We start from the raw sequence: 115343 nt of genomic DNA, 5'->3' as shown, positions 1-115343 counted from the left end.
TGCCCCGGGCGGTGCGGCCGTTCGCCGCGCAGTGGGTCATCGACGAGACCACCGCCGTCTCGCTCGCCCAGCCCACGCGCCGGGCGGCCCGGATCGGCTTCACGGTCACCGGGGCCACCCTCTACGTGCTCTGGAACCTCACCACGCTGCTCGGCGCGCTGGGCGCGGAGGCCATCGGCGACACCGACGCCTGGGGCCTGGACGCGGCGGGACCCGCGGTGTTCCTCGCCCTGCTGGCGCCCATGCTCCGCACCCCCGCCGAGCGCGCCGTCGCCGCTCTCGCGGTCCTCCTCGGCCTGGGGCTGCTGCCGGTGCTGCCGGCCGGGGTGCCGGTCCTGCTCTCGGCCCTCGCGGCACCCGTGGTCCTGTACGTCAGCGGGCGCCGGAGCCCCGCCCACGGACCCGCCGCGGACCCGGGGGAGGCTCCCCGCCGCCCTGCTGACGACGCCGATGGCGAAGGCACCGGCCGGGACACCGGGAGGAGGTCGGGGAACCGATGAACGAGACGACCGTGTGGATCGCGATCGGCGTCACCGCCGTCGGCTGTTACGCCGTCAAACTGCTCGGCCTCCTGGTGCCCGCCGGCGCCCTGGAACGCCCGCTGGTGCGCCGCCTGGCCGCCCTCGTACCGGTGGCGCTGCTCGCCGCGCTCACCGCCCAGCAGACCTTCTCCGACGGCGCCGAACTCCTCCTCGACGCCAAGGCCGCCGGACTCGGCGCGGCGGCCCTCGCCCTGGTCCTGCGGGCGCCCTTCCTGGTCGTCGTCGGGGCGGCCGTGGCCGTCACGGCCGGCGTGCGGGCGCTGACCGGGTGACCGGCAACCGCCCGGCCCCGGACCGGGCGGTTCAGCCGATGGACCGGCCGTGGGCCCGCAGGGTGCGCAGCGCCTCCAGGGTGACGATGGGCCGCCACTCCAGCGCCGTGCCCGGCGCCCACAGCCGCCACTGGATCGGCCAGCCCCCGTCGCTCTGCTGCTGCGCCGCCAGCACGTCCAGCGACCGGGCCATCTCCGCCTCCGTGAACCAGGCGCGCGCCAGCGAGCGGGGGGAGCGCGCGAAGTGGTGCGGGTAGTGGTGCTCCTTGGGGGCGTACCCCGGGGCCACCGGGAAGTCGTCGAGCCGCTCCGGGTCCAGGACCGCGAGCCGCTGTTCCCGCACCAGCCGTCCCAGCCGGTCGGCCGCGGCCTCCGCGCGCGAGCGGTCCGGAACGGAGTCCAGGAACACGATCGCGGCCTCGATCTCGTAGGGGTGCGACTTCTCCAGCGACTCCACGGCGTGCCAGCAGAAGTCCGTCGCCCGGAACAGCCAGGCGTGCCAGACGTCGTTGCGGTGCAGCAGGCCCACCACGGGGCCCGTCGCCAGCAGGTCCCCCGGCGGATGGTCCACGACCGGCACGAACGGCGCGGACGGGTACGCCCGCTGGGTCGGCAGCACCGAGGGCAGGGCCCCCTCCGGGGTGGACACGGACGTCAGGTGGCGGCCGAGCCGCTCCACCCGCTGCCCGCCGCACCGCCCGATCGAGTCGAGCACCCGTAGCGCGTGCGCGGCGTGCAGGGGCTGGCTCACCGGCCCCCTGAGGTCCGGTTCGAGGGCGTGCCCGTAGCCGCCGTCCTCGGTGCGGTACGCGTCCAGGGCGGTCTCCACCGCGTCGGCGTCGGCCGCGCCCAGGAACTCGTACGCGAACCTGCGCTGCTCCAGCACCCGCGCGGTGAGCCACAGGAAGTCCGCCGCGCGGGCGAGCGGGGTGTGCGCCGGGGTGGGCTGCGCGGCTCCGGGAGCCGGGGCGGTCGAACGTGTGGCGGGCTGCGAGGGCAGGGGGAAAGCTCCGGATTCGGCCATGTCACGACCGTAGAGGCCGAGCGCCGTGCGGGGAGCCGTACCGGTCCGGCTGCACCCTCAGGGGCGGGATACTGGTGGCATGCGGTTGACGGTTTTCTGGCAGCGGATGGCGGACCACTTCGGTGCGGGGTACGCCGAGTCCTTCGCCCGTGACCACGTGATGGCGGAGTTGGACGGGCGCACGGTGCACCAGGCGCTCGCGGCGGGGTGGGAGGCGAAGGACGTGTGGCGGGCGGTGTGCGAGGCGGTCGGCGTGCCGGCGCACCTGCGCTGACGGCCGCCGCCGCGCGCGGGTCGGGGTGTCCGGTTCGCAAGGGTGGGGCGGAAACCGCGTGGCGTAGGCGAAACTTGCACGGTGGCACCCATTGATGACACGGACGACAGCACGCGCACGGCAGGTCCGGCCGGCGGCGCGGACACCTCCCGGGCGGCACGGATATCCCGGGACCCCACCCCGGAGGGGGACCCGCCGGCCGCGGCCCGCTCCGACGGAGCGGCCCCGGTGGACGACCGCAGCGTCAAGATGCCCCGCTGGCTGCCGCGCGCCATCGTGCTGGCCCTCGCCCTGTACGCCTGCTTCCAACTCGGCAGCTGGGCGTTCCACCAGCTCACCGGCCTGCTGATCAACATCCTGATCTCGTTCTTCCTGGCGCTGGCCATCGAGCCCGCCGTGAGTTGGATGGCGGCGCGGGGGATGCGCCGGGGTCTGGCCACGGCCACCGTGTTCCTGGGGCTGGTGGTCGTGACGGCGGGCTTCGTCACGATGATGGGATCGATGCTCGCCGGCCAGATCGCGAGCATCTCCGAGGACTTCCCGAAGTACCTCGACTCGGTCATCAACTGGACCAACACGACGTTCGGCACCGAACTGAACCGGGTCAAGGTCCAGGACAGCCTCGTCCACTCCGACTGGCTCCAGAAGTACATCCAGGACAGCGCCACCGGCGTCCTGGACGTCTCCGCGCAGGTGCTGGGCGGGCTGTTCCACCTGCTGACCGTGCTGCTGTTCGCGTTCTACTTCGCGGCGGACGGCCCGCGGCTGCGGCGCGCGCTGTGTTCGGTGCTGCCGCCCGCCCGGCAGAGCGAGGTGCTGCGGGCCTGGGAGATCGCCGTCGACAAGACGGGCGGGTACCTGTACTCGCGCGGGCTGATGGCCCTGGTGTCCGGCGTTGCGCACTACGTCCTGTTCGAGGCCCTGACGGTGCCCTACGCGCCCGCCCTGGCGGTGTGGGTGGGCCTCGTCTCCCAGTTCATCCCGACCATCGGCACGTACCTGGCGGGCGCCCTGCCCATGCTGATCGCCTTCACGGTCGACCCCTGGTACTCGCTGTGGGTGCTGATCTTCGTCCTGGTGTACCAGCAGTTCGAGAACTACCTGCTCCAGCCGAAGCTGACCGCCCGGACCGTGGACATCCACCCGGCCGTCGCCTTCGGTTCGGTCATCGTCGGCACGGGGCTGCTCGGCGCGGTGGGCGCGCTGATCGCCATTCCGGCGGTCGCCACCCTCCAGGCGTTCCTCAGCACGTACGTCCGGCGGTACGACGTCACGGACGACCCCCGTGTCCAGGGTCACCCGCGCAAGGCGACCGGGGGCGCGTTCAGCCGGGTCCGCGGGTTGCTGGGCGGTTCGGCGGCCCGTACCGCGCGGACCCGCTCCGCGGACGCCGACGGGGTGCCCGGCGGCTGATCCGGGTCCTGCGCCCGGCGGCTGACGCCGGGGGACCCGGGGCGCGCGGGGGTACCGCGCGTGGGGGGCGGTGGTCGGACGGGCTCCGACCACCGCCCCCGCGCGTGTCGGGACGCGTCGAGGCGCGTCGGGGCTTGTCAGTGCGTGTCTCGGGTGTTCCGGGGAGCGCCGGGGGGTGCGACGTAGGCTCGGTGGTGCCGCGCGGTGCGCTTGACACCAAAATCGAACATCCATTCTGATGGGGGTGGTCCGAAGCGCGTGGCCGACCGGCTCCCCGCCCCGATCGCCGGGGTTCCCGGGCGGTTCCGGGGCGGTTTCCAGGGTCGCCGGGAGGTCTCGGCGGTGTCCTCGGCGGCCGTGGTCGCCGGAGTTATCCACAGGTCGGACCGGCGTCGGGGCGCGTTGTCAGTGGCAGGCGTTAGCGTCTTTGACGTGAAGCGATCGACTCAAGCAAATCGGGTGGAACCCATGGCAGGAACCGACCGCGAGAAGGCGTTGGACGCCGCGCTCGCACAGATCGAACGACAATTCGGCAAGGGCGCGGTGATGCGTCTGGGCGAGCGGCCGAACGAGCCCATCGAGGTCATCCCCACCGGGTCGACCGCCCTCGACGTCGCCCTCGGGGTCGGCGGACTGCCGCGCGGACGCGTGGTGGAGGTCTACGGGCCGGAGTCCTCCGGCAAGACCACCCTCACCCTCCACGCCGTGGCCAACGCGCAGAAGGCCGGCGGTCAGGTCGCCTTCATCGACGCGGAGCACGCCCTCGACCCCGAGTACGCCAAGAAGCTCGGCGTCGACATCGACAACCTCATCCTGTCCCAGCCGGACAACGGCGAGCAGGCCCTGGAAATCACGGACATGCTCATCCGTTCCGGTGCCCTCGACCTCATCGTCATCGACTCCGTCGCGGCGCTCGTGCCGCGCGCGGAGATCGAGGGCGAGATGGGCGACTCGCACGTGGGCCTCCAGGCCCGACTGATGAGCCAGGCCCTGCGGAAGATCACCAGCGCGCTCAACCAGTCCAAGACCACGGCGATCTTCATCAACCAGCTGCGCGAGAAGATCGGCGTGATGTTCGGCTCCCCGGAGACGACGACCGGTGGCCGCGCCCTGAAGTTCTACGCCTCGGTCCGCATCGACATCCGTCGCATCGAGACCCTCAAGGACGGCACCGACGCAGTGGGCAACCGCACCCGCTGCAAGGTCGTCAAGAACAAGGTCGCGCCGCCGTTCAAGCAGGCCGAGTTCGACATCCTCTACGGCCAGGGCATCAGCCGTGAGGGCGGGCTGATCGACATGGGCGTGGAGCACGGCTTCGTCCGCAAGGCCGGTGCCTGGTACACGTACGAGGGCGACCAGCTCGGCCAGGGCAAGGAGAACGCGCGCAACTTCCTCAAGGACAACCCCGATCTGGCCAATGAGATCGAGCGGAAGATCAAGGAGAAGCTCGGCGTCGGAGTGAAGCTGGAGGTCCCGGCCGGTGAGCCGGGGGCGGACGCGGCCGTCACCGCACCCGCGGAGGAGACCAAGACGGTCCCCGCCCCGACGGCCAAGACCACCAAGGCCAAGGCCACGGCGGCCAAGAGCTAGCCCGTGACACGGCGAACCGAATGGCCGGACCCCGAGGACTCCCCCCTCCGCCCCGCGGAGCGGGAGGGCCGGTGGGGCGAGGCCGGTGACGGGAGGTCCGGGGCGGGCCGCCCCGGACGCGCCGCCCCGGGGGACCCGGCCACGGGGGAACACGGTCCTGCCCCCCGGCGGCGAGGCCGTCGCGGCCACCACGACAGCGGCTCCCCCTCCTCGTCGAGGGCCGAGCAGGGGGAGCCGCCCCGGGACCCGGCCGAGCAGGCGCGCGCGATCTGTCTGCGTCTGCTCACCGGGACCCCCCGCACCCGCAAGCAACTCGCGGACGCCCTGCGCAAGCGGGAGATTCCCGACGAGGTCGCCGAGGAGGTGCTGACCCGCTTCGAAGAAGTGGGCCTGATCAACGACGGTGCCTACGCGGACGCCTGGGTGGAGTCCCGGCACCACGGCCGGGGCCTCGCCCGCCGCGCGCTCGCCCGGGAGCTGCGGACCAAGGGCGTCGACTCCACCGTGATCGACGAAGCCGTGGCGCAACTCGATCCCGAGCAGGAGGAAGCCACCGCCCGCGAGCTGGTGGCCCGCAAACTGCGCACCACGCGCGGGCTGGACCGCGACAAACGGCTGCGCCGCCTCGCGGGCATGCTCGCCCGCAAGGGCTACTCCGAGGGCTTGGCGCTACGGGTGGTCCGGGCGGCCCTGGAGGAAGAGGGCGAGGACCCGCAGGAGTGGGACCCGGGCTACGGGGAGTGACCCCGGGCGCTCTCCGGCCGGCGAGCCGCGCGCACCGGGTCAGCGGGTGTCGGCGCCGGAGACACCCTGTTCAGGAGCACCGGCTTCCGGATCGCCGGTGCCGGCTTCGAGGGGGGCGGAGCCCCGGGCGTCGGAGTCGGGGGCACCGAGCCCCTCGACCAGCCGGTTGAGGAACCGTTCGAAGGTGGCTTCGGGGGTGACGGGCCGCTGGGGAGCGGCGAGCGCTTCGGCGAGTTCCGGGTGGTGGCCGTCCGCGGCGACGACGGCGAGGTAGCGGGCTTCGGCCGCGGTCCGGTCGTAGGACCGCGAGGCCGCGGCCTGCGCGATCTCGTACGTCACGTGCCCGGTCACGAACGCGGTGAGCTGGGCGAAGACCTCCACCCGCGTCGCACCGTCCAGTCCGGAGGGCCGCAGGGCGGCGAGGGCGTACTCCAGGAAGGCCAGGGTGTTCGGCCCGGGGGTCCGACGGCTGGACAGGGCGACCGGCAACCAGGGGTGCCGCAGCATCAGGGCACGCTGGAGGTGCGCGATGGCCTTCGCCTCGGCGCGCCAGTGCCCGCAGGGCGTGCCCCCGGTCGGTAGTTCCCCGCTGACCTGGTCGACCATCAGCTCCAGCAGCGTCTCCTTGTCGGGGGCGTAGCTGTAGAGCGACATCACGCCCGCTCCGACCTCTGCCGCCACCCGTCGCATGGTGACCGCCTCCAGTCCCTCGGCGTCCGCGACGGCGACGGCGGCGGCGGTGATCGCCGCACGGCTGTAGGCGGGCGGGCGACCCTTGCGGGGACGGTCGGGCGCGAGCCAGAGGCGCTGGGGGTCGAAGCCCGTGGCGCCGGGCCCTTCCTCACGGGTCACGATCTCGGTACCCCTCTTCTCCGCCGTGCGCTCGGTGCCCCGTACGGGCCCGCCCTGTGTGCGCCATCCAAGCATCCTCTATTCTCGTACAACGTACTGGAAATAGTGAGGGGAACCACGATGGCGTCACGCACGCGCAACCCCCGGTCCGAACCGACCTGGTCGGCGCCCTCGGGCAAGCCGCCGCTGGCCGCCCGGGCGATGCGGTCGACCTGGCGCCGACTCCCGGCCAAGCGGTACTCCGTCGGACGGGAGCCCGGCCTCGCGGTGCCGGCCGCCGACGGCAGCCCGTTGCTGACCGACCACTACTTCCCGCGGGCCCCGGGCGACTTCCCCACCCTCCTGGTGCGCTCGCCCTACGGCCGGGGCGTGCCCTGGTCCGCCCAGTACGGCCTGCTCTTCGCCGAACAGGGCTTCCACGTGGTCATCCAGAGCTGCCGCGGCACCGGCGGCTCGGGCGGCGAGTTCGACCTGTGGCGCAACGAGGCGGCCGACGGGCGGGCCGCGGTGGCCTGGCTGCGCGAACAGCCCTGGTTCACCGGTCGGTTGGGTACGGTCGGCCCCAGCTACCTCGGCTACGTGCAATGGGCCCTCGCCCTGGACCCGCCGCCGGAGCTGAAGGCGATGGCGATCCAGGTGGGACTGCACGACCCCCACGCCCTGTTCCACACCCGCGACGGCGCGCTCCGCCTGGAGAACGCCCTCGCCGTCGGGGTGGGGATGACCTACCAGCACCAGGGGGCGGGGGCGTTCCTCAAGGCCACCCTGCGTCTGGCGCGCCGGTTGCGCGAGGTCACCGGCGCCCGGCCGCTGCGCGGCTCGTACGCACCCGCCCTCGGGGGTGAAACACCCTGGCTGGACGCGGCGTTGACGCACCGGGACGCCGCGGACCCGTACTGGGACGGTGCGTCGCTGGCCCGGGCGGCGGAGCGGCAGACCGTGCCGACCAGCCTGATCACCGGATGGCACGACGGACTGGTCGACCAGACCTTCGAGCAGTACGCACGACTGCGTCGGGCCGGCTGCGAGACGGCCCTGCTCGTCGGCCCCTGGACCCACACCTCCGCCCTGCAACAGGGCTGGCCCGAGGTGTTCACCGAAACCCTGGCCTGGCTGCGCGCCCATCTGTACGCCGACCGCTCCGGTCTGCGTCCCACCGGGGTGCGCGTGCACCTCGGCGGTGCGGACGACTGGCGCGACCTCGACGCATGGCCCGCGGACCCGTCCACCACCGCGTGGTTCCCCACCCGGGAAGGGCACCTCACCCGCCAGGCCCCCACCGAAGCCCTCCCGCTGACCTCCTTCCGCTACGACCCCGCCGACCCCACTCCGTCCCTGGGCGGCCCGCTGCTCTCCCGAACCGCGGGCGCCCGGGACAACGGCCGACTGGAGGACCGCGAGGACGTACTGACCTTCACCGGACCGCCGTTGACCGCACCCGTGGAGATCTACGGCCCGGTGTCCGCCCGGTTGAGCGTCGCCACCGACACCGGCCACGCCGACGTCTTCACGCGCCTGTGCGACGTGGACCCGCAGGGCCGTTCCGTCAACGTCTGCGACGGGCTGGGGCGCCTGCGCACGACGGGTGAGGAGCCCACGCGGATCACCGTGCCGATGAGCGCCACGGCTCACCGCTTCGCCGTCGGGCACCGCCTGCGCTGGCAGATCAGCGGGGGCGCCCACCCCCGGTACGCCCGCGGTTCCGGCACCGGGGACCCGCCCTTGGACGCCGCCCACCTCGTCCCGGTGCACCTCACGCTCCACGCGGATTCGACGCTGCTGCTCCCGCACGGCACGGGGACCGCTCCGGCCGACGGCCCCGAGGAGAACGACTGACCGGCGGAAGCTCCGGGGCACGCCATCGGCCCGGGGCGGGAGGTCGCCGCCCCGGGCCGATGGCCGTCGGGTGCGTCAGCCGCCGTCCGGTGCGGCCGTCAGGGGCTCCGCCGGGCCGGTGACGGGCAGCCCCGCGGCGCGCCACGCCTGGAAGCCGCCCACCAGGTCGGTCGCCCGCCGCAGCCCGAGCCGGTGCAACGACTCGGCGGCCAGACTCGATGCGTACCCCTCGTTGCAGACCACCACCACCCGCAGGTCGTGGCCGGTCGCCTCGGCCGCACGATGGCTGCCGAGCGGATCGAGGCGCCACTCCAACTCGTTGCGTTCCACCACCAGGGCCCCCGGGATCAGACCGTCCCGGTCCCGGAGGGCGGCGTACCGGATGTCGACCAGGAGGGCGTCACCCGCCCCGGCGGCGGCGTGCGCGTCCTCGGGGGCGAGCCGGTCGAGACCGGAGCGCACCCGTTCCAGGTGCACGTCCACGGACACCGCGCCGGTCGTGCTGTTCGCGTCGCTCACTGCCAGTCCTCCGGGAGTTCGACGTGCTCCAGCCGCATCACCCGTCCCGAGCGGCTGTACCGCCGGATCCGGGGCAACGGCGGGTAGTAGGCGTGCACGGAGACGGCGTGTTCGGTCGGTGACTCGTTCAGCACCTCGTGCACGTGGTGCCGTCCGAAGGAGCGCCCCTTCCCCGCGGTCAGCCGCCGCGTGCGGTCGAGGCCCTCGCTGAGCTCGAGGGTGAGCCAGCCCTCGGTGGGCAGTCGGGCGCTAACGGAGTGTTCCCGCAGTTCACCGCGGGCGGTGAGGAAGGCGCCGACGGATTCGGCGTGGTCGTGCCAGCCGGTGCCGGTGCCGGGCGGCCAGCCGATGAGCCAGGCTTCGCTGCCGCCGGGGCCTTCGAGCCGCACCCAGGTGCGGCCCTCCGGGTCGAGGGGGAGGGAAGCGACGAGGTCCTCGTCCGCGGCGACGCGACGGACGAAGTCGAGGAGTTCCGCCTGCATCGGCGTCCGCGGGGACGGGGCGGAGTACGGGGAGGGGGCTACGGGCGCGGAAGGGGGCACGGTGCCGTCCTGAAGGTTCGCAGGAACCACCCGCCCGCCGTCGACGGGACGCAGTGCACGAGGACGTGCCCGCGTACGGGACCGGACCGAACGGCGGCGGAGTGGCAGGAGGGGGCGAAAGTCAGGACCAGCGACACACGCAGCCCGCGTAGCGGACCAGGTCCATATGGACCCTCCGCCACAGGCGCACATCGGTGTCGGTCACGTTCCGGAGTACACCACGGTGCCGTGAGGTGGTCAACCGAGTGTCACGGGGCGGACGTTCCCCCTGGGAGCAGCCCCCGCGGGCGCCCGGTAGCCGTCCTGAGCACGCCTGCTCCGGCGTGCGCCCCCGCCCCGACGACCGCTGCTCACGCCCCGCGGCGGCCGGTGCTCACACCCCCGGCGGCCGGTGCTCACACCGGGTCGGCGGCCTCCGCCGGCTGCTCGGCCCCGCCCAGCACGGTGTCCGCCGCCGCGTACAACTCGACCGGCTGCACCCCGTTGAAGGTGGCCGCCAGATGCCCGTCCGGACGGACGAGGAGCACGGTGTGGGCCGCCGCGTCGAGGTAGGACTCCGTGACGAGGAGTTCGGCCCGGCAGGGGAGCGCGGACACGGCGGCCGTGAGCCGGGGCATGAGGCCCGCGCTCGCCCAGTGCCGTCGTTCCCACACGCCGGTGCCCGGTGCGACCAGCAGCACCACCAGGTGACCGAGCCCCAGCCGGTCCCGGAGCTGCACGAAGGTGCCGTCCTCGGCGGTCACCACCACATCGGCCACCGGTTCGCCCGGAGCCGTGCCCACCGGAACCGCCGACGGGGACGGCGCGGGGGTGAGGGGCGAGCCCGCGTACGTGCCGGGCGCGCCCAGCGCACCGCGTCCCAGATGCCCGTCCGTGAGCAGGGCGTCGTGCCCCCGGGCGGCCCCGGGCACGTAGGACCGCAGCCCGCCCCCGCCGCGCAGCAGGGGCAGTGCCTGGTCGGCGGCGCGCAGCCGGGCGGCGACCACGGCGCGGCGCTCGGTCTGGTAGCTGGCGAGCAGGCCGTCGGCGGGTCCGTGGTGCCAGGCGTGGGCGAGCTTCCAGGCGAGGTTGTTCGCGTCCCGCAGGCCCTCGTCCAGCCCTTGGGTGCCGAGGGCGCCGAGCAGGTGGGCGGCGTCCCCCGCGAGGAACGCCCGGCCGACCCGCCATCTGCGGGCGAGCCGGTGGTGGACGGTGTGGACCCCGGTGTCGACGAGTTCGTAGGCGGGCGCGCTGCCGCCGTTCCAACCGGTCAGGGTCTCGTGCACCCGGGCGACCAGGGCGTCCGGGGTGACCAGTTCGTTCTTCGGGGGCAACAGCCAGTCCAGGCGCCACGACCCGTCGGGCAGGGGGCGGCCGGTCACCTCGGTGCCCGACAGCCGCCACGGTGGCATCCGGTGCACCAACGCCTCGCCGGGGTGGGGGAGTTCGGTGCGCAAGGTGGCCACCGCGTGGCGTTCGACGGCGGTGCGCCCGGGGAAGCGGATGTCGAGGAGCTTGCGGACCGTGGACCGGGGGCCGTCGCAGCCCACCAGGTAACTCCCGCGCCACCAGGTGCCCTTGGGGCCCCGGGTGTGCACGGTCAGCCCCGATCCGTCCTGCTCGACGCCGTCCACCCGGCTGTCGACGGCGACCTTCACGAGGCTCTGTCCGTCGATCGCCTCGCGCAGCGCACCCGTCAGGGCGTGCTGCGCCAGGTGGAGCGGGGAGGGGGTCGCGTGGTCGAAGGCGAGTTGCTGGACGGACTGCTTGCGGCGCAGGGCCCGCCAGCCGGTCCAGCGGGTTCCGGTGCCCGCTTCGGTGAAGGACGCGCCGATCAGTTGCTCGACCCACCGCACCGTGTCGTCGTGCAGCACCGCCGTGCGCGCCGGGCGCGGTTCCTCCTTGCCGGGGCCTTCGTCGAGGAGGACGCTCGGGACGCCGGACCGGGCGAGGGCGAGGGCGAGCGTGAGCCCCACGGGGCCCGCTCCGACAACGATCACCGGGTCCACGGAGTGGCGCCCCCTGCCCGGAGTGGAGTCCGCGACGTCAGGTCAGCTGTACGGGACGTACTGAGGCGGAACGAAGGAACGGGGTGCACGATCACAGAACGTATGCAACCCATTGCCGGTGCTTGCGTCAAGTGACGGAGGCAGTGGCGATGACCCCACTGCCTCCATGGCCCAACGCACGGGTCGCACGACGTCAGGGGCCCACGGTACGCGACCGGCCGGCACGCGCCCAGACCGCCCGGGGACGCACGGGGTCACCGTGGCGGCCGGGGCGCCCGCAGTCCGCTCAGGGCAGATCGACCTTGTTCGCCGCGGCGGCGCCGGTGCCGCCGCCGGTCGTCGGCCCGGGGACGGCCCCGTCGGCCAGCTGTCCGCCGGCGGGCGTGATCTGCGGGCCGGTCTTGGCCCGGCTGCCCCGCTTCTCGATCCAACTCGCCAGCGAGGAAAGGGCCAGGCAGAGCGCGACGTAGATGGTGCCCACGACGATCACGATCGGAGTGATCGGGTTCTCGTCGTTCACGATGATGGTGGTGGCCATCTTCCGGGCCTCGTAGAGGAGTTCCGGGAAGAGGATGACGTAACCGAGGGAGGTGTCCTTCAGGGTCACCACCAGCTGGCTGATGATCGACGGCAGCATCGAACGGATCGCCTGCGGCAGTTGGAGCATCACCATCACCTGCGACTTGCGCAGGCCCAGCGCGTACGCGGCCTCCACCTGTCCGCGGGGCACCGCGTTGATGCCCGCGCGCAGCACTTCCGCCTGGACCGAGCCGTTGTAGACGGTGAGCCCGATGACCAGGCCCCAGAAGGCGCTGTTCTCGCCGATGACCCCGAGTTCGTTCCGGTTGGAGAGGAACAGCACCCACAGGGCGTAGATGGTGATCAGCAGGGGGATCGCCCGGAACAGCTCGATGAACCAGGTGGCCGCGATGGAGACGGCCTTGTGGTCGGAGAGCCGCGCCACCGCGAGGAGCACCCCGAGGAGCAACGACAGCACGCCCGCGAGGGCGAACACCGTCAGGGTGCTCAGCAGGCCGTCGCGGATCCTGGCGCGCACCCCCGCGTTGTTGAAGATGTTCCAGACCTCGGGCTCCAACTGGCCCTTGACGTTCAGTCGGTAGATCGCGAACACGACCAGACCGAGCACGGCCGCCGAACCGATCACGGTGAACAGCCGGTTGCGCACCCGCGCCTTCGGGCCCGGTGTGTCGTACAGGACGCTGGAACTCATCGGGCGACCCCCAGGCGTCGCTCCAGCAGCCGGAACAAGCCGCTGATGGTGAAGGTGACGATCAGGTAGCCGAGGGCCACCCACAGGAAGATCCAGGCGATGTCGAAGCCCTTGTCGCTCAGGAGCTTCTGCACGCCGAACAACTCGGTGGCGCTGAACGCACCGGCGATGGCGGAGTTCTTGGTCAGCGCGATGAAGATGGAACTGAGCGGCGGCAGCACCGTCCGGGTGGCCTGCGGGAGCACGATCAGCCGCAGGGTCTGGGAGAACGTCATGCCCAGCGAGCGCGCCGCCTCCGCCTGGCCGAGGGGAACCGTGTTGATGCCCGAGCGGACCGCCTCGCAGACGAACGCCGAGGTGTAGCAGCCCAGCGCCAGCAGCGCCTTGGTCCAGGGGTTGAGTCCGGGCATGAAGATGACCGGGACCACGAACCAGACGACCAGGAAGAGCAGGGTCAGGGGGGTGTTGCGGAACAGGGTCACCCAGACCGTGCCGAAGAGTCGCAGCGGCGGGATCGGGGAGACCCGGAATCCGGCGACGATGACCCCCAGCACCAGGGCGAGCAGTCCGCTGGCCAGCGTCAGCAGGATGGTGCCGATGAACCCCTCGCGGAACTCCGGGAGATGGTCGAGCAGTACGTTCACGGGGACGTCCTCGTGGGCGGCGGGCGGGCAGGGAGGGCCACCGCCGGGCGGTTCCTCGTGGGAGGCCCGGGGCGGCCGGAGTGCTGCCGGTGGACCGGTGCCGTCGGGCGGCGGCGCGATGGGACGCCGCCGCCCGACGAGTCAGCGAGCGGCGTCAGTAGCGTTCGAGCGCCGGGGGCTCGACGTAGGCGGAGCCGGACAGACCGAGCGTCGCCTCGTACGCCTTCTTGTAGTCGCCGCTCTTCTGGTGCGCCTCCAGCGCGTTCGTCACGGCGTCCCGCAGGGCCTTGTCGTCCTTGGCCATGCCGATGCCGTAGGGCTCCTCGGTGAACGGCTTGCCGATCACCTTGAGCTTGGTGGGCCGCTGGGCGGCGTAACCCTTGAGGATGGCGTCGTCCGTGGTGACCGCGTCGACCTCGTTGTTGAGGAGCTGCTGCACGCACTCGGAGTACTTGGACAGCTCGATCGTCTTCGCGCCGTACTTGGGCTTCTTGATCTCCTGGAGCGGGGTGGAGCCCTTGATCGAACACACCGTCTTGCCCTTGAGGCTGTCGGGACCGGTGATGCCCGACTCGTCCTTGCGGACCAGCAGGTCGGCGCCCGCGAGGAAGTACGGCCCGGCGAAGCCGACCTGCTTCTTGCGCTCGTCGTTGATCGTGTACGTCCCGACGTACAGATCGACCTCGCCCTTGGAGATGGCGGTCTCGCGGACGTTGGAGTCCACGGTCTTGAACTCCAGCTTGTCCGGCGCGAACCCCAGGTCGGCGGCGACCATCTTGGCGATCTCGATGTCGAAGCCGGAGCGCTTGCCGTCGGTGTCCTCGAAGCCGAGGAACGGCTGGTCGCTCTTGGCGCCGAAGACGAGCTTGCCGGCCGACTGGGCCTTCTTGAGGACGGGGGAGTCGATGGAGACGTCCTTGGCCACCACGTACGTCGGCAGCTTCGGGGCGTCCTTGCCCTCGGCGCCGCCCCCGGGCTTGTCGCCGGCGTTTCCGGACTCACCGCCGCAGGCGGTGGCGGTGAGCGCGAGCACGGCGATCGCCGCCACGGCGGCGGACTGGCGGAGCTTCATGAGAGATCCTTCGGGTCGGCGGGATCGACGGGGTCGGTGGACCCGCGCCGTCGGCGGGGCGGGTCGCCGCGCGGGAGCGCGGCGCCCGGACGGGCGGGTACCGCGGAGCGGGCCGTCGCTCCCGAAGGGCCGGCCCGCGGTGGCGCGGCGCTCTCAGTGGTGCAGGATCTTCGACAGGAAGTCCTTGGCGCGGTCGCTGCGCGGGTTGTTGAAGAACTGCTCCGGGGCGGCCTGTTCGACGATGCGGCCGTCGGCCATGAAGACGACCCGGTTGGCCGCGGAGCGGGCGAAGCCCATCTCATGGGTGACGACGACCATGGTCATGCCGTCCCGGGCGAGCTGCTGCATGACCTCCAGCACCTCGTTGATCATCTCCGGGTCGAGGGCCGAGGTGGGCTCGTCGAAGAGCATCACCTTGGGACCCATCGCCAACGCCCGTGCGATGGCCACGCGTTGTTGCTGGCCGCCCGACAGCTGCGCCGGGTACTTGTCCGCCTGGCTGGCGACGCCGACGCGGTCGAGGAGCGTGCGCGCCTTGTCCTCGGCCGTCTTCCGGTCCGTCTTGCGGACCTTCGTCTGGCCCAGCACCACGTTCTCCAACACGGTCTTGTGGGCGAACAGGTTGAACGACTGGAAGACCATGCCGACATCGGCGCGCAGCCGGGCGAGTTCGCGGCCCTCCTGGGGCAACGGGCGTCCGTCGATGCTGATGTCGCCCGAGTCGACGGCCTCCAGCCGGTTGATCGTCCGGCACAGCGTCGACTTGCCCGAGCCGGAGGGGCCGATCACCACGACGACCTCACCGCGGGCGATGGTCAGATCGATGTCCTGGAGCACGTGCAGAGCGCCGAAGTGCTTGTTCACGCCCTTCAGCACGACCAGGTCCTCGGCCGCGGGTACGGCGTCCTTGGTCACCGATACTTCAGTCATCGGCCATCCCTCCGTCCTCCTCGGTTGTGAGGACAGTAGTGATGCGTCAATGCCATCGTCAGTACATCTGAGCGGAACTTGAGCATAACGATCTGATAGCCGATACTCACTCTTCGTGAGGGGGAGTGCGGGGCCGCGTACCGGGTACGTAACGGTCGGAGTGCGGCGTCCCATGCCCCTTGACGTGGTCCTTTCCGATCCGCATGGATGCTGTGGAGCACCTGTGCGCGCCCCGCGCCCACGGAGCGCCACGCATGCCACGAACCGGAGGGAGCCGGCATGAGACTCCTCCTCGTGGAGGACGACGACCACGTCGCCGCCGCGCTGTCCGCGATCCTGGCCCGGCACGGCATCAGCGTCGTGCACGCCCGCAGCGGCGAGGAAGCGCTGCGCGCGCTGCTGCCCGACACGGCGCCCGGCAAGCCGCCGTTCGCGGTCGTCCTGCTCGACCTGGGACTGCCCGACCAGGACGGCTACGAGGTCTGCGGCAAGATCCGCAAGCGCAGCGCCGTCCCGGTCATCATGGTCACCGCCCGGTCCGACGTGCGCTCCCGGATACACGGCCTCAACCTCGGTGCCGACGACTACGTGGTGAAGCCGTACGACACCGGGGAACTCCTCGCCCGCATCCACGCCGTCAGCCGACGCACCGTCCCCGACGAGGCGGCGCCCGCGACCGACGACCTCGCACTCGGCCCGGTGCGCATCGAACTGCCCAACCGCCGGGTCACCGTCGACGGGGTCGCCGTGCCGCTCACCCGCAAGGAGTTCGACCTGTTGGCCCTCCTCGCGCAGCGCCCCGGGGTGGTGTTCCGGCGCGAGCAGATCATCAGCGAGGTGTGGCGCACCAGCTGGGAGGGCACGGGGCGCACCCTGGAGGTACACGTGGCGTCCCTGCGCTCCAAGCTGCGCATGCCGGCCCTGATAGAGACCGTGCGGGGCGTGGGCTACCGGCTCGTCGCCCCGACGCCGTAGAGGCCGCGGGTGCGCGCACGCCTCCTTCCGCTGCTGATCGTCCTCATGGCCGGGGTGCTGCTCGCCCTCGGCTTCCCGCTGGGGGCGAGCGTGGCGGCACAGCAACAGCAGACGGTCGTCATCGACCGGATCGACGACACCGCCCGGTTCGCCTCGCTGGCCCAGTTCGTGACCGCCCGCAGTTCCGGTTCGCGGGTGTCGACCACCGACGAGCGGCGGGAGACCCTGCGACAGGAACTCTCCCGCTACCACGCGGTGTACGGCATCCGGGCGGGCGTCTTCTACCGCGACGACGAGCCGATGGCGAACGCACCGGCCAGTTGGCGGCTCCCCGACCACGGGGACGTCCGCGACGCGTTCCAGGAGGCCCTGCTGTCGCGCCCGGGGCACGACCCCGACCAGGTGTGGCCGTGGCAGGACGGCCGTCTCGTCGTGGCCTCGCCGGTCATCCGGGACGGGGACGTCCTCGCGGTCGTCGTCACCGACTCGCCGACCGAGCAGATGCGCGCCAAGACCCTGCGCGGCTGGCTGTTCATCGCCGCGGGGGAGGCCGCCGCGATGCTCCTCGCGGTGGGGGCGGCGCTCCGGCTGACCGGCTGGGTGCTGCGCCCCGTGCGCATCCTCGACGCCACCACCCACGACATCGCCACCGGCCGGCTCAAGTCCCGGGTCGCCTCCCTCGGCGGGCCGCCGGAACTACGGCGGCTGGCGGGCTCGTTCAACGAGATGGCCGACCACGTCGAGACCGTGCTGGAGCAACAGCGCGCGTTCGTCGCCGACGCCTCCCACCAGCTGCGCAACCCGCTGGCCGCGCTGTTGCTGCGGATCGAACTGCTCGCCCTGGAGCTGCCGGAGGACAATGTCGAGGTCGCCTCGGTGCGGACCGAGGGGAAGCGGCTCGCCCAGGTGCTCGACGACCTGCTGGACCTGGCGCTGGCCGAGCACGCCGAGGCGAACCTGAGGCTGGTCGACGTGGGTGCGCTGACCGCCGAGCGGGCCGATGCGTGGCGGCCCCTCGCCGAGGACAAGGGGGTCCGGCTGCGGCAGCGGACGCCCGCGCTGACCGCGTGGGCGGACCCGATCGCCCTGTCCAGCGTGCTGGACGCGGTCATCGACAACGCGCTCAAGTTCTCGCCCCCGGGCGCCGAGGTCGCGGTCACGGTCGCCGCCGCCGGGGCCCGTTCGCGGATCGAGGTGTGCGACGCCGGGCCCGGACTCACCGATGAGGAACTGGGCCGGGTGGGGGACCGGTTCTGGCGCAGCGCCCAGCACCAGAACGTCAAGGGTTCGGGGCTCGGACTGTCCATCTCGCGGGCCCTGTTGGCCCCGGGCGGCGGCACGATCGCCTACGCGCGGCGCGAGCCGGCCGGGCTGCGGGTGACGGTCAGCGTGCCCCGGGCCCGGGAGGAGTGACCGCGCGGGGTCGCTGCCCGTGACGGTGGTCGCGCTCCGTGCGCAAGGACCGGGCGCCCGGTGCGGTCACGGCTTCACCGAGCGGTAATAGTTGCGGGCGCCCTCGTGCAGCGGCAGGGGGTCCGTGTACAAGGCCGTGCGTAGGTCGACTAGTTGAGCGGCGTGGACACGGCTACCGATGTGGTCTCGGCTGTCTATCACGGTACGGGTGAGCAGCTCGGCCAGTTCGCTACTGCTGCGATCCGTGGTGACGAGCAGGTTTGCCACCGACAGGGTGGACACCGTCGCCCCCTGCTGGGCCGATGGGTAGGCGTCGGCGGGCATCACGGACGCCCGGTAGTAGCGCGAGGCCCCGCCCTGGTCGTGGAGGGCGTCCACCAGGTCGCCCAGTTCCACGAAGCGGATGTCGAACTCCTCCGAGAGCTTCCGCACCGAGGCGGTGGGCAGACCGCCGGACCAGAAGAAGGCGTCGATGTCGTCGGCCTTCAGCGCGCTGGTCATCGTGTCGATGCCGATGGACACCGGCTCGATGTCGCGCCGGGGGTCGAGCCCCGCGGCGGTCAGCACCCGGTCCGCTATCAGCCGCACGCCCGACCCCACCTGCCCCACGGCCACCCGCTTGCCCCGCAGTTGCTCGGCGGTGAGTACCGAGGAGGAGCGCGGGACGACCAGCTGCACGTAGTCGTCGTACAGCCGCACGCAGCCCTGGAGCCGGTCCGCGCCGGGGCGTCCGGCGAGCCGGTACTCCTCCACGGCGTCGGCGGCGGCCACCGTGAAGTCGGCGGTCCCGGTGGCGAGGCGCTGCACGTTCTGCTGGGAACCCTCACTCGGCTTCAGCTGGACGTCCAGGCCCGGCGCGTCCTCCTTCAGCGCGGCCTTCAGCAGCCGGCCGTAGCGTTCGTAGACGCCGGAGTGCACTCCGGTGCTCACCGTGACCCGGCCGCTCGGCGTCGCCTCGTCCAGCGGGAGCACCCACCACAGCAGCAGACCGAGCACGACGAGCGACACCGCACCGCCGCGGAGGGCACGGCGGCGGTCGATGCGGGGCAGAGCGGGGAGCATGGCGCGATCCTGCCAGGTCACCGCGGTGCTGGCCAGGGTCAGGCGGCGGGCGAGGAGCCGCCCGGGCCGCCGTCCGCGCGCAGCTTCCGGGTGCCCACCGGTTCCCCGACGAGCCGTCCCGACAGGTCGGTGGTGACGTGGAGTGTGTGGTCGCCGGCGCAGGCCGGCCGCTCGCCGCGGGGCTCGTCGCAGTACCTGACGTACCCCTCCAACCGGTCCGCGCGCCCCTCGACCAGACGCCAGACGCCGCCGTAGTCGGAGACCACGGCGTCCGGCTCGTGGGGCCTGAGCCAGCCGGTGACGTTGGTGTGCACCGCCTTCAAGAACTCCTGCTTCTCCTCGAACGGCATGACCGGGCGGGCGTACTCGGGCCGCGGTTCGATGCCGCTGTCGGCCCACCGGTAGGCCGCCGCGTGGTACGTGCGCCGGGACAGGGCCGCGTACAGCTCGGTCGAGGTCTTGCCGACCAGGGTGGGTCGGTCCTTCCTGCCCTGCGGGAGGTCCCCGACCACCGAGGGGTCGACGATGTTGACCGTGATCGTCGCCGGGGGCACCGCAGCCCGCGGGGCTCCCGGCGACGCCCCGGGAGAGGGGGTCGCGGCCGGTAGGGGGCGCTGCCGGGGGACGAGCTGCCCGTACTGCTCCAGACAGGTGCCGATCTTGAGCAGCAGCACGTCGACGTTCCCGTCGTTCACCTCGGCCGCGATCCACGGCTCGGTGAGGGTGCCGCCGGAGGGCTTGACGCCGAGCACGTCGAAGTCGCAGCGGGCGAACTCCCGCCGGAGGGCCCGCCACGCCCCCGCTTCGGCCTCCGCCTTCCCCCGGGCCGCCCGCAGTGCGGGCTCGCACGCCGAACGCCGCTCGCAGGTGCCCTTCTCGTCGTCGACGCGCAGCCGCACGACCGCGTCCGGGTCGCCCTTGACCGCGAAGGTCACCTCGGAGCCGTCGTCGGCGGGGAAGAGGGAGCGCGAGCCGATGACGGTCAGCTCCCCGGGGTAGACCTCCTCGGCCAGTTCCTGGGCCCGTCCGCGGTCCTCACGGGAAGACGTCACGCAGCCGCTCACCAGTACCGCCAGGGCCACCGCGACCGGTGCCCCCCATCCCCGCCGCCACTTCATGTCGCCTCCCGTGCCGTCCGTTCCGCCGGGCCGAGGTTATGCGCGCCGGTCGGGGTGGCGGATGAGTACGCCTACTCAAAGTCGGGGTGGTCCCCCGGGACCCGCCGGCCGGGCGGCTGTCCCGGGCGTCCCCGTGCGCGACCCGGCAACTCCCGCCGGGATACGGACCATTGACACCACCGTTGGACTGGACCAATGATGCGGGCCATGCCGAGACCCCGAGCAGCACTCGCCGTCCTCGCCCCGCTCCTCGCCGCCCTGGCCCTGGCGGGCCCCGCCGCGCCGACCCAGGCCGTCGCCGCGCCCGCCGCCGGGGCGACCGCCGCGGCCTGGCCCCCGCCCGCGCCGGTCCTCAACCGGGTCGACACCCGGGACCCCGTCGTCTTCATCACCATCGACGACGGCTGGTACCACGATCCGGAGGCCGCCAAGATCCTCCTGGACCGCCAGGTGCCCGCGTCCCTGTTCGTGCTGCCGGACGCGTACTCGTGGGACGCCGCCTACTACCGCAAGCTGCTCGACCACGGGCCGTCCCGCCTGGAGAACCACAGCGTCACCCACCCCGACCTCACCACCCTGGACGCGGCGGGCCAGCGCGCCGAGCTCTGCGGGGCCCGCAACCGGCATCTGGCCGCGTTCGGGGCCGAGCCCCGACTGACCCGCCCGCCGTTCGGTGCGCTCAACGGGGACACCGCGGTCGCCGCCCGTGCCTGCGGCTCCAAGGCGGTGGTCACCTGGACGCACGACCAGACCGACTGGGGCACGGCGCCCGCCGCGCCCGACCTGCGCCGTGGGGACATCGTCCTGCTGCACTTCACTCCGAACCTCGCGAAGGATCTGACGCGGGTGCTTGCTGCGGCTGATGCGGCGGGGCTGAAGCCGGCGGCGCTGCGCGATTACGTTCGCGACTGATCGCGGCCGGCCCGCGTGCGGGGGGCCTCCCGGGGGGCGTTGTCCCCTGCGGGTGGGTGGGGGGTTGCTCGCGCAGTTCCTCGCGCCCCTGGCGGGGGCGCCCCCTGGTGGGTGGGGCGCCCCGGCGGGTGGGGCGGTGGGGTGGTCGGTCGGAGCGCTTACCCTGGACGGGTGAGCGGTAACGACGTGGCTGGCGGAACAGTGGACGGATTGAAAACGTACGAAGTGCGCACCTACGGGTGCCAGATGAACGTCCACGACTCCGAACGGCTGTCGGGGCTGCTGGAGGGCGCCGGCTACGTCCGCGCCGCCGAGGGCTCCGACGGCGACGCCGACGTCGTCGTCTTCAACACCTGCGCGGTCCGGGAGAACGCCGACAACCGCCTCTACGGCAACCTCGGCCGGCTCGCCCCCATGAAGACGAAGCGCCCGGGCATGCAGATCGCGGTGGGCGGCTGTCTGGCCCAGAAGGACCGCGACACCATCGTCCGGCGCGCCCCCTGGGTCGACGTCGTCTTCGGCACCCACAACATCGGCAAGCTGCCGGTGCTGCTGGAACGGGCCCGCATCCAGGAAGAGGCCCAGGTCGAGATCGCCGAGTCGCTGGAGGCGTTCCCGTCCACGCTGCCGACGCGCCGCGAGAGCGCCTACGCGGCCTGGGTATCGATCTCCGTCGGCTGCAACAACACCTGCACCTTCTGCATCGTCCCCGCCCTGCGCGGCAAGGAGAAGGACCGCCGCACCGGCGACATCCTCGCCGAGATCGAGGCCCTGGTCGCCGAGGGCGTCTCGGAGATCACGCTGCTCGGCCAGAACGTCAACGCCTACGGCTCGGACATCGGCGACCGCGAGGCGTTCAGCAAGCTGCTGCGCGCGTGCGGCGCGATCGAGGGACTGGAACGCGTCCGGTTCACCTCGCCGCACCCCCGGGACTTCACCGACGACGTGATCGCCGCCATGGCCGAGACCCCCAACGTCATGCCGCAGCTGCACATGCCGCTCCAGTCCGGCTCGGACACCGTGCTGAAGGCCATGCGCCGCTCCTACCGCCAGGAGCGCTACCTCGGCATCATCGAGAAGGTCCGTGCGGCCATCCCGCACGCCTCGATCACCACGGACATCATCGTGGGCTTCCCCGGCGAGACCGAGGAGGACTTCGAGCAGACCCTCCACGCGGTCCGCGAGGCCCGCTTCTCGCAGGCGTACACCTTCCAGTACTCCAAGCGCCCCGGCACCCCCGCGGCGGACATGCCCGACCAGATCCCCAAGGAGGTCGTGCAGGCCCGCTACGAGCGCCTGGTCGCCCTCCAGGAGGAGATCTCCTGGGACGAGAACAAGGCGCAGGTCGGTCGCACCCTCGACCTGATGGTGGCCGAGGGCGAGGGCCGCAAGGACGGCGCCACCCACCGGCTGTCCGGCCGCGCCCCCGACAACCGCCTCGTCCACTTCACCAAGCCCGCCGAGGAGGTCCGCCCCGGTGACGTGGTCACCGTGGAGATCACCTACGCCGCCCCCCACCACCTCCTCGCCGAGGGGGAGGCCCTGAAGGTGCGCCGCACCCGTGCGGGCGACGCCTGGGAGAAGCGGAACGCGCAGGAGACCGCGAAGCCCGCCGGGGTGCTGCTCGGCCTGCCCGGTATCGGCGTCCCCCAGCCCCTGCCCGCCGCACCGGGCGGCGCCTGCGGCAGCGCCTGCGACGCCGGCTGAGCCGCCCGGCCCCGGGCCCACTGGGAGTCACCCCCGTGCCGGGGCTACGCTGCCGATCATGCTTGTCGCCGCCGCCGTCTGCCCCTGTCCGCCCCTGCTCGTGCCCGAGGTCGCCTCGGGAGCCGCGCCGGAACTCGACGGGCTGCGCGCGGCGTGCGACGACGCGCTGCGGGACGTCCTGGCGGCCCGTCCCGATCTGATCGTGGCCGTCGGCCCCGCGGACGGCCCCGATCGGACCGGGTACCCGCAGGGCGCGCCCGGCACCTTCCGCACCTTCGGCGTTCCGCTGGACGTGAGCCTGGGGCGGGCGGAACCCGACGCCGACGCCCCGGGGCCCTCCCTGCCGGTGTCGCTGGCCGTCGGCGCCTGGCTGCTCGACCGGGCGGGCTGGACGGGACCGGTGCGGGGCCTGTCGGCGGGGTCCGATCGCGACCGCCGGGCCAACCACGGGGACGGCGCCCGTACGGCGGCGTCGGCCGACCGCGTCGCCCTGCTGGTACTGGGGGACGGCAGCGCCCGCCGGAGCCTCAAGGCACCCGGCTACCTGGACGAACGGGCCGAACGGGTCGACGCGGACCTCGCCCGCGCCCTCGGGCGGACGGACGACGGGACGTTCCTGCCCTCACTGGACGCCGATCTCGCCCGCGACCTGATGATCTCGGGGCGGTCCCCCTGGCAGGTGCTCGACGGTGCCGCGGACGGCGCCCGGCTGAGCGGGCGGCTCCTGTACGAAGCGGCGCCCTACGGGGTGGGCTACTTCGTGGCCTCCTGGAGCTGACGACCTCCCGGTCCGGGGGCCTCGTGGCGCCGCCGCCCGGGAACGCTCCCGGGCGGTCGCGCGTGCCTACTTGCGGGCGCCCTCGCCCGCCTCGTTGTCGGCGGCCCGCTCCGCGGACTGCTGCTTGGGGATCTCCACCGACTCGGTCGGGGCGCCGCGCTCGGTCACCGACGCCGCGGGAGCCGGCTCGGCCCGCTCGGACTCCGCGGGGGCGGACGCGTCCCCGGCGACCTCCGTGGCGGCGGCGGTCCCGGGGTCCGACCCGGGGTCCGACGCATCGGCGGCCGCCGGGTCGGCACCCGTCCCGTCCGTCCCGTCCGCCCGGCCCGCCGCCGGGTCGGCCGCCTTCTTCGACTTACGGAGGAAACGTGCGAAAACGCTCATGAAGTGCTCCATAACCTGCTCGTTCTGGTGACATCCTTCGCCGCTCCCGTGCGGCCCATTGCGCCGCCAGAGTTCCCCGTTCCTCGCTCACCGGCGCCAGGACCTCGCAACAGGCAACGACGTCGTACGCGGCCCGTCACGTAACTCGTTCGGGAAGCCCCGTGAGGTTTGCGAGACTGGTGCGGTGAGTACCGCACCCCCCGCGCCGCGGGTCATCGCCGTCGTCGGGCCGACCGCAGCAGGAAAGTCCGATCTGGGCGTCTTCCTCGCCCAGCGACTCGGCGGCGAGGTCGTCAACGCCGACTCGATGCAGCTCTACCGCGGGATGGACATCGGTACCGCCAAGCTGACGCCCGAGGAACGCGGGGGCGTCCCGCACCGACTCTTGGACATCTGGGACGTCACGGTGACCGCGAGCGTCGCCGAGTACCAGCGGCTGGCCCGTGCCGAGATCGACCGGCTGCTCGCCGCCGGCCGCTGGCCGGTCCTCGTCGGCGGCTCCGGGCTGTACGTCCGCGGCGCCATCGACCACCTGGAGTTCCCCGGCACCGACCCCGACGTACGGGCCCGCCTGGAGGAGGAACTCGCCCTGCGCGGCTCCGGCGCCCTGCACGCCCGGCTGGCCGCGGCCGACCCGCCGGCGGGTCGCGCGATCCTCCCGAGCAACGGGCGCCGGATCGTCCGGGCCCTCGAAGTGATCGAGATCACGGGGAAGCCCTTCACCGCCAACCTGCCCGGTCACGACTCGGTCTACGACACCGTGCAGATCGGGGTCGACGTCCCCCGCGCCGAGCTCGACGGGCGCATCTCCGCGCGCGTGGACCGGATGTGGGACGCCGGCCTGGTGGACGAGGTGCGCGCCCTGGCCGAACACGGTCTGCGTGACGGCCGCACCGCCTCGCGTGCGCTGGGGTACCAGCAGGTCCTCGCGGCGCTCGCGGGGGAGTGCAGCGAACAGGAAGCGCGCGACGAGACCGTACGCGCCACCAAACGCTTCGCGCGCCGTCAGGATTCGTGGTTCCGACGCGACCCCCGGGTGCATTGGCTCAGTGGCGCCGCGTCGGACCACGGGGAACTCCCGCAACGGGCGCTGGCGTTGCTCGAACGAGCGGTCACAGCCTGATCACGTGATGGCATCGGGACGCCCCGCCCGTCATCGGGGCCCCCGCCGCCGTGCCATCATCGAGCGACGATCGACCAGTGGAGTCCGGAGTGGGAGGGCGCGTGGCGATGGAGGCCGGCCCTCGACGAGACACCGCGCCAGAAGAACAGCGGGACGGACCTGACGACGCGGCCCGGCTGCCGCACGTGCCCGCCCCCGCCGTCGACGGGCTCACCTCCGACGGCCCCGACGCGACGGCCGAACCCGGCACCGTGGACGGACTGGCCCCCCGGGACCTCGACTCCAGCGTCGAGGTCGAGGTGGAACTGCGTCCCCAGCGCAAGCTGCGGCTGTGGCAGCTCGCCCCCATCGTCGGACTCAGCACCCTCGGCTCGCTGATGTTCGCCTTCCCCCTCGCCTTCGAGTTCGGGGACGGCGGTGCGGTCGTCGCCATGCTCGGGCTGCTGATCTGCTCCTGCGCCGCCGGGTGGGGCATGATGGCCGCCCGCCGCGTCGGCTACACCTGGCCCGGGCTCCCGCAGCGCGGCTCGGGCCGACGGGTCGACTGGCGGATCATCGCCCTGTACGTCGTCGTGGTCAGCGTGGTGGTCGTGCTCGCGGTGTGGCGCGTGGCGCGGCTGCGCTGAGGCGCTCCCCGGACCGCGTTTCCCTGCCCGGGCAGATCCGTCCCGGTGCTCCGAACGGCTGATTCCCCGCAGGGTGGCCGAAACGAACCGCCGTGGTTCCGCAACCGCCAACCCGTGATCCCTCCCTCGAATGGGTGATCCGTTTCACGCTCGACGGGAGCGGGTCCTGGGGGCGTGGTGGGCTCGGTAGCATCAAGCACCGGCCCGGACGGGAGAACACCCGCACACCTCCAGCAGTTGAACGTCTGGAGGCGACCGTTCCGCACCGCCGGTCGATGCAGCCGGAGGTGCCCATGAGCGCGGAGGCCACAAACCCTGCGACCCCCCTGTCCTTCACGCCCGGAGCACATCGCAAGCGCGGTCGCCCCCGCATCGACCTGCGCCGACTGGGACGGGCCGCCCTGCTGGGGCCGGCCGCCCGGGACCGACTGCCGGACGCCATCAGCCATGTGGTCGAGGCCCACCGCGCCCACCACCCGGACGCCGACAGCGAACCGCTGCACCGCGCCTACCTGCTCGCCGAGTCCTCGCACCGGGGGCAGATGCGCAAGAGCGGCGAGCCGTACATCACCCACCCGCTCGCGGTCACCCTGATCCTCGCCGAACTCGGCGCCGAAGCCACCACCTTGACGGCGTCCCTGCTCCACGACACCGTCGAGGACACCGAGGTGACCCTGGACCAGGTGCGCCGGGAGTTCGGCGACGAGGTCTGCTTCCTGGTCGACGGCGTCACCAAACTGGAGAAGGTCGACTACGGCGCCGCCGCCGAACCCGAGACCTTCCGCAAGATGCTCGTCGCCACGGGCAACGACGTCCGGGTGATGTCGATCAAACTCGCCGACCGGCTCCACAACATGCGCACCCTGAGCGTGATGCGTCGCGAGAAGCAGGAACGCATCGCCAAGGTCACCCGGGACGTCCTCATCCCGCTCGCCGAACGCCTCGGCGTCCAGGCCCTCAAGACCGAGCTGGAGGACCTCGTCTTCGCGATCCTCCACCCCGAGGAGTGCGCGCAGACCCGGCACCTCGTCAGCGAGAACGCGGCCCGGGCCGATGACCCGCTCGCCGACACCGCCGAAGCGGTGCGCGCCGTGCTGCGGGACGCCGACATCCCGGCCGAGGTCCAGATCAGACCGCGCCACCTGTTCTCCGTCAACCGGGTGCGCCACAAGCGCGGCGAGCTGCGCGGCGCCGACTTCGGACGGCTGCTGGTCCTCGTCGCCGAGGACGCCGACTGTTACGCCGTCCTCGGCGAACTGCACACCTGTTTCACCCCGGTCGTCTCGGAGTTCAAGGACTTCATCGCCGTACCGAAGTTCAACCTCTACCAGTCCCTGCACACCGCCGTGGCCCGCCGGGACGGCGAGGTCGTCGAGGTCCTGGTGCGCACCCAGCAGATGCACCGGACGGCGCAGGCCGGCGTCGTCGCCCTCGGCAGCCCCTACCCGAGCGGCGCCGACGAGGGCACGGCCCTGCCGGGGGGTCCGGCCGGCGCCGCAGGTCCGGAGGGCGCCAGGGTCAACGACGGCGAGCGGGCCGACCCCACCCGACCGGGCTGGCTCTCCCGCCTCCTGGAGTGGCAGCGCTCCGCCCCCGACCCCGACACCTTCTGGTCCGCCCTGCGCGAGGACCTCGCCCAGGACCGCGAGATCACCGTGTTCCGCACCGACGGCCGCACCCTCGGCCTCCCGGTCGGGGCCAGTTGCGTGGACGCCGCCTACGCGCAGTACGGCGAGGACGCCCACGCCTGCATCGGAGCCCGGGTCAACGGCCGCCTGGCGGCCCTCGGCACCGTGCTGCGCGACGGCGACACGGTGCAGCTGCTGATGAGCCAGGACACGGCGTCCGGCCCCTCCCGGGAGTGGCTGGACCACGCCGTGGCCCCGGGCGCACGGATCGCCATCCAACGCTGGCTCACCGATCACCCCGAGGCCGCCGAAACCCCCGAGGCCACCCCCCGGGCGCCCCAGCCGGCCCCCTCCTCCCGCCCGGTGGGCGCGGGCGCCCTCGTCGACATCCCCGGCGCCTCGGTACGCCTGGCGGGCTGTTGCACCCCCGTACCACCCGACGAGATCACCGCCTTCGCCGTGCGCGGGGGAGTCGTCACCGTCCACCGGGTCGCCTGCTCCTCGGTCACCCGGATGAAGGAGGTCGCCCGCCCCGAGGTCGGAGTGCGCTGGGGCGACACCGCCGAGTACCGCGTCACCCTGGTCGCCGAGTCCTTCGGACGCCCGCACCTCCTCGCCGACCTCACGGAGGCCATCGCCCAGGAAGGCGTCGCCGTGGTCTCGGCCACCGTCGAACCCCCCTCCCGCCAGCAGGTCCGCCACACGTACACCCTCCAACTCCCCGATGCGGCACGGCTGCCCGCCCTGATCAAGGCCATGCGCAACGTCGCCGGGGTCTACGACGTCAGCCGCGCCCAACACCCGGCGGTCGCCCCCTCGTAGCGCCCTGCCCGGCGACCCGCACCGGCGCCCACCGACCCGTTCGGGTGGGCGCGGCGCGAGTCGCCGGCGCCCACGGGCCGCCCGCTGGTAGCGGTGACCCATGCAGCTCACCGCCCGCACCAGGGCCCCCCGACCGTCCCGCCCCCCGGGCCCCAAGGCGCCCCGCACCAGGGGCGCGCTGCTCGCCGTCGCCGCCTCCGTCTGTCTGATCGCCGCCAGCGCCCCCGCGCCGCTGGCCCCGGCGGGCGTCGGCGACCGGCTCTTCCCCTACCTCGGCAACCCCGGGTACGACGTGCACGCCTACGACGTGTCCCTCACCTACACCGGCTCGCCCGACGACCCCGTGACGGGCGTGACCCGGATCGACGCCCGGGCCACCGCCCGGCTGGAGTGGTTCCACCTGGACCACACGGCCGGCGAGGTCGACGCGGTCGAGGTCGACGGGGCGCCCGCCCGCTTCGCCAAGGCCGGGGAGGACCTCGTCGTCACCCCCGACCGCCCCGTCCTCCCCGGGACCCGGCTGGGCGTCACCGTGCGCCACACCAGTGACCCGTCACCCGGCGAGGACGGCGAGGGCGGCTGGATCCGCACCGCCGACGGACTGGTGACGGCGGGCCAGCCCGACGCCGCCCACCGCGTCTTCCCCTGCAACGACCACCCCTCGGACAAGGCCCGCTTCACCTTCCGCGTCACCGCACCCCGCGCCCTCACCACGGTCGCGAACGGGCTGCCCGCGGGCGTCGAGGAACACGGCGACACCACCACCCGCACCTTCCGCACCGTGCACCCCATGGCCACCGAACTGGCCCAGGTCTCCATCGGGACGTCCACCGTCCGGCACCGCCCCGGCCCGCACGGGCTGCCCCTGCGGGACGTCGTGCCCCGCAAGGACCGCGCCGCGCTGGAACCCTGGCTGCGCCGCACGCCCGACCAGATCGACTGGCTGGAGCGCAAGCTCGGCGGCTACCCCTTCGAGACGTACGGGGTGCTGGTCGCCGAGGCGGACACCGGGTTCGCCCTGGAGACGCAGACGCTCAGCCTGTTCGAACGGGACTTCTTCCTGGGCGGCCGGTTCCCGGACTGGTACATCGAGTCGATCATGGTGCACGAGCTCGTCCACCAGTGGTTCGGCAACAGCGTCAGCCCCCGCGTCTGGTCCGACGTCTGGCTCAATGAGGGCCACGCCACCTGGTACGAGGCCCTCCACGCCGATGAGCACGGCCACCAGGCGCTGGACGTGCGGATGCGCGCCGCCTACCGGGCGTCCGACGCGTGGCGGGCCGCCGGCGGGCCGCCCGCGCAGCCGAAGGTGCCCGCCCCCGGTCAGGGCGGCAGCATCTTCCGCCCGGTCGTCTACGACGGGGCCGCCCTCGTCCTGTACGCCCTGCGCCAGGAGATCGGCCACCGCGCCTTCGAACGGCTGGAGCGGACCTGGGTGACCACCCACCGTGACTCCACGGCCACCACGCAGGACTTCGTCGACCTCGCATCGGCGGTCGCCGCCCGGGACCTGCGGGGCTTCCTCGGCGACTGGCTCTACGGCACCACCACCCCGCCGATGCCCGGCCACCCCGAGTGGAGCACCGCCGCGCCCGCGAAGAAGAAGTCGGGGGCCGCCCGGTCGTGACACCGCGGACCGGGGCTCCGTTCGACCGAACGGAAAACCCCCGTGACGAGACGACCCGTTCCGTGCGACCATCGTCAGGTCGGCGGCGCTGCGCCGGCCCGGTGGGAAACCACCCGGGCCGGGAGGGTTCCGGGAATCTCCGGACGCTCCCGCACGTTCACCGATTGACGGGGCATCCCTCCGTCAGCGCTTTCACGGGGTGGGGCCCGAGGCCCGTCCCCGCACTGCTCCCCATCGACGTAAGGATCAAATGACCTCCTCTTCTTCCCCTTCCCAGGACGCGCAGACACTCCCGCTGAACAGCACCGAAGGTCTTCGGGCCGATGCCCTGATGGAAGAGGACGTCGCCTGGAGCCACGAGATCGACGGCGCCCGGGACGGCGAGCAGCTCGACCGCTCCGAGCGGGCGGCCCTGCGGCGCGTCGCGGGCCTGTCGACCGAGCTGGAGGACGTCACCGAGGTCGAGTACCGCCAGCTGCGGCTGGAGCGGGTCGTCCTCGTCGGTGTCTGGACCTCGGGCAGTGCACAGGACGCGGAGAATTCCCTCGCCGAACTGGCCGCGCTCGCCGAGACGGCCGGCGCCCAGGTGCTCGACGGCGTGATCCAGCGCCGCGACAAGCCCGACGCGGCCACGTACATCGGCTCCGGCAAGGCCCGCGAGCTGCTGGACCTGGTCGTGGAGTCCGGTGCCGACACCGTCATCTGCGACGGCGAGCTCTCCCCCGGGCAGCTCATCCACCTCGAAGACGTCGTCAAGGTCAAGGTCATCGACCGGACGGCGCTGATCCTCGACATCTTCGCCCAGCACGCCAAGTCCCGTGAGGGCAAGGCGCAGGTGGCGCTGGCGCAGATGCAGTACATGCTGCCCAGGCTCCGCGGTTGGGGCCAGTCCCTGTCGCGTCAGATGGGCGGCGGCAAGGGCGGCGGGCTCGCCACCCGCGGTCCCGGTGAGACCAAGATCGAGACGGACCGGCGGCGCATCCGCGAGAAGATGGCCAAGATGCGCCGCGAGATCGCGGAGATGAAGACCGGCCGCGACATCAAGCGCCAGGAACGGCGCCGCAACAAGGTCCCCTCGGTCGCCATCGCGGGCTACACCAACGCCGGGAAGTCCTCGCTGCTCAACCGTCTGACCGGGGCGGGCGTCCTGGTCGAGAACTCCCTGTTCGCCACCCTCGACCCGACCGTGCGCCGGGCCGAGACCCCCGGCGGCCGGGTCTACACCCTCGCCGACACCGTCGGATTCGTCCGGCACCTGCCGCACCACCTCGTCGAGGCGTTCCGCTCCACGATGGAGGAGGTCGGGGACTCCGACCTCATCCTGCACGTCGTGGACGGCTCGCACCCGGCGCCGGAGGAGCAGCTCGCCGCGGTCCGGGAGGTCATCCGTGACGTGGGCGCCACCCATGTGCCCGAGATCGTGGTGATCAACAAGGCCGACGCGGCGGACCCGCTCGTCCTCCAGCGGCTGATGCGGATCGAGAAGCACTCCCTCGCGGTGTCCGCCCGTACCGGCGAAGGCATCCCCGAGCTGCTGGCGCTGATCGACTCCGAACTGCCCCGGCCCAAGATCGCGGTCGAGGCGCTGGTGCCGTACACGCACGGCAAGCTCGTCGCCCGGGCCCACTCCGAGGGCGAGGTGACCTCGGAGGAGCACACCGCCGAGGGCACCCTGCTCCAGGTCCTGGTCCACGAGGAGCTCGCCGCCGAACTGGCGCCGTACGTGCCCGCGGCCACCGCACAGCGGGTCACCGCCTGAACGCGACCCGCACCGGCTGACCACAGCACCGTGCCCCGCCCGCCTCCACCGGAGGTCGGACGGGGCACGGTGTCATTGCCGCTACTGTCCGGCGAACTTCTTGCTCACCGAGTCGTACACGCCCTTGGCCTCGGCGCCCAGGTGGGGCCCCGCCAGCCAGCCGGCCGTGACCGGGCCGATCGAGGTGTTGGAGATCAGCACCGACTCGCCGTCCGAGCCCTGACCGATCCAGCCGCCGCCCGAGGAACCGGCGGTCATGGTGCAGCCGATGCGGTACATCGTCGGGGCGTCCGCCGTGAGCGACAGTCGGCCCGGCTTGTCCTGGCACTGGCGCATCTGCTGTCCGTCGAACGGAGCCGCGGCCGGGTAGCCCTTGGCCGTCAGGCTCTCGATCTGCGCCACCGCCGGGGCGTCGAAGTCGACCTCCAGCGCCGTGCCCACCGTCTCCTCCAGCGACTTGCCGGTGCCCTTCTCGGGCGTCACGTGCAGCACCGCGAAGTCGTACGGAGCGCCCGCGCCACCGGTCGGGCCGCCCTGCTCGATCCACTGCGTCGAGGTCTGCGCCCAGTCGGACCACCACACCCCGAGCGGGGCGACGTCCTCACGCGACGCCGTCTCCAGCTGGGCCGCCGACTTGCCCTCGCCGTTGTACGAGGGCACGAAGGCGATGTTGCGGTACCAACCGCCGCTCTTGCCCGCGTGCACGCAGTGCCCCGCCGTCCACACCAGGTTGGACTTGCCGGGGTTCGCCGGGTCCTTGACGACCGTCGCCGAGCAGACCATCGAGCCGTCGGGGCCGTCGAAGAAGACCTTGCCCGCCTCCGGCGCGTCCTTCTGGTACGGAGCGCTCACCGGCTGCGCGTCCACCGGCTTCGGCGTCGGGTCGGTCACCCCCTGGTCGTCGGAGATGTCCCCCTCCTCGACGCCCTGGTCGGGCTGTTCGGCGTCCCGCATCCGGTCCGGGTCCCAGAGACCGTCGATGATCGGGTTGACGAAGTCCTGCGCCTCGCGCAGCCAGGTGTCCTTGTCCCAGTCCTTCCAAGCGCCGTCCCGCCACTTGTCCAGGTCGATCCCGTGGTCCTTGAGCCGGTTCTTGATGTCGTCCGGGATCTTGATCTTGCCGTCGTCCGCCGGGGTCTCCTGCGCCGTCGACTGACCACCCGCGGTGTCGTCCTCAGAGCCGCAGGCCGTCGCGGTGAGCGCGAGCGCCGCGCCGAGTGCGACCATGACCGTCACCGGCCTCCTGCGGTGCGCGCTCCCTCCACGGCGCGCGGTGAAGAGCGGGCGTATGGATCGCATGGTGTGACTCCCCCTGGTTCGGGACGGTGGGTACTGCCGGGGCCGGTGGAATTGGCGGAACCGTTCGAGCGGGGCGCCGTGTTCGCGGGCGCCACCGGGTCCGTTCCGGCCGAACGGCTCCCCCACACTATGTCGGTGCCGTGCAGGACGACCGACGGAACGGCAACGGTTCCGTCACGGCAAGGATCTTCGGATCGGCCCGTGATCCACGGCAACTCCCGTCGTTGGTAGGTACGGGGGGCCCGCCACAGACGTTCGGCCCCCGTGCCGATCCGCCCCCCGACGGGGCGGGCACCGGCCCCTACGCAGCGGGAGGAACGACAGGCGTGGCCGTGACCGAGCCCTCGGCGGTGACCACCGCACACGAGGGGATCCTCCACCGACAGTCGACCAGGGAGTCCGCGGCGCGCACCTACGCCCGCGCCCTGCCGATCGTTCCGGTGCGCGCCCGTGGACTGACCATCGAGGGAGCCGACGGCCGTCGGTACCTGGACTGTCTCTCCGGCGCCGGTTCCCTCGCCCTCGGCCACAACCACCCCGTCGTCCTGGCCGCGATCCGCAAGGTCCTCGACTCCGGCGCCCCGCTCCACGTCCTCGACCTCGCGACGCCCGTCAAGGACGCCTTCATCACGGAACTCTTCCGGACCCTGCCCGCCGGACTCGCCGGACGGGCCCGCATCCAGTTCTGCGGGCCCGCCGGCACCGACGCCGTCGAAGCCGCCCTCAAGCTCGCCCGCACCGCCACCCGCCGCGAGGGCGTCCTCGCGTTCACCGGTGCCTACCACGGCATGACGGCCGGAGCCCTCGCCGCGTCCGGGGGAGCGCCGGAGGTACGCGTCACCCGGCTCCCCTACCCGCAGGACTACCGCTGCCCGTTCGGCACCGGAGGCCCCCGGGGCGCCGAACTCTCCGCGCGCTGGACCGAATCCCTCCTCGACGACCGCAAGTCAGGGGTCCCCCACCCGGCCGCGATGATCCTGGAACCCGTGCAGGGCGAGGGCGGCGTCATCCCCGCCCCCGACGACTGGCTGCGTCGGATGCGGGCCCTCACCGCGGCCCGGGACATCCCCCTGATCGTGGACGAGGTGCAGACCGGCGTCGGCCGCACCGGTGCCTTCTGGGCGGTCGAGCACAGCGGAGTGACCCCCGACGTCATGGTCCTCTCCAAGGCGATCGGCGGCAGCCTCCCGCTCGCCGTCATCGTCTACCACCAGGACCTCGACGTCTGGCAACCCGGTGCGCACGCCGGAACCTTCCGCGGCAACCAACTGGCGATGGCCGCCGGGACCGCGACCCTCGCGTACGTCCGCGAACACGGCCTCGCCGACCGCGCCGCCGTCCTCGGCGCCCGCATGGTCGGACAGCTCCAGGCCCTGGCCGCCGAGCACCCCTGCGTCGGAGACGTACGGGGCCGCGGACTGATGATCGGCATCGAACTGGTCGACCCCGAGGCCGAGGTGCTGACCGCGCCCGGGCCGCCGCCCGCCGCCCCCGAGTTGGCCGCCGCCGTCCAACGGGCCTGCCTCCAACGCGGCCTCATCGTGGAACTCGGCGGCCGGGACGCCAGCGTCGTGCGCATCCTGCCGCCGCTCACCCTCACCGACGAACAGGCCACCGCCGTCCTCGACCGCCTCGCCGACGCCGTCGCCGCAGCGTCCCGCGCCTTCCGTCCCCGCCCGTGACCGTGCGGCGGCCCCCGCCGCCGCACGCCCTCCCGGGAACCCCCGCCCCCGGGCCCCCTTCCCGGGCCCCGCAGGAAGAACGACAACACCGAGTAGCGGCCCGTCACCGCACGGGCCGGACAACCCCCCAAGGAAGCCCTGTTGAACGCCATCCCCGCACCCGACCGCCGTCCCCCTCACCACGCGGGAGGGCTGTGTGCCGCACCGTCCCCGTCGGAGACGGAGCCCGGTACGGTTCCCCGGCAGAAGGGAGGGAGCCGCGATGCGGAGCGGCTGCGCGGCGCCACCGCCGACCTGCTGGACCACCCCGACCCGCACACCGCGGCCCAGGCCGCGGCCGTCGAGAACCTCCTGCGCTGCTGGGTCCGGGAGAACGACCTGCCCGCCCCCGCACAGGGCACCCTGCGCCTGACCCTGCACTCCAGCGCCACCACCCTGCTCGTCCCGGTGCAGTACTGGTCCGTCACCGGTTGGCACCGCTTCGGCCCGCCCTACGTCGAGGGCGCCCCCGAGACCGCGCCGCCCGTCGACGCGGTCACCCTCGCCGCCCTGCTGAGCCGCGAGGCCACCGCCCAGGACGACGGCGGGGACCTCGTCGGACGGGTCGCCGACTCGGTCCGCCGCACCGTCACCTTCGTCACCGACCGGCGGCGCCGACCCGAGGACGGCCCCGACCTCTTCCTCTCCGGTGAACAGTCCCTGCTGCTCGGCCACCCGCTGCACCCCACCCCCAAGAGCCGCGAAGGGCTCTCGGACGCCGAAACCACCCGCTACTCACCGGAGTTGCGCGGCTCCTTCGCCCTGCACTGGCTCGCCGTCGCCCCTGGCGTACTGGCCGCCGACTCGGCCTGGACGGAGCACGGCAGGACCGTCCCCGCGGACCGCCTCACCGCCCGGCTCGCCGGCACCGAACTGCCCCTGCCCGACGGACACGCCGCGCTGCCCGTGCACCCCTGGCAGATCCGCGACCTCGCCCTGCGGCCCGACACCCGTGAACTCCTCGACCGGGGACTCCTGCGCGACCTCGGGACCCACGGCCCCGCCTGGTACCCGACCTCGTCCGTCCGCACCCTCTACCGCCCCGGCGCGGACGCCATGCTGAAGCTGTCGCTGGGCCTGCGGATCACCAACTCCCGCCGGGAGAACCTCCGCAAGGAACTCCACCGCGGGGTGGAGGTCCACCGCCTGCTGCAAGCCGGACTCGCCGAACGGTGGCAGGCCGCACACCCCACCTTCGACATCGTCCGCGACCCGGCCTGGCTCGCCGTCACGGGAACCGACGGCCGGCCGGTGCCCGGACTCGACGTGATGATCCGTCACAACCCCTTCACCGACGGCAGCGACGCGCAGTGCGTGGCCGGACTGCTCACCCCCCGGCCCGCGGCGGGCCGGCGCACCGGCACCGACTCCCCGGCCGCCCCGCCGAACGCGACCGTGCGCTCCCGGCTCTGCGAGATCGTGACCCGCCTCGCCGGTCGCACCGGATGCCCGCGCGGAGCGGTCGCCGCCGAGTGGTTCCTGCGCTACCTCCAGCAGGTGGTCCGCCCGGTGCTCTGGCTCGACAGCGAGGCCGGCATCGCCCTGGAGGCCCACCAGCAGAACACCGTGCTGCTCCTCGACCCCGAGGGGTGGCCGACCGGCGGACGCTACCGCGACAACCAGGGCTACTACTTCCGCGAGTCCCACCGCACCGCACTCGACCGCCGACTGCCCGGCATCGGCGAGCACAGCGACACCTTCGTCTCCGACGAGGTCACCAACGAGCGCTTCGCGTACTACCTCGCCATCAACAACGTCTTCGGACTGATCGGCGCCCTCGGTTCCCAGCGCCTCGCCGACGAGCGCCTGCTCCTCGCCGCCTTCCGCCGCTTCCTCGCCGAGGCCGCGACCGGACCCGACCGCCTGAACTCCCCCCTGCCCGCCCTGCTGCTCGACACCCCCGCACTGCGGTGCAAGGCCAATCTGCTCACCCGGCTGCACGGCCTCGACGAACTGGTCGGCCCCGTCGACACCCAGTCCGTGTACGTCACCATCGCCAACCCCCTCCACTCCTGCGGGACATGACCCGTCCCGTGGACCGAGAACACCCCGCCGCGCCCGCCGCCCCCGCTGCCGTCGATCGGCACGGCGGGGGCGGTGCGCAGCCGGCGGCCCCCGGGCGGCACGTCCCGCACGGGCCCGGCCCCGGACGGCCGCCGGCCGGGCCCGACCTCCTGGACGGCCTCGCCGACTGGCGGCCCGCCCCCACCCGGGCCGGGGTCCTGCGCCTGCTCCCGGTCGTGCTCGAGCGGGACCTCGCCCTGCTCAGCCACTGGATGAACGACCCCGCGGTGGCGGCCTTCTGGGAACTCTCCGGGCCCCCGTCCGTCACCGAAGGGCACCTCGACCCGCAACTCGCCGGGGACGGCCGCAGCATCCCCTGCCTGGGGCTCCTCGACGGCACCCCGATGAGCTACTGGGAGATCTACCGGGCCGACCTCGACCCGCTGGCCCGCCACTACCCGGCCCGCCCCCACGACACCGGCGTCCACCTCCTCGTCGCCGGCGCCTCCCGCCGCGGACGCGGCCTCGGCTCCCTCCTGCTGGGGGCCGTCAGCGAGCAGATCCTGCGCCACCGCCCCGCGTGCACCCGGATCGTCGCCGAGCCGGACCGGCGCAACGCCGCCTCGGTCGCCGCGTTCCGCCGGGCGGGGTTCCGGCTCGCCGCCGAGGTGGCCCTCCCCGACAAGACGGCCGCGCTGATGATCCGGGACCGCTCCCCGTGCGCTCCACCGTGATCCCGTCGCCCCGCGCACCCCGCCCGACCCGATCCGGTTCCCTCCCGAGGAGTACCCGTGCCGAGTCCTTCCGCCGAGACCCCCGGCGCCCCCTGGACACCGTCCGTTCCCACCGAGCTGACCCGTGAGAACTGGGCCCGGGTCGGCCAGCGCCTGCTCGCCAAGATGCTCGGCGAGTTCGCCTACGAAGAGATCATCCGGCCGCTGCCCGAGCCCGGGCGCGCCACGGACCCGCACCCGGGACCGGGCGACGGCCCGCCCGACGGGCAGGCGACCGACCTCCCGGACCGGGCCGTCGACCTCGCCGCCTACACCCTCGTCCTCGACGCCCCCTCCACCCACCTCACCTTCCACGCCCGCCGCCACGCGTACGGCGGCTGGCACGTCGACCCCGACACCATCACCCTCACCGAGGTGGGGGCCTGGCCCCGGTCGTTCGGTGATCCTCTGGAGTTCCTGGCGCGCGCCCGCAAGACCCTCGGCATCGACGGCGCCACCCTCGGCCACGTGATCCGGGAGCTCACCGCGACCCTCGCCGCCGACGCCCGGCTCGACCACTTCGCCGTCCCCGCCGCCACCCTCGCCGACCTGTCCTACGCCGACCTCGAAGGGCACCAGGCCGGCCACCCGTGGCTGGTGCTCAACAAGGGCCGGCTCGGCTTCTCCGCCTCCGACACGGCACGCTGGGCCCCGGAGGCGCGCACCGCCCTCGCCCTGCCCTGGATCGCGGTCCACACCGACCTCGCGACCTACCGCGGCGTGCGCGGCCTCGACCGGGCGGACGACCTCTACGCCGGCGAACTCGCCCCACCGACCAGGGAGGCGTTCGCGACGGTCCTGCGGGAACGCGGCGTCGACCCGTCCGCGTACCTGTACCTGCCGGTGCACCCCTGGCAGTGGGACGACGTGGTGCTCCCGCTCTTCGCCCCCTCCGTGGCCTGTGACGCGATCATCCCGCTACCCACCGACGGCGACGAGCGGCTGCCCCAACAGTCGATCCGCACCTTCCTGAACGTCTCCCGCCCCGAGCGGCACACCGTGAAACTGCCGCTGTCGGTGCTCAACACCCTCGTGTGGCGCGGACTGCCCACCGAACGCACCCTCGCCGCCCCCGCCGTCACCGGGTGGATGCTGGACCTGCGGGACGCGGACCCCTTCCTCAGCGAGGAGTGCCGGGTCATCCTTCTGGGTGAGGTCGCCTCCGTGACCGTCGAGCACCCCGTTTACGACACCCTCCGCGAGGTGCCGTACCAGTACAAGGAACTCCTGGGCGCGATCTGGCGGGAACCGGTGGGACGCCACCTGCGGCCGGGGGAGCGGGCCCGCACCCTCGCCGCCCTGCTGCACGTCGACCCCGGCGGGCGGTCCTTCACCGCGGAACTCGTCGCCCGGTCCGGTCTGGAACCCCGGACCTGGCTGCGCCGCCTCTTCGCCGCCCTGCTCCCGCCCCTGCTGCGCTTCCTCTACAAGTACGGAACCGTTTTCTCACCCCACGGCGAGAACACCATCGTCGTCTTCGACGAGGACGACGTACCGGTCAGGCTCGCGGTGAAGGACTTCGTGGACGACGTGAACGTCAGCTCCGAACGCCTGCCCGAACACGCCGCCATGCCCGACGAGGTGCGCGAGATCCTGCTCACCGAGCCGCCCGGCTTCCTGACCCAGTTCATCCACTCCGGCCTGTTCGTCGGGGTCTTCCGCTACCTCGCGCCCCTGTACCAACAGCAGCTCGGCGTGCCGGAGCGGGACTTCTGGGCGCTGGCCCGGGCCGAGATCCTGCGCCACCACGGCCGCTTCCCGGAGCTCAAGGAACGGTACGAGACCTTCGACCTGTTGACCCCGGAGATCGCCCGACTCTGTTTGAACCGCAACCGGCTCCACCTCGACGGGTACCGGGACCGGGCCGAACGGCCGCACGCGGCGGTGCACGGCACGGTTCCCAACCCCCTGCACGCCCCCTGACGCCGCCCGGCGCCCCGGCGTCCGCCCGGAACCGACCCGTGCGGTTCCGGGCGGGACCGGTGTACGGACGGCCACTGTCGGACCCACGGACTAGGCTGTTCGACCTATGACCAAGTCCTCTCTCCCCGAGCTCCTGCACGCCGCCGTCACCGCCGTCGGCGGCACGGAACGCCCCGGCCAGGTGACCATGGCCGAAGCGGTCGCCGAGGTCATCGACGACGGTTCCCACCTGCTGGTCCAGGCCGGTACCGGTACGGGAAAGTCCCTCGGCTACCTGGTCCCGGCGCTGGCCCACGGGGAGCGCGTCGTCGTGGCCACCGCGACCCTCGCCCTCCAGCGCCAGCTGGTGGAACGGGACCTGCCCCGCACGGTCGACGCGCTGCATCCGCTGCTGCGCCGCCGCCCCCAGTTCGCGATGCTCAAGGGCCGCTCGAACTACCTGTGCCTGCACCGGCTGCACGAGGGGGTGCCCCAGGACGAGGACGAGGGGCTCTTCGACCAGTTCGAGGCCGCCGCCCCGTCCAGCAAGCTGGGCCAGGACCTGTTGCGGCTGCGGGACTGGTCCGGCGACACCGAGAGCGGTGATCGCGACGACCTCAGCCCCGGGGTGTCCGACCGCGCCTGGTCGCAGGTCTCGGTCTCTTCGCGGGAGTGCCTGGGCGCCACGCGCTGCGCGTACGGCGCGGAGTGCTTCGCGGAGACGGCCAGGGAACAGGCGAAGCTCGCCGACGTCGTCGTCACCAACCACGCGCTGCTCGCCATCGACGCCATCGAGGGCGCCCCGGTGCTGCCGCAGCACGAGGTGCTGATCGTGGACGAGGCCCATGAGCTCGTCTCACGGGTCACCGGGGCGGCCACCGGCGAGCTGACCCCCGGGCAGGTCAACCGGGCCGTGCGCCGGGCCGCCAAGCTGGTCAACGAGAAGGTGGCCGACCAGCTCCAGACCGCGGCCGAGGGCTTCGAGCGGGTCATGGAGCTGGCCCTGCCGGGCCGGCTGGAGGAGGTGCCCGAGGACCTCGGGTACGCCTTGCTGGCGTTGCGGGACGCCACCCGGAACGTGATCGTGGCGCTCGGTTCGACCCGCGACAAGTCGGTGCAGGACGAGGACGCGGTGCGCAAGCAGGCCCTCGCCTCCGTCGAGGGGGTGCACGCGGTCGCGGAGCGGGTCACCCTGGGCTCCGAGTACGACGTCGTCTGGTACGAGCGGCACGACCGCTTCGGCGCCTCGCTCCGGGTCGCGCCGCTGTCCGTGTCGGGGCTGCTGCGCGAGAAGCTGTTCACCGAACGTTCGGTGGTCCTCACCTCGGCCACCCTGAAGCTGGGCGGTGACTTCAACGGGGTGGGGGCCTCCCTGGGGCTCGCCCCGGAGGGCACGGCCGCACCCGGGGACGAGGAGCAACCCGTCTGGAAGGGCCTGGACGTCGGCTCGCCCTTCGACTACCCGAAACAGGGCATCCTCTACGTCGCCAAGCACCTGAACCGGCCCGCCCGGGACGGTGACCGGTCGGACATGCTGGACGAGCTGACGGAGCTGATCCAGGCCGCCGGGGGCCGCACCCTGGGGTTGTTCTCCTCCATGCGGGCCGCCCAGAACGCGGCCGAGGAACTGCGCTCACGGATTCCCGAGTACCCGATCCTGCTCCAGGGCGAGGAGACGCTCGGCGAGCTGATCAAGAACTTCGCGGCGGACCCCCGGACCTGTCTGTTCGGCACGCTGTCGCTGTGGCAGGGCGTCGACGTGCCGGGCCCGAGCTGTCAGCTGGTCGTCATGGACAAGATCCCGTTCCCGCGGCCGGACGATCCGCTGATGAGCGCCCGGCAGAAGGCGGTCGAGGAGGCGGGGGGCAACGGCTTCATGGCGGTGGCCGCGACGCACGCGGCGCTGTTGATGGCCCAGGGCGCGGGGCGTCTGGTCCGTGCCTCGGGTGACCGCGGGGTGGTCGCCGTTCTGGATCCCCGGTTGGCCACGGCCCGCTACGGGAGCTATCTCAAGTCCTCGCTCCCCGACTTCTGGTCCACCACCGACCGCAACCAGGTGCGCCGGTCCCTCACGGCGATCGATGCGGCGTCCCCGGCGGACTGACCGGGGCTCGGGGCAAGAACAGACCCCGGAACCAGGCGCAGGAGGTTCCGGGGTCGGCTAGGGGGAGTGGTCGTCCTGCTCGCGGGGGAGGGGCTCAGATGCGCCGCAGCACCGCGACGACCTTGCCGAGGATCGTCGCCTCGTCGCCGGGGATCGGCTGGTACGCGGAGTTGTGCGGCAGCAGCCACACATGGCCGTCCTCCCGCTTGAAGCGCTTGACGGTGGCCTCGCCGTCCAGCATGGCGGCCACGATGTCGCCGTTCTCGGCGACGGGCTGACGCCGGACGGTCACCCAGTCGCCGTCGCAGATCGCCGCCTCGATCATGGAGTCGCCGACGACCTTGAGCACGAAGAGTTCGCCGTCGCCCACGAGCTGCCGGGGCAGCGGGAACACGTCCTCGACGGACTCCTCGGCGAGGATCGGGCCACCGGCCGCGATGCGACCCACGAGCGGGACGTACGAGGCGGCCGGCTTGCCGGCGGTGTCCGTCGGCTGCGCGGTGGGCTGGTCGGAGCCGCGCACCTCGTAGGCGCGGGGGCGGTGCGGGTCGCGGCGGAGGAAGCCCTTGCGCTCCAGCGCCATCAACTGGTGGGCCACGGAAGAGGTGCTGGACAGTCCGACGGCCTGCCCGATCTCCCGCATGGACGGCGGGTAGCCCCGTCGCTGGACGGAATCCCTGATGACCTCGATGACCCGTCGTTGACGGTCGGTGAGCCCCGAACTGTCCGCCCGGATGCCGGGAGGTCGGCCGGGCAAGGACCGTGTGGGCTTGGGCCCCTCCGGGTTCGTGGCTGCGTCTGTCATGGCGTGCACCGCCTCCAGTCGGCCCTGGGCACGGTCGTGGGCGGTGATGGTGACACTGTCTGCGGTGGTGGTCATGATCGGCAGCCCCTCTCGGATGTTCTCCCTAGCTAGCCAACGGTAGTTGCTTTCGAAAGGTTGCGCCAAACACACGTTCGAGTGAAAAAACGGGGAGGTCCTGACGTGATCGGGCGTCCGGGTGTATGGCCTACGTCTGCATGTGCGGAGGGGGCCTGATCGTCCACGCGTGCGGGCGTGGGTCTTTCGGTCCTCCGGGCCGCGCCGCCGCAGGCCAGTGTGCCACCAGGGGGTCGCGGGGCAAGGCGGCGCCCCGGTCGGCGGTGCTCGCCCCCGGGCCGCTACCGTGGTCCGCGGACCGGTCGGATCCGGTCGGTCCGGTCGGTCCGGTCGGTCCGGTCGGGGCGGCGTACCCGCGTCACCGTCCGCGGGGCGGCCCGTTCCGTAGGCCCGCAGAGCCGGCCGGGCCGTGACGGAGCGCAGTGGTCCGGTCCCCCGTGAGGCCCGTGGAGTGCGCCCCTTTCCGGGGTGCACCGGCCGCCGTCGGTCCGCGCGCACGTCTCGTGATCCGTCAGCGCCCTACTGCCGTCGGCAGGTGGCCCGTTGCGGGCCGGGCCGGGGCCGGTGTTACTCGCCGGTTTATGCGCTGGATCACGACACGCGCAGCCTGTGAATTGCAGCCAAACCCCAGATGTAGTGGTTGGATTGCGGTGACAGCCCAGAAGTTGTGGTCCCGGGGTCTTCGGCTCTCCGGTCATCGCCTATGCTGGGGGCTGCTTCGACGGGGCTGATGCCCCCGAGAAGCCCCGGAGACGTGCCCTGAAGGAGGCTTGAACGCGATGCACTGCCCCTTCTGTAGGCACCCCGACAGCCGTGTGGTCGACAGTCGTACGACCGACGACGGCACGTCGATCCGCAGGCGCCGCCAGTGCCCCGATTGCTCCCGTCGATTCACGACCGTGGAGACCTGCTCACTGATGGTGGTCAAGCGCAGCGGAGTGACGGAGCCCTTCAGTCGCACGAAGGTCATCAACGGCGTGCGCAAGGCCTGCCAGGGGCGGCCCGTCACGGAGGACGCCCTCGCCCAGCTCGGCCAGCGGGTCGAGGAGGCGGTGCGGGCCACCGGCAGTGCCGAGCTGACCACGCACGACGTGGGTCTGGCCATACTCGGCCCGCTGCAAGAGCTCGACCTCGTCGCCTACCTGCGGTTCGCGTCCGTCTACCGGGCGTTCGACTCGTTGGAGGACTTCGAGGCCGCCATCGTGGAGCTGCGGGCGCACCCCGAGCGGGCGCCCACCGGTGGCGCCGCGGGCGAGGGGCCCGCGACCGCCGAGCGCGGGCCGGGACGGAACCCGACGGTTCCCGCGCCCGCCGCGGCCGGCGGCTGATCACACTCCGGACCGGGTGGGGTCACCCGGGACCGTGCGGTCGACAACGACCACTCACTTTTGCTGAGGGCGGCCACCAGGACGTCCGCAGCGCGCAACAGCACACCGTGCCGAGGGAAGAACGCGGCACTTCAGGGCGTTATCGCCCGATACAGGGAGGCGGCATGACAGAGACGGCGAGCGGTCCGGCACGGGGTTCCCGCGCCAAGGGGGCCAAGGCCACCAAGGGGCTGCGCATGGAACGTGTCCACACCACCCCGGGCGTGCACCCGTACGACGAGGTGGCTTGGGAACGCCGTGATGTCGTGATGACCAACTGGCGCGACGGCTCGATCAACTTCGAGCAGCGCGGCGTCGAGTTCCCCGACTTCTGGTCGGTGAACGCGGTCAACATCGTCACCAGCAAGTACTTCCGCGGCGCGGTGGGCACACCGCAGCGCGAGACCGGGCTCAAGCAGCTCATCGACCGGATCGTCAAGACGTACCGGAAGGCCGGTGAGGACTACAAGTACTTCGCCTCGCCCGCCGACGCCGAGATCTTCGAGCACGAGCTGGCGTACGCCCTGCTGCACCAGGTCTTCAGCTTCAACTCCCCGGTCTGGTTCAACGTCGGTACGCCCCAGCCGCAGCAGGTGTCGGCCTGCTTCATCCTGGCCGTCGACGACTCCATGGAGTCGATCCTCGACTGGTACAAGGAAGAGGGCATGATCTTCAAGGGCGGCTCCGGGGCCGGCCTGAACCTCTCCCGCATCCGCTCCTCCAAGGAACTGCTGTCCTCCGGCGGCAACGCCTCGGGGCCGGTCTCCTTCATGCGCGGGGCCGACGCCTCCGCCGGAACGATCAAGTCGGGCGGCGCCACCCGTCGCGCGGCCAAGATGGTCATCCTCGACGTCGACCACCCCGACATCGAGGACTTCATCCAGACCAAGGTCAAGGAGGAGGAGAAGATCCGCGCCCTGCGCGACGCGGGCTTCGACATGGACCTGGGCGGCGACGACATCACGTCCGTCCAGTACCAGAACGCCAACAACTCGGTCCGGGTGAACGACGCCTTCATGAAGGCCGTCGAGAACGGCGAGAAGTTCGGTCTGCGGGCGCGGATGACCGGCGAGGTCATCGAAGAGGTCGACGCCAAGTCCCTGTTCCGCAAGATGGCGGAGGCCGCCTGGGCCTGCGCCGACCCGGGCATCCAGTACGACGACACCATCAACCAGTGGCACACCTGTCCCGAGTCCGGCCGCATCAACGGCTCGAACCCGTGCAGCGAGTACATGCACCTGGACAACACCTCGTGCAACCTCGCCTCGCTGAACCTGATGAAGTTCCTGAAGGACGACGGCAAGGGCAACCAGTCCTTCGACTCGGAGCGCTTCGCCAAGGTCGTCGAGCTGGTCATCACCGCGATGGACATCTCCATCTCGTTCGCCGACTTCCCGACCCAGAAGATCGGTGAGAACACCCGCGCCTTCCGCCAGCTCGGCATCGGGTACGCCAACCTGGGCGCCCTGCTGATGGCGACCGGCCACGCGTACGACTCCGACGGCGGTCGGGCCCTCGCCGGTGCGATCACCTCGCTGATGACCGGCACCTCGTACCGCCGCTCCGCGGAGTTGGCCGCGGTCGTGGGTCCGTACGACGGGTACGCCCGCAACGCCCAGCCGCACCTGCGCGTCATGAAGCAGCACGCCGACGCCAACGGCCTGGCCGTGCGCGCGGACGACCTGGACACCTCGGTGTGGGCCGCCGCCACCGAAGCCTGGCAGGACGTGCTCCGCCTCGGTGAGAAGAACGGGTTCCGCAACGCGCAGGCGTCCGTGATCGCGCCCACCGGCACCATCGGCCTGGCCATGTCCTGCGACACCACGGGTCTGGAGCCCGACCTCGCGCTGGTCAAGTTCAAGAAGCTGGTCGGCGGCGGCTCGATGCAGATCGTCAACGGGACCGTGCCGCAGGCACTGCGCCGCCTGGGCTACCAGGAGGAGCAGATCGAGGCGGTCGTCGCCCACATCGCCGAGAACGGCAACGTGGTGGACGCCCCCGGCCTGAAGACCGAGCACTACGAGGTCTTCGACTGCGCCATGGGCGAGCGCTCGATCTCCGCGATGGGTCACGTCCGGATGATGGCCGCGATCCAGCCGTGGATCTCGGGCGCGCTCTCCAAGACCGTCAACATGCCGGAGTCCGCCACCGTCGAAGAGGTCGAGGAGATCTACTTCGAGGCGTGGAAGATGGGCGTCAAGGCCCTCGCGATCTACCGCGACAACTGCAAGGTCGGCCAGCCCCTCTCCGCGAAGAAGAAGGACGAGCCGGCGCAGGCGGAGATCACCGAGAAGGCCGAGGAGACCATCCGGGCCGCGGTCGAGAAGGTCGTCGAGTACCGTCCCGTGCGCAAGCGGCTCCCCAAGGGGCGCCCCGGGATCACCACGTCCTTCACGGTCGGTGGCGCCGAGGGGTACATGACGGCCAACTCCTACCCGGACGACGGGCTCGGCGAGGTCTTCCTGAAGATGTCCAAGCAGGGCTCGACCCTCGCGGGCATGATGGACGCCTTCTCGATCGCCGTCTCCGTGGGCCTCCAGTACGGGGTGCCCCTGGAGACCTACGTCTCGAAGTTCACCAACATGCGCTTCGAGCCGGCCGGCATGACGGACGACCCGGACGTGCGGATGGCGCAGTCGATCGTCGACTACATCTTCCGTCGTCTGGCGCTGGACTTCCTGCCCTTCGAGACCCGCTCCGCACTCGGCATCCACTCCGCCGACGAGCGCCAGCGGCACCTGGAGACCGGCTCCTACGAGCCCACCGACGACGAGCTGGACGTCGAGGGACTCGCCCAGTCGGCGCCCCGCCAGACGGAGACGCTGAAGGCCGTGCCCGTGCCGAAGGTCGAGGTTCCGGTGGCCGAGGCCGCCGCCCCCCGGCAGGTGCACACCAGCGCCGAACTGGTGGAGATGCAGTTGGGCATCCAGGCGGACGCGCCGCTGTGCTTCTCCTGCGGGACGAAGATGCAGCGCGCCGGCTCCTGCTACATCTGCGAGGGCTGCGGCTCCACCAGCGGGTGCAGCTGAGCCTGAGCGGCAGCGCGTCGTCCGCGAGGTGCGACGCGTGCGCTGAGCAGTGAGGACGGAGGGGTGTCAGCCGACGGCTGACACCCCTCCGGTCGTCCTGCCTCCGGTCGTCCACTTCGCGTCAGCGCGGAGTCGGCCGCCCGTCCCGGTAAACCGTGCCGCCCACGCGGACCGGGCGCCGAGGGGCCGCCGCGGCGCGTGCCGTCAGCGCATCCCGGGCAGCCGCCGCAGTTCGCTGACCTTCAGCAGCCGGGAGAGCAGCAGGTACACCAGGGCCAGCGTCAGCGTCCCGGCGACCAGGGCGACGGCGGTGGGCCACGTCCCCGTTCCGAGCACCGCACAGGCCCGCGCCGCGGCCCAGCCCGCCCCGGCCGCGGGGACCGCCGCGCAGAACGGTTTCAGATGGGTGCGGAGCAGCCCGCCCTCGTCGAGGCGACCGCCGAGCCGTGTCCGCAGCAGGCGCGCGGTGAGGGCGAGGCCCGCCAGGTAGGAGAGGGCGTAGGCACCAGCTATGCCGACCACGGCCCAGCGTACGGGCAGCAGCAGATGACAGGCCGTGGCCAGGGCGATGTTCACCGCCGCGATCCACGCCGCCAGGAAGAACGGGGTACGGGTGTCCTCGAACGCGTAGAAGCCGCGGAGCAGCAGGTACTGGGCGGAGAACGGGACGAGGCCGAGCCCCAGGGCCTGGAAGAGGAAGGCGGTGGGCACGATGACCACCGCACTGACCCGTAGCGCCCGCGACAGGTCCGTGCGCAGGTCCGGGATGCGGCCCTCCGCGGCGGCCCGGCTCATGCGCGGCAACAGGGCCGTCACCAGGGACACCGTCACGATCGACTGCGGCAGCAGCCAGATGGTCTGCGCGTAGGTGTAGGCCGAGTAGCCCGCGCCGGCGTGGGGCAGCGCCTGGTCGGCGGCGTTGGCGTAGTTCGTGACCACGGTCAGGGCCACCTGGTTGGCCAGGACGAGGTGATGTCCTCCACCCGGTCGGGGACCGTCATCAGCCCGAGGTACGCGGCGAACATGCCGACCAGGACGCCAGAGCCGTCCCCATGCCCAGTACGCACACCACGAGCGTGACCAGACGCTGCTCGTGGGCCCGTCCGCCGTCGGAGTGCGTGGCGCGGGCCCGTACCAGTTGCGGCACGAGCACGGCGTTGAGGGTGCCGCCGATCAGCAGCGTGTACAGGCTGGTCGGCACCGTGTTCGCGGTGTTGTACGTACTCGCCAGCAGGCCCGTGCCCAGCGCTGCCGCTTGCAGTACCTGGCGGATCAGTCCGGTCGCCCGTGACACCACGGTACCGAGGGCCATCAGCAAGGACGAGCGGACTAAGCCGTCCTTGCTGCGCCCCCGCGGGCGGCGTGCCGCCCCCTCGTCCTCGTCCGTTGCGCCGGCGGCCGTGTCCGCGCCCCGGAGTTCGTTCCCGGCACCATGGCGCCGAACCCTAAGGCGTCCCGGCTGCTCAGGAGGACGGCATCGCGCGCCCCATCTGTTCGGCGAAGGACGCCGGATCCGCGTCGAAGCCCCTGATGACCTGGCGGTACTGCCAGGCGCCCGCCCCGTCGCGGGTGAACTCCGCGATCGTCGTGGCGTTGTTCCCCAGCACCGTGCCGAAGTCGTGCTGTGCGATGTCGAGCGCACCCGTGCGGATGCGGACCGCGGCGTTCACGATGTCGCCGAAGGTCAGCTCCTGGCCGGGCTGCTGGATGGCCACGCCGACGATCACGCGTTCGTACCGCGGGGCGAGCCGGTCCAACTCCAGCACCATGACCTCGTCGTAGCCGAAGCCCTGGCCGGTGCGGCTGTCGCGGTTCAGCGTGATCGTGCCGTCCGGGGACCTGCTGCCGAAGTGCACGAGGTACTCGGGGGCGCCGTAGGGTGCGTTCTCGGTGTAGGTCGCCGCGATGACGTCCAGGTCGTGCGCCGCCGTGCCCGAGGGACTCGGGTCCCACCGGACGCCCACTTCGACCTTCGCCAGACCCTTGTTGAGACCACCACTCACCAGTTCCCCCTCTGGACGAGACCAACTTCTCCGCGACGCGTACGCGTTGCTCCCCATGGTGCCACGGACCACGCACCGTGCCCGGCCGGATACCGGAGGCGGGGACGTGCGCCCGGCGGACGTCGGAGGTCCGCCGGGCGCACGGCGGGGCGAGGGGACGCGCACCCCGATCACCGGGGGCTTGCAGGGGGCGCACTCTGCCGGAGCATGGCCCCGGCCACGCTCCGTGGCCTTACGATGGCGCGGTGCTGGTCAAGTGGATTCGCTGCACCGTCGTCGACCGCCGAGGTTTCGAACGAGGGCAGCGGAAGTGGGCGGGGCTCCTCGGCGAGCCGGGGTTCCGGGCACAGGGCGGCGGCTGGAGCCGTACCCGGCCCGGTGTCGCCCATGTGTTCGCGTTCTGGGAGAGTCGGGCGTTCTACGACTCGTTCATGGCGCGTTCCCACGACCGGTTGGCGGCCACCCAGTCCGGGACGTTCACCCACGCCCAGGTGAAGCTGTTCGACTACCGCTTCGACGTGAAGACCGGTTTCGAGCCCCGCTTCACCGACAGCGACCTGCTGCGGGTCGCCCACTGCCGGGTGCACGAGGAGCGCGCGGAACACTTCGCCCTGATGCAGGAGAAGGTGTGGAACCCCGCGATGGCCGGCTCGCCCGGCATGGTGCGCGGGCTGTTCGGCGAGGGGCCGGGCAGCGAGTTCCTGATCCTGTCCATGTGGCAGTCGGACGCCGAACACGGCAAGTACCGGGCGGAACGCGTAGAACGCCTCTCCCTGCGCGCCCAGACCGAGGCCGACATCGCCTCGCTGTCGGGGGACATCGTCGACATGGAGAAGCCCTGGACCGTCTGACCGTCCGGGTGTCTGACCGGCCGGGCGCCGCGGGCACCGGCGCCGCGGCGGGGCGGCGACCCGCCGTAGGGTGACCGGACCACCGCTCGAACACCGATCTCGACCTAGGGTTTCCGTATGGTACGACCACGCCGCATCGTCCTGGTCCGGCACGGGGAGTCGAAGGGCAACGCCGATGACACCGTGTACGAACGGGAGCCCGACCACGCACTCCCGCTGACCGAGAACGGCTGGCAGCAGGCCGAGGAGACCGGCAAGCACCTGCGCGAACTCTTCGGTCAGGAACGCGTCAGCGTGTACGTGTCCCCGTACCGGCGCACGCACCAGACGCTGCGGGCCTTCATGCTCGACCCGCAACTCGTCCGGATCCGGGAGGAGCCCCGACTGCGCGAACAGGACTGGGGCAATTGGCAGGAGCGGGAGGACGTACGTCTCCAGAAGGCGTACCGCGACGCCTACGGGCACTTCTTCTACCGCTTCGCCCAGGGCGAGTCCGGGGCGGACGTGTACGACCGGGTGGGGGCCTTCCTGGAGAGCCTGTTCCGCAGCTTCGAGGAGTCCGACCACCCGGCGAACGTCCTCCTGGTCACCCACGGGCTGACGATGCGCCTGTTCTGCATGCGCTGGTTCCACTGGAGCGTGGCCGAGTTCGAGTCGTTGTCCAACCCGGGCAATGGCGAAGTGCGGGTCCTGGAACTCGGCGCCGACGGCAAGTACCACCTGGACCGCCCCTTCGACAGCTGGTGCGAACCGGAACCGTACGGGACCACCGGATAGGGTGACGACGACATGACCGTTCCCACCTCCTCCGACCCCCGTCTGGGGCGGGCCCTCGCGAGTCTGCGCGGCCTGTCCGTGGGGGACGCCCTCGGCTCCCAGTTCTTCGTCCCCGCCCACTACCCCCTCCTCGGCCGCGGCGAGCTGCCCGCGGGCGCGTGGCAGTGGACCGACGACACCGAAATGGCCTGCTCCGTCGTCGCCGTGCTGGCCGAGCACGGACGGATCGACCAGGACGCGCTGGCCGCCTCCTTCGCCGTGCACCACGACTTCGACCGCGGCTACGGCCCCGCCGTGAACCGTCTGCTCAGACTGGTCCGTGAGGGCGAGGACTGGCGTGAACTCGCCGCCGCCCTGTTCAACGGCCAGGGCTCCTGGGGCAACGGGGCCGCGATGCGCATCGCGCCCCTCGGCGCCTGGTACGCCGACGACCCCGAGCAGGCCACCCACCAGGCCGAGATCTCCGCCTACCCCACCCACCAGCACCGGGAAGCGGTGGTCGGAGCGATGGCGGTGGCCGCCGCGGCGGCCCTCGCGGCCGCCCCGTCCGGACCGCCGAGCGCCGCTGCCCTGCTCGACGGGGTCATCTCCCTGGTGCCGCGCAGCGCCGTGGAAGCGGGGCTGCGGCGGGCGCGGGACATGCTGGACTACTCGGACGCGGGCACGGTCGCCGCGGTCCTGGGCTGCGGGCGGCGGACCAGCGCCCATGACACCGTCCCCTTCGCGCTCTGGGCGGCGGCCCGCGGGCTGGGCGACTTCCCCCGCGCCTTCTGGGAGACCGCGCAGGTCGGCGGGGACGTCGACACCACCTGCGCGATCGTCGGCGGCATCGTGGCGGCCTCCGCGGCCGGAGCGCCGCCCGAAGCCTGGCAGGAACGGACCGAACGACTCCCCGACTGGCTCGCCGCAACCAGCACGCACCCCCACCCCACCAACTAGGACTTGTCCGGTCGATCATGTGACTACTCGGTGTTCGGGTCGTTGATGTGGGCATGGGGCGGGGTGACCCGAGTGATGCCGAGTGGGAACGGCTGCGGCCGTTCTTGCCGGTCGGCAACGGGCGTCGTGGCAGGTGGCGGGATCACCGGTAGGTGATCGACGGGATTCTGCACCGGGTGCGGATCGGCGTGCAGTGGCGTGACCTGCCAGAACGGTTCGGGCCGTGGAGGACTGTTGATGAACGGCGCTGGTTGTGGTCGGGCGACGGCACTTGGGAACGGCTGCTCCAGCAGGTCCAGGCCGAGGCTGACGCGGCGGGTGAGACCGACTGGGACATCTCGGTCGACTCCACCATCGTGCGCGCGCATCAGCATGCCGCCGGCGCCCCGCTTCGGCGAGCGCCCCCGCGCTGGCGGGGCTGACGCGGTAGTTCGCCGTCGTCGCGTGCGGAGCGCGTTGCGAACCCTCCAGGGTTGATGAGGACCCGAGGGTAGAGCCGCTGTTCACGGCCCTCGTGGGTAGGGGGCTTGATGTGGATTCTGCAGCGGTCCGTCGGTAGTGCAACACCGCAGGTAGATGGCCCTCTTCGAGGTCTGTTCCTCTGGTGCCTGGGAGCTTAGCGGTAGCGGTACCAGTTCTTCCGCGCTTCCCGTTTCCGGCGTTCTGAGACGCCAGCCCTGATCACCTTTACCCTGCGAGGTACCCCGGCTCGCCCGGCACGGGCTAGGCGGACTCGGTCACCGCGGCCTGGCGGCGACGCTGATCATGGGGGTGCGGTCCTGGCTGTTCGGTACGGGCTGGCCGCCTCTTCCGGTTTCCGGTTCCGCCGCAGTCGCGGGGGCCGCGGTGCTCCTGGTGGGCGGCGAGCGCAGCCAGATCCCCGGGGTTCTTCGGTCGGGCCCGCGGCCTGCTGTCAGGCCGCGGGCGGCTCGGCGCGCACCGTTCACGCGGGGCACCTGGAGCGGAGCCGGGTCGGGAATCGCAGCTGCCGTTTCGGCGTGCCGCGCGTTCCGCTCGGGCCTGGCGCAGGGCTGCGGTGTGGGAGGCGTCGGCCCGGTGGCGGCGGTGCACGCGGACACCTGCGTCCCGCCTCCGCCACCTCACTCACCGCCTACGATCACGTACCCCTTGGAATAGATCATCTAGGGGATGGGATCCTTCCGCTCGGCGGGACGCCCGCGCGGAGATCCCGTGCGGCGCCCGGACCCCGTGGCGGCGGTCCTGCGTCGAGCGGGGGCCGTCGGGACCGGGCCGGGTACACCGCAGCCGCAGTCGCAAGATGTCCGTCAGACCGAAATGAGCCGTTCCGCGATGCCTTTCACCCTGTCCCACCCGGCAGCGATCCTGCCGCTCATACGGCATCCGTTCGTGGTGCCGGCTCTGATAGCCGGTTCGATGGCGCCCGACGTACCCGTCTTCGTGAGGATCCAGGCGACCGAGGCGGTCTGGTGGGAGCCGCTCTTCAATCAGACGCATACGCATTCCGCCGCCGGAGCCGTCGGTGTCGACCTGGGATACGCCCTCGGTCTGACGGGCCTCTATCTGCTGCTGAGGCGGCCCGTCCTCGCGCTGGTGCCGCCGCTGGCCGCGCGTGCCGGTATCCGTGAGGCCGGTGAACCCCGTCCGCACGGACGCGGCGCGGCGGGTGCCCTGCGGTTGGCCTTGTGGACGGTGCTCTCCGCGCTGATCGGGATCGTCACCCACATCGTGTGGGACTCCTTCACCCACTACCAGATGTTCTTCCACAAGAACGTGGCCTTCATGAGCACCGAGGTCGTCGGCGGGCTGGATGTGCTCCGGCTGCTCCAGCACCTCAGTACCGTGGCAGGCCTGCTGATCATCGGCGTGTGGCTGCTGCGCCGCTGGCGCGCGACACCGCCCGCGCCGCTGACCGGGTCCGCTGTTCTGAGCGCCCGAGCGCGCGGTGTGGTCCTGGCCGTGCTGGCCGTGGCCGCCGTCGGCGGGGCTGTGTGGGGTCTGACGGAGCCGTACGCCACCGCTTCGTTGGAACACGCGCTGCGGGAGATCGCGTCCGGCGGGGGGCTGGTGCTCGCGGTGGCGCTGGTGCTCTACGCGATCGGCCGGCAGGTGTTCCTGTCCCGCCACCGGAACGTCTCTGGCTCACCCGGTGCCTGAGGATGCCCGAGTCTCGCGTGGCGCGGGAATCGTCCTCGGGCGGGTGAGTGGACGTGTCACCGGGGAGTTCGAGGGAGGTGGCCGCATCGTCACGGTTGCGAAGTGACGCGACGGCGCGATCGTCGAGGAGTACATCTGGGCCTGATCAAGCGCCGGCTGTGCCCATGCCGCTGCCCGCCTGTCACACCGACGACGACGGACCAGTAAGCGGTCCGGGCGGTGTTCGGGGCAGAGATGTCGCGGGGCTCAGGTGCTGTCCCCGGTCTTCTTCGACCAGCAGGGGCTGGCTTCCTCATCGCCAGCCGCTTGGTCATGAGGTGATGAAGGTCCAGTTCAGGTGGGCTTCGGAGCGCTGGTGCAGACGCTCGTAGTCTCGGACGTTGCGGCGGGCGTTCATGAGCCAGCGGTAGCGGCGAACGCGCGGCGCTAGCCGGCCGGCGGCGTCCGTCGCTCGATCGGCGCGGCGGGTATGGATGGCTGCGGGGCCGGGACGGCGGTCACCCTGCCGGACTGGCCTTCAGGGTGCGGGCGCCAGGATGTGCAGGGCGCGGACGTTCGCGTTCGGCACCCGCTCGTTGACGGCGGCGATCAGCCTCGGTGCGCTCCAGCGGAGCTTCGTGCCGACGGCCGGGGCATCGGGGCCAGGTCCAGGCGGCCGGTGTCCGCGTCGAACGCCACGGCCTGCACGCACCCGGCGAGCTCGGGCACGGACGCGGTGAGGATGGAGTCGAAGTCGGCGAGGACGTTGCCGCCGGCGGCCGGGGCGACCATGCCGCGCTCGGTCGTCATTACGGTGATCGCCGCGCTCAGCCCAAGCGGCTCGCGCCCGTCGCGCCGTACGACGGTGGTGGAGCCGTTCTTCTTCCGGCTTCCCGGGCCGAGATCTGGGCTTGGCGGGCGAGGTCGACGCCGCTCAGCTTCGACTCGGTGGTCAGGTGATCACCGCCCCGGTGGCCTCTCCGCCCAGCCGGCTGGCGGCGCGCTCGGGCAGCTGTTGCAGTCGCGTCGCGAGCAGGTACCCGGCAGCGCGCTCCCGGGCGGTGTCGGCGGCCTTCGACGCCGCCGCGACGGCCTCCGCGCCGGTCGGGTCCCCTAGCGTGGCCGTGCGAGCTACCCCCGCGCTGGCGGGGACGACGGACACCTAGTGACCTGCGGGTTTGTGGCGTGATCATGGTGTTTTGCTTTACATCGCCGACCGGTCACCGCCCGGTGGCGACCGTCCACGAAGGTGTACGGCCGGGTACGCGGTACGGTGTGCGGCCCGGTGGCCGATCACGTCGTGCTTCCGCCGCCCGGCGGGCCGGGTGCCCCGGTGACGCGTGCCGGTGCGGGCATGCGCAGGTAGAGGTTGGTGAGCACCTTGCCGGCTCTGATCCAGTCCAGTTCCTGCGCCTCCAGGGCGGCGATCGCCGCCGGCTCGTCGGCGAACTCGCGCTCGGGGCGGGCGCCCTGGATCCCCGCTGCCCAGCGGCGGCCCCAGACCCCGAGCGCGGGCTCACCGGTGTACCTGCGCATGAGGGAACCGCGCTTCGCGTCCGACCAGGCCGGGACACGCCGGTAGGACCGTGGCAGCGAAGCGGTGAAGTCCTCGATCAGCCCGGCCGCCGCCTCGGCCGTCCCCGGCGAGAGCCAGAGCGAGTAGTCCATCTCCGCCCCGCCCCGGGACGCGTGGTGAGTACCCGCCACCAGCAGTACCTGGCGTCCGTACCGCAGCGCCGCCCGGTAGCTGTGCTTCCCGGAGAAGGCCACCGTCCGCTGCTCGCAGCGGGTCGCACCGGCGACGAACGCGCGGTCGTCGGCGGGTTCGAGGGTGAAGGGCATCGGCGCGGGGCTGACGGACCGACCGTCGAAGACCAGCACGCCGGTGCCGAACAGGTCGAGGTACCAGACGTGGCCGGTGTCGCGCCGGGTGAACAACCGGAAGTGCGGGTGGCGTTGCGCGGTGACCCAGGCGACCAGCCGAACCGCCTGCTCCGTCCACTCGGCGGCCGGACGGCCCGCGGCGACCGCCTCGGCGGCCTCCCGCTCGAAACCGCCGTCGGCGAGCCGATCCATGTCGCGGACGCAGTCCGGGCAGTCGTCCACGCCACCCTCCATGAAGGTGTGGAACCCGCGGTGCCGGCGGCGCGGCCGCCCCCGGCGGTGGCCGCGCCACAGGGCGTACCAGGTGCTCGCCCGTTCCCGCTCGTAGCGGCGTACGGCGGAGGCGATCCCGTGTTCGAGGATGCTGGCGGCCTGCTCAGCGTCCGCACCGTCCGGACCGCGCAGGACCCAGTGGTCGACGGCCTCCAGGACCGCGCGGTCGTTGCGCAGTTCCCGCCGCCGCCCGGACCGGTACGTCCCGGGCGTCCGGTGGACGGCGGAGACGTACTCGTGCACAACGCGGGTGCCAGGCCCCGGTGCGGCCCGCAGCCGCTCCATCACTGAGCGGTGCAGTGCGGGCGTCCACAGCCGGGCGACGTCGGCCGGGGTCTCGGCCTCCGCGTCGAACAACGCCTCGACGCAGCGCTCCGGATCGTCCATCGGCCCCTCCCGGCACGGCATCCGCACCGCTGGCCCGGCGCGAAGACTGCGGCGGAGTACGGCCCCGCAGTGGGGAGTTACGGCCTATCGGGGCCGGCCACCGCCGGCCGCGACTCCGCGCCGAAGACTATCGAACACCGTGCCCGCCGCGGGGCAACGGGTCAGGCCGCTTTGGCCGGGCGGTAGTCGAGGACGATCGCGCCCGAGCTGAAGGACTGGGTGCCCGCGAGCGTCCAGGTCTTCGGGGCGAGGCCGTCCACGAACAGGCGCTTGCCGGTGCCGACGGTCACCGGGTAGAGGAACAACTTGAGTTCGTCGACCATGTCGTGCTCGATCAGCGTGTTGACGAGCGTGGCGCTGCCGTAGACCAGGAGGTCGCCGCCCGGCTCGGCCTTGAGCTTGGCGACCTGTTCGACGACGTCGCCGTCGAGGATCGCCGCGTTCCAGGTCGCCGTCTGCAGCGTGGTGGTGGCGACGTACTTGGGGATGTGGTTCATCCGCGCGGTGAACTCGTCCGACTCGTCGCGCGGGGGCCACGTCTTCGCGAAGATCTCGTACGTCGCGCGCCCCAGCAGCAGGGCGCGGCTCGCGCGCAGTTGTCCGTTTTGGTACTTGGCGTGCTCGTCGTTCCAGAACGGGCCGGTCCAGGCGGGGTCCTCGACCACGCCGTCCATCGTGATGTACATGACCGCAACGACCTTACTCATGCGGAAGTCTCCGTTTCGCAGCATTGGGGAGTCCGCTCCGAGGCCTCGGGGGCCCTTCGGACGCGACCCCTTCAGCGTGCAAGATCAGCGCGCGGCCCAACAAGACACGACCGAGCCACGCTAGGTTGAGCACGATTAAACGATCAAGGGGTGGGCATGCTGGAACGGCTGGAGCTCGAAGCGTTTCTCACACTCGCCGAGGAGCTGCACTTCGGGCGCACCGCGGAACGCCTGCACGTCACGACCGGCCGGATCAGCCAGACCATCCGCAAGCTCGAACGCCGCGTCGGCGGACCGCTGTTCGAACGCAACAGCCGCAGGGTGACGCTGACCGCGCTTGGTGAGCAGCTGCGCGACGACCTGCGCCCCGCGTACGACCAGATCGCCGCCGGGCTCGCACAGGCGGTCACCACGACCCGCGGCGTGCGCATCAAGGGTGTGGTACGCGTCGGCTTCTCCGGGGCGTGGTGCGGCAACCTGCTCGTCAAGGCCGCCGACCTGTTCCGCGTGCGCCATCCGGACAGCGTGGTGGAGATCCAGGAGATCCAGCTCCTCGACCCGCTCGGCCGCATGCGGGCCGGCGAAGTGGACCTGCAGCTCAGCGAGTTCCCCATCGACGAGCCCGACATCGTGCAGGGTCCGCTGATGTTCGCCGAGCCGCGCGGACTGCTGGTGCCCGCGGGCCACCCCTTCGCAGGCAAGGACTCCGTCTCGATGGAAGACCTCGCCGACACGACGCTGGTCACGATCGCCTCCGAACACATCCCCGAATACTGGATGGACTACTACTTCCCCCGAAGAACCCCGTCCGGCCGGCCGATCCCGCAGGGGCCGGCCACCCGCTTCTGGCCCGAGGTCCTGGTCCACGTCAGCATGGGCGTCGGCGTCAGCACGGTGGCAATGCGCGCCCAGGACTTCCACTCCCGCCCGGGCCTGGCCTTCGTCCCGCTGCACGACGCCCCACCGATCAACTACGGCTTCCTGTGGCCCCGCACCAGCCTGAACCCGGTCGCCTCGACCTACCTCGACATCGTCCACGAGCTCGCCACGCCCATCCGCTGACAGCTCCGTCGGCGGGCTCCGGGCCGACGGCAACCCCGAGATTCGGCCTCGACACCCCGGAACACCAGGCACGTACGCGAGTGTCGGCTCTACCTTTCTCAACGAATCGTGTCCGCCGGGTCGTCTCTGAACAGGGCGAATGCGATTGGTTGAGAAACGACAGGGCCGGGGCATGCCAAAGACGATCGCTGATCTGGCCTCGCGGGTCCGTGCCGGCGCCGGCTCATGGTTCACCGGTGCCGGCAGGTCCCGACCGGAGAACGCTCACGAGCATGAGCACAGCCCCGCCGGGCGCGCCGGGTCGGTGGCAGTCGGTTTCGTTCGCCACGTGCACGCCGGAACTGGTTACAGAGAGCTACTCGCCACTTCGTCGTAGCTATACGAGCGCAGGGCCGATGCGGGACGGCGTCGCGGCCTGGCGGTGCGCCTCGATCGCGCGGCGGTATCCGTCCGGTGGCGGGCGTGATGATCCGGGTCTGTTCCAGGGGGCCGTCGTCGCCCACGCTGACGACTCCGGGCACACGGTGAGCCGGCCGGAGTCCGCGTCGAACCCGACAGCCACGACGTGCCCGGCGAGGTCGGGTGCGATGGTCGCCCACCGCTCCCGCAGCGAAGCGCCGGCAGCCGGGAGCGCCCAGGCCCGTTCGGTGACCAGCACGCCGATCGCCGCCCCGAGGCCCATCGGCTCGCGCCCTTCGCGCCGCACCGTCGCGCCGGTGCGCGGCCTCTTCTTCGCCTTCGGGCCGGTGCCGTTCTTGCGGGCCGCGCTCCAGCGTGGCCCGGTAGGAATGCATGGACACCTGGATCGACAGTTCCCGGATCCGCGCCCACAGGTCAGCCTCACGGGTGCCTGCTCGGGAGTGCATCCGGGACTGTCCTCGTAGGCTCGCCGAGGGCCAGCGGGCCGCGTTCGACGCCGATGAACCCTCCAGGGTTGATGAGGACCACCAGGCGCGCGGGAAACTACGCAAACCCCCAGCTGAACGTCCCGATAATGGGCGCGGGGAACTGTGCGAATCCCCAGCGCACCCGAGCCGACCAGCGCACCGCCAGGTGTACGCACGGACCGGCGAGCGCAGCGAACTGTCACGGTCATGCCACAGCAGCCGCCCGCACCCCCTCCCGCCGGGCGCCCAGCCCTACGCTTGCGGCCACGCCGCCACCCGACCACGAAGGCGCGCGTTCCGTACGAGCCACCGCCGCCCGTGCGCCGCGGCGCCCCGCCCGCGTGCCGGCCGCGGTCTGGGGGAACATGTCCGAGAAACCGACCGCGCAGCCCGAGCCGTCGACACCGCCGGGCGCCCCGCCCGCCCGCGCGCTGGCCCGGTCCACCGCTGCGCCGGCCGACCCCGCGCATCCGTCCCGGCGGCCGGGTGCCGCGCCGCCCGCCGACCCGTGGAGCGCCCTGCGCAGCCGCGCCCCCCGGTCGATCGGGTCGGCGACCCTCTGGTCCGTGCTCGCCACCGGAGTCCTCAGCATGGTGCTGCTGGGCGACGGCATCGGCCTCAACCTCCTGCTGGTGGCACTGCCGGCAAGCCTCGCCGCGTACCACGCCGCGGTCGGAGCCGGTCGACGGCCGCGCCCCCGGACCCTGCTCTGGGGCGCCGGCGGCCTCGTGCTGCTCGCGGTCCCGGCACTGCGCGACGCCTCCTGGCCCTCCTTCCTCGCCGTCGCCGCGGCGTTCTGGCTCGGCGCCCTCGCCCTCCACGGCTCCCGTACCTGGGCGGGGATCGCGTTCAGCCCGTTCGGTCTGATCGAGGCCGTGCCCCGCGGGCTGAGCTGGGGCTGGCGCGGGTTGCGGGAACGCTCCAAGGCCCCGTCCAGCCGGGTGGGGCCCGTACTGCGCGCCCTCGGCGTGACGGCGGCCCTGCTCCTGGTGTTCGGGGCGCTGTTCGCCGCGGCCGACGCCGCCTTCGCCGATCTGCTGGACGACCTGGTCCCGGAGGTGTCCGGAGCCGACGGCCCGCTGCGCCTGCTGCTGTTGGCCCTGGGCCTCCTGGGTGCCCTGGGCGTCGCGTACGCGGCGGGTTCCCCCGTGCGCTGGGACAGGGTCTCCTTCGCGCCGGGGCGCGCCCGGGGGCGCGTCGAGTGGGCGTTGCCGCTGCTGGTGCTCAACGGGCTGTTCGCCCTGTTCATCGCCGTGCAACTGACGGTCCTCTTCGGCGGCTACGACACGGTCCTGGAGAAGACGGACCTCAGTTACGCCGAGTACGCCCGACAGGGGTTCTGGCAGTTGCTGCTCGCGACGCTCCTGGTGCTCGTGGTGATCGTCGCCGCGGTGCGCTGGGCCCCGCGCGGCGGGCCGAAGGACGGGGCGCTGGTGCGCGGGGTGCTCGGCACGCTCGGTGTCCTCACGCTGGTCGTCGTCGCCTCGGCCGTGCGGCGCATGGACATGTACGTCGACGCCTACGGGTGGACGCGGCTGAGGATCTCGGTCGTCGCGGTGGAAGCGTGGCTGGGCCTCGTGATCGTGCTGATCATGGCCGCCGGGGTGTGGGGCGCCCGCTGGCTGCCGCGGGCCGTGGCCGCCAGCGCCGCAGCGGGAGTGCTGCTGTTCGGGGCGGTGTCCCCCGACGCGTTGATCGCCGAGCGGAGCGTGCAACGCCACGAGGGCACCGGGCAGCTCGACCTCGACTACGTACGGGCCCTCTCCGCCGACGCGGTGCCCGCCCTGGACGCCCTCCCCGAGCCGCTGCGGTCCTGTGCGCTCCGGTCGATCGACGAGGAACTGCGCCGCCACGCGGACGAGCCCTGGTACGCCACCAGCCTCGGCGAGGCGAGGGCCCGCGCGATCCTCAACGACCGTCCGGTGCGGGCGACATGGACCCAGTGCCAGCAGGCCGGGCGGGAGAGCGGCTACCCCTGACCGGGGCGTACGGGGGTGTCCGTCCGGGAATGGCGCGAAGAACCGTGCCCTTGACCGGGACCGGGTGTCGGTCGGCGAACCGGTCGGCGTAGGCTTGCAGGTGCCATGCCATACGAAGCACCTACCCACACCGTTGAGCGCTCGTTGCGCGCCACCACCGGGGCGAAGATCATCGCGGGCGTCGACGAAGTGGGACGTGGTGCCTGGGCGGGCCCGGTCACCGTCTGCGCCACGGTCACCGGACTGCGACGGCCCCCCGAGGGGCTCACGGACTCCAAGCTCCTCACGCCCAAGCGACGTACCGCTCTGGCCGCGGAGTTGGAGAGTTGGGTGACGGCCCACGCACTGGGGCACGCCTCGCACGAGGAGATCGACGCCCTGGGCATGACGGCCGCGCTCCGGCTGGCCGCCGTGCGCGCGCTGGAGGCCCTTCCGGTGCGTCCCGACGCGGTCATCCTCGACGGGAAGCACGACTACCTCGGCACCCCGTGGCGGGTGCGCACCGTGATCAAGGGGGACCGGTCCTGCGTCGTGGTGGCCGCCGCATCCGTGATCGCGAAGGTCCGCCGCGACAAAATGATGGCCGAACTGGGGTCCGAACATGCAGACTTCGACTTCGCGGCCAATGCCGGCTATCCCTCGCCGGTGCACCGGGCCGCACTGGCGGAACGGGGCCCCACCCCGTACCACCGGCTGACGTGGGCGTATCTTGATGCGCTGCCCCAGTGGCGACATCTCAAGAAGGCCCGCAGTTGGGCGGACGAAAGCGTTCCGGAGATCGAGGGCCAGCTGGGTTTCGACTTCTGACGTTCTCATTCGCACTGATGTGCCACCCGCCGGGCCCGTTCGCGCCGGCGTTTGATAGATACCAGCTCATGCCTCTCATTCCCGAGGAGCCTCAGATTCACGAGAGTGCCCAGGGTCCGCGCGTCACCCCGGCCAGTGGCCACCCCGCGCCGACCCCTCGCCCCGTACCCGGTCCGCGTCCCGCGGCGCCACCGCGCCCCGGCGGACCGGGCCCGCTGCGGCCCACCCCGCCCGCGCAGCGCACGCCGCGCGAGTCGTCGGCCGCCAAGCCGGAGCCGTCCGCTCCGGCCGCGACTGCCGCAACCGCGGTGCAGTCGACCCCCGTGTCCCCGGCTGCCGCCTCACCGCAGCTCCAGCTGATCCCGGCCTCGGCCGAGGGGGCGCTGGACGCGGCGGAGGAAGCGGTCGACCTCCTGCTCGACTCCGGTAGGCCCCCCGGGGAGATCCTCGTGGTCACCACCGGGGACCAGCACCCCTGGGCCGCCCACGAACTGTCGTTCGGCGAGGCCGCCTACTGGGCGCAGCACGATGCCGCGGACGACGTCTTCTACGCCGACGCCGCCGCCCTGGAACGGGCGACCGTTCGTCCGGTCGTGGTCGCCGCCGTCAACGGTGGGGATGTCTCCGCGGGACTGCCGCTCGCCCTGACCAAGGCGGGCACGCTCCTGATCGTGTGCGGTGATCCGCAGGTCATCAATGCGGCCCTGGGCGCCGGAGTCTGACGGCTCCGGACGCTGACGGTATCGGTGGCGGTGGCTCGGACCCGGTCCGGGACACCGCCACCGCTGCGTCGTCAGTCCCTCGCGCGCCACGGCCCGCCGCCCGGACCTGACGGCGCGGGCGGGGCCGGCCGTGTTCGACGGTGTTCGGCGGTGTTCGCGGTGGTGGGAGCGGTGGTGCGGACCCGGTGGTGCCCGGCCTCCGTGAGCGGACGCCCGTGCGGGCGGGCTTCGGGAGGCCGGAGGATCGGGCCGGTGCCGTGCGGCTCAGCGTGCTGCCGCGCGGCGCAGTAGTTCCGATGCGGCTCCCCCGGCCCGGGGCTGGAGGGGAGTGAGGTCCGCCGCGAAGTCCTGGGAGGACGAGAGGGAGCTCGGGCGGCGACCGCCCCGTCCCTCACCGAGTACCTGCCAGCCGTCGCGGGTCAAGGTGATGTAGGCCCCGCAGCGAAGCCCGTGCAGGGTGCACGCGTCACGGAGCCCCCACATCCAGGCCCCGTCCTCCTGGGTCCAGCGCGCGTCCCCGTCCCGGCAGTAGAGCAGGACCGCGGTGCGCACCGGGGTGCGTCTGCGGAGGTCGTGCGGAATCACCCGGCGGAGCTGGGCGAGCAGGGCGTTGCGGAACACCCATCCGTCGGCCGAGGCGGCACGGCGGGTGAACGAGGCACTGGCTCGAAGGCGTTCGTCGGGGTCGAGGACGGCGACGACCGCGGTGGCCGGTGTCGGCCGGTGGCGGGCGTGCAGTCCGCTGACCACCTCGCGTGGGTTGCGCAGCAGCGGAATCCCGGCCGCTGCCCATTCAGCGGGTTCCAGCATCCGGGCCAGTTGGTTGGCGGCATCGGTCGGCAGGTTCTCACGCGTCGGGGACGCAGACATCATCGATGCCGCCTTGGACGGAGCGAATCCGAAGGTCACGGCCCTCCCTTCGGCTACGCGCCCACATACGGGGCGGAAACGGACGTGGGGGAGCGCACCACGGCACAGCCCTCTCGGGAGACGGGCGAGCCGCAGGGGAGCAATGCCAATTCTTCCCGTCGTATTGGCTTGCGGCAACGAGCAATTGGGACCGTCGACCCATTCCTTGGCATTCGTCTCTTATATCCCTCGCCCGAAGATCTCGGAACGCCCTGTGCGCCCGCCGTTTTCCCACGATCCGGCCGTGCGGTCACCCGACGGTCAGCCACAGGTCGGGTGAGCCCGCCCGGCACGCCCGCACGCGCCGGACGTACGACTCATCCGGGCAGGGCGAGCACCAACGGCAGCACCTCGGCCGCTCCCGCCCGCCGCAGCAGCCGCGCGGCGACCGCGAGGGTCCACCCGGTGTCGGTCTGGTCGTCCACCAACAGGACGGGGCCGCCGGCGGCCTTGACCGCCAACGACAGGTCCGTGGGGAGGTGCAGCGCGCCGTCGAGGACCTTCAGCCGCTGGGCGCTGTTGCTCCGGGGGGTGCGTGCCGGTTCGTGTCCCGGCGCGTACTCGATGCCGCCCAGGAGGGGGAGCCTGCCCACCTCCGAGATCCGGGCGCCCAGGGACTGGATCAACCGGGGCCTGTTCAGCGAGGCCATCGTCACCACACCGACCGGTCGGGCCATCGCGTCGGGGGCGCCGGACGCCCAGCCGCCCGGTCCCCTGGCCCAGTCGGCGAGCACGTCCACCACGGCCCGTGCCACATCGTCCGGAACCGGTCCGTCGGGGGCGTGGGGGGCGAGCATCGGCCGGAGGCGGTTGCCCCATCCGATGTCCGACAACCGCCCCAGGGCGCGCCCCGTGGCCGCCTGTTCGCCGGCGGGAATGCGGCCCTTGAGCGAGATGCCCACGGCCGTCAGGCCGGTCGGCCACATGCGGCGCGGCTCCACCTCCACGCCGGGGCGCTCCAACTCGCCCCGGGCCCGGTCCAGCGCGGCGCCGGAGACCTCGGTGTCGAACCGCGCTCCGGCGCAGTTGTCGCACCGGCCGCAGGGGGCGGCCTCCTCGTCGTCGAGCTGGCGGCGCAGGAACTCCATGCGGCAACCGGTGGTCCGCACGTACTCCCGCATGGCCTCCTGCTCGGCCGACCGCTGCCGGTTCACCCAGGCGTAGCGCTCGGTGTCGTACGCCCAGGGCTCGCCCGTGGACACCCAGCCACCCTTGACCCGCTTCACGGCCCCGTCGACGTCCAGCACCTTCAGCATGGTCTCCAGCCGGTTGCGCCGCAGCTCCACCAGGGGCTCCAGGGCGGGCAGCGACAGGGGCCGGTCCGCCCCGGCGAGCACCTCCAGGGTCCTGCGCACGTGCTCCTCCGGCGGGAACGCCAGCGAGGCGAAGTACTGCCAGATCGCCTCGTCCTCCTTGCCCGGCAGCAGCAGGACCTCCGCGTGCTCCACCCCGCGGCCGGCCCGGCCCACCTGCTGGTAGTAGGCGATCGGCGAGGCGGGGGAGCCGAGGTGCACGACGAAGCCCAGATCGGGCTTGTCGAACCCCATGCCGAGGGCCGAGGTGGCGACCAGGGCCTTGACCCGGTTCGCCAGCAGGTCCTCCTCCGCCTGCTGCCGCTCGGCGTTCTCCGTCTTGCCGGTGTACGAGGCCACCGTGTGCCCCCGTTGGCGCAGATAGGCGGTGACCTCCTCCGCTGCGGCCACCGTGAGGGTGTAGACGATGCCCGAGCCCGGCAGGGCGTCCAGGTGCTCGGCCAGCCACGCGAGGCGGTGCGCGGCGTCGGGAAGGGCGAGGACGCCCAGGCTGAGGCTGGACCGGTCGAGGGGGCCGCGGAGGACCAGGGCGCTCCCCGCGTCGTCCGCGCCCGCCGCCGCGGCTCCCGTGCCGAGTTGCTCCGCGACGTCCGCCGTCACGCGCGCGTTCGCCGTCGCGGTCGTGGCCAGCACCGGGACGCCGGGCGGGAGGTCCGCCAGCATGGTGCGCAGCCGTCGGTAGTCGGGTCGGAAGTCGTGCCCCCAGTCCGAGATGCAGTGCGCCTCGTCGACCACCAACAGTCCCGTGGCGGCGGCCAGCTCGGGCAGCACGTTGTCCCGGAAGTCGGGGTTGTTGAGGCGCTCGGGGCTGACCAGGAGGACGTCCACGGAACCGGCGCCGATCTCCTGCTGGACGGTCGCCCACTCCTCGGGGTTGGCCGAGTTGATCGTGCGCGCGTGGATGCCGGCCCGGGCGGCGGCGTCCACCTGGTTGCGCATGAGGGCGAGGAGGGGCGAGACGATCACGGTGGGACCGCCGCCGTTCTCCCGCAGCAGCGCGGTCGCGACGAAGTACACCGCGGACTTGCCCCAGCCGGTGCGCTGCACCACCAGGGCCCGGCGCCGTTGTGCGACCAGTGCTCTGATCGCCCGCCACTGGTCCTCCCGGAGGCGTGCGGCCGGGTCGCCGACCAGCCGGGCGAGGACGGCGTCGGCGGCCGTGCGGAGTTCGTCGTTGCTCATGCCCCCATGCAACCCGATGGGTCCGACATCGCGCGACCGGCCCCGCTGACCTGTGGACAACTCCTGTCGTGTCCCTGATCCGGGTTATCCACAGGAACAACCGGAAGATTGCATTCCGGGGCATGGTCACTCCATGACGAATCACCACGACGCCATGGACCCCGCCGACCACGGCCCGGACCGTCACGGCCCGGACGGCCAGGGGGCGAACGACCGCGAGCCGGCCGGCCGCGAGCCGGACAGTCACCAGGCGGGCGACCGCGTGCCGGACCACCGCGTGCCCGACGAGCGCGTGCCAGGCGACCGCGTGCCGGACGAGCGCCCGGCGGCAGCGGACGGTCACCCCGCGCACGGTTCCGCCCACACGGGCGCCACCCCAGCCCCCGACCGGCCGGCCCGGCTGATCGACTGCCCGGACTTCGACGCACCCGTCAAGCTCCGGTCCGCGGCGGAGATGGCGGACGCGCTCCCGTACATCCTCGGCTACCGCCCCGAGGACTGCGTCGTCCTGCTGGCCCTGCACCGGCAGGAGGGGTACAGCAGGTTCGCCGGCCGGGTGCGCCTCGGCATCCCGAAACGCACCGCGGACTGGCGGGCGGTGGCGGACGAACTGGCCCGGTGCCTGGTGATCGGGTCGGCGCGACGCGGCTCCCTGCCCGATGGGGTGGTCGTCTTCGTCTGCCGCGAGCCCCGGGGCGACGGGACGGGCCCCGCCGTCATGGAAGGGCTCCGCCCCCTGGCGCAGTACCTGCGCCGCGCCTGCGGCGGCTTCGGGGTGCCCGTGGTCGAGGCGCTGTGCCTGTCCGCCGGGCGCTACTGGTCCTACTGCTGCCCCGACGAGCGCTGCTGCCCCGCGGAGGGCACCGCCATGGGCTTGCCGGGTTCGTCGGTGCTCGCCGCGGCGGCCGCCTATGCGGGCATCCGGGTGCGCGGCCCGCTGCGGGAACTGCGCGCCCGACTCACCCCCTGGGAGGGCCCCGCGGCACGCGAACAGGAATCCGCCCTCGACGCGGCCCGCGCACGGCTGATCCCCGACGGGAGTGACCTGACGGAGCGCCGCGACGCGTCCGCCGCGACGCTCACCCTCGCCCGCACCGCGCTGACCAGGCTCGGGCCAGCGCCGTGCGACCCCGACCCGACGGCGGCGGACGGGGCGGACGACGCGCTGTTCTCCCACGACGAGGCGGCGGCCCTCATCCTCGGCCTCCAGGACCGGGACACCCGCGACGCTGCCGCGGAGTGGATGGAGGGGTCGGACGGGGAAGCGGCGCTCAGGCTCTGGCGCACGCTGGCCCGCCGTTGTGTGGGCCCGTACGCGGACCACGCGGCGGCTCCCCTCTCCCTCGCCGGCTGGGTCGCCTGGTCCACCGGGGACGGCCTGGAGGCGCGCGAGGCCCTGGCGATGGCCCTGGCCGCCGACCCCGACTACCTGTTCGCCAGGCTGCTGCACCGGGCGTGCAACGACGGTCTGAGCATCGAGACCATGCGGGAGTGCATCCGGCAGGGCGGACAGGAGCGGGAGGCCGCCCGGGCCCGCGCGGCGGACGCGCGCCCCGGCCCGCAGCCTGATCGGGCCGCCCCCGTCCCGAGGTCCGCGCGGACCGCCGCCGCGCTCCGCCGCGGCAAGGCCCGGCAGCGGGCGGCCGGAGGTTCCCGCGGTCCGCTGCCGAGCGGTCCGCCGACCCGCCCGGGGCCCCGCCCGCGCCCCGCCGCCCGGCCCCGTCCCGTCGCCTCCCCGCGCCCGGTGACCCGCCCCGGACCGGGCCGCCCCACCGAACACTGACGAGGGCGGGTCGCCCTCATGGCCCCGAACGTCGGTCCGGGAGAGCCGGGAGAGCCGGGAGAGCCGGGAGAGGGGGGAGTGCGGTGGCGGCGCCCGAACGAAGATCTGCGAGGAGGAAGGAATGGACTGTTTATCGTCAGGGAGACGACTATGATCGCGGCATGCCGCCCTACGACCCGTCAGCCTTCCCGCCCTTCGCCGTCACCGTCGACCTGGTGGTGCTGACCGTCCGGCGCCATGCGCTGTGCGCACTGGCGGTCAGGCGCGGTGAGGCGCCGTTCCAGGGGCGCTGGGCGCTTCCCGGCGGCTTCGTGCGGGAGGACGAGGACCTGTCGGTGGCGGCGGCCCGTGAACTGGTGGAGGAGACCGGGTTGTCCGTCCACGACCCGGCCGCCCCGGCCCAACCCCACGGCGCGCACCTCGAACAGTTGGCCACCTACGGCGACCCGGGGCGCGACCCCCGCATGCGCGTCGTCAGCGTCGCGCACCTGGCGCTGGCGCCCGACCTCCCCGCGCCCCGGGCGGGCGGTGACGCCAGCAACGCCCGATGGGCACCGGTGGAGGAACTGCTGGAACGGGGCGGGCCCGACCGCGAGGGCGAACAGCCGGCGCCGCTCGCGTTCGACCACGGGCGCATCCTCGCCGACGGGGTGGAACGCGCCAGGTCGAAGATCGAGTACTCGTCGCTCGCCACGGCCTTCTGTCCGCCGGAGTTCACGGTCGGTGAACTGCGCAGGGTCTACGAGGCGGTGTGGGGGGTCACGCTGGATCCGCGCAACTTCCACCGCAAGGTGACCGGAACGCCCGGGTTCCTCGTCCCGACCGGTGGAACCACCACCCGCCAGGGCGGACGGCCGGCGCAACTGTTCCGTGCGGGCGGCGCCACGCTCCTCAACCCACCCATGCTGCGGCCGGAGGTCTGACGCACGGCACGTCCAACGGCGGGTGACGGGGACGGGCGCCCCTTTCTCCTCTGGGCAACACCCATGCCCACCAATGACCGAAAAGTCTAGTTTGTCGCGCTATCTTGCTCGGGTACCCCATGGCGTCGCCCGTCCCCCGCCCCGGTGGGCGGAACTCCGGCCGCCGAGCGGTCGCACCGCCCGCGAGAGAAGCGATGATCCAGGCCATCGGACTGACCAGCACGTCCCGCAAGGAGACCTTGCCGACCGTCGCCGACGTCTCCTTCGACGCGCCCACCGGACGGATCACGGCCCTGCTCGGGCCGCGGGGAGCGGGGAAGTCGACGGTCCTCCGGCTGATGCTCGAACTCCAGCCGGGCCGCGGGACCGCCCACTTCCGAGGACGACCACTGCACCGCATCCCCCACCCCGCGCGTGAGGTGGGCGTCGTTCTCGGTGAGGTGCCGGGTCACCCCGCCCGCACGGTCCGGGGGCATCTGCGCATGCTGTGCGCCGCGGCGGGAGTGCCCGGCGGTCGGGCCGACGACGTCTTGGAAGCCACCGACCTCGACCGGGTGGGCGACACCCGGCTCGGCTGCCTCTCGCACGGCATGGACCGCCGCCTCGCGCTCGCCTGCGCCCTGCTCGCCGATCCGCACACGCTCGTGCTCGACGCCCCCACGGATGGCCTGGCGACGCCTGAACGGAGCTGGCTGCACCATCTGTTGCGGTCCCACGCCGGGCTCGGGGGCACCGTGTTGTTCAGTACCGACGACGCGAGGGAGGCCGCCCGTACCGCCGACCGCGTCGTCACCCTCGAAGCAGGGCGGGTCATCGCCGATCAGGAAGCGGTCGACTTCGCCCGCACCCGGTTGCGGCCCAGGGTCGCGGTGCGCAGCCCGCACGCCGTCCGGCTCGCACGGTTCATCACCCAGGAGGCGCGCGCCGCCCGACAGTCGGTCGAGGTCGTGAACGAGGCCGGCAACCGGCTGTCCGTGTACGGGAGCACCTGCGCGGAGATCGGCGAGCTCGCGTACCGACACGGCATCCTGGTCCACCAACTCGCCGACGAGACCGGGGACACGGGGCCGCGAGCCGGCGGCGACGGAGACCGGGTCGCCGCCGAGGGCGACCCGCCCGACCGGAAACCCCCTCCAGCCCCCCGCAGCCCCGCTCGCCTCAGCGCCCCCGCCTCACCGACGGACCCGGCCGCCCCCGTCACCCAAGTCGCCCCCACCACCCCCACTGGCCCCATCAGTCCCATGGACTCCGAAGAAGCGGCGCCCGGCGGTACGGGGCCGCTCGCCGCACCCGCCGCCGTACGCACCGCCGGGCTCGACGACGCCACGCACCCACCCCGTACCGCCGCGCCGTCCACGGGGGCGGAGCCCCGCGCGCTCCCGCCCGCCATCACCGTGCGCCCCGTGGGATCGCCGCTGCGCCCGGTCCGCTACGAACTGCGTCGCGCCACCGGCATCGCCACCGGGTACGTCACCTGTGCGACGGCGCTGGTGGTCTCCGCCGTCCTCGCCGTGTTCCTGGCGCGGACCGGTCATGAACCACCGGCCCGGCTCCTCGCCGCCTGGCCCGAACAACTTCCGCTGCCCCCTGCGGCCTTGGGCGCCGGACTGCTCGGCGCACTTGCCTTCGGCGACGAGTTCCGACATCCGGCGCTCGCCGCCGACCGGGGCACGGTGCCCCGCCGGCTCGGACTCCTCGGCGCCAAACTCACCGTCGCGGCAGCCACGGCGCTCCTCCTCGCCGTCGTCACCGTCGGGTGCGACGCCCTGCTGCTCGGCCTCGTGTACGGGGGAGAGGTCGGAGCGCTCCCGTCGTCCTGGCCGGTGCTCGCCGCGAGCTGGATCGGGCTCGTGACCGGCTGCTCCTGGGCGGGGGTGCTCGCGGCCGGAACCTTCAAGTCGACGGCTGCGGGCCTCGCCGCCGTGCTGGCCGTTCCCGTCCTCGTGGTGCCGGGCGTACAGAAGGTCTTGTCCGGTCCATCAGTTCGAACGGCGGCCGGACTCCCGGCACGCCTCCACGAGTTCACGATGTGGCCGTTCGGGGCGGAGAAGTTCCTGGTCGCGGGCCTGCGGATGATCACCCAACCGGTCGGCAGCGCGCTGACGCTCTCGCTCGCGGCACTGCTGTGCGCATATCTGCTCACAGTGAGCCGTAGCAGGGTGCGTTGAAGACCGAGACTGACCGATTGGTCGACCTGCGGACACAACTTCCCGAGTGGCGTTCACTTCTTTCCGATAAGGCGTCAATTGCGAAGGGGTGAGCGATCACCCTTTCGTGTGCTTTTCACCAAAGACCTCAAGGCTCCTGAGGGCAAGGCCGACAAAGGTTCCGTGAGTACCCTTGCGCACACCATGATGACCACCGCCCGCACCGCAGACTCCGGCCTCGCCGGACCGGGCGGACTCGACCGCTACACCTACCCGGAGGCCCCCGCGACGGACCGCGGCGTACCGGCCTGGGACGCGTCCGACCAGGAGCTGGGCCGCGTCGGCAGGCGGGCCGCGGGCAGCCGTGGCCGAGGTCTGCACGGCCAACTCGTCCAGCAGCTCGGCCAGATGATCGTTTCCGGTGACCTGGGCGCCGACCGCCCGCTCGTGCCCGAGGAGATCGGTCAGCGGTTCGAGGTCTCCCGCACCGTCGTCCGGGAGTCCCTGCGCGTACTCGAAGCGAAGGGCCTGGTCAGCGCCCGCCCCAACGTCGGGACCCGGGTGCGCCCGGTCAGCGACTGGAACCTGCTCGACCCCGACATCATCGAGTGGCGCGCCTTCGGCCCCCAGCGGGACGACCAGCGCCGCGAACTGAACGACCTGAAGTGGACGATCGAACCGCTGGCGGCCCGGCTCGCCGCCGGGCACGGCCGGGAGGACGTGCAGCAGCGCCTCACCGACATGGTCGAGATCATGGGGCACGCGCTCGGCCAGGGCGACGCCGTCACCTTCGTCCGCGCGGACGCCGAGTTCCACGCCCTGCTGATCCAGGCCGCGGGCAACCGCATGCTGGAGCACCTGTCGGGAATCGTTTCGGCCGCGCTCCAGGTCTCCGGCGGCCCGGTGACCGGTTGTGACCGTCCGCACGAGGGGGCCCTCGTCCACCACGCCCGCATCGTCGACGCGCTCGCCCAGGGGGACGGGGCGGCCGCCGAGGCCGCGATGCGTCAGCTGCTGACCTCCCACCCCGAGGTGGAGCGCGTGGTTCCGGCTCCCCGGGAACACTGAAAGGCCCTTCCGTCCGGCCCGGTGCGCCCCGCTGATGCGGGGCGGGCCGCCGGCACGTGCGTCGGCGCGGTCCGCGGGTGCCCCCGCGGATCGCCGAGCCGGGTCGGTGACCCCCGTGCGGGCCAGCGGTCCGCGGGTTCCCCGTCGAGCGTCCCCCGTGCCGTAGTCCACCGCATCGCCGGTGCGCCCGCCCGGCGCCCCCGCGACGCGTGACGCATCCGCCCGCGGTGGACCCGGCAGGAGCGAGCGAGGCAGGGACGGCCGTCCGCGCGGTCGATCCGGTCGATGCGGTCGATCCCGTCGACACGGTCACTCGGGTCGCCGTGGCCGACCGGGCCGGGGCCGTCGAGCCCTCCCGCCCCGGGAGCGGGCGGGCCCGCAGCAAGCACCTCACGGAGTCCGCGGTCCCCGTTCCGGCGGGTCAAGAACGCGACGCAATACGGCGACGTCGGATCGACCTGGGGCAGACAGTCGCAAATCCTGACCGCTTCTGATCGGGTCTAGAATCTTTTGTCCGCTTACGGGGTGTGACTCGGGCCACGTAGATTGACCGTAACGCTCCCGGGCACTGCGCGATGACCTAAGAGGTGACAGGCCGAGGAGGGAATACGGCAGCCGTTGACGGCGCTGTGAATCTCCTAGGCCACGCCCGCGCCGTCGACACATCCCCAGTCGGCGGTCGTCGGCTCCCGTCCGCAGTGGACGGAGTCGGAAGCCGTTTTCCAACGTTCCGAGAGGTTGTTCGTGTCGGCCAGCACATCCCGTACGCTCCCGCCGGAGATCGCCGAGTCCGTCTCTGTCATGGCGCTCATCGAGCGGGGAAAGGCTGAGGGGCAGATCGCCGGCGATGACGTGCGTCGGGCCTTCGAAGCTGACCAGATTCCGGCCACTCAGTGGAAGAACGTACTGCGCAGCCTCAACCAGATCCTCGAGGAAGAGGGTGTGACGCTGATGGTCAGTGCCGCGGAGCCCAAGCGCACCCGAAAGAGCAGCGTCGCAGCGAAGAGTCCGGCCAAGCGGACCGCGACCAGGACCGTCGCCTCCAAGACGGTCACCACCAAGAAGGCCGCAGCAGCGCCGACCGCCGGTTCGGCGTCCACCGGCGCGTCCGACGAGGACGCGACGACGCCCGCCAAGAAGGCGGCGGCGAAGAAGACCACCGCCAAGAAGGCCGTGGCGAAGAAGACCACGGCGAAGAAGACCACGGCCAAGAAGGCGACCAGCAAGAAGGGCGCCGACGAGGTCCTCGACGACGAGTCGGCCGAGGAGACCCCGGGTACGCCCGGTAAGCCCGGCGACGAGCCCGCCGAGGAAGGTGCGCAGGGCTTCGTCCTGTCCGACGAGGACGAGGACGACGCGCCCGCGCAGCAGGTCGCCGCGGCCGGCGCCACCGCCGACCCGGTCAAGGACTACCTGAAGCAGATCGGCAAGGTCCCCCTCCTCAACGCCGAGCAGGAGGTGGAGCTGGCCAAGCGCATCGAGGCCGGACTGTTCGCCGAGGACAAGCTGGCCAACGCGGACAAGCTCGCGCCCAAGCTCAAGCGCGAGCTGGAGATCATCGCCGAGGACGGCCGCCGGGCCAAGAACCACCTGCTGGAGGCGAACCTCCGGCTCGTCGTCTCGCTGGCCAAGCGGTACACCGGCCGCGGCATGCTCTTCCTCGACCTGATCCAGGAGGGCAACCTCGGTCTGATCCGCGCGGTCGAGAAGTTCGACTACACCAAGGGCTACAAGTTCTCCACGTACGCCACCTGGTGGATCCGGCAGGCGATCACCCGCGCGATGGCCGACCAGGCCCGCACCATCCGCATCCCGGTGCACATGGTCGAGGTCATCAACAAGCTGGCCCGCGTGCAGCGGCAGATGCTCCAGGACCTGGGCCGCGAGCCCACCCCGGAGGAGCTGGCCAAGGAACTCGACATGACCCCCGAGAAGGTCATCGAGGTCCAGAAGTACGGCCGTGAGCCGATCTCGTTGCACACCCCGCTCGGCGAGGACGGCGACAGCGAGTTCGGTGACCTGATCGAGGACTCCGAGGCCGTCGTCCCGGCCGACGCGGTCAGCTTCACGCTCCTCCAGGAGCAGTTGCACTCCGTGCTCGACACGCTCTCCGAGCGCGAGGCGGGCGTCGTCTCCATGCGGTTCGGCCTCACCGACGGTCAGCCGAAGACCCTCGACGAGATCGGCAAGGTCTACGGGGTCACCCGTGAGCGCATCCGGCAGATCGAGTCGAAGACGATGTCCAAGCTGCGCCACCCGTCCCGTTCGCAGGTCCTCCGCGACTACCTGGACTGATCTGCCCGGCACCGCCCGTTGCCGATCCCGGCGGGCGCGGCCGTGGGCGTTACGCCAGTGAGGGCCCGGTTCCCGGTGGGGACCGGGCCCTCCGGCGTGTGTGCGGGTGCGGCGGGGACCCGGTTGGTCGACGCTGGGTGGGTCATCGCCACCCTGTGTGAGGAGAGCGCATGCCCCGTCCCCTCGTCCGTGCCCTGACCGGAGCGCTGCTGCTGGCGGCGGCCACCACCGTGCTACCCGTGGCGGGCCCGTCCTCCGCGTCCGCCGACGGCCTGGTCGTCGGCGGCCGTCCGGTGGACATCGTGGACAGCCCCTGGGTGGTCGCCCTCGCCAGCCGTGACCGGTTCGGCGGTACCCGGGCGGGACAGTTCTGCGGCGGTGTCGTGGTGGACCGTACGAGGGTGCTGACCGCGGCCCACTGCCTGGGGCCCGAGGCGCTCGGCTCGGTGCGGGCGGCGGACCTCGCCGTCATCGCGGGGCGCGCCGACCTGCGGGACGGAACCGGTGTGGAGGTGCCCGTCCGGGAGACCTGGGTGAGTCCGGCCTACGACCGTACGACGAACGCGTGGGACGTGGGGGTGGTGACCCTCGCCGAGCCGTTGCCGGAGCGCTACGTCATTGCGGTGGCCGGTCCCGGTGATCCGGCGTACGAGCCGGGTACGCCCGCGGCCGTCTACGGGTGGGGGGACGTCACCGGGCGCGGTGACTACGCGGTCGCCCTGCGCTCCAGTCAGGTCGAGGTGCTGCCGGACGACGTGTGCCGCCGGGCGTACCCCGGTGGCCCCGAAGGGCGCTACCTCGCCGACTCGATGCTGTGCGCGGGGGTGGGGGAAGGGGGCCGGGACGCCTGTCAGGGGGACAGCGGCGGTCCGCTGGTGGCGAACGGACGGTTGATCGGACTGGTGTCGTGGGGGAGCGGCTGCGGCCGACCCGGCCGTCCGGGGGTCTACACCCGGCTGTCAGCCCTCGTCCAGCAGCCCCAGCAGCCGGACACCGACGACGACTCCTGAGCCCCGGCTCCGTCCCGGCGAGCAGCAAGGCGCGGGCAGCGGCAGGGCGGGGGACGGAAGGCGGGCGGTGGGAGTGGGATCCCGCCGCCCGCCGCCACCCACCGCTACCGGCCGCCTGCACACCGCCAGGGTGCGCAACGCAAGCGGGCGGGCCCCGTCACACGGGGTCCGCCCGATTCGCCGGCCTGACGCCGGTGCTGGCTCGTCGTGGATGCGAAGTGTCAGCGTTCCTCGGCCTCGGTCGAGGCCGGAGCGGCGTTCAGGCGCTCCGTCTCGTCCTGTATCTCCGCGGCGATCTTCTTGAGTTCCGGCTCGAACTTGCGACCATGGTGGGCGCAGAAGAGCAGTTCACCGCCGCTCAACAGGACCACGCGGAGGTAAGCCTGGGCGCCGCAACGGTCACAGCGGTCAGCGGCCGTCAGCGGGCTCGCGGGGGTCAGAACAGTAGTCACGTCGCCTCTTCTCTAGCTCGACGAGCTGTCGTACCAGGGTCAACATCCAACCAGGCCGAAAACGTTCCCGCTCGTGGCTTCTCCTCGAAAAAATCTTTCCGATCTCGCCGAGGTGGCTGTCTGCTGCCGGTTGGCGGCGAATGTGCCGTAGTGCGTGTCTTCGTGTCGTACGGGTTCGCGCGGTTTGCCGGTTCGGTCCTCCCGGCTGGATGCCGGTTGTTCATGAGGACGTGCCCGGAGCCTAAATGGTTCATGCCTGGAAGGGAACGTGATGTGTACTTCACTCCAACGAGCGATCGAACAGACATGCGATCCTCGACTAGGCTTGGTGCGGGTTGAGGGTGGCGTGACAACGGCTCTACCAGGGCTCGGTACCCTCTGAGCGGCGACCGAAGCCTGGGCCCTACCCCACGGGGCCCCATCTGAAATTCAGCGAGGAGCGAACCGCGTGACCGCCGATACGTCCGTGCCGTCCACTGCGCTGCTGACCGGAGCAGACCGGGACGGTTCCAACTACACCGCGCGGCACCTGCTCGTCCTGGAGGGGCTGGAAGCGGTCCGCAAGCGGCCCGGGATGTACATCGGGTCCACGGACAGCCGTGGCCTGATGCACTGCCTCTGGGAGATCATCGACAACTCCGTCGACGAGGCTCTGGGCGGCTACTGCGATCACATCGACGTGGTCCTCCACGACGACGGTTCGGTCGAGGTCCGCGACAACGGTCGTGGCATCCCGGTCGACGTCGAGCCCAAGACGGGGATGTCCGGTGTCGAGGTCGTCCTGACCAAGCTGCACGCGGGCGGGAAGTTCGGCGGCGGTTCGTACGCCGCCTCCGGCGGTCTGCACGGCGTCGGCGCCTCGGTGGTGAACGCGCTGTCGGCCCGCCTCGACGTCGAGGTGGACCGGGGGGGCAACACCCACGCGATCAGCTTCCGCCGGGGCGTCCCCGGAGCGTTCGCCAAGCCGGGGGCGGACGCGGCCTTCGAGCCGGGGTCCGGTCTGCGCAAGACCAAGCGGGTCCCCAAGACGCGCACCGGCACGCGGGTGCGGTACTGGGCGGACCGACAGATCTTCCTCAAGGACGCCAAGCTCAACCTGGAGACGCTCCACCAGCGCGCCCGGCAGACCGCCTTCCTGGTGCCCGGCCTCACGATCGTCGTCCGGGACGAGCTCGGCCTCGGCGAGGGCGGCAGCAAGGGCGAGGAGTCCTTCCGCTTCGACGGGGGCATCAGCGAGTTCTGCGAGTACCTCGCCAGCGACAAGGCGGTCTGCGACGTCCTGCGCTTCTCCGGCCAGGGCACCTTCAAGGAGACCGTCCCGGTCCTCGACGACCGGGGGCAGATGACCCCGACCGAGGTCACCCGCGAGCTGGGCGTGGACGTCGCCATGCGCTGGGGCACCGGGTACGACACCACGGTCAAGTCGTTCGTCAACATCATCGCGACGCCCAAGGGCGGCACGCACGTCACCGGGTTCGAACGTTCCGTGACCAAGACGGTGAACGAGGTGCTCCGCGCCCAGAAGCTGCTGCGGGTCGCCGAGGACGACGTCGTCAAGGACGACGCCCTGGAGGGGCTGACCGCGGTCGTCACCGTCCGGCTCGCCGAGCCCCAGTTCGAGGGGCAGACCAAGGAGGTCCTGGGCACCTCCGCGGCCAATCGGATCGTGGCCGCGGTGGTCGCCAAGGAGCTCAAGACCTTCCTCACGGCCACGAAGCGTGACGCGAAGGCCCAGGCCCGTGCGGTGATGGACAAGATGGTCGCCGCCGCCCGCACCCGCATCGCCGCCCGCCAGCACAAGGAGGCCCAGCGTCGCAAGACGGCCCTGGAGTCCTCCTCGCTGCCCGCCAAGCTCGCCGACTGCCGCAGCGACGACGTGGAGCGCAGCGAGTTGTTCATCGTGGAGGGGGACTCCGCGCTCGGCACGGCGAAGCTCGCCCGGAACTCCGAGTTCCAGGCGTTGCTGCCGATCCGCGGAAAGATCCTCAACGTTCAGAAGTCGTCCGTCTCGGACATGCTCAAGAACGCCGAGTGCGGGGCGATCATCCAGGTCATAGGAGCCGGCTCCGGCCGCACCTTCGACCTCGACGCGGCCCGCTACGGGAAGATCATCCTGCTGGTCGACGCCGATGTGGACGGCGCGCACATCCGCTGTCTGCTGTTGACGCTGTTCCAGCGGTACATGCGGCCCATGGTCGCGGCCGGTCGGGTCTTCGCGGCGGTCCCGCCGCTGCACCGGATCGAGCTGGTCCAGCCCAAGAAGGGCCAGGACAAGTACGTGTACACCTACTCGGACCGCGAACTGCGGGAGACCCTGCTGGAGTTCCAGCGCAAGAACGTCCGCTACAAGGACGGCATCCAGCGCTACAAGGGGCTCGGCGAGATGGACGCCGACCAGTTGGCCGAGACCACGATGGACCCGAGGTTCCGCACGCTGCGCAGGATCAACATCGCCGATCTCGAAGCGGCGGAGCAGGTGTTCGACCTGCTCATGGGCAACGAGGTGGCGCCGCGCAAGGAGTTCATCACCAGCTCCGCGGCGACGCTCGACCGTTCGCGCATCGACGCCTGATCCGTCGTGGCGTCCGCCGCCTGAATCCGTCGCCCGATCCGCCGTCGGGCCCGGCGTTCGGGTCCGGCGTCGGTCCGCTGTCCGGTTCGGCGCCCGCCCGGGCGCCGAACCCGCGCGCCCCGCACCGGGGCGCGGGCGCTAGCGGTCCGAGCCGCGCGGCGACACCCAGGCGTACCGGTGCTCCGGCCGGCCCGTGTCCCCGTACCGCAGGGTGAGTTGGAGGCGGCCGGCCTGTTCCAGGTGGCGCAGGTAGCGCTGTGCGGTGGAGCGGCTCAGTCCGGTGCGTTCCGCCACCTCGTGCGCGGACAGCGGCTGTCCGGCCCGGTGGAGGACCCCGCAGATCAGGTCCGTCGTGGGCACCGAGTGCCCGCTGGGCAGCCCCTGGGTCGCGGTCGGCGTGGTGGTCCGCAGCGCACCGAAGATCCGGTCGACCTGTTCTTGGGCGGCCATCCCGCTGCCCCCGACGCGGTCCACCGTGCGGCGTAGGGCCGCGTACGCCTCCAGTCGGCTGCGCAGGGCGTCGAAGGTGAACGGTTTCACCAGGTAGTGCAGGGCGCCGAGGCGCATGGCGTCCTGCACGGTGGTGACGTCACTCGCTGCTGTGATCATGATCACATCGGTGCGGTGTCCCAGTTGGCGCATGTGTTGGACCAGGGACAGTCCGGTCCGGTCGGGCAGGTAGTGGTCGAGCAGCACCAGGTCTATTTCCTCGCGCTCCACGGAGGCGAGTGCCTGGGCGGCGTCGTGAGCGCGACCGGCCACGCGGAAGCCGGGGACCTTGGCCACGTAGCGGGCGTTGATCTCGGCGACGCGGAAGTCGTCGTCCACGACCAGGACGTCAATCATCGACCGGGCCTTTCTGGTTAAGCCCTCGGTGAGGCTTCGTTGTTCTAGCGCGCACAAAACGAGCACAACAGGGTTTTGCAATCAGAAGATGGGCCAGCGCGCACAAGGATCGCACTGTGATGCACCCGCCACCTACGGTGCCGGGCCATGACCACAGATACCAGCAGGGCGACCGGACGGTGCTCCGGTCGCCGGGAACGGAGGCGGTCCCGCGCGACGGCCCGGTGATCCGGCGCCGTCCGCAGACTCCCAGGCGGGCCGTCAGGGCGGGGACCGACGTCGACCCCGGCCTCCGTCACCGCCCCGGGCCCCTGTACGCCCCGCTGAAGGCCCGGCGGCCCCTCCCGCTCCCCCGGGAAGGGCCGCCGCACCTCCGGCTCCTGACGCGGCCGTCAGGCTGATCCACCTCACGAGGACGTGATGCGCATGCCGGACACCAGCAGATGGAGGTCGGCCGCCGGCGCGGGGCTGATGGCGTTGGGCGCCCTCGTGGGACTGTCCCTGGTGAGCGGAGGGTCCGTGGGCGACGGCTCCGGGGTGCCCGCACCGCGCCAGGAGCGGACGACCGTCGACGAGGCGGAACACGACGGCCCCTCGCCGGTGGGCCGGTCGGCCAGGACCGTGCCCGACGCGTACGGCGGCACCGGAGTGATCCGGCCCGCGAAGACCACCCGCCGCTGATCCCGACCAGGACGCTCATCCCGACCAGGACACCGACCACGGGCTCGACGAGCCCCCTCACGTGAGCCCCCGCGCTACTTCCCCCGCGCGCGGGGGCTCACCCGCGCGCGGCCCACGCGTAACGGTGCTCCGGGCGTCCCGTCTCCCCGTACTTCAGGCTCAGGCGCACCCGGCCCGCCCGTTCCAGCAGCTTCAGGTACCGCGCCGCGGTCTGCCGGCTGAGCTGGGTGCGGTCCGCCAACTCCTGGGCAGAGACCGGGCCGTCGGCGGACACCAGTACCTTGCGCACCAGCTCAGCGGTGGTGGGGGAGTGCCCCTTCGGCAGGTCCGGCTCCCCGGTCACGGCCAGCGCGCCGAAGATCCGGTCGACCTCCGCCTGCTCGGCCTCGCCACCGCCGCGCAGGGTGCGCTGGAGGGCCGCGTACGCCTCCAACTTGGTCCGCAACCCGGAGAACGCGAACGGCTTCACCAGGTACTGGAGGGCGCCGAGGCGCATCGCCGCCTGCACGGTGCCCACGTCCCGCGCGGCCGTCACCATGATCACGTCGGTCTGGTGGCCCCGCTCGCGCAACCTGCGCACCACGTCCAGGCCCGTCTCGTCGGGCAGGTAGTGGTCGAGGAGGACCAGGTCGACCTCGCCGCCCTCCACGCAGTCCAACGCCTCGGCCGCGTTGTGCGCCTTCGCCACCACCCGGAACCCGGCGATCTTCTCCACGTAGGCCGCGTTCACGTCCGCCACCCGGATGTCGTCGTCGACGACCAGCACCTCGATCACCGCGACTCCTCCGCGTTCGTCAGTTCCGCCTCGGACAGGGCCTCCGGCAGCCGCACGGTGAACTGCGCACCGCCGCCCGGAGCCCCGGTGACCTCCGCGTCACCGCCCTGGCGCTCGGCCAGTCTGCGCACCAGCGCCAGACCGATGCCCCGCTTGCCGCGCGCGGGGGCCTTCTTGGTCGTCCACCCCTCCAGGAAGATGGTCTCCCGCTGGTCGGGCGGCACCCCCGGGCCGGTGTCCTGCACCCGCAGCACCGCCGCCCGGCCCTCCGCCCGCAGCACCACCTCGACCCAGGCGTCCGAAGAGCCGGAGGCGGCGTCCAGCGCGTTGTCCACGAGGTTGCCGACGATCGTGACCAGCCCGCGCGGGTCGATCAGCCGGTCCGGCAGCCAGGTGTCGGGCGACACCGCGAGCGAGACCCCGCGCTCGGCCGCGACCGTCGCCTTGCCGACCAGCAGGGCGGCGAGCAGCGGGTCGTGGATCTTCTCGGTGATCTGCTCGGCGGTGACCCGGTGCGCCCCCGCGACCTCGCCGACGAACTCGACGGCCTCCTCGTACATCTCCAACTCCAACAGGCCGAGCAGGGTGTGCATGCGGTTCGCGTGTTCGTGGTCCTGGGCCCGCAGCGCGTCGATCAGACCGCGCGTCGAGTCCAGCTCGCGGCCCAGCTGCTCCAGTTCGGTGCGGTCCCGCAGGGTGGCCACGGCGCCGCCGTCGTCGGTGGGCATCCGGTTGGCGATGAGCACCCGGGTGCCGCGGACGGTCACCAGGTCGGTACCGGTCACCCGGCCGGCCAGGACGTCGGTGGTGCGGCCCGGGCCCAGCGCCGAGTCCAGGGAGCGGCCGACCGCTTCGGTGCCGAGGTTCAGCAGCCGGTGGGCCTCGTCGTTGAGCAGTCGGATGCGGCCGTGGCGGTCGAGGGCCACCACGCCCTCGCGGATGCCGTGCAGCATCGCCTCGCGCTCGGCCAGCAGCGCGGAGATGTCCGAGAAGGCGAGGTCCCGGGTCTGCTTCTGGACCCGCCGGGAGATCAGATAGGCGGCGATCGCGCCCACCGCCAGCGCGCCGCCCGCGTAGGCGAGCAGGCTGGGGATGGTGTGGATGAGCCGGGCGCGCACGCTGTCGTACTCGATGCCGACCGACACCGCCCCGATGATCTCGCCCCGTGCGTCCTGCAACGGCACCTTCCCCCGTGCGGACCGCCCGAGGGTGCCGTTGTCTATCTCCATCACCTCGTGGCCCGCCAGGGCGGCGCTGGGGTCCGTGGAGACGAGCTTCCCGATCTGGTGGACGTCCGTGTGCGACCAGCGCACCCCGTCCGTGTTCATGATCACGATGTACTCGGCGCCGCTCGCCCGCCGGATGCGCTCCGCGACGTCCTGGACGGGCCCGCCGGGCGTCGGCAGGGACTCCTTCACGTCCCGGGCGATCTGCGGCTGCGCGGCCGTCGTCTGCGCGATGGACAGGGCGCGGCGCATCGCCTGGTCGTCGAGCTGGTCGCTGAGCGGCGCCAGGAACAGGCCCGTGGCCAGCACGGCGACGCCCGCGGCGATCGCGAGCTGCATCAGGAGCACCTGGGAGAACATCCGCCGGGGCAGACCGAGGCGCAGGCGTCGCGTGGGGGGAGACGAGCTCATGTGTACGAACGGTACGGGGCCGGGGCCGCTTCCCCGTAGTCCCTGTGGTGGGTATCTCGTGGCGTTGATGTGCGGATACGTTCCGTGGCGGTCGGGTCACCCACCCGGTGTCGGGGTCACCTCACGGACCGCGACCACGTCCATGCGGGCCGGGGTGGCCAGGGCGGCGCCGCAGCTCTCCGGCCGCGCCGGCAACGAGGCCCCCTGGGCGACCGTGACGCGCCACCCGCGGCCGTCCGCATGGGCCACGGTCACCTCCCAGCGGGGCGCCGCCCCCTCGGTCCGCACGACGCTCAGCACGCCCGCCGTGAACTCCCGCGCGGCCGTGCGCACCGCCAGTTCGGCGGCCTGGCCCGGCCGTTCCCACGCCGAGCCGCCCCGGCAGCGCTCCGTGACGATCCGGCCGTCCGCGACCGCCGAGAGGATCTCCTTCACCAACGGCGCCTCGACCCTGCCGTACGCGTAGCCGTGGGGGAGCACCAGCACCGTGGGGGAGAAGCGGTGGCCCCCGATGTGGGTGACCTCCCAGGCGCCGTCCACCCCGGAGGCGGCCAGCTCCTGCGCCAGCGGACGCCCCAGCAGCGCACAGCAGCGGTCCCGCTTGCCGTTCGTGCACACCAGCGTCAACGGGGCGCCGCGGTGCGCGGACGCGCCCATCGCCCGGTCGAAGCCGCTGTGGTCGCCCGCCCCGAGCGCCCGGAAGTCCAGGTCGAGCAGGCGGGCGGGGTCGCCCTCGACCGACTCCCGCAGCCAGCCGGCGCCGGGCACCGTGTGGGCCGCGTACACCCGGCGCCGACCCGGCACCTGCCGGTCGGCGGGCCGCCCCGGTCGGCGGATCAGGGCCACCCGCACCCCGGTGTCCGTCGCCGCGGCCTCCAGGGCCCGACCGAGCGCCGGGTCCAGCCGGCTCGACGTGAGGGCCTTGGCGCCCCAGGGGCCCGGCTGTTCGACGAGCAGCCAGGTCCGGGCGGTGGCCGCGGTTCCGGCGAGCGGCTCGTCGAAGTCCCGCGAAGCACTCGTGCACGTACTCACAGAGGTGAGCCTAACCTGGCTCCGACCGCGGGGACTTCCCACCCGGCCGCGCCGCCCCGGACGACTGGCCGCGCCGCCCCGAACCACCGCCCGGATCACCGCCGGCCCGCCCGGGCCGGACGGCCGCCGGACCGCAGCCCGGCGCGGCCCTCGTATCCTGGTCGCCCGGCGCCCCGCGGGGGCGGTTCCGGACGCCCGGACGTCCCGCCGGACCGGCCGGGCGCAGGCGAGAGGGCACGTGTTGAGTCAGCAGCAGATCCCGGTCATCGTGCTCGCGGGGTTCCTGGGCGCGGGCAAGACCACGCTGCTCAACCATCTGCTGCACAGCAGCCGGGGCAGCCGCATCGGGGCCGTCGTCAACGACTTCGGGTCCATCGAGATCGACGCCATGGCGGTCGCCGGCCAGCTCGGCGACTCCACCGTCTCCCTGGGCAACGGCTGCCTGTGCTGCGCCGTCGACGTCAGCGAACTCGACACCTACCTGGAACGGCTGACCCGGCCCTCGGCCCGGATCGACATCATCGTCATCGAGGCCAGCGGCCTGGCGGAGCCCCAGGAACTGGTGCGGATGGTGCTGGCGAGCGAGAACCCGCGCATCGTGTACGGGGGGCTCGTGGAGGTCGTCGACGCCGTCGAGTTCGCTGCGACACGGCTGCGCCACCCGGAACTCGACCGGCATCTGCGCATCGCCGACCTGGTGGTCGTCAACAAGGCCGACCGGGTGCCCGGGGAGGAGCTGCGGCGGGTGCTGGACGCGGTCGGCGCCCTGGTGGACCGGGCCGCCGTGGTGACCGCGGACTTCGGCCGGATCGACCCCGAGCTGCTCTTCGACCGCAAGGCCGTCGAGGAACGGGTGGGCCAACTCTCCTTCGACGACCTGGCCCTGTCGGGGAGCTCCCCCGGGGACGCCGACGGCACCGCGCACCCGCCCGCCCCGGAGCACCTGCACACCGGGTACGAAACGGTGTCCTTCCGGGCCGCCGAGGGGCTGCACCCGCGGCGGCTGATGGACTTCCTCGACAGCAGGCCCGAAGGGCTCTACCGGATCAAGGGCCACGTCGACTTCGGCGCGGCCGACCCCGACCACCGCTACGCGGTCCACTCGGTGGGACGGTTCCTGCGCTTCTCCCCCGAGCCCTGGCCGGCGGGGGAGACCCGCGGCACCCGACTCGTGCTCATCGGGTCGGGCATCGACACCAGGGCCCTGGAGGCCCGGCTCGACGGCTGCCGTACCCTCCCCGACGAGGGGACGCCCGAGGAGCACACCATGTGGGGCGTCCTGCGTTACGTCCCCCGGCAGGACGATCCCGACGCCCCCGCCGACCACCCGTACCCGGCCGAGGACCCCGAGGTCCCCGACCGGGTGTGAGGGCCGTGCCCGCCGGCCCGCGGGTCACACCGGGCCGGCGACGACCCCGACCGTCTTGTCCAGCGGCAGCCCCGAGCCGTCGCGCCGCGGGTCGACCTCCGGCAGGTCCACCGGGGCGCCGCCCCGCTGCGCCGCGCGCGGCGGAGCCGCACCGGCCCAGGCGAAGCTCAGGCAGTCCTCGCCCTTGAGGAACCGCTGGCACCGCACCCCGCCGGTGGCCCGGCCCTTGCGCGGGTACTGGTCGAAGGGGGTGAGCTTCGCCGTCGTCTGCACCGAGTCGTCGAGCGTGCCGCGGGAGCCCGCGACCGTGAAGACCAGCGCGTCGACCGCCGGGTCGACCGCGGTGAACGAGATGACCTTCGCCCCGTCCGCGAGCTTGATGCCCGCCATGCCGCCCGCCGGACGCCCCTGCGGACGCACCTGGGACGCCTGGAAGCGCAGCAACTGGGCGTCGTCCGTGATGAAGACCAGGTCCTCGTCGCCCGTCCGCAGCTCCGCCGCGCCCACGATCCGGTCGCCCTCACGCAGCGCGATGACCTCCAACTCGTCCTTGTTGGACGGGTAGTCCGGCACCACCCGCTTGACGACGCCCTGCGCCGTTCCGATCGCGAGGCCCGGCGAGGACTCGTCGAGGGTGGTCAGGCAGACCAGGTCCTCGTCCGCCTCCAGGGTCAGGAACTCGGCGATCGGCGCACCGCCCGACAGGACCGGGGCCGACGCCGTGTCCGGAAGCTGGGGCAGGTCGACCACCGCGATCCGCAGCAGCCGGCCGGTCGACGTCACCGCGCCCACCTCGCCGCGCGCGGTCGCGGGCACCGCCGACACGATCACGTCGTGCTTGGTGCGGCGGCCCTCGCCCTCCGCGAACGGCTCGGCGGTGGCGGTGCGCGCCAGCAGACCGGTGGAGGACAGCAGGACCCGGCACGGGTCGTCGGCGACCTGGAGCGGCACCGCGGTGGCCGGGGCGGTGCCCGAGGACTCCAGCAGCACGGTGCGCCGCGGGGTGCCGAACTTCTTGGCGACCGCCGCCAACTCGCCCGAGACGAGCTTGCGCAGCTCGCCGTCGGACTCCAGGATCCGCGTGAGTTCGGCGATCTCGGCGGTCAGCCGGTCGCGCTCCGACTCCAGCTCGATCCGGTCGAACCTGGTCAGCCGGCGCAGCGGGGTGTCCAGGATGTACTGGGTCTGGATCTCGCTCAGCGAGAAGCGGTCGATCAGCCGCTCCTTGGCCTGGGCGCTGTTGTCGCTGGAGCGGATCACCCGGATGACCTCGTCGATGTCGACGAGCGCCACCAACAGACCCTCCACCAGGTGCAGCCGGTCGCGCCGCTTGGTGCGCCGGAACTCGCTGCGGCGGCGCACCACGGTGAACCGGTGGTCCAGGTACACCTCCAGGAGTTCCTTGAGGCCCAGCGTGAGGGGCTGGCCGTCGACCAGGGCGACGTTGTTGATGCCGAAGGACTCCTCCATCGGCGTCAGCTTGTACAGGTGCTCCAGGACGGCCTCCGGGACGAAGCCGTTCTTGATCTCGATGACCAGTCGCAGCCCGTGCGCGCGGTCGGTGAGGTCCTTGACGTCCGCGATGCCCTGGAGCTTCTTGGAGCCCACCAGGTCCTTGATCTTCGCGATGACCTTCTCGGGGCCCACCGTGAACGGCAGCTCCGTGACCACCAGGCCCTTGCGGCGGGCCGTCACCGGCTCCACGGAGACGGTCGCGCGGATCTTGAAGGTGCCGCGGCCGGTCTCGTAGGCGTCCCGGATGCCGGACAGGCCGACGACCCGGCCGCCGGTGGGCAGGTCGGGACCCGGCACGTGCTTCATCAGGGTCTCCAGGTCGGCGCCCGGATACCTGATGAGGTGGCGGGCCGCCGCGATGACCTCGCCCAGGTTGTGCGGCGGCATGTTCGTCGCCATGCCGACGGCGATCCCCGACGAGCCGTTCACCAGCAGGTTCGGATAGGCGGCCGGCAGCGCCACCGGCTCCCGCTCCTGGCCGTCGTAGTTGGGCGCGAAGTCGACGGTGTCCTCGTCGATCGACTCCGTCATCAGCGAAGTGGCGTCCGCCATCCGGCACTCGGTGTACCGCATCGCGGCCGGCGGGTCGTCGTTGCCGAGGGAACCGAAGTTCCCGTGCCCGTCGACGAGGGGCAGCCGCATGGAGAAGGGCTGCGCCATCCGCACCAGGGCGTCGTAGATCGACGCGTCGCCGTGCGGGTGCAGTTTGCCCATCACCTCGCCGACGACCCGGGCGCACTTCACGTAGCCGCGGTCGGGGCGCAGGCCCATCTCGTTCATCTGGTAGACGATGCGGCGCTGCACCGGCTTCATGCCGTCACGGGCGTCGGGCAGCGCCCGCGAGTAGATGACCGAGTACGCGTACTCGAGGAAGGAGCCCTGCATCTCGTCGACGACGTCGATGTCGAGGATCCTCTCCTCGAAATCGTCGGGCGGCGGGGTCTTGGTGCTGCGGCGGGCCATCGCTGCTGCGGCTCCTTCACATGTGTGCCAGGACAGGGAACGGGTACGGATGCCGACCATTGTGGACCGCCGCGCTGACAACGCGGACCGCGACCCGTCCGTTCGACCCGCCACGCATCTCGCTGTCGGCGTAGCCCGGCCGGGAACTTCGCCACCCGTCGCTGCGCTTGCATACAGTGGCAGGACCGGTAGAACGACTTTGTCTTCCCGCGGTGCTCTCCGCGGTTTCCGCGATCGAAGGGACGTACATGCCCATGGGTCACACGGCCACGCAGGCCGGCTCCGGCGGCCTGACAGCAACAGAACACCGCCTGGCCAACGGCCTGCGCGTGGTGCTCTCCGAGGACCACCTGACCCCGGTCGCCGCGGTCTGCCTCTGGTACGACGTCGGTTCGCGCCACGAGGTCAAGGGCCGCACCGGTCTGGCTCACCTCTTCGAGCACCTGATGTTCCAGGGCTCGAAGCAGGTGCAGGGCAACGGCCACTTCGAGTTGGTGCAGGGCGCGGGCGGCTCGCTGAACGGCACCACCAGCTTCGAGCGCACCAACTACTTCGAGACCATGCCCGCGCACCAGCTGGAGCTGGCGCTGTGGCTGGAGGCCGACCGGATGGGCTCCCTGCTCGCCGCCCTCGACCTCGAATCGCTCGACAACCAGCGCGACGTCGTCAAGAACGAGCGTCGCCAGCGCTACGACAACGTCCCCTACGGCACCGCGTTCGAGAAGCTGACCGCGCTCTCGTACCCGGAAGGGCACCCGTACCACCACACCCCGATCGGTTCGATGGCCGACCTGGACGCGGCGACCCTGGAGGACGCGCGGGAGTTCTTCCGCACCTACTACGCGCCCAACAACGCCGTGCTGTCCGTGGTCGGCGACATCGACCCGGAGCGCACGCTCGCCTGGGTCGAGAAGTACTTCGGTTCCATCCCGGGGCACGACGGCAAGCCCGCCCCGCGCGACGGCGCCCTGCCCGACGTCATCGGCGAGGAACTGCGCGAGGTCGTCGAGGAGGAGGTGCCCTCGCGTGCGCTGATGGCCGCCTACCGGCTCCCGCAGGACGGCACCCGCGCCAGCGACGCGGCCGACCTGGCGCTCACCGTGCTGGGCGGCGGCGAGTCGTCCCGCATCTACAACCGGCTGGTCCGCCGCGACCGCACCGCCGTGGGCGCCGGCTTCGGGCTGCTGCGCCTGGCCGGCGCGCCCTCGCTGGGCTGGCTGGACGTGAAGACCTCGCACGGCGTGGAGGTCCCGACCATCGAGGCGGCCGTCGACGAGGAGCTGGCCCGCTTCGCCGCCGAGGGGCCGACCCCCGAGGAGATGGAGCGCGCCCAGGCACAGCTGGAGCGCGAGTGGCTGGACCGGCTGGGCACGGTCGCCGGCCGCGCCGACGAACTGTGTCGGTACGCGGTCCTGTTCGGTGACCCCCAGCTCGCCCTGACCGCCGTCCAGCGGGTCCTGGACGTCACCGCCGAGGAGGTCCGGGAGGTCGCCGCGGCGCGCCTGCGGCCCGACAACCGCGCGGTGCTCGTCTACGAGCCGCTGGACCACCCGGAGCCCGACGCGGACGGTGCCGCCGACGCCGGGGCCGACGAGAACGCAGACGAGGAGGCGGCCAAGTGACCGAGGCCCAGCCAGTCGTGACCATGGACTTCCACCCCCAGCCGCAGCCCGGTGACGCCCGCCCCTGGGCCTTCCCTGAGCCCGCCCGCCAGACGCTGGGCAACGGCCTGACCGTGCTGCGCTGCGACCGCCCCGGACAGCAGGTCGTCGCCGTGGAGGTGCTGCTGGACAGCCCGCTGGACGTCGAGCCGGCCGGCCTCGACGGGGTCGCCACCATCATGGCGCGGGCGTTCTCCGAGGGCACCGACAAGCACACGGCCGAGGAGTTCGCCGCCGAGCTGGAGCGCTGCGGCGCCACCCTCGACGCGCACGCCGACCACCCCTGTGTCCGGATCTCCCTCGAAGTGCCCGCCTCCCGGCTGCCGAAGGCCCTCGGGCTGCTCGCCGACGCCCTGCGCGCGCCGGCCTTCGCCGACAGCGAGATCGAGCGCCTGGTCCGCAACCGGTTGGACGAGATCCCGCACGAGACGGCCAACCCCGGCCGGCGCGCGGCCAAGGAGCTGTACAAGCAGCTGTTCCCCGCCGACGTCCGGATGTCCCGCCCGCGCCAGGGCTCCGAGGAGACCGTCGCGGCGATCGACTCGGCCGCCGTGCGCGCCCTCTACGAGAAGAACGTGCGGCCCGCCACGGCGACCGCCGTCATCGTGGGCGACTTCACCGGCGTCGACGTCGACGCGGTCCTCGCGGACACCCTGGGGGCCTGGACGGGCGGTCCGGCGACCCCGCGCCTGGTGCCCCCGGTGACCGCCGACGACAGCGGCCGGGTCGTCATCGTGGACCGCCCGGGTGCGGTCCAGACCCAGGTGCTGATCGGCCGTCTCGGGGCCGACCGGCACGACCGGGTGTGGCCGGCGCAGGTCCTCGGCACCTACTGCCTGGGCGGCACGCTCACCTCGCGGCTGGACCGCGTGCTGCGCGAGGAGAAGGGCTACACGTACGGCGTGCGGGCCTTCGCCCAGGTGCTGCGGTCGACGGCGAACGGCACGGGCGCGGCGCTGCTCGGCATCTCCGGTTCCGTCGACACGGCGTCGACCGGGCCCGCGCTGGAGGACTTGTGGAAGGTCCTGCGCACGCTCGCCGGCGAGGGGCTGACGGACGCCGAACGGGACGTCGCGGTGCAGAACCTGGTGGGCGTCGCCCCGCTGAAGTACGAGACGGCCGGGGCCGTCGCGGGCACCCTCGCCGACCAGGTCGAGCAGGAACTCCCCGACGACTACCAGGGGCTGCTGTACCAGCGGCTCGCCGCCACCGGCACCGTGGAGGCCACGGCGGCCGTCGTGAACGCCTTCCCGGTGGAGCGTCTGGTGACGGTGCTGGTCGGCGACGCGACGCAGATCGAGGAGCCGGTGAAGGCGCTGGGCATCGGCGCGGTCACGGTCGTCTCCGGCTAGTGACGACCGCGGTGGGTGCCGTTCCGTCGTCCGACGGGACGGCACCTCCGTGCGTCCGGCCGGCGTTTCACGCACCGTCAGTGCGGCGCCCCCGGGCGCCGGGGCCGGATGTCCCGAAAGCGCCGGACGTTGCGGTCCGCGGTGTGGCGTGCGCAACAAAACCGCCGATCCGTTTGTCGTAGGAATGATCTCCGGCTTAGCGTCAGGTCGACTGCCCGTCGTGCGGTACGCCGCAGCCGCGGCACCGGACAGTCATCGCCGAGTCCCCCGTACGGCGCGAGCCAGGGGAGCCGGGGACCCAACCGTCCCTGGGGTGAATCGGACGCCCGTCGCCACGCGGAGGGGGTCCGTAGGAGACCTTCCTGCTCCGAACCCGTCAGCTAACCCGGTAGGCGAGAAGGAAGGAAAGGACCACCCACTTCATGGCGTTCACCCGCGCCACCGGGAAGCACCGTCGTCCGACGCGCATGTCGCGCACCACCGCCAACGTCGCGGGCGTCGCCACGCTGACCACCACCGGTGTCATCGGCACCCTCGCCTCCCCCGCGCTGGCCGTCGACGAGCCCTCCCCCCTGGAGGACACGGGGCTCACCAAGACGATCTCCATCGGGGACGCCGTCGCCGACGAGATCGACACCCAGGCCGCGGTGCAGCAGATCGCCGCCGACGAGGCCGCCGCCCTGAAGCTCGTCGAGGCGGAGACCAAGCAGCGCCTCGCCGAGCAGAAGCGCCGGGCCGAGGCCGAGGCCGCCAAGGAGCGCGAGGCCGAGGAGCGGGCGGCCCGCGAGGCCGAGCGCAAGCGCCTGACGACGTACGTCAGCCCCGTCGCCGGTGGCCACGTCTCCACCTCCTACGGCGCGGGCGGCAGCATCTGGTCCTCCGGTACGCACACCGGCATCGACTTCCACGCCGGCACCGGCACCCCGATCCAGTCCGTCGGCTACGGCACCGTGGTCGAGGCCGGCTGGGGCGGTGCCTACGGCTACAACGTCGTCATCAAGATGCACGACGGCACCTACACCCAGTACGCGCACCTGTCGTCCGTGGCCGTCACCGCGGGCCAGTCGGTCACCGCGGGCCAGCAGATCGGCCTCGCCGGTGCCACCGGCAACGTGACCGGGGCGCACCTGCACTTCGAGGCGCGGGCGAGCGCCGAGTACGGCTCCGACCTCGACCCCGTCGCCTATCTGCGCGCGCACGGCGTGTCCCTCTGAGCCTCCGCCCCCCAGGACGGCACCACCGAAAGCCCCGGCCCCGGCCGGGGCTTTCGTCGTTCCCGGACCGCGGGCGCCGTACCGGCCGAGCACCCCGTGGCCCGGTGGCCGGCGGGTAATCCCCGTCCGGAAATTCCAGAGAACGGTGAAGGACGGTCGGAAATTCCGGCGAGCTGCAATAGAGTCACCGAATCAATGTCGATCGACCGCGATTCGCGGGCACGGAAGCGGAGGTCCCCCCATGCGCATTCCCGCCCATTCGGTGTGCACGGCCATTCGGGACGACATCGTCAGCGGTGCGCTGGAGCGTGGGAGCCGACTCACCGAAGACGTGCTCGCCCGCCGCTACGGCGTCTCCCGCGTCCCGGTGCGCGAGGCGTTGCGCACGCTGGAGGCCGAGGGGTTCGTGGTCACCCGCAGACATGCGGGCGCCTGCGTCGCCGAGCCGACCGACCGGGAGGCGGCGGACCTGCTCGACGTGCGACGGCTGCTGGAGCCCCTGGGGGCGTCCCGCGCGGCCGAACGGCGCACGGACGCCCATCTGAAGGTGCTGCGCGGACTGGTGCGCCTGGGTCAGGAGCGGGCGGGGAACGGGACCGGGGACGAGTTGCGCGCCCTGGGCAGCTGGTTCCACGAGACGCTGATCCAGGCGTGCGCCAGCCACGGGCTGATCGCCATGCTCACCCAGGTGCGGCACAAGACCGCCTGGATGTACACGGTCGAGCCCGCTCAGCGGCCCGCCGAGGAGTGGGCGGAGCGCGGCGCGATCGTCGACGCGGTGGCCCGGCGCGACGCGGAGCGGGCCGGCAGGCTGATGGCCGCGCACACGGAGCGCGGGATCGCGGCCCACCGCCGCAAGGCCGCGCGTCGCCCGGATCCGCTCCGGCGCTCGGGGACGTCGAAACATCCCGTCAACACGGGAAGCGTCGTCCCGTAACAAAGGGCCGCGACGATGTGACCGTCGATCACCGGCGCCGCGCTTGGCGAAAGAATTCGCCGGAATACGTCGCGTCGTGGTGTCATTTGTTTCGCGCGGCGATCGCGCCGAGATAGCGCGGGGAATTTCGGGAATGCATCCCCGAATGTGCGGCGCGGACATTCACTGGTTTCGCGGGTGTCCCTCGAATTCGACGGACACCCACGCGCGGACCGGGGTCAGACCGTTTCGGGAAGCTGTTCCAGGCCCTCGGCCACCAGCTTGGCCAGTCGGTCCAGGGCCGCGTCCGCGCCCTCCGCCTCGGAGGCGAGGACGACTTCCTCACCGCCGTGCGCACCGAGCCCGAGGACCGCCAGCATCGAGGCGGCGTTGACCGGGGCGGCGTCGCCCTTGGCGATCGTCACGGGGACGCCGGTGGCCGAGGCCGCCCGGACGAAGATGGAGGCGGGGCGGGCGTGGAGACCCTCGGCCCAACCGACGTTGACGCGGCGCTCAGCCATGTGATGCTGCCCTTCGGGTACGCAAGGTTGCAAGGCTCTGTTCGGTTGTCTAGACCAGTCTCCCACAGCGGTGGCCCTCATCCCCAGGGCCGGCGGAACGCGTGTCCACACCGCCCGGTCGGTCGCCCGCCGGTTCCGTACCTCCCGCCCGGTGCCGCCGCTGCCCGCCGCCCCTCGGACGTCGGACCGCGCACGCCCGGTCGGCGCACCGCCCGACCGGGCGCGGTGACCTCAGCCTGCCCCGCCCCCGCCCGGACCGCGACCCGTACGCTGGCCCCATGCAGAACCCGCCGGACCAGCACGAGTACCCCTCCCACTGGGAAGCCGACGTGGTGCTGCGCGACGGCGGCACCGCGCGCATCAGGCCCATCACGGTCGAGGACGCCGACCGGCTGGTCAGCTTCTACGAGCACGTCTCGGACGAGTCGAAGTACTACCGGTTCTTCGCCCCGTACCCGAAGCTCTCCGACAAGGACGTGCACCGCTTCACCCACCACGACTTCGTGGACCGGGTCGGCCTCGCCGCGACGGTGGGCGGCGAGTTCATCGCCACCGTCCGCTACGACCGCATCGACGCCCACGGCAGGTCCGCTTCCGCACCCGCCGACGAGGCGGAGGTCGCCTTCCTGGTGCAGGACGCCCACCAGGGGCGGGGCGTCGCCTCCGCCATGCTCGAACACATCGCCGCCGTCGCCCGGGAGCGCGACATCCGCCGCTTCGCCGCCGAGGTGCTCCCCGCCAACACCAAGATGATCAAGGTGTTCACGGACGCCGGCTACCAACAGAAGCGCAGCTTCGAGGACGGCGTCGTCCGGCTGGAGTTCGCCATCGAGCCCACCGAGGCGTCCGTCGCCGTGCAGCGGGCCCGCGAACAGCGCGCCGAGGCCCGCTCGGTGCAGCGGTTGCTGCGCCCCGGTTCGGTCGCGGTCGTCGGGGTGGGACGCGCCCCGGGCGGTGCCGGCCGGGCCCTGCTGGACAACCTGGTGTCGGCGGGTTTCACCGGCGACCTGTACGCGGTGAACAAGGCGTTCCCGGAGGACCTCGCCGAGATCGACTCGGTGCCCGCGCACCGGTCCCTGTCGGACATCGGGGCGGGCGTCGACCTGGTGGTGGTCGCCGTCCCCGCCGAGCGGGTGCCCGAGGTGGTGGACGAGTGCGGGGCGCACGGGGTGCAGGGCCTCGTCGTCGTCTCGGCCGGGTACGCCGACCTCGGCGAGGAGGGCAGGGAGCGCCAGCGGGACCTGGTCCGCCAGGTCCGCTCGTACGGCATGCGCCTCATCGGCCCGAACGCCTTCGGCATCGTCAACACCTCCGCGGCGACCCGTCTCAACGCCTCCCTCGCCCCCGGGCTGCCGAGGCCCGGCCGGGTCGGCATGTTCGCCCAGTCCGGCGCGATCGGCATCGCCCTGTTGTCCCGGCTGCACCGGCGCGGCGGCGGGGTGACCGGTGCCACCGGGGTGTCCACCTTCGTCTCGGCGGGCAACCGCGCGGACGTCTCCGGCAACGACGTCCTCCAGTACTGGTACGACGACCCCGACACCGACGTCGCCCTCATGTACCTGGAGTCCATCGGCAACCCCCGCAAGTTCGCCCGGCTCGCCCGGCGCACCGCCGCCACCAAGCCGCTGGTCGTCGTCCAGGGCGCCCGGCACCGGGGCGTCTCCCCGCTGGGGCACGCGGTCCCGGCGACCCGGCTGCCGCACGCCACCGTGGCGGACCTGCTGCGGCAGGCCGGGGTGCTCAGGGTCGACACCATCACCGAACTCGTCGACGTCGGTCTGATGCTCGCGGGCCAGCCCCTCCCCGCCGGGCCCCGGGTCGCGATCCTCGGCAACTCCGAGTCGCTGGGCCTGCTCACCTATGACGCCTGCCTCTCCGAAGGGCTCCGGCCGCTGGGCCCGCTGGACCTCGGGACCGCCGCCACGCCCGCGGAGTTCCAGGACGCCCTGGGCCGGGCGCTCGCCGACCGAGCCTGCGACGCGGTGATCGTCACCGCCATCCCCCGGGTGGGCGAGGGCGGCAGCAGCGACGAGGAACTGGCCGGGGCCCTGCGCGCTGCCGCGGCGGCACACCCCGGCAAGCCGGTGGCGGTCGCCCACGTCGAGCTCGGCGGGCTGGCGGAAGCGCTCGCGCAGGCCAGCGCCACGGTGCGCCGGCCCCCCGCCGCGGGGACCGCGCCGGCCCCCCGCCCCGCCGCCGTCCCGCTCCCCGCAGTCCCGGTCGCCCCGGTTCCTGGGGGTTCGGCCCCCGGGGCACCGGACGCCCCGCCGGGTCCGGCCGCCGCCCCGACCGCCGTGGGGATCCCCGCGTACCCGGCGACCGAGCGGGCCGTGCGGGCGCTCGGCGAGGCCGTCAAGTACGCCCAGTGGCGCCGCGAGGCCGCCGACCCCGGCCGGGTGCCCGAGTTCGACGGCATCGACAGCACCGCAGCCGCCGAACTGATCACCACCCAGCTCGACGCCTCCACCACCGCCGACGACCCGCGCGGCTTCGCCCTCCCCGACGACCCGGCCCGCGCCCTGCTCGCCCACTACGGCATCGCCGTCCACGCCACGCTCCCCGCCGACCACCCGGACGAGGCCGTCGCGGCGGCCCAACTGCTCGGCTACCCGGTCGCCCTCAAGGCCACCGCCCCGCACCTGCGCCACCGCGCCGATCTGGGCGGCGTCCGCCTCGACCTCGCCGACGAGGACCAGTTGCGCCGGGCCTACGCCGAGCTGGCCGAGTCCTTCGGCGCCCCCCGCGAACTGCGACCCGTCGTCCAGGCGATGGCCCCGCGCGGGGTGGACACCGTCGTGCGGACCGTCATCGACCCGATCGTCGGCGCGGTCCTCTCCTTCGGACTGGCCGGAGCCGCCTCCGAACTGCTCGGCGACACCGCGCACCGACTGATCCCCGTCACCGACCGCGACGCCCGTTCCGTGGTGCGGGCCATCCGCACCGCCCCCGTGCTCTTCGGCTGGCGCGGTTCCGCCCCCGCCGACACGGCCGCCCTCGAAGACCTCCTGCTGCGGGTGTCCCTCCTCGTGGACGAGCACCCGGAGGTCGTCGGCATCACCCTGGAACCCGTCGTCGTGGCCGAGTACGGACTCTCCGTGCTGGGCGCCTCGGTCCGTCTCGCACGACCACCCGCCCGGGACGACCTGGGCCCGCGCACCCTGCCCGCCTACTGACGGGCCCGGTCACCGGCGCCCCACCGGCCACGACGACGGCCGCCGACACTGGCTCGAACCTTTCCCGTCCGTGACGCCGCACACTCCCGCCCACCAGGTAACCTCCTGAGTCACCTCGGGCACGCGCGGGGGCCGTAGGATGGGCGCCATGGCCAAGACCAGTACGACGACCCAGGGGCTGCGCACGGCGATCGAGCGCAGCGGCTACTACCCGGCTCTGGTGGCCGAGGCGGTGGAGGCCGCGGTCGGCGGCGAGCCGATCGGCTCGTACCTGGTCCACCAGGAGACCACCTTCGACGCCAACGAGGTCCGCAGGCACGTCACCGTGCTCGTCCTCACGGGTACCCGCTTCATCGTGAGCCACACCGATGAGCAGGCGGCCGACGGCACCTCGCCGACGCCGTTCGCGACCACCTCCACGGAGTCCGTGAAGCTGGACCGGATCTCCTCGGTCGTGGTCAGTCGGGTCGTCGCCAATCCGGAGGCGTACACCCCCGGAACGCTGCCCCGCGAGGTGGTGCTGACCATCGGCTGGGGCGCCGTCTCCCGGATCGACCTCGAACCCGCCGCCTGCGGGGACCCCAACTGCGAGGCCGACCACGGCTACACCGGCAGCACCACCGCCGACGACCTGAGCCTGCGGGTGAGCGAGGCCGGTGACGGCCTCGACGCCGTCCGGCAGACCCTCGCCTTCGCCCAGGCCCTCTCCGAGGCGACCGCGGAGACCACCCACTGATGGTGCAGTCCGCCTGGGACCACGTGGAACCCCTGCCCGTCGGCTCCGCGCCCGTGCCCGCGTACGGTTCGGGCTCGCTGGCCGACCTGCTGCCCACGCTCGCCGCGGGCATGGCGGTCCCCGGGACGGTGAGCGCGATACCGGAGCTCACCCCCGCCGACCGCAACTGCGTCTTCCTCATCGACGGCCTCGGCTGGGAACAGCTGCGGGCCCACCCCGACGAGGCGCCGTTCATGAGCGCCCTGATCGAGAGCTCCCTCGGCGGCACCGGGCGCCCCCTCACCACCGGCTACCCGGCCACCACCGCCACCTCGCTGGCCTCCGTGGGCACCGGCCTGCCGCCCGGCGAGCACGGCCTCCCGGGGTACGCGGTGCGCAACCCCGGCACCGGCGAGCTGATGAACCAGCTCCGGTGGTACCCCTGGACGGCGCCGCACACCTGGCAGCCGTACCCGACGGTCTTCCAACTGGCCCACGAGGCGGGCGTGCACACCGCACAGGTGTCCGCCCCGCACTTCCAGAACACCCCGCTCACCCAGGTCGCGCTCAGCGGGGGCACCTTCCACGGCCGGCTGTCCGGCGAGGACCGGATGGACGTCGCCGCCGAGCAACTCGCCGCCGGTGACCGCTCGCTGGTCTACACCTACTACGCCGAGGTCGACGGCAACGGGCACCGGTACGGCATCGACTCCGACGCCTGGCGGGGCCAGCTGATGTACGTCGACCGGCTGGTCCAGCGGCTCGCCGAACAGCTCCCGCCGCGCAGTGCGCTCTACGTGACCGCCGACCACGGCATGGTGGACGTCCCCCTCGACCCCGAGCACCGCTTCGACGTCGACGAGGACTGGGAGCTGCGGGCCGGGGTGGCGCTCCTCGGCGGGGAGGGTCGGGCCCGGCACGTCTACGCGGTGCCCGGCGCCGAGGCCGACGTCCTCGCCGTGTGGCGGGAGGTCCTGGGCGAGCAGTTCTGGGTCGCCGGGCGGGAGGAGGCCATCGCCGCCGGCTGGTTCGGCCCGCGCGTCGACCCCCGGGTCCACGGGCGCATCGGCGACGTGGTGGCCGCGGCCCGGGACGACGTCCTGATCATCGCCAGTGAACGGGAGCCCAAGGAGTCGGTCCTCATCGGCAACCACGGCTCCCTGACCCCCGCCGAACAGCTCGTCCCCCTCCTCGAAGTACGCTCCTGACGGCCCACGCCCCACCCACCGTCCCCCCACCCCGGCAACGCCTCAGGCCCGTCCGGGGTTCCCGCCCCTCGAAAGGTGCTCGTCTCCCCATGCCCGAGCTGGTGTTCTTCAGCGGAACCATGGACTGCGGAAAGAGCACCCTGGCGCTCCAGATCGGACACAACCGGTCGGCCCGCGGACTCCAGGGCGTGATCTTCACCCGGGACGACCGGGCGGGCGAGGGCAAGCTGTCCTCCCGGCTCGGCCTGGTGACGGAGGCGGTCGAGGCGGCCCCGGACATGGACCTGTACGCGTACCTGGTCAACCAGCTCTCCCAGGGCGGCAAGGCCGACTACGTGATCGTCGACGAGGCCCAGTTCCTCGCCCCGGAGCAGATCGACCAGTTGGCCCGGATCGTGGACGACCTGGGCCTGGACGTGTTCGCCTTCGGGATCACCACCGACTTCCGCACCCGGCTCTTCCCCGGTTCGCAGCGACTGATGGAGCTGGCGGACCGGATCGAGCAGCTCCAGGTCGAGGCCCTGTGCTGGTGCGGGGCCCGGGCCACCCACAACGCCCGCACGATCGGCGGGGAGATGGTCGTCGAGGGCGCCCAGGTGGTGGTCGGCGATGTGAACCGCCCGGCGGAGATGGTCGGTTACGAGGTCCTGTGCCGTCGGCACCACCGCCGCCGCATGACCTCGGCCGCGGCCCGGGCGGGCGCCCTGTCCCCCGACGTGCTCCCGGTCAACCAGCCCTGAGACCGCGCCCCTCCCGGCCCGGACGGTGCCGGGAGGCGCGCGTGCGCTGCCGGGGGGCGCTCAGTCCCGGTGGAGGAGCGCGAACACCGCACCCTCGGGGTCGGCGACGGTCGCCGAGCGCCCCAGCGGACCGTCAGCGGGCGGGGCGAGCAACTGCCCGCCCAGGTCGACCGCCCGCCGCACCGACTCGTCGGGGTCGGCGACGGCGAAGTACGTCAGCCAGTGGGCGCCCCGCTCGGCCGGCAACGCGGCGCCGACGCCCCTCACCCCGGCCACCGGACGGCCGTCGAGGAGCAGGGTCAGCCGGTCCGCGCCCCCGTCGGCCGCGGTGCCCGCCGGGTCCGCCGGTCGGGTCGTGAAGCCGAAGACGTACTGGTAGAAGGTCGTCACGCTCGCGGTGTCGCGGGTGATCAACTCGTGCCACACGGGTGCTCCGGGCACACCGGTGACGGCGTAACCCTTCATCGCGGCGCCCTGCCAGATCCCGAACACGGCGCCGCCCGGGTCGGAGGCGAGGGCCATCCGTCCGGCGTCCGCCGCGTCCAGCGGGCCCACGGCCACGGTGCCCCCGCACTGGCGCACGGTGGCGGCGGTGGTGTCCGCGGAGTCCGACGCCAGATAGGGCGTCCACGCCACCGGGAGCCGTCGGCCGGCCGGCACCTGGCCGACGCCGGCGACCTCCCGCCCGTCGAGCAGGGCCCGTGCGTAGGGCCCGAGTTGTTGCGGTCCGGGCTGGAACTCCCAGCCGAAGAGCCTTCGGTAGAACTCCTGGGTCGCGGTCATCCCGTGCGTCATCAGGCTCACCCAGGAAGGGGTGCCCGGAACGCGCCGGTTCTGCTCCGCGCCGTCCCGTCGGCCGGCTGCCTGCCGTGCCTCGGTCATGGTCGCTTTCTCCTCCGTCTGCTGGTGGCCAACCAGCGATCATTGAGAGACGTTTCTCGGTCATTTTCGCGCCACGCGCAATCAATGCCGATCTTTTGTACCCCGCGTACCTGATGGAGTACAGCGTGTGCTCGGCCAAGCCAGGGCCTGGACGTTATCCGGGACGGGCCGCCGTGGCCAGTCCGTGCGCCAGGATGGGGACATGAATGCCATCATCTCCGCATCCGCTCTTGAGGGTGACCTCACCGGGCCCACCCCGCCGGTGGTGCTCGACGTCCGTTGGCAGCTCGGCGGCCCCCATCTGGGGGGAGCCTACGAGGAGGCGCATCTGCCGGGGGCCGTCTTCGTCGATCTTGACGCCGAACTCGCCGGTCCCGCGGGCCCCGCCGGTCGGCACCCCCTGCCGGACGTCGAGGGCTTCGGCTCCGTGATGCGCGCGGCCGGGGTCTCGATCGACCGCGACGTCGTCGTCTACGACGGGGGACAGGGCTGGGCGGCGGCCCGGGCCTGGTGGTTGCTGCGCTGGACGGGCCACCCCTCGGTCCGGGTGTTGGACGGCGGGCTCGCGCACTGGACGGGCCCGCTGGAGTCGGGGCGGCCGAGCCCCGCGCCCGGCGACTTCGTTCCGGCCCCCGGCGCGGTGCCGCTGTTGGACGCGGACGGGGCCGCGGAGCTCGCCCGGTCGGGACTGCTGCTCGACGCGCGGGCGGGTGAGCGGTACCGCGGCGAGGTGGAGCCGATCGACCCGGTGGGCGGCCACATCCCGGGGGCCGTCTCGGCGCCGACCAGCGAGAACGTCGTCGAGGGCGGCCGACTGCGCCCGGCCGAGGAGCTGACCGACCGGTTCGCCGCGCTGGGCGCCGACGGGGCGGCCCGGGTGGGGGTGTACTGCGGTTCCGGGGTCTCCGGGGCGCACCAGGTGCTGGCCCTCGCGGTCGCCGGCATCCCGGCGGCGCTGTACGTCGGGTCCTGGTCGGAGTGGTCCGCGGACACCTCCCGACCGGTGGCGAAGGGCGCCGAACCGCAGTGACCCGGTCACCGGCTGACGTACCCGGCCGGTAGGGGGCGGGTGCCGCACGACGGTCGTACGGCCGTCGTGCGGTGTGTCCAGGCACGGGTGGACACACCGGGGGCGGCGGACGAGCCGGGCCCGATGGGCGTTTCGGGTGCGCCGGCGCAGGGCGGGCCGGCCCCCCGGTGCGCGGTCGACCTCGTCGGGGGTCCTCGGCGGCGGTCAGTCCTGCTTCTTGCGGCGGGTGCCGAAGACGATCTCGTCCCAGCTGGGCACCGCGGCCCGGCGGCCCGGTCGTACGCCGTCGGCCTCGGCCTGACGGTCGGTCGCGCCGACCAACCGGTCGCGGTGGCTGGTGACGGCGCGCGGCATCAACACGTCGGCATAGGCCGATCCGGCACCGGCCGAGGCGGCGGGCGCCGGAGGCTCGGCCGCCGCGGGGTCGGCCTCCGTCTCCGGTTCGTCGTCGGGGCCGTCGGTCGCACCCGGACGTTCGGGCACCACCATGTCCCCGCGGAAGCTCGGCACCGCCTCCAACAGGCTGGTCAGGGAGTCCCTGCCCTCGCCCGTGGCGGTGGTGACGGTGTCGTCGGCCTCGGCCGGCGGAAGGGCGCGGTCCAGCGCGCGGTCCATGGACCGGTCGCGGGGCAGCCGGGCGATCCGGGGCACGAACGGGAAGCTCGGCTCGGGCGCCGCCATGTCCTCGGACTCGCCGATCAGCGACCGGGCTTCCTCGTCCACGGCCTGCACCAGACGGCGCGGCGGGTCGTAGGTCCAACTCGCCGAGTGCGGTTCACCGGCGACCAGGTAGACGAGCAGGACCTCCCAGGTCCCGTCGTCGCGGCGCCACGAGTCCCACTGCACGCTCTCCTTCTCGACGCCGCGCAGCACCAGGCGTTCCTGGACGGCCTCGCCGAGTTGGGGTCCCGCGTTCTCGCCGGGGCGGCGCACCGGGGTCTTGCGGGCCCGCTCGGCCATGAAGGCGCGCTCCGCGAGCACGGGTCCCTCGAACCGGCGCACCCGGTCGACGGGGATGCCCGCGAGTTGCGCGACCTCTTCGGCGCTGGCGCCGGCCCTTATGCGCGCCTGGATGTCACGGGGCCTGAGGTGGCTCTCCACCTCGATCTCGATCTGGCCGAGACGGGGGCGGTCGCCGCGCACTGCGGCACGCAGACGCTCGTCGATGGCAAGCGTGTACTCCGTGCTGTCCGCAGCCTTGAGCACCAGTCGTGTGCCGTCATTGGAGACGGCCACGACACGCAGTTCGGGCATGGGGACCTCCCGGGTGGTGCCTGCCGACGTCACGTGCGTCGCTGCTTCCGCTAGTCGAGTGTGGCCTGCCCGGGTGCAGCCTGCCACAACCTTGCCGAGTTGCCCGGCGTGTCGGGCAATCGCCCGGGGGCGCCGTCATGGCACGGTTACCTGTTCGCCACGTTAAGTGACCAACCTGGTCGCCCTGTGCAACGAGTCCCCTCCCGGATGGTCTGGACGGCTCCGGGCACCCCTCAGGGAGACCGGTACCCAGGGCTCGCAACAGTACTCCATTCGGGCCATCCGGGGAGACTGGCGCGCCGCCCAAGTTCACGCGGCGACCGGGAGTTGACGCGGGGTCGCGCGACGGTTCCCGGGCGGATCGCGGTCCCTGGGTGGGCGTCAGACGTGTCGTGTTTCACGCAATCACCCCAAACGGAACTATTCGCTTCGTGCGTACGTCCCCTTCTCGTGCAGTAAGTCGAGAAGGGTAGGCAAGGTACGGAGATGGGCGAGAAGCCGGACAACGGCAGGCGACCGCAGCCGAACGGGGGTACGCCGGACGACGCACACGACGACCGGTGGGTGACCGACCGGTTGGACACCGGACCCCGGACGGGGACCGGTGCGGGGGACACGGAGGGTGACGGCAAGCGGGCGTGGGACCTGAACGTCCCGCAGGTCGCGGGGAGTGCGGTCGCCGCGGTCGTGGCCGCCAAACTCGCTTCCAACGCGGGCGTCTACGGCACGATCCTCGGCGCCGGCCTCGTGAGCGTCGTCGTCACCTGCGGCGGTGCCGTCCTCCAGCACTTCTTCACGCGGACCGGCGAGCAGATCCGCGGGGCCGCCGGGCAGGCGAAGCCGAGGGCCCGTCAGGTACCGGCCGGGGAGGGCGCCCCGGGCGTCCGCGACGGATACCCCCCGCCCGGGGGGTACCAGGAGCGCACCCGCCTGCTCCGGACCGTCGATCCGCGGGCCGACCGCTCCCCGGGGACCCCCGCGGCGGGCGCCGAAGCGCCGGGAGCGTACGGGCAGGGCACGGTGCACCGGGTCCGGGTGCGCTGGTGGAAGCGTCCGCTGCTCGCCGCCGCGCTGGTCTTCGGCGTGACGATGGGCGGCATCACCGCGTACGAACTCGTCGCCGGCGAGTCGTTCGGCGGCGGCGGGGGCACCACCATCGGCGAGGCCGTGACGGGCGGCGGCAACGACGGCGCACCGGGCCCCGACCGCAAGGACCCCTCGCCTGGAGTGCCGGACGAACGGCCGACCGCACCCCCCGGCGACGGCGACGCGACCGGGGACGGGAGCGGTGACGGGAACGCCGGGCGCGAGGACGGCGGTCCGGACACCGGTGACGCCCCGTCCGCCCCGGATTCCGGAAGCGACGACCAGCAGGGGGACGCGTCCCCGACGGCCCCGGAGCCGGGCACCGGCCAGGACGGCGGCCCCGCCCCCGAGCCGAGCGACGGTGCGGACGCCGACCAGGAGGGCGGTGCCGGCGAGCAGACCCCGGGCGGCGGTTCGTCCCCCGCGCCGACCCCCTCGCAGCCCCCGTCGGGCACCGCAGGGGCACCGGGGGAGGGGAAGCAGGGCGGCACGCCCTCGCCGTGAGCGACGGTGGGCCGCCGGGCGCCGGGGCGTGCCGGAGCCGGGCTCAGTCGCCGAGCACCCGCCGCAGGTGGTCGTTGCCGAAGCGGCGGTCCGGGTCGAGCCGGTCGCGCAGCGCGGTGAACTCCCCGAAACGGGGGTAGACCCCGGCGAGGTACCCGGCGTCCCGGGTGTGCACCTTGCCCCAGTGGGGGCGTCCCGCATGGGCGGTGAAGACGCGTTCGGCGGCGGTGAAGTACTCCCGGTACGGGGTGCCCCGGAACAGGTGCACCGCCAGGTAGACGCTCTCCCGCCCGGACGCGGTGGAGAGGGTGATGTCGTCGGCGGGTGCGGTGCGCACCTCCACGGGGAAGCTGATGCGCAGCCCCGACCGTTCGATCGTCGCCCGCAGTTCGCGCAGGGCGGCCATCGCCGCCTCGCGCGGGAGGGCGTACTCCATCTCCATGAAGCGCACCCGGCGCGGACTGGTGAAGACCCGGTACGGGACGTCCGTGTAACCGCGTGCCGACAGGGCACGGCTGGTGACCTTCGCCAGGGCCGGGACGGTGGCGGGCGCCGCCCGGCCCAGGACGTTCACGGCCTGGAAGAGGCCGTTGGCGAGCAGTTCGTCCTCGATCCAGCCGGGTATCCGCCCCACGGGCCGCGCCGGACCCGCGCTGCGGTTGTTCCGCTTGGTGCTGCAGTTCTCCGTGTGGGGGAACCAGTAGAACTCGAAGTGCTCGTTCTCCGTCACCAGTTCGTCGAACTCCGCGGTGACCCGGTCGAAGTCCATCGGTTCCTCGCGCGCGGCGAGCAGGAACAGGGGTTCCACCGCGAAGGTGACCGCCGTGATCACCCCGAGGGCGCCCAGTCCGATCCGGGCGGCGGCGAAGACCTCCGGGTTCTCCTCCGTCGAGCAGGTCAGCACCGAACCGTCGGCGGTGACCAGCTCCAGGCCCCGGACCTGCGCGGCGATCGACGCGGAGGCCCGCCCGGTGCCGTGGGTGCCGGTGCTGATCGCCCCGGACACGGTCTGCTCCATGATGTCGCCCATGTTGGTGAGCGAGAGGCCCTCGCGCGCCAGGGCCAGGTTGAGCCGCTTGAGCGGGGTGCCGGCCTCCACCGTGACGGTCAGCGCCGCCCGGTCGATCCGACGGATGCCGGTGAGCAGGTCCGGTCGGAGCAGCACCCCGTCGGTGGCGGCGACCGAGGTGAACGAGTGGCCCGAGCCGACCGCCTTCACCCGCACGCCGTCCTCGGCGGCCCGGCGCACGGCGGACGCGACCTCCTCCACCGAAGCGGGCGTGACCTCCCGCGCCGGGCGGGCCCGGACGTTCCCGGCCCAGTTACGCCACGTGCCGGTCTTGCCGTTCGTCATCTTCGAGGGCCCCTCCCCGCTGCGGCACCGGCTTGCCCAGCCGGCGGTACCCCAGGAGCCCGACGGCCACCGCGACGGCGCCGGACACACCCGACACCCCGTACCCCGCCCGGGCGCCGGCCGCGTCGATGACCCAGCCCGCCGCCGAGGAGCCGAGCGCGATCCCGACCGCGAGACCCGTGCTCACCCAGGTCATGCCCTCGGTCAGTTTCGCGCGTGGCACGTGCTGTTCGACGAGGGCCATCGTCGTGATCATCGTGGGTGCGATGGCCAGCCCCGCGACGAACAACGCCGCGGCCAGGAGCGTCAGGTTCCCGACCAGTTGCAGCGGGATCATACTCAGGCCCATCGCGAGGACGCCCAGCAGCCACCTGCGCGGGGGCTCGCCGGTGAACCGCACCAGTCCGAACAGGACACCCGCCAGACAGGAACCGGCCGCGTACAGCGCCAGCACCACGCTCGCCAGGGTCTTGTGCCCCTCCTCGTCGGCGAAGGCCACGGTCACCACGTCCACGGAGCCGAAGATCGCGCCGGTCGCCACGAACGTCGCCACGAGCACCTGGAGGCCCCGCGAGCGCAGCGCCGATTCCTTGGTGTGGTGCTCCCGCGGGTGCGGAACCGGTTCGGTGGCCCGCAGGGCGGTCAGCCAGAAGACGCCGACGGCGAGGAAGACGGCCGCCAACAGCGGGCCGGCCGCCGGGAACCAGACCGTCGACAGACCGATCGAGATGATCGGGCCGAAGATGAAGCAGACCTCGTCGATCACCGATTCGAGGGAGTACGCGGTGTGCAGGTGCGGGGTGTCCCGGTAGAGGACCGCCCACCGTGCGCGGGTCATCGAGCCGACGCTCGGGGTGAAGCCGATGAACGCCGAGAACACGAACAGGGTCCAGTCCGGTGCCGACAGCGAGGCGGTGAGCAGCAGCCCGGTCGCGGCGAACAGCGACATCAGGGCGGCCGGGCGCAACACCCGCCGCTGGCCGTGCCGGTCCACCAGCCGCGAGACCTGCGGCCCGATCACCGCCGCGGACAGGGCGATGGTCGCCGACAGCGCGCCGGCGAGGCCGTAGCGGCCGGTCAGCTGCGACACCATGGTCACCACGCCGATGCCCATCATCGACAGGGGCAGTCGACCGATGAACCCCGCGGCGGAGAAGGCTCGGGTGCCCGGTGCGGAGAAGATCAGGCGGTAGGGGCTGGGCACGGCACGCTCCGTTGCGGGCCCACGACGGAGCCGGTCGGGCAAGTCACATTGATGGCCAATACAGCTTATTGGTCGATTCAGCTTACTTGTCAGGGAAAAGGGATCATCCGACGGGTGGTGCGGCGACAAACCGGGGGCGCGTTCCCCGACGGCGCGCGCGGGCTCCTGTCGGTGCCACCGGTGCCAAGTGGCAGGATCACAGACATGCCCGACGCGCTCGATGCCCCCCGCTCCCCGGCCCCGTACGACGCCCTGCTGCTGCTGTCCTTCGGCGGCCCCGAGGGACCCGAGGACGTGGTCCCGTTCCTGGAGAACGTCACCCGGGGTAGAGGCATCCCCCGGGAGCGGCTGAAGGAGGTGGGGCAGCACTACTTCCTGTTCGGCGGCGTCAGCCCGATCAACGACCAGAACCGCGCCCTGCTGCACGCCCTGCGCAAGGACTTCGCCGACCACGGGCTCGACCTGCCGGTGTACTGGGGCAACCGCAACTGGGCCCCCTACCTCACCGACACCCTCCGCGAACTGGTCGGGGACGGCCACCGTCGGGTGCTGACCCTGGTCACCAGCGCCTACGCCTCGTACTCCGGGTGCCGCCAGTACCGCGAGAACCTCGCCGACGCCCTCGCCGCGCTGGACGCCGAGGGACTGCCGGTGCCCCGCGTCGACAAGCTGCGGCACTACTTCAACCACCCGGGGTTCGTGGAGCCCATGGTCGACGGGGTGCTCACCGCGCTCGCCGACCTGCCCGCCGAGGTGCGCGCCGGCGCCCACCTGGCGTTCACCACCCACTCCATCCCCGTCGCCGCGGCCGACGCCTCGGGCCCCGTCGAGGACCACGGAAACGGCGGCGCCTACGTCGCCCAGCACCGGGAAGTGGCCGGACTGATCGCCGACGCCGTGCGGGAGCGCACCGGCCGGGACCACCCGTGGCAACTCGTCTACCAGTCGCGTTCGGGCGCCCCCCACGTCCCCTGGCTGGAGCCGGACATCTGCGACCACCTGGAGGAGGCGCAGACGGCGGGGGCACCCGCGGTGGTGATGGTCCCCATCGGGTTCGTCTCGGACCACATGGAGGTCAAGTACGACCTCGACACCGAGGCCACCGCCAAGGCCGCCGAACTGGGGCTCCCGGTCCGACGCTCGGCCACCGTCGGAGCCGACCCCCGGTTCGCCGCGGCGGTCCGCGCACTGGTGCGGGAACGGGCCGCCACCGAGAGCGGGCGGACGGTGGAGCGCTGCGCGCTGGGCGCCCTCGGCCCCGGCCACGACCTCTGCCCCGTCGGCTGCTGCCCGGCGCGCACCCCGAAGCCGACCGTCGCCGGTGCGGACAGCACGTACGGCGAGGCCACTGCCGTGGACGACGAGGAGGGCACGCGATGACAGCGACGACGGGCCGACCGGCGGGCGGGGACGCGACCCCCGCCGAACTGCTGGAGGTGGCCCGGGAGGCCGCCCGGCGCGCGGGGGACCTGCTGCGCGACTCCCGCCCCGCGGACCTGGGGGTGGCCGCGACCAAGAGCAGCGCCGTGGACGTGGTCACCGAGATGGACATCGCCTCCGAGAAGCTGATCACGGGGCTGCTCGCCGAGCGCCGACCGGACGACGGCGTCCTGGGAGAGGAAGGCGCCGACCGCACCGGCACCTCCGGCGTCGAGTGGGTGATCGATCCCCTCGACGGCACCGTGAACTACCTCTACGGCCTGCCGAGTTGGTCGGTCTCCATCGCTGTGCGCAAGGCCGGTGAGACCGTCGTCGGCGTGGTGTACGCCCCCCTGCGCGGCGAGACCTACCACGCGGTCCTCGGCGGCGGGGCCTTCGTCAACGACGCTCCCGCCCGTACGCGCCCCGCACCTCCGTTCGAGCAGGCCCTGGTCGGCACGGGCTTCGGTTACCTCGCCGAGCGCCGCGCCCGGCAGGCCGAGGTGGTCGCCCACCTCATCCCGCGGGTGCGCGACATCCGCCGGGCCGGTTCGGCGGCGATCGACCTCTGCGACGTGGCGACCGGCCGGCTGGACGCCTACTACGAGCGCGGACTGCGCCCGTGGGACCTGGCCGCGGGTGACCTCGTCGCCCGCGAGGCCGGTGCGCGCACCGGCAGCCGCCCGGGGGAGCCCGCCTCCGGCGAACTGGTCGTGGCCGCCCCGCCGGGCCTCTTCGAGCCGCTCCAGACGCTCCTGGACGAGCTGGGGGCCTGGCACGACTGAGTCCCGACGGCACGGCCCCGGGAGGCCGGCAGGACGCCCCGCAGGGTCCTGCGTCCTCGCGGAGCACGACGACGGGCCCCGGCACGCGTGCCGGGGCCCGTCGAAGGGTGCCTCAGGGTGTCTCAGGGGTGGTTCCGGACGGCGGGAACCCGCCGTCGAGCGGTACGGGGAGCCGAACGGCACCACGGGAAGGGCTCCCACGAAGGGTTCCCGGGCTCCCGCGAAGGCGGCTCAGACGCGTGCGGAGCCCTGTTCGACGGCGACGCCGTGTTCGGCGGCCAGCCGGCGGAGGTCGTCCAGCTCGGACTGTTCCACCTCGACAAGGAAGTCGTCGCCCGTTTCGCGGGCACGGGTCAGGTCGGACTCGGTCGTCCTGATGCGCTGCAGAAGTCCTGCGGTGAATGCGTCCATGGGTGCGCCCCCTCGTCCTGGGTCGTGGGTCGGCGGCACGGGGATGTGCCCTGGGGAGGGGCGATCACGTCGAACACGGCTCTACGGGAGTTCGAACACGGCTCTGCGGAAGCCGGTCGGGACGTGCCCCTGCACGATGTGATCGCGGGTGTGTGGTCGTCCTCCCCCCGCACCCGCGCGGGGAAACCTCCACGGGCCGAGAATCGCGAGATTCGCGGGAAGGCGCCGCCCGTCGGGCCGGCCTCCCGATCACCCTCCCGGGCACCCCCACGCTCCCTCCCGCGTTACCCCCACGGCCCCTCCCGCCTTACCGCCGGTTTATGACCGAAAGAGGCAGGATGGAGCCCTCACCCCACGATTCGTGTCGCCCGTCCGCGCCCGCTGGCGTCCGGGCGCCAGAGGAAGGACTAACGACGTGCGCGTACTCGTCGTCGAGGACGAGCAACTGCTCGCCGATGCGGTGGCCACCGGACTGCGCCGGGAGGCCATGGCGGTCGACGTGGTGTACGACGGCGCCGCCGCCCTGGAGCGCATCGGGGTGAACGACTACGACGTCATCGTGCTCGACCGTGACCTGCCGCTCGTCCACGGGGACGACGTCTGTCGCAAGGTCGTCGAGCTGGGCATGCCGACCCGGGTGCTGATGCTCACCGCCTCCGGTGACGTCAGCGACCGCGTCGAGGGCCTGGAGATCGGCGCCGACGACTACCTGCCCAAGCCGTTCGCGTTCAGCGAGCTGATCGCCCGGGTCCGGGCACTGGGCCGGCGCACCAGCGTGCCGCTGCCGCCCGTGCTGGAACGTGCCGGGATCAAGCTCGACCCCAACCGCCGCGAGGTGTTCCGCGACGGACGCGAGGTGCAGTTGGCCCCCAAGGAGTTCGCCGTCCTGGAGGTGCTGCTGCGCAGCGAGGGGGCCGTCGTCTCGGCCGAACAGCTCCTGGAGAAGGCGTGGGACGAGAACACCGACCCCTTCACCAACGTGGTCCGCGTCACCGTGATGACCCTGCGCCGCAAGCTCGGTGAGCCCGCAGTGATCATCACCGTGCCCGGTTCCGGTTACCGGATCTGATCCACGTGGCCGCGATCCCGCCCCCCGGGGCGCCCCCGAAGCCCACCTGGGCGCCCCGGCGCCCCGACGTGCCCTTCCCCTGGTTGCGGCCGACGATCCGGATAAGGCTCACCCTGCTGTACGGCGGCATGTTCCTGATCGCGGGCATCCTGCTGCTGTCGATCATCTACCTGCTGGCCGCGCAGGCCGTCCACGTCGGCAACGCCCTGCCGTTCGAGCTGGTCGAAGGCAGCGTGCAGAACATCAGCCCCAACTGTCCGGAGCTGGAGAACAGGCTGAAGACCCCGGAGGAGTTCAAGGGCGCGCTGGACGTCTGCATGAACCGGCAGCGCCAGCACGCCCTGGACGACCTGCTGAGCCGGTCCCTGATGGCCCTGCTGGGCCTCAGCGTCATCGCCTTCGCCTTCGGGTACGCCATGGCCGGACGGGTCCTGTCGCCGCTCGGCCGCATCACCCGCACGGCCCGCCAGGTCGCCGGCTCCGACCTCAGCCGGCGGATCGAGCTGGACGGCCCGGACGACGAGCTGAAGGAGCTGGCGGACACCTTCGACGACATGCTGGAGCGGCTGGAACGGGCCTTCACCGCCCAGCAGCGCTTCGTCGGCAACGCCTCGCACGAGCTGCGCACCCCGCTCGCCATCAACCGCACCCTGCTGGAGGTCCACCTCTCCGACCCCGGGGCCCCACCGGAGCTGCACCAACTGGGCAAGACCCTGTTGGCCACCAACGAGCGCAGCGAACAGCTGGTGGAGGGCCTGTTGCTGCTCGCCCGCAGTGACAACCAGATAGTGGAGCGCAAACCGGTCGACCTCGCGGAGGTCGCCTCGCGGGCCGTCGAGCAGGTGCACGCCGAGGCGGAGCAGCGGGGCGTGGAGCTGCGCGGAACGTGCCAGCCGGTGGTGGTCCAGGGCAACGGCGTCCTCCTGGAGCGGATCGCGCTGAACCTGGTGCAGAACGCCGTCCGCTACAACGTCCCCGAGGACGGCTGGGTGGAGGTCGTCACCGGGGAGCAGCACGGGCAGGCGGTGCTCGTGGTGTCGAACACGGGACCGGTGGTGCCCGCCTACGAGATCGACAACCTCTTCGAGCCCTTCCGTCGGTTGCGGACCGAGCGGACGGGCAGCGACAAGGGCGTGGGTCTCGGCCTCTCGATCGCGAGATCGGTGGCGCGGGCCCACGGGGGCCGTATCATCGCGGAGCCTCGGGAGGGTGGAGGGCTCGTGATGCGCGTCACGCTCCCGATCTGACACACTGCCCCCCGACACGCAGGAGATGTTCGCTTTAAGCGGAATTTTCGGGACCCGTTCCGAAGAAATCCGTGTGTGATCGATCACAAGAGCGAAGCTCCATCTTTCTACTCTGCGTGATCAAGCAGGTCGCCGGGAGGCCGGGAAAGTCCGGGTTTTCGGGGGTCCTGATCACGGGAAGTACACGGGGTGGCACCCGTGAGCAGCAGCATTCGGACCGGATAGGGTCCCGATCGCCATCCACTCGGATCACCCCTGGGGGGTCCGGTTGGGTGTCGATTGAGTAACAGACCTTGATGTGAGGCAAAATCTCCGCCTCAGGTCGGGCACAAGTCCGGCCTCTCACGCGTTACGAGCGCTGGAGACACCCGCAGACACCCAGAGGGGGAGAGCGATATGGCAACGGACTACGACACCCCACGCAAGACCGATGACGATCTCAACGAGGACAGCATTGAGGAACTGAAGTCCCGGCGGAACGACAAGTCGGCGTCCACGGTCGACGTGGACGAGTTCGAGGCGGCCGAGGGATTGGAACTTCCCGGAGCGGACCTGTCGAACGAGGAGCTGGCCGTCCGGGTCATGCCCAAGCAGGCGGACGAGTTCACGTGCATGAGCTGTTTCCTCGTCCACCACCGCAGTCAGCTGGCCAGGGAGAAGAACGGCCAGCCGATCTGCCGCGACTGCGACTGAGGCGGGGTCGGCCGTGACTGGCTCGACCCCACCCCGGAAGCGCCGGTCCCCGAAGTTCCTGAAGTTCCCGCATCGGGGAGCGGACACAGGCCCGACAGAGCAGTCCATGAACACGCGTGACGACGAGCGGGGCCACCCGGCCTCGCTCGAAGCGCGGGACGGCTCTGACGGCGCCACCCGGCACACGGAGGTCATACGCGTGAACAGCACACCGCGCAACGACGCGGCGGCCTGGACCGACGCCCTGGTGGCCGCTGGCACGGTCCCCGGGGACAGCCCCGTCGCGGGGCTTCAGGGGCCCGCCAGGGGCCGTGTGGCCGCCGTCCGGGAAGGTGTGCGCGAGGGCGTCCGCAAGAGCGGCAGCCGGGCCAGGGCGGGCCTGGCGCTCCTCGCCGACCGGATCATCGAGAACGCGCCCCGCGTACCCGTGCGCGACCTGGAGACCCTGCGTCGACAGTTCCCCGGCCTCCCGCCGGAGAAGCTCGCGGACAAACTCGTCTTCGGCGCCGCGAACGCCACCTCGACCGTGGGCGCCGGGGTCGGGGCCGCGGCGATGCTCCCGGTGGCGCCCGCCATGCCCGCGGAGCTGGCCGCCGAGATCACCGGCGTCGCAGCGATCGAGCTGAAGCTGATCGCCGAGCTGTACGAGGTCTACGGACAGCGTCCGCCCGGCGGCGTCAAGGAGCGCACCACCGTCTACCTGACCACCTGGTCACAGGAGCGGGGCATCGACGTGACCAAGCCGTCGACGGTCAACGCCGCGCTCGGCGTGCACATGAAACGGGAACTGCGCCAGCAGATCATGAAACGGATGGTGCGCAACCTCCCGAACCTGATGCCGTTCATGGTCGGCGCGGCCGTCGGAGCCGTGATGAACCGACGGGACACCCACAAGCTGGCCCGCCGCATCCGGGACGACCTGCGCAAGAGACAGGTCGCCTGGGAGGAGCTGCCCGCACCGGCCGCCGGCACGCCGGACGAGCTGGGCCCCACCCCCACCCGCCCCGCGCTCGAACACTGAGGCGACCGGCACCGAAGCCCCGGAACCCGCGCGGTGACCACCGTGCGGGCCGACCGACCACCGCACGCGCCGGTACGGCCGGGGGAGGAGCACCGGGGCGCCGCGGGCCGACGGGCGCCCACCGGAGCCCCCCGGGCCCGGCCCGTAGCCGTGTGCGAACCCGTACGCGGGAGGTCAGGCGGTGCGGGCCGACGCCAATGCATCGGCCAGGGCCTGCGGGGTCCGCGTGGACAGGTACACGTAGGGCGTCGGGTCCTCGGGATCGGTGACCGGCACGCGCAGCGCGGTCGGGATGTACCCCCGCAGCACCATGTACGCGCGCGGGTCCGCCTTGTGGGTCCGCCAGGCGCGGGCCTCCTCCGCGTCCAGCACCTGCGGGTCGCCCAGCGCCGACAGCGGGATGCGGGCGTCGCCCGCGACCAGGGAGTCGCCCACCACCCGGATCCGGGCCGAGCCGTACGCACTCGTCACCACGGCCACCAGTGCCGTGCCGCCGGCCAGGCCGCCGAGCATCGCCAGCACGCCGAACGGCAACAGGATCAACGCGAACGAGATCCCCGCCAACAGGGCGACGAGCCACCACGTGCGGGGCGCGGTGAGACGTTCTTCGTAGGGCGCTGCCGAAAGGTCCATAACACGTAGCTTGGCACGGTCGGCGGGCGTGTCGGGAGCGGGGGCCCGGGCGTCCGGGAGCGGCCGGGAGGCCGGGTAAGGTCTGCGCCTGTGAGTGGTACTTCTACGGTCCTGACACCCCCCGCGGACGCCATAGCGCCGGTACGGCACCCCGATGCCCCCGCGCCCGGCGAACCGCTCGGCTCCCACTACGCCCACTGCTTCGGCTGCGGCGAGGAGCAACCCCACGGACTGCACCTCGCGGCCCGGGCGCAGGACGGGGTACGGGTCACGGCCGAGTTCACGGTGCGCCCCGTCCACCAGGGCGCGCCCGGACTCGCTCACGGCGGCGTCCTCGCCACCGCCCTCGACGAGACGCTCGGCTCCCTGAACTGGCTGCTGCGCGTCATCGCCGTCACCGGCCGGTTGGAGACCGACTACCTGTTGCCGGTGCCCGTGGACACCGTGCTGCACCTCGACGCGGAGGTCGTCGCGGTCGCCGGGCGGAAGATCTACTCCCGGGTGTCGGGACGGATCGGCGGCCCCGACGGCCCCGAGGCGGTCCGGGCCCGCGCCCTCTTCATCGAGGTCAAGGTCGACCACTTCATCGACAACGGTCGCCCGGAGGAGATCCGGGCCGCCATGAGCGATCCGGACGCCCGCCGCCGCACCCGTGCCTTCGAGGTGAACCCGTGACGCACCAGCACGCCGCGGTCCCCGCTGCCCCGCAGGCCCGACCTGAACTGCCCGTGCTGCTGCGGCGACTCGACCCCGAGGTGCCGCTGCCCGCGTACGCGCTGCCCGGCGACGCCGGTGCCGATCTGCGGACCACCGAGGCCCGCGTCCTCGCCCCCGGTGAACGGGCCGTGCTGCCGACGGGGGTCGCGGTGGCGCTGCCCGAGGGCTACGCGGCCTTCGTGCACCCGCGTTCCGGGCTCGCGGCCCGTCTCGGTGTTGCTTTGGTGAATGCCCCGGGGACGGTTGATGCCGGGTACCGTGGGGAGATCAAGGTGATCGTGGTGAATCTCGATCCGCGCGAGAGCGTGCGGTTCGAGCGCTTCGACCGGATTGCCCAACTGGTTGTCCAGCAGGTCGAGAGGGTCCGCTTCCACGAGGTCGCGGAGCTTCCCGGTTCGGCGCGGGCCGAAGGGGGCTTCGGGTCCACCGGCGGTCACGCCTCGGTGGGCGTCCCGAGTGGGCTCGCGGGCGGGAACCAATACGGATCGGTCGGAACCGACCGGGAAGGACGATGACGTGTTCGGACGTCGCAAGAAGATGAGCTCCCCCGAGGACGCGGCAGACGCGCCGGCGGCGGACGCGGCGGGCGAGGCCGAGCAGGTCGACGACGCGGACGCGGCGGACGAGGCGGAGCGCGTACGGCTGGAGCCCGAGCCGCGGCCCGACGGCCCCTGGGACAGCACCGAGGTCGGTGACCCCAGCGAGGGTCGGGTGGACCTCGGCGGACTGTTCGTCCCCGGTGTCGAGGGCATGGAACTGCGGGTCGAGGTGGCCGGCGACGCGATCGTGGCCGCGACCGTCGTGCTCAAGGACAGCGCCATCCAGCTCCAGGGCTTCGCGGCCCCGAAGCGGGAGGGCATCTGGGGCGAGGTCCGCGAGGAGATCGCCTCCGGGATCACCCAGCAGGGCGGTGTCATCGACGAGGTCGAGGGCCCCCTCGGCTGGGAGCTGCGGGCCCAGGTCCCCGTGCAACTCCCGGACGGCACCGGCGGGTTCCAGGTCGTGCGGTTCGTCGGCATCGACGGCCCGCGCTGGTTCCTGCGCGGGGTCATCTCCGGTCAGGGCGCGGTGCAGCCGCAGGCCGCCGGGCTGTTGGAGCAGATCTTCCGGGACACCGTGGTGGTGCGGGGCGACGGCCCGATGGCGCCCCGCGACCCGATCGTCCTCCAGCTCCCCAACAACGCGCAGATGGTGCCCGAAGGGGTGCAGCAGGAGGACCAGGCCGGTTCCCGCTTCTCCGGCGGAATGGGCCAGCTGGCCCGGGGGCCGGAGATCACCGAGATCCGCTGAGCCCTCGTCCCCGCTCCGGTGCCGTGACGTGCGGGTCGCGCGCCGGAGCCGAACGGTGCCCGTGCCCCGTGTCCGCCCCCGCCCGGGCGGCCACGGGGCACGGCCCGTTGCCCCCGGTGGCACGGCGTGACCATACTGTCGGGCGAGTCGCACGAGCGTACGGGAGTGGGTATGGCACGGGGGGCAGCTGAGCCGGCGGAGGCCGAGGTCAGGGAGGGTGTCGACGAGGGCCCCATGGTGCGGGTGCAGAACCTGCGGCGGTCCTACGGCACCGGAGCGGCGGCCGTCCACGCGCTCAAGGGCGTGTCCTTCAGCGTGCCGCGCGGCGAGCTGGTCGCCCTCAAGGGACGCTCCGGCTCCGGCAAGACGACCCTGCTCAACCTCGTCGGCGGTCTCGACGCACCCGACGAGGGCTCCGTCCACGTCGACGGCCACGACCTCGCCGCGCTCGGCGAGGAGGGCCTGCTGGAGCTGCGGCGGGACCGGATCGGCTTCGTCTTCCAGTCCTTCGGGCTGATCCCGATCCTCAGCGCCGCCGAGAACGTGGGCGTACCGCTCAGACTGCGCAAGGCCGCCCCCAAGGAGCGCGACGAACGGGTCGCCCTGCTGCTCTCCCTGGTCGGGCTCGCCGACCACGCCCTCCAGCGCCCCGGGGAGCTGTCCGGCGGGCAGCGGCAGCGGGTCGCCATCGCCCGGGCGCTCGCCAACCAACCCTCCCTGATCATCGCCGACGAGCCCACCGGCCAGCTGGACGCCGAGACCGGACACGCCGTGATGGAACTGCTGCGCGCGGTCGTCCGCAGCGAGGGCGTCACCGCGCTGGTGGCCACCCACGACACGGCCCTGCTCGACCTCGCGGACCGGGTCCTCGAACTCAGCGACGGGGAGATCGT

General features: G+C 72.5%; 97 protein-coding genes, 2 pseudogenes and 1 riboswitch (2 of these 100 only partly in view). Of the genes and pseudogenes, 62 read left to right on the top strand and 37 right to left on the bottom strand.

Going from position 1 to position 115343, the window contains the following annotated elements:
* Both ACFYOU_RS16285 and ACFYOU_RS16280 read left to right on the top strand, forming a co-directional pair.
* Positions 1-500: the 3' portion of an AzlC family ABC transporter permease gene (locus ACFYOU_RS16285; protein WP_391306281.1), read on the top strand. It extends 340 nt beyond the left edge of the window; the window shows 500 of its 840 coding nt (coding positions 341-840); the start codon falls outside the window, past its left edge; it ends in the stop codon at positions 498-500.
* Positions 497-814 carry an AzlD domain-containing protein gene (locus ACFYOU_RS16280; RefSeq protein ID WP_385488637.1) on the top strand — a complete coding sequence of 106 codons (318 nt, stop codon included), beginning with the start codon at positions 497-499 and terminating at the stop codon, positions 812-814. The genes ACFYOU_RS16285 and ACFYOU_RS16280 overlap by 4 nt, the downstream gene beginning before the upstream one ends.
* A gap of 31 nt (positions 815-845) precedes the next feature.
* Here ACFYOU_RS16280 and ACFYOU_RS16275 read toward each other — a convergent pair whose 3' ends face one another.
* A complete protein-coding gene (locus tag ACFYOU_RS16275) occupies positions 846-1838 on the bottom strand; it encodes a hypothetical protein (protein WP_387010794.1) in 993 nt (330 codons plus the stop codon).
* Between the two features lie 79 nt (positions 1839-1917).
* Between ACFYOU_RS16275 and ACFYOU_RS16270 the strand changes: the two genes are divergently transcribed.
* From ACFYOU_RS16270 to recX, 4 genes are all read left to right on the top strand, one after another.
* Complete coding sequence (locus tag ACFYOU_RS16270; protein ID WP_385488633.1) at positions 1918-2112, top strand: DUF3046 domain-containing protein; 195 nt, start codon at positions 1918-1920, stop codon at positions 2110-2112.
* 249 nt (positions 2113-2361) lie between these two features.
* Positions 2362-3525 carry an AI-2E family transporter gene (locus ACFYOU_RS16265; RefSeq protein WP_391306330.1) on the top strand — a complete coding sequence of 388 codons (1164 nt, stop codon included), beginning with the start codon at positions 2362-2364 and terminating at the stop codon, positions 3523-3525.
* A gap of 468 nt (positions 3526-3993) precedes the next feature.
* A complete protein-coding gene (recA, locus tag ACFYOU_RS16260; RefSeq protein WP_385488630.1) occupies positions 3994-5115 on the top strand; it encodes a recombinase RecA in 1122 nt (373 codons plus the stop codon).
* A 3-nt stretch (positions 5116-5118) separates the two neighbouring features.
* Positions 5119-5859, top strand: a complete 741-nt coding sequence (gene recX, locus ACFYOU_RS16255) for a recombination regulator RecX (RefSeq protein WP_391306278.1) — start codon at positions 5119-5121, stop codon at positions 5857-5859.
* Positions 5860-5898: 39 nt separating this feature from the next.
* On the opposite strand, the gene ACFYOU_RS16250 is transcribed toward recX, so the two are convergent.
* Positions 5899-6711, bottom strand: a complete 813-nt coding sequence (locus tag ACFYOU_RS16250) for a TetR/AcrR family transcriptional regulator C-terminal domain-containing protein (protein ID WP_391306276.1) — start codon at positions 6709-6711, stop codon at positions 5899-5901.
* 201 nt (positions 6712-6912) lie between these two features.
* On the opposite strand from ACFYOU_RS16250, the gene ACFYOU_RS16245 reads away from it, so the two are divergent.
* A complete protein-coding gene (locus ACFYOU_RS16245; RefSeq protein WP_391306329.1) occupies positions 6913-8547 on the top strand; it encodes a CocE/NonD family hydrolase in 1635 nt (544 codons plus the stop codon).
* A gap of 75 nt (positions 8548-8622) precedes the next feature.
* On the opposite strand, the gene ACFYOU_RS16240 is transcribed toward ACFYOU_RS16245, so the two are convergent.
* The 8 genes from ACFYOU_RS16240 to ACFYOU_RS16205 form a co-directional block, all read right to left on the bottom strand.
* Positions 8623-9066: a rhodanese-like domain-containing protein gene (locus ACFYOU_RS16240; protein ID WP_391306274.1), complete on the bottom strand. Its 444-nt coding sequence runs from the start codon at positions 9064-9066 to the stop codon at positions 8623-8625.
* Positions 9063-9608 carry a cysteine dioxygenase gene (locus ACFYOU_RS16235; RefSeq protein ID WP_391306272.1) on the bottom strand — a complete coding sequence of 182 codons (546 nt, stop codon included), beginning with the start codon at positions 9606-9608 and terminating at the stop codon, positions 9063-9065. Before ACFYOU_RS16235 ends, ACFYOU_RS16240 begins: the two co-directional genes overlap by 4 nt.
* A 121-nt stretch (positions 9609-9729) precedes the next feature.
* On the bottom strand, positions 9730-9798 hold the full coding sequence (locus tag ACFYOU_RS16230; protein WP_385488716.1) for a putative leader peptide: 69 nt from the start codon (positions 9796-9798) through the stop codon (positions 9730-9732).
* A gap of 205 nt (positions 9799-10003) precedes the next feature.
* The gene (locus ACFYOU_RS16225; RefSeq protein ID WP_391306270.1) at positions 10004-11596 is read right to left on the bottom strand and encodes an FAD-dependent monooxygenase; all 1593 of its coding nucleotides are present in this window, start codon (positions 11594-11596) and stop codon (positions 10004-10006) included.
* 286 nt (positions 11597-11882) lie between these two features.
* Positions 11883-12827 carry an ABC transporter permease subunit gene (locus ACFYOU_RS16220; RefSeq protein WP_391306268.1) on the bottom strand — a complete coding sequence of 315 codons (945 nt, stop codon included), beginning with the start codon at positions 12825-12827 and terminating at the stop codon, positions 11883-11885.
* Positions 12824-13471, bottom strand: a complete 648-nt coding sequence (locus ACFYOU_RS16215) for an amino acid ABC transporter permease (protein WP_385488615.1) — start codon at positions 13469-13471, stop codon at positions 12824-12826. The genes ACFYOU_RS16220 and ACFYOU_RS16215 overlap by 4 nt, the downstream gene beginning before the upstream one ends.
* A 154-nt stretch (positions 13472-13625) precedes the next feature.
* Entirely contained in the window at positions 13626-14543 is a 918-nt protein-coding gene (locus ACFYOU_RS16210; RefSeq protein WP_391306266.1) for a transporter substrate-binding domain-containing protein, read from the bottom strand.
* A gap of 153 nt (positions 14544-14696) precedes the next feature.
* Positions 14697-15473, bottom strand: a complete 777-nt coding sequence (locus ACFYOU_RS16205) for an amino acid ABC transporter ATP-binding protein (RefSeq protein WP_389767911.1) — start codon at positions 15471-15473, stop codon at positions 14697-14699.
* Positions 15474-15752: 279 nt separating this feature from the next.
* Here ACFYOU_RS16205 and ACFYOU_RS16200 point away from each other — a divergent pair, with 279 nt between their 5' ends.
* Positions 15753-16448: a winged helix-turn-helix domain-containing protein gene (locus ACFYOU_RS16200; RefSeq protein ID WP_391306264.1), complete on the top strand. Its 696-nt coding sequence runs from the start codon at positions 15753-15755 to the stop codon at positions 16446-16448.
* A 9-nt stretch (positions 16449-16457) separates the two neighbouring features.
* Positions 16458-17861, top strand: coding sequence for an ATP-binding protein (locus ACFYOU_RS16195; protein WP_391306263.1), 1404 nt, complete (start codon positions 16458-16460; stop codon positions 17859-17861).
* A gap of 66 nt (positions 17862-17927) precedes the next feature.
* Here the strand turns inward: ACFYOU_RS16195 and ACFYOU_RS16190 are convergent, their stop codons facing one another.
* On the bottom strand, positions 17928-18923 hold the full coding sequence (locus tag ACFYOU_RS16190; protein WP_391306262.1) for a TAXI family TRAP transporter solute-binding subunit: 996 nt from the start codon (positions 18921-18923) through the stop codon (positions 17928-17930).
* A gap of 38 nt (positions 18924-18961) precedes the next feature.
* Complete coding sequence (locus ACFYOU_RS16185; RefSeq protein ID WP_391306260.1) at positions 18962-20041, bottom strand: SCO7460 family lipoprotein; 1080 nt, start codon at positions 20039-20041, stop codon at positions 18962-18964.
* Between the two features lie 207 nt (positions 20042-20248).
* On the opposite strand from ACFYOU_RS16185, the gene ACFYOU_RS16180 reads away from it, so the two are divergent.
* From ACFYOU_RS16180 to ACFYOU_RS16170, 3 genes are all read left to right on the top strand, one after another.
* A complete protein-coding gene (locus tag ACFYOU_RS16180; protein ID WP_391306259.1) occupies positions 20249-20953 on the top strand; it encodes a polysaccharide deacetylase family protein in 705 nt (234 codons plus the stop codon).
* A gap of 201 nt (positions 20954-21154) precedes the next feature.
* A complete protein-coding gene (gene miaB, locus ACFYOU_RS16175; protein ID WP_391306327.1) occupies positions 21155-22660 on the top strand; it encodes a tRNA (N6-isopentenyl adenosine(37)-C2)-methylthiotransferase MiaB in 1506 nt (501 codons plus the stop codon).
* 58 nt (positions 22661-22718) lie between these two features.
* Entirely contained in the window at positions 22719-23438 is a 720-nt protein-coding gene (locus tag ACFYOU_RS16170) for a class III extradiol dioxygenase subunit B-like domain-containing protein (protein ID WP_391306258.1), read from the top strand.
* Positions 23439-23504: 66 nt separating this feature from the next.
* Here ACFYOU_RS16170 and ACFYOU_RS16165 read toward each other — a convergent pair whose 3' ends face one another.
* The gene (locus ACFYOU_RS16165; RefSeq protein ID WP_391306256.1) at positions 23505-23822 is read right to left on the bottom strand and encodes a hypothetical protein; all 318 of its coding nucleotides are present in this window, start codon (positions 23820-23822) and stop codon (positions 23505-23507) included.
* A gap of 184 nt (positions 23823-24006) precedes the next feature.
* Here ACFYOU_RS16165 and miaA point away from each other — a divergent pair, with 184 nt between their 5' ends.
* From miaA to hflX, 5 genes are all read left to right on the top strand, one after another.
* Entirely contained in the window at positions 24007-24945 is a 939-nt protein-coding gene (miaA, locus tag ACFYOU_RS16160) for a tRNA (adenosine(37)-N6)-dimethylallyltransferase MiaA (RefSeq protein ID WP_391306254.1), read from the top strand.
* Positions 24946-25052: 107 nt separating this feature from the next.
* On the top strand, positions 25053-25571 hold the full coding sequence (locus tag ACFYOU_RS16155) for a hypothetical protein (RefSeq protein ID WP_391306325.1): 519 nt from the start codon (positions 25053-25055) through the stop codon (positions 25569-25571).
* A 293-nt stretch (positions 25572-25864) separates the two neighbouring features.
* Positions 25865-28021 carry an HD domain-containing protein gene (locus tag ACFYOU_RS16150; RefSeq protein WP_391306253.1) on the top strand — a complete coding sequence of 719 codons (2157 nt, stop codon included), beginning with the start codon at positions 25865-25867 and terminating at the stop codon, positions 28019-28021.
* Positions 28022-28121: 100 nt separating this feature from the next.
* Entirely contained in the window at positions 28122-29648 is a 1527-nt protein-coding gene (locus ACFYOU_RS16145) for a M1 family aminopeptidase (RefSeq protein WP_391306251.1), read from the top strand.
* Between the two features lie 250 nt (positions 29649-29898).
* Positions 29899-31407 (top strand): GTPase HflX, encoded by a 1509-nt coding sequence (hflX, locus tag ACFYOU_RS16140; RefSeq protein ID WP_391306249.1) that lies wholly within the window; start codon positions 29899-29901, stop codon positions 31405-31407.
* Positions 31408-31488: 81 nt separating this feature from the next.
* Here the strand turns inward: hflX and ACFYOU_RS16135 are convergent, their stop codons facing one another.
* Positions 31489-32706, bottom strand: a complete 1218-nt coding sequence (locus ACFYOU_RS16135; protein ID WP_389767935.1) for a trypsin-like serine peptidase — start codon at positions 32704-32706, stop codon at positions 31489-31491.
* Positions 32707-33032: 326 nt separating this feature from the next.
* Between ACFYOU_RS16135 and ACFYOU_RS16130 the strand changes: the two genes are divergently transcribed.
* From ACFYOU_RS16130 to ACFYOU_RS16110, 5 genes are all read left to right on the top strand, one after another.
* On the top strand, positions 33033-34388 hold the full coding sequence (locus tag ACFYOU_RS16130; protein ID WP_391306246.1) for a diaminobutyrate--2-oxoglutarate transaminase family protein: 1356 nt from the start codon (positions 33033-33035) through the stop codon (positions 34386-34388).
* A 141-nt stretch (positions 34389-34529) separates the two neighbouring features.
* Positions 34530-36452 carry an IucA/IucC family protein gene (locus ACFYOU_RS16125; protein ID WP_391306244.1) on the top strand — a complete coding sequence of 641 codons (1923 nt, stop codon included), beginning with the start codon at positions 34530-34532 and terminating at the stop codon, positions 36450-36452.
* Positions 36449-37165 carry a GNAT family N-acetyltransferase gene (locus ACFYOU_RS16120; RefSeq protein WP_391306242.1) on the top strand — a complete coding sequence of 239 codons (717 nt, stop codon included), beginning with the start codon at positions 36449-36451 and terminating at the stop codon, positions 37163-37165. Before ACFYOU_RS16125 ends, ACFYOU_RS16120 begins: the two co-directional genes overlap by 4 nt.
* Positions 37166-37222: 57 nt before the next feature.
* Complete coding sequence (locus tag ACFYOU_RS16115; protein WP_391306240.1) at positions 37223-39127, top strand: IucA/IucC family protein; 1905 nt, start codon at positions 37223-37225, stop codon at positions 39125-39127.
* A gap of 106 nt (positions 39128-39233) precedes the next feature.
* Positions 39234-41210, top strand: coding sequence for a helicase C-terminal domain-containing protein (locus ACFYOU_RS16110; protein WP_391306239.1), 1977 nt, complete (start codon positions 39234-39236; stop codon positions 41208-41210).
* Between the two features lie 94 nt (positions 41211-41304).
* Here ACFYOU_RS16110 and lexA read toward each other — a convergent pair whose 3' ends face one another.
* Positions 41305-42090 (bottom strand): transcriptional repressor LexA, encoded by a 786-nt coding sequence (gene lexA / locus ACFYOU_RS16105; RefSeq protein WP_387006596.1) that lies wholly within the window; start codon positions 42088-42090, stop codon positions 41305-41307.
* Positions 42091-42869: 779 nt separating this feature from the next.
* On the opposite strand from lexA, the gene nrdR reads away from it, so the two are divergent.
* Together nrdR and ACFYOU_RS16095 are read left to right on the top strand one after the other, a co-directional pair.
* Positions 42870-43418, top strand: a complete 549-nt coding sequence (nrdR, locus tag ACFYOU_RS16100) for a transcriptional regulator NrdR (protein WP_389768039.1) — start codon at positions 42870-42872, stop codon at positions 43416-43418.
* Positions 43419-43582: 164 nt separating this feature from the next.
* Entirely contained in the window at positions 43583-46486 is a 2904-nt protein-coding gene (locus ACFYOU_RS16095) for a vitamin B12-dependent ribonucleotide reductase (RefSeq protein WP_391306236.1), read from the top strand.
* Positions 46487-46690: 204 nt separating this feature from the next.
* On the opposite strand, the pseudogene ACFYOU_RS16090 reads toward ACFYOU_RS16095, so the two are convergent.
* Positions 46691-47798 (bottom strand): annotated as a pseudogene (locus ACFYOU_RS16090) (lipid II flippase MurJ).
* 151 nt (positions 47799-47949) lie between these two features.
* The gene (locus ACFYOU_RS16085) at positions 47950-48489 is read right to left on the bottom strand and encodes a TerD family protein (RefSeq protein WP_389767952.1); all 540 of its coding nucleotides are present in this window, start codon (positions 48487-48489) and stop codon (positions 47950-47952) included.
* 245 nt (positions 48490-48734) lie between these two features.
* On the opposite strand from ACFYOU_RS16085, the gene ACFYOU_RS16080 reads away from it, so the two are divergent.
* From ACFYOU_RS16080 to ACFYOU_RS16060, 5 genes and pseudogenes are all read left to right on the top strand, one after another.
* Positions 48735-49340 carry a YdbC family protein gene (locus ACFYOU_RS16080; RefSeq protein ID WP_389767954.1) on the top strand — a complete coding sequence of 202 codons (606 nt, stop codon included), beginning with the start codon at positions 48735-48737 and terminating at the stop codon, positions 49338-49340.
* A 117-nt stretch (positions 49341-49457) separates the two neighbouring features.
* Positions 49458-50117 carry a histidine phosphatase family protein gene (locus ACFYOU_RS16075; protein ID WP_391306234.1) on the top strand — a complete coding sequence of 220 codons (660 nt, stop codon included), beginning with the start codon at positions 49458-49460 and terminating at the stop codon, positions 50115-50117.
* 12 nt (positions 50118-50129) lie between these two features.
* Complete coding sequence (locus ACFYOU_RS16070) at positions 50130-51056, top strand: ADP-ribosylglycohydrolase family protein (RefSeq protein WP_391306232.1); 927 nt, start codon at positions 50130-50132, stop codon at positions 51054-51056.
* 53 nt (positions 51057-51109) lie between these two features.
* Positions 51110-51442: pseudogene (locus tag ACFYOU_RS16065) on the top strand (IS5 family transposase); the annotation flags it as partial.
* Positions 51443-52367: 925 nt separating this feature from the next.
* The gene (locus tag ACFYOU_RS16060) at positions 52368-53192 is read left to right on the top strand and encodes a DUF4184 family protein (RefSeq protein WP_391306230.1); all 825 of its coding nucleotides are present in this window, start codon (positions 52368-52370) and stop codon (positions 53190-53192) included.
* Between the two features lie 588 nt (positions 53193-53780).
* Here ACFYOU_RS16060 and ACFYOU_RS16055 read toward each other — a convergent pair.
* The 4 genes from ACFYOU_RS16055 to ACFYOU_RS16040 all read right to left on the bottom strand — a co-directional run bounded on the left by ACFYOU_RS16055 (position 53781) and on the right by ACFYOU_RS16040 (position 56422).
* A complete protein-coding gene (locus tag ACFYOU_RS16055; protein ID WP_391306228.1) occupies positions 53781-53981 on the bottom strand; it encodes a hypothetical protein in 201 nt (66 codons plus the stop codon).
* Positions 53982-54123: 142 nt separating this feature from the next.
* The gene (locus ACFYOU_RS16050) at positions 54124-54333 is read right to left on the bottom strand and encodes a hypothetical protein (RefSeq protein WP_391306226.1); all 210 of its coding nucleotides are present in this window, start codon (positions 54331-54333) and stop codon (positions 54124-54126) included.
* A gap of 131 nt (positions 54334-54464) precedes the next feature.
* Positions 54465-55715 (bottom strand): hypothetical protein, encoded by a 1251-nt coding sequence (locus ACFYOU_RS16045; RefSeq protein WP_391306224.1) that lies wholly within the window; start codon positions 55713-55715, stop codon positions 54465-54467.
* 161 nt (positions 55716-55876) lie between these two features.
* Positions 55877-56422 (bottom strand): dihydrofolate reductase family protein, encoded by a 546-nt coding sequence (locus tag ACFYOU_RS16040; RefSeq protein WP_391306222.1) that lies wholly within the window; start codon positions 56420-56422, stop codon positions 55877-55879.
* 156 nt (positions 56423-56578) lie between these two features.
* Here ACFYOU_RS16040 and ACFYOU_RS16035 point away from each other — a divergent pair, with 156 nt between their 5' ends.
* Positions 56579-57484 carry a LysR substrate-binding domain-containing protein gene (locus tag ACFYOU_RS16035; protein ID WP_391306220.1) on the top strand — a complete coding sequence of 302 codons (906 nt, stop codon included), beginning with the start codon at positions 56579-56581 and terminating at the stop codon, positions 57482-57484.
* A 376-nt stretch (positions 57485-57860) separates the two neighbouring features.
* Here the strand turns inward: ACFYOU_RS16035 and ACFYOU_RS16030 are convergent, their stop codons facing one another.
* Positions 57861-58190 carry a DciA family protein gene (locus tag ACFYOU_RS16030; RefSeq protein ID WP_391306218.1) on the bottom strand — a complete coding sequence of 110 codons (330 nt, stop codon included), beginning with the start codon at positions 58188-58190 and terminating at the stop codon, positions 57861-57863.
* 546 nt (positions 58191-58736) lie between these two features.
* On the opposite strand from ACFYOU_RS16030, the gene ACFYOU_RS16025 reads away from it, so the two are divergent.
* The 3 genes from ACFYOU_RS16025 (at position 58737) to ACFYOU_RS16015 (ending at position 61879) form a co-directional block, all read left to right on the top strand.
* Entirely contained in the window at positions 58737-60350 is a 1614-nt protein-coding gene (locus ACFYOU_RS16025; RefSeq protein ID WP_391306216.1) for a DUF4153 domain-containing protein, read from the top strand.
* Positions 60351-60455: 105 nt separating this feature from the next.
* Positions 60456-61157, top strand: coding sequence for a ribonuclease HII (locus ACFYOU_RS16020; RefSeq protein ID WP_391306215.1), 702 nt, complete (start codon positions 60456-60458; stop codon positions 61155-61157).
* A 68-nt stretch (positions 61158-61225) separates the two neighbouring features.
* The gene (locus tag ACFYOU_RS16015) at positions 61226-61879 is read left to right on the top strand and encodes a hypothetical protein (RefSeq protein ID WP_391306213.1); all 654 of its coding nucleotides are present in this window, start codon (positions 61226-61228) and stop codon (positions 61877-61879) included.
* Between the two features lie 264 nt (positions 61880-62143).
* Here ACFYOU_RS16015 and ACFYOU_RS16010 read toward each other — a convergent pair whose 3' ends face one another.
* Entirely contained in the window at positions 62144-62788 is a 645-nt protein-coding gene (locus ACFYOU_RS16010; protein ID WP_385488554.1) for a hypothetical protein, read from the bottom strand.
* Between the two features lie 317 nt (positions 62789-63105).
* On the bottom strand, positions 63106-65283 hold the full coding sequence (locus ACFYOU_RS16005) for a DEAD/DEAH box helicase (protein ID WP_391306210.1): 2178 nt from the start codon (positions 65281-65283) through the stop codon (positions 63106-63108).
* Positions 65284-65416: 133 nt separating this feature from the next.
* On the opposite strand from ACFYOU_RS16005, the gene ACFYOU_RS16000 reads away from it, so the two are divergent.
* From ACFYOU_RS16000 to ACFYOU_RS15975, 6 genes are all read left to right on the top strand, one after another.
* Positions 65417-67066, top strand: a complete 1650-nt coding sequence (locus tag ACFYOU_RS16000) for a DUF4192 family protein (RefSeq protein WP_391306208.1) — start codon at positions 65417-65419, stop codon at positions 67064-67066.
* A gap of 161 nt (positions 67067-67227) precedes the next feature.
* On the top strand, positions 67228-67989 hold the full coding sequence (locus ACFYOU_RS15995) for an NUDIX domain-containing protein (protein WP_389767968.1): 762 nt from the start codon (positions 67228-67230) through the stop codon (positions 67987-67989).
* 194 nt (positions 67990-68183) lie between these two features.
* Positions 68184-70157 carry an ATP-binding cassette domain-containing protein gene (locus tag ACFYOU_RS15990; RefSeq protein WP_391306206.1) on the top strand — a complete coding sequence of 658 codons (1974 nt, stop codon included), beginning with the start codon at positions 68184-68186 and terminating at the stop codon, positions 70155-70157.
* Positions 70158-70319: 162 nt separating this feature from the next.
* Entirely contained in the window at positions 70320-71204 is an 885-nt protein-coding gene (locus ACFYOU_RS15985) for a FadR/GntR family transcriptional regulator (protein WP_389767972.1), read from the top strand.
* 738 nt (positions 71205-71942) lie between these two features.
* Positions 71943-73499: an RNA polymerase sigma factor gene (locus ACFYOU_RS15980; protein WP_391306203.1), complete on the top strand. Its 1557-nt coding sequence runs from the start codon at positions 71943-71945 to the stop codon at positions 73497-73499.
* Between the two features lie 170 nt (positions 73500-73669).
* Positions 73670-74509, top strand: a complete 840-nt coding sequence (locus ACFYOU_RS15975) for a serine protease (protein ID WP_389767976.1) — start codon at positions 73670-73672, stop codon at positions 74507-74509.
* A gap of 221 nt (positions 74510-74730) precedes the next feature.
* On the opposite strand, the gene ACFYOU_RS15970 is transcribed toward ACFYOU_RS15975, so the two are convergent.
* Positions 74731-74961, bottom strand: coding sequence for a hypothetical protein (locus ACFYOU_RS15970; protein WP_385488540.1), 231 nt, complete (start codon positions 74959-74961; stop codon positions 74731-74733).
* A gap of 448 nt (positions 74962-75409) precedes the next feature.
* On the opposite strand from ACFYOU_RS15970, the gene ACFYOU_RS15965 reads away from it, so the two are divergent.
* Positions 75410-77533, top strand: coding sequence for a type IIA DNA topoisomerase subunit B (locus tag ACFYOU_RS15965; protein ID WP_389767978.1), 2124 nt, complete (start codon positions 75410-75412; stop codon positions 77531-77533).
* A gap of 138 nt (positions 77534-77671) precedes the next feature.
* Here the strand turns inward: ACFYOU_RS15965 and ACFYOU_RS15960 are convergent, their stop codons facing one another.
* A complete protein-coding gene (locus ACFYOU_RS15960) occupies positions 77672-78379 on the bottom strand; it encodes a response regulator (RefSeq protein ID WP_385488536.1) in 708 nt (235 codons plus the stop codon).
* A gap of 426 nt (positions 78380-78805) precedes the next feature.
* Between ACFYOU_RS15960 and ACFYOU_RS15955 the strand changes: the two genes are divergently transcribed.
* Positions 78806-79060, top strand: a complete 255-nt coding sequence (locus tag ACFYOU_RS15955) for a hypothetical protein (RefSeq protein ID WP_391306200.1) — start codon at positions 78806-78808, stop codon at positions 79058-79060.
* A gap of 97 nt (positions 79061-79157) precedes the next feature.
* Here the strand turns inward: ACFYOU_RS15955 and ACFYOU_RS15950 are convergent, their stop codons facing one another.
* From ACFYOU_RS15950 to ACFYOU_RS15940, 3 genes are all read right to left on the bottom strand, one after another.
* Complete coding sequence (locus ACFYOU_RS15950) at positions 79158-79835, bottom strand: response regulator (protein WP_389767984.1); 678 nt, start codon at positions 79833-79835, stop codon at positions 79158-79160.
* A complete protein-coding gene (locus ACFYOU_RS15945) occupies positions 79832-81472 on the bottom strand; it encodes an ATP-binding protein (RefSeq protein WP_389767986.1) in 1641 nt (546 codons plus the stop codon). The genes ACFYOU_RS15950 and ACFYOU_RS15945 overlap by 4 nt, the downstream gene beginning before the upstream one ends.
* 96 nt (positions 81473-81568) lie before the next feature.
* On the bottom strand, positions 81569-82504 hold the full coding sequence (locus ACFYOU_RS15940; protein ID WP_389767988.1) for a sucrase ferredoxin: 936 nt from the start codon (positions 82502-82504) through the stop codon (positions 81569-81571).
* Between the two features lie 241 nt (positions 82505-82745).
* Here ACFYOU_RS15940 and ACFYOU_RS15935 point away from each other — a divergent pair, with 241 nt between their 5' ends.
* The gene (locus ACFYOU_RS15935; protein WP_391306197.1) at positions 82746-83873 is read left to right on the top strand and encodes a GTP-binding protein; all 1128 of its coding nucleotides are present in this window, start codon (positions 82746-82748) and stop codon (positions 83871-83873) included.
* A 24-nt stretch (positions 83874-83897) separates the two neighbouring features.
* Here ACFYOU_RS15935 and ACFYOU_RS15930 read toward each other — a convergent pair whose 3' ends face one another.
* A complete protein-coding gene (locus ACFYOU_RS15930; RefSeq protein ID WP_391306195.1) occupies positions 83898-86351 on the bottom strand; it encodes a DNA topoisomerase (ATP-hydrolyzing) in 2454 nt (817 codons plus the stop codon).
* Between the two features lie 248 nt (positions 86352-86599).
* On the opposite strand from ACFYOU_RS15930, the gene ACFYOU_RS15925 reads away from it, so the two are divergent.
* The 4 genes from ACFYOU_RS15925 to ACFYOU_RS15910 all read left to right on the top strand — a co-directional run bounded on the left by ACFYOU_RS15925 (position 86600) and on the right by ACFYOU_RS15910 (position 91515).
* Positions 86600-87973, top strand: coding sequence for a M16 family metallopeptidase (locus ACFYOU_RS15925; RefSeq protein ID WP_389767994.1), 1374 nt, complete (start codon positions 86600-86602; stop codon positions 87971-87973).
* A 23-nt stretch (positions 87974-87996) separates the two neighbouring features.
* Complete coding sequence (locus tag ACFYOU_RS15920; protein ID WP_389768041.1) at positions 87997-89364, top strand: M16 family metallopeptidase; 1368 nt, start codon at positions 87997-87999, stop codon at positions 89362-89364.
* A 246-nt stretch (positions 89365-89610) separates the two neighbouring features.
* Positions 89611-89773, top strand: a riboswitch (cyclic di-AMP (ydaO/yuaA leader).
* A gap of 13 nt (positions 89774-89786) precedes the next feature.
* On the top strand, positions 89787-90578 hold the full coding sequence (locus ACFYOU_RS15915; protein WP_391306193.1) for a peptidoglycan DD-metalloendopeptidase family protein: 792 nt from the start codon (positions 89787-89789) through the stop codon (positions 90576-90578).
* Between the two features lie 241 nt (positions 90579-90819).
* A complete protein-coding gene (locus ACFYOU_RS15910; RefSeq protein WP_391306190.1) occupies positions 90820-91515 on the top strand; it encodes an FCD domain-containing protein in 696 nt (231 codons plus the stop codon).
* Positions 91516-91733: 218 nt separating this feature from the next.
* On the opposite strand, the gene ACFYOU_RS15905 is transcribed toward ACFYOU_RS15910, so the two are convergent.
* Positions 91734-92015 carry an HPr family phosphocarrier protein gene (locus tag ACFYOU_RS15905; protein ID WP_385488514.1) on the bottom strand — a complete coding sequence of 94 codons (282 nt, stop codon included), beginning with the start codon at positions 92013-92015 and terminating at the stop codon, positions 91734-91736.
* 278 nt (positions 92016-92293) lie between these two features.
* Between ACFYOU_RS15905 and ACFYOU_RS15900 the strand changes: the two genes are divergently transcribed.
* From ACFYOU_RS15900 to ACFYOU_RS15885, 4 genes are all read left to right on the top strand, one after another.
* Entirely contained in the window at positions 92294-95188 is a 2895-nt protein-coding gene (locus ACFYOU_RS15900) for a GNAT family N-acetyltransferase (protein ID WP_391306188.1), read from the top strand.
* Positions 95189-95336: 148 nt separating this feature from the next.
* The gene (locus ACFYOU_RS15895; protein ID WP_389768002.1) at positions 95337-95924 is read left to right on the top strand and encodes a DUF5998 family protein; all 588 of its coding nucleotides are present in this window, start codon (positions 95337-95339) and stop codon (positions 95922-95924) included.
* Positions 95924-97111: an alkaline phosphatase family protein gene (locus ACFYOU_RS15890; protein ID WP_389768004.1), complete on the top strand. Its 1188-nt coding sequence runs from the start codon at positions 95924-95926 to the stop codon at positions 97109-97111. The genes ACFYOU_RS15895 and ACFYOU_RS15890 overlap by 1 nt, the downstream gene beginning before the upstream one ends.
* Before the next feature lie 89 nt (positions 97112-97200).
* Positions 97201-97851, top strand: coding sequence for a thymidine kinase (locus tag ACFYOU_RS15885; protein ID WP_389768006.1), 651 nt, complete (start codon positions 97201-97203; stop codon positions 97849-97851).
* A gap of 60 nt (positions 97852-97911) precedes the next feature.
* Here ACFYOU_RS15885 and ACFYOU_RS15880 read toward each other — a convergent pair whose 3' ends face one another.
* Positions 97912-98733 carry a VOC family protein gene (locus ACFYOU_RS15880; protein ID WP_391306184.1) on the bottom strand — a complete coding sequence of 274 codons (822 nt, stop codon included), beginning with the start codon at positions 98731-98733 and terminating at the stop codon, positions 97912-97914.
* Between the two features lie 202 nt (positions 98734-98935).
* Between ACFYOU_RS15880 and ACFYOU_RS15875 the strand changes: the two genes are divergently transcribed.
* Positions 98936-99763 carry a sulfurtransferase gene (locus ACFYOU_RS15875; RefSeq protein ID WP_389768010.1) on the top strand — a complete coding sequence of 276 codons (828 nt, stop codon included), beginning with the start codon at positions 98936-98938 and terminating at the stop codon, positions 99761-99763.
* Positions 99764-99967: 204 nt separating this feature from the next.
* On the opposite strand, the gene sepH is transcribed toward ACFYOU_RS15875, so the two are convergent.
* Entirely contained in the window at positions 99968-101017 is a 1050-nt protein-coding gene (gene sepH / locus ACFYOU_RS15870; RefSeq protein ID WP_389768012.1) for a septation protein SepH, read from the bottom strand.
* A 486-nt stretch (positions 101018-101503) separates the two neighbouring features.
* Here sepH and ACFYOU_RS15865 point away from each other — a divergent pair, with 486 nt between their 5' ends.
* The gene (locus tag ACFYOU_RS15865) at positions 101504-102607 is read left to right on the top strand and encodes a hypothetical protein (protein ID WP_391306181.1); all 1104 of its coding nucleotides are present in this window, start codon (positions 101504-101506) and stop codon (positions 102605-102607) included.
* A 43-nt stretch (positions 102608-102650) separates the two neighbouring features.
* Here the strand turns inward: ACFYOU_RS15865 and ACFYOU_RS15860 are convergent, their stop codons facing one another.
* Together ACFYOU_RS15860 and ACFYOU_RS15855 are read right to left on the bottom strand one after the other, a co-directional pair.
* Positions 102651-103961, bottom strand: coding sequence for a D-arabinono-1,4-lactone oxidase (locus ACFYOU_RS15860; RefSeq protein WP_389768016.1), 1311 nt, complete (start codon positions 103959-103961; stop codon positions 102651-102653).
* Positions 103930-105165: an MFS transporter gene (locus ACFYOU_RS15855; RefSeq protein WP_385488495.1), complete on the bottom strand. Its 1236-nt coding sequence runs from the start codon at positions 105163-105165 to the stop codon at positions 103930-103932. The genes ACFYOU_RS15860 and ACFYOU_RS15855 overlap by 32 nt, the downstream gene beginning before the upstream one ends.
* Before the next feature lie 204 nt (positions 105166-105369).
* Here ACFYOU_RS15855 and ACFYOU_RS15850 point away from each other — a divergent pair, with 204 nt between their 5' ends.
* Both ACFYOU_RS15850 and ACFYOU_RS15845 read left to right on the top strand, forming a co-directional pair.
* Positions 105370-106545 carry a ferrochelatase gene (locus tag ACFYOU_RS15850; RefSeq protein WP_391306178.1) on the top strand — a complete coding sequence of 392 codons (1176 nt, stop codon included), beginning with the start codon at positions 105370-105372 and terminating at the stop codon, positions 106543-106545.
* Positions 106542-107369, top strand: coding sequence for an inositol monophosphatase family protein (locus tag ACFYOU_RS15845; protein ID WP_391306176.1), 828 nt, complete (start codon positions 106542-106544; stop codon positions 107367-107369). The genes ACFYOU_RS15850 and ACFYOU_RS15845 overlap by 4 nt, the downstream gene beginning before the upstream one ends.
* 231 nt (positions 107370-107600) lie before the next feature.
* On the opposite strand, the gene ACFYOU_RS15840 is transcribed toward ACFYOU_RS15845, so the two are convergent.
* Positions 107601-107780: a hypothetical protein gene (locus tag ACFYOU_RS15840; protein WP_385488488.1), complete on the bottom strand. Its 180-nt coding sequence runs from the start codon at positions 107778-107780 to the stop codon at positions 107601-107603.
* Between the two features lie 415 nt (positions 107781-108195).
* On the opposite strand from ACFYOU_RS15840, the gene ACFYOU_RS15835 reads away from it, so the two are divergent.
* The 4 genes from ACFYOU_RS15835 to ACFYOU_RS15820 all read left to right on the top strand — a co-directional run bounded on the left by ACFYOU_RS15835 (position 108196) and on the right by ACFYOU_RS15820 (position 111810).
* Positions 108196-108849: a response regulator transcription factor gene (locus tag ACFYOU_RS15835; RefSeq protein WP_385488486.1), complete on the top strand. Its 654-nt coding sequence runs from the start codon at positions 108196-108198 to the stop codon at positions 108847-108849.
* Between the two features lie 5 nt (positions 108850-108854).
* On the top strand, positions 108855-110096 hold the full coding sequence (locus ACFYOU_RS15830) for an ATP-binding protein (RefSeq protein ID WP_391306173.1): 1242 nt from the start codon (positions 108855-108857) through the stop codon (positions 110094-110096).
* A gap of 396 nt (positions 110097-110492) precedes the next feature.
* Complete coding sequence (locus tag ACFYOU_RS15825; protein WP_351243711.1) at positions 110493-110789, top strand: DUF4193 domain-containing protein; 297 nt, start codon at positions 110493-110495, stop codon at positions 110787-110789.
* A 13-nt stretch (positions 110790-110802) separates the two neighbouring features.
* Positions 110803-111810: a hypothetical protein gene (locus ACFYOU_RS15820; protein ID WP_391306171.1), complete on the top strand. Its 1008-nt coding sequence runs from the start codon at positions 110803-110805 to the stop codon at positions 111808-111810.
* 174 nt (positions 111811-111984) lie between these two features.
* Here ACFYOU_RS15820 and ACFYOU_RS15815 read toward each other — a convergent pair whose 3' ends face one another.
* Positions 111985-112443 carry a DUF3093 domain-containing protein gene (locus ACFYOU_RS15815; RefSeq protein ID WP_389768025.1) on the bottom strand — a complete coding sequence of 153 codons (459 nt, stop codon included), beginning with the start codon at positions 112441-112443 and terminating at the stop codon, positions 111985-111987.
* Between the two features lie 90 nt (positions 112444-112533).
* On the opposite strand from ACFYOU_RS15815, the gene ACFYOU_RS15810 reads away from it, so the two are divergent.
* The 4 genes from ACFYOU_RS15810 to ACFYOU_RS15795 form a co-directional block, all read left to right on the top strand.
* Positions 112534-113118 (top strand): hotdog domain-containing protein, encoded by a 585-nt coding sequence (locus ACFYOU_RS15810; protein ID WP_391306168.1) that lies wholly within the window; start codon positions 112534-112536, stop codon positions 113116-113118.
* A 53-nt stretch (positions 113119-113171) separates the two neighbouring features.
* On the top strand, positions 113172-113675 hold the full coding sequence (gene dut, locus ACFYOU_RS15805; RefSeq protein WP_389768043.1) for a dUTP diphosphatase: 504 nt from the start codon (positions 113172-113174) through the stop codon (positions 113673-113675).
* A gap of 1 nt (position 113676) precedes the next feature.
* The gene (locus ACFYOU_RS15800) at positions 113677-114450 is read left to right on the top strand and encodes a DUF3710 domain-containing protein (protein WP_387011261.1); all 774 of its coding nucleotides are present in this window, start codon (positions 113677-113679) and stop codon (positions 114448-114450) included.
* A gap of 234 nt (positions 114451-114684) precedes the next feature.
* On the top strand, positions 114685-115343 hold the 5' portion of the coding sequence (locus ACFYOU_RS15795) for an ABC transporter ATP-binding protein (protein ID WP_389768045.1). It continues 13 nt past the right edge of the window; 659 of the gene's 672 nt are visible here — the first part of the coding sequence; the start codon lies at positions 114685-114687; the stop codon falls past the right edge of the window.

This window comes from Streptomyces sp. NPDC005955, from assembly GCF_042871255.1.
GTDB lineage: Bacteria > Actinomycetota > Actinomycetes > Streptomycetales > Streptomycetaceae > Streptomyces.
The sequence above is the reverse complement of the archived record's forward strand: the minus strand, read 5'-3'. Positions and strand labels throughout refer to the sequence as shown.

What these genes read in the sequence shown, in the direction of transcription:
- ACFYOU_RS16280 (WP_385488637.1), top strand. Translation starts at nt 497, where the DNA reads ATGAACGAGACGACCGTGTGGATCGCGATCGGCGTCACCGCCGTCGGC.
- ACFYOU_RS16275 (WP_387010794.1), bottom strand. Translation starts at nt 1,838, where the DNA reads ATGGCCGAATCCGGAGCTTTCCCCCTGCCCTCGCAGCCCGCCACACGT.
- ACFYOU_RS16270 (WP_385488633.1), top strand. Translation starts at nt 1,918, where the DNA reads ATGCGGTTGACGGTTTTCTGGCAGCGGATGGCGGACCACTTCGGTGCG.
- ACFYOU_RS16265 (WP_391306330.1), top strand. Translation starts at nt 2,362, where the DNA reads ATGCCCCGCTGGCTGCCGCGCGCCATCGTGCTGGCCCTCGCCCTGTAC.
- recA (WP_385488630.1), top strand. Translation starts at nt 3,994, where the DNA reads ATGGCAGGAACCGACCGCGAGAAGGCGTTGGACGCCGCGCTCGCACAG.
- ACFYOU_RS16245 (WP_391306329.1), top strand. Translation starts at nt 6,913, where the DNA reads ATGCGGTCGACCTGGCGCCGACTCCCGGCCAAGCGGTACTCCGTCGGA.
- ACFYOU_RS16220 (WP_391306268.1), bottom strand. Translation starts at nt 12,827, where the DNA reads ATGAGTTCCAGCGTCCTGTACGACACACCGGGCCCGAAGGCGCGGGTG.
- ACFYOU_RS16210 (WP_391306266.1), bottom strand. Translation starts at nt 14,543, where the DNA reads ATGAAGCTCCGCCAGTCCGCCGCCGTGGCGGCGATCGCCGTGCTCGCG.
- ACFYOU_RS16205 (WP_389767911.1), bottom strand. Translation starts at nt 15,473, where the DNA reads ATGACTGAAGTATCGGTGACCAAGGACGCCGTACCCGCGGCCGAGGAC.
- ACFYOU_RS16200 (WP_391306264.1), top strand. Translation starts at nt 15,753, where the DNA reads ATGAGACTCCTCCTCGTGGAGGACGACGACCACGTCGCCGCCGCGCTG.
- ACFYOU_RS16190 (WP_391306262.1), bottom strand. Translation starts at nt 18,923, where the DNA reads ATGCTCCCCGCTCTGCCCCGCATCGACCGCCGCCGTGCCCTCCGCGGC.
- ACFYOU_RS16185 (WP_391306260.1), bottom strand. Translation starts at nt 20,041, where the DNA reads ATGAAGTGGCGGCGGGGATGGGGGGCACCGGTCGCGGTGGCCCTGGCG.
- ACFYOU_RS16180 (WP_391306259.1), top strand. Translation starts at nt 20,249, where the DNA reads ATGCCGAGACCCCGAGCAGCACTCGCCGTCCTCGCCCCGCTCCTCGCC.
- ACFYOU_RS16170 (WP_391306258.1), top strand. Translation starts at nt 22,719, where the DNA reads ATGCTTGTCGCCGCCGCCGTCTGCCCCTGTCCGCCCCTGCTCGTGCCC.
- ACFYOU_RS16165 (WP_391306256.1), bottom strand. Translation starts at nt 23,822, where the DNA reads ATGAGCGTTTTCGCACGTTTCCTCCGTAAGTCGAAGAAGGCGGCCGAC.
- ACFYOU_RS16155 (WP_391306325.1), top strand. Translation starts at nt 25,053, where the DNA reads ATGGAGGCCGGCCCTCGACGAGACACCGCGCCAGAAGAACAGCGGGAC.
- ACFYOU_RS16150 (WP_391306253.1), top strand. Translation starts at nt 25,865, where the DNA reads ATGAGCGCGGAGGCCACAAACCCTGCGACCCCCCTGTCCTTCACGCCC.
- ACFYOU_RS16145 (WP_391306251.1), top strand. Translation starts at nt 28,122, where the DNA reads ATGCAGCTCACCGCCCGCACCAGGGCCCCCCGACCGTCCCGCCCCCCG.
- hflX (WP_391306249.1), top strand. Translation starts at nt 29,899, where the DNA reads ATGACCTCCTCTTCTTCCCCTTCCCAGGACGCGCAGACACTCCCGCTG.
- ACFYOU_RS16135 (WP_389767935.1), bottom strand. Translation starts at nt 32,706, where the DNA reads ATGCGATCCATACGCCCGCTCTTCACCGCGCGCCGTGGAGGGAGCGCG.
- ACFYOU_RS16120 (WP_391306242.1), top strand. Translation starts at nt 36,449, where the DNA reads ATGACCCGTCCCGTGGACCGAGAACACCCCGCCGCGCCCGCCGCCCCC.
- ACFYOU_RS16110 (WP_391306239.1), top strand. Translation starts at nt 39,234, where the DNA reads ATGACCAAGTCCTCTCTCCCCGAGCTCCTGCACGCCGCCGTCACCGCC.
- lexA (WP_387006596.1), bottom strand. Translation starts at nt 42,090, where the DNA reads ATGACCACCACCGCAGACAGTGTCACCATCACCGCCCACGACCGTGCC.
- nrdR (WP_389768039.1), top strand. Translation starts at nt 42,870, where the DNA reads ATGCACTGCCCCTTCTGTAGGCACCCCGACAGCCGTGTGGTCGACAGT.
- ACFYOU_RS16095 (WP_391306236.1), top strand. Translation starts at nt 43,583, where the DNA reads ATGACAGAGACGGCGAGCGGTCCGGCACGGGGTTCCCGCGCCAAGGGG.
- ACFYOU_RS16075 (WP_391306234.1), top strand. Translation starts at nt 49,458, where the DNA reads ATGGTACGACCACGCCGCATCGTCCTGGTCCGGCACGGGGAGTCGAAG.
- ACFYOU_RS16070 (WP_391306232.1), top strand. Translation starts at nt 50,130, where the DNA reads ATGACCGTTCCCACCTCCTCCGACCCCCGTCTGGGGCGGGCCCTCGCG.
- ACFYOU_RS16060 (WP_391306230.1), top strand. Translation starts at nt 52,368, where the DNA reads ATGCCTTTCACCCTGTCCCACCCGGCAGCGATCCTGCCGCTCATACGG.
- ACFYOU_RS16055 (WP_391306228.1), bottom strand. Translation starts at nt 53,981, where the DNA reads ATGACGACCGAGCGCGGCATGGTCGCCCCGGCCGCCGGCGGCAACGTC.
- ACFYOU_RS16045 (WP_391306224.1), bottom strand. Translation starts at nt 55,715, where the DNA reads ATGGACGATCCGGAGCGCTGCGTCGAGGCGTTGTTCGACGCGGAGGCC.
- ACFYOU_RS16040 (WP_391306222.1), bottom strand. Translation starts at nt 56,422, where the DNA reads ATGAGTAAGGTCGTTGCGGTCATGTACATCACGATGGACGGCGTGGTC.
- ACFYOU_RS16035 (WP_391306220.1), top strand. Translation starts at nt 56,579, where the DNA reads ATGCTGGAACGGCTGGAGCTCGAAGCGTTTCTCACACTCGCCGAGGAG.
- ACFYOU_RS16025 (WP_391306216.1), top strand. Translation starts at nt 58,737, where the DNA reads ATGTCCGAGAAACCGACCGCGCAGCCCGAGCCGTCGACACCGCCGGGC.
- ACFYOU_RS16020 (WP_391306215.1), top strand. Translation starts at nt 60,456, where the DNA reads ATGCCATACGAAGCACCTACCCACACCGTTGAGCGCTCGTTGCGCGCC.
- ACFYOU_RS16015 (WP_391306213.1), top strand. Translation starts at nt 61,226, where the DNA reads ATGCCTCTCATTCCCGAGGAGCCTCAGATTCACGAGAGTGCCCAGGGT.
- ACFYOU_RS16005 (WP_391306210.1), bottom strand. Translation starts at nt 65,283, where the DNA reads ATGAGCAACGACGAACTCCGCACGGCCGCCGACGCCGTCCTCGCCCGG.
- ACFYOU_RS16000 (WP_391306208.1), top strand. Translation starts at nt 65,417, where the DNA reads ATGACGAATCACCACGACGCCATGGACCCCGCCGACCACGGCCCGGAC.
- ACFYOU_RS15995 (WP_389767968.1), top strand. Translation starts at nt 67,228, where the DNA reads ATGCCGCCCTACGACCCGTCAGCCTTCCCGCCCTTCGCCGTCACCGTC.
- ACFYOU_RS15990 (WP_391306206.1), top strand. Translation starts at nt 68,184, where the DNA reads ATGATCCAGGCCATCGGACTGACCAGCACGTCCCGCAAGGAGACCTTG.
- ACFYOU_RS15975 (WP_389767976.1), top strand. Translation starts at nt 73,670, where the DNA reads ATGCCCCGTCCCCTCGTCCGTGCCCTGACCGGAGCGCTGCTGCTGGCG.
- ACFYOU_RS15960 (WP_385488536.1), bottom strand. Translation starts at nt 78,379, where the DNA reads ATGATTGACGTCCTGGTCGTGGACGACGACTTCCGCGTCGCCGAGATC.
- ACFYOU_RS15955 (WP_391306200.1), top strand. Translation starts at nt 78,806, where the DNA reads ATGCCGGACACCAGCAGATGGAGGTCGGCCGCCGGCGCGGGGCTGATG.
- ACFYOU_RS15945 (WP_389767986.1), bottom strand. Translation starts at nt 81,472, where the DNA reads ATGAGCTCGTCTCCCCCCACGCGACGCCTGCGCCTCGGTCTGCCCCGG.
- ACFYOU_RS15930 (WP_391306195.1), bottom strand. Translation starts at nt 86,351, where the DNA reads ATGGCCCGCCGCAGCACCAAGACCCCGCCGCCCGACGATTTCGAGGAG.
- ACFYOU_RS15925 (WP_389767994.1), top strand. Translation starts at nt 86,600, where the DNA reads ATGCCCATGGGTCACACGGCCACGCAGGCCGGCTCCGGCGGCCTGACA.
- ACFYOU_RS15920 (WP_389768041.1), top strand. Translation starts at nt 87,997, where the DNA reads ATGGACTTCCACCCCCAGCCGCAGCCCGGTGACGCCCGCCCCTGGGCC.
- ACFYOU_RS15915 (WP_391306193.1), top strand. Translation starts at nt 89,787, where the DNA reads ATGGCGTTCACCCGCGCCACCGGGAAGCACCGTCGTCCGACGCGCATG.
- ACFYOU_RS15910 (WP_391306190.1), top strand. Translation starts at nt 90,820, where the DNA reads ATGCGCATTCCCGCCCATTCGGTGTGCACGGCCATTCGGGACGACATC.
- ACFYOU_RS15905 (WP_385488514.1), bottom strand. Translation starts at nt 92,015, where the DNA reads ATGGCTGAGCGCCGCGTCAACGTCGGTTGGGCCGAGGGTCTCCACGCC.
- ACFYOU_RS15900 (WP_391306188.1), top strand. Translation starts at nt 92,294, where the DNA reads ATGCAGAACCCGCCGGACCAGCACGAGTACCCCTCCCACTGGGAAGCC.
- ACFYOU_RS15895 (WP_389768002.1), top strand. Translation starts at nt 95,337, where the DNA reads ATGGCCAAGACCAGTACGACGACCCAGGGGCTGCGCACGGCGATCGAG.
- ACFYOU_RS15890 (WP_389768004.1), top strand. Translation starts at nt 95,924, where the DNA reads ATGGTGCAGTCCGCCTGGGACCACGTGGAACCCCTGCCCGTCGGCTCC.
- ACFYOU_RS15885 (WP_389768006.1), top strand. Translation starts at nt 97,201, where the DNA reads ATGCCCGAGCTGGTGTTCTTCAGCGGAACCATGGACTGCGGAAAGAGC.
- ACFYOU_RS15880 (WP_391306184.1), bottom strand. Translation starts at nt 98,733, where the DNA reads ATGACCGAGGCACGGCAGGCAGCCGGCCGACGGGACGGCGCGGAGCAG.
- ACFYOU_RS15875 (WP_389768010.1), top strand. Translation starts at nt 98,936, where the DNA reads ATGAATGCCATCATCTCCGCATCCGCTCTTGAGGGTGACCTCACCGGG.
- sepH (WP_389768012.1), bottom strand. Translation starts at nt 101,017, where the DNA reads ATGCCCGAACTGCGTGTCGTGGCCGTCTCCAATGACGGCACACGACTG.
- ACFYOU_RS15865 (WP_391306181.1), top strand. Translation starts at nt 101,504, where the DNA reads ATGGGCGAGAAGCCGGACAACGGCAGGCGACCGCAGCCGAACGGGGGT.
- ACFYOU_RS15860 (WP_389768016.1), bottom strand. Translation starts at nt 103,961, where the DNA reads ATGACGAACGGCAAGACCGGCACGTGGCGTAACTGGGCCGGGAACGTC.
- ACFYOU_RS15850 (WP_391306178.1), top strand. Translation starts at nt 105,370, where the DNA reads ATGCCCGACGCGCTCGATGCCCCCCGCTCCCCGGCCCCGTACGACGCC.
- ACFYOU_RS15845 (WP_391306176.1), top strand. Translation starts at nt 106,542, where the DNA reads ATGACAGCGACGACGGGCCGACCGGCGGGCGGGGACGCGACCCCCGCC.
- ACFYOU_RS15840 (WP_385488488.1), bottom strand. Translation starts at nt 107,780, where the DNA reads ATGGACGCATTCACCGCAGGACTTCTGCAGCGCATCAGGACGACCGAG.
- ACFYOU_RS15825 (WP_351243711.1), top strand. Translation starts at nt 110,493, where the DNA reads ATGGCAACGGACTACGACACCCCACGCAAGACCGATGACGATCTCAAC.
- ACFYOU_RS15815 (WP_389768025.1), bottom strand. Translation starts at nt 112,443, where the DNA reads ATGGACCTTTCGGCAGCGCCCTACGAAGAACGTCTCACCGCGCCCCGC.